General features: G+C 35.8%; 105 protein-coding genes, 1 tRNA gene and 1 pseudogene (1 of these 107 cut by a window edge). 56 read left to right on the forward strand and 51 right to left on the reverse strand.

Translation table 11 applies throughout. The features are described 5' to 3' along the window. The 8 genes from H0S70_RS10710 to H0S70_RS10745 form a co-directional block, all read left to right on the forward strand. Positions 1–324: the 3' portion of a very short patch repair endonuclease gene (locus H0S70_RS10710; protein WP_188320792.1), read on the forward strand. 66 nt of this gene lie to the left of the window's left edge; only the last 324 of its 390 coding nucleotides appear in the window; the start codon falls outside the window, past its left edge; the stop codon is at positions 322–324. An 88-nt stretch (positions 325–412) separates the two neighbouring features. Next, the gene (locus H0S70_RS10715) at positions 413–772 is read left to right on the forward strand and encodes a hypothetical protein (RefSeq protein WP_123249381.1); all 360 of its coding nucleotides are present in this window, start codon (positions 413–415) and stop codon (positions 770–772) included. Next, positions 759–1,526, forward strand: coding sequence for an HNH endonuclease (locus H0S70_RS10720; RefSeq protein WP_123249380.1), 768 nt, complete (start codon positions 759–761; stop codon positions 1,524–1,526). The genes H0S70_RS10715 and H0S70_RS10720 overlap by 14 nt, the downstream gene beginning before the upstream one ends. Positions 1,527–1,659: 133 nt before the next feature. After that, positions 1,660–1,845 carry a hypothetical protein gene (locus tag H0S70_RS10725; protein WP_188320793.1) on the forward strand — a complete coding sequence of 62 codons (186 nt, stop codon included), beginning with the start codon at positions 1,660–1,662 and terminating at the stop codon, positions 1,843–1,845. A gap of 297 nt (positions 1,846–2,142) precedes the next feature. Then, positions 2,143–3,186: a GMP reductase gene (locus tag H0S70_RS10730; RefSeq protein WP_188320794.1), complete on the forward strand. Its 1,044-nt coding sequence runs from the start codon at positions 2,143–2,145 to the stop codon at positions 3,184–3,186. 9 nt (positions 3,187–3,195) lie between these two features. Next, positions 3,196–3,561 carry a hypothetical protein gene (locus H0S70_RS10735; protein WP_188320795.1) on the forward strand — a complete coding sequence of 122 codons (366 nt, stop codon included), beginning with the start codon at positions 3,196–3,198 and terminating at the stop codon, positions 3,559–3,561. Positions 3,562–3,573: 12 nt separating this feature from the next. Beyond that, positions 3,574–3,852 (forward strand): hypothetical protein, encoded by a 279-nt coding sequence (locus H0S70_RS10740; RefSeq protein WP_188320796.1) that lies wholly within the window; start codon positions 3,574–3,576, stop codon positions 3,850–3,852. A 30-nt stretch (positions 3,853–3,882) separates the two neighbouring features. Further along, a complete protein-coding gene (locus H0S70_RS10745; RefSeq protein ID WP_188320797.1) occupies positions 3,883–4,326 on the forward strand; it encodes a GNAT family N-acetyltransferase in 444 nt (147 codons plus the stop codon). Positions 4,327–4,376: 50 nt separating this feature from the next. Here H0S70_RS10745 and fabG read toward each other — a convergent pair whose 3' ends face one another. Both fabG and H0S70_RS10755 read right to left on the reverse strand, forming a co-directional pair. Beyond that, positions 4,377–5,120, reverse strand: a complete 744-nt coding sequence (fabG, locus tag H0S70_RS10750; protein ID WP_188320798.1) for a 3-oxoacyl-[acyl-carrier-protein] reductase — start codon at positions 5,118–5,120, stop codon at positions 4,377–4,379. A gap of 130 nt (positions 5,121–5,250) precedes the next feature. Further along, positions 5,251–5,889, reverse strand: a complete 639-nt coding sequence (locus H0S70_RS10755; RefSeq protein ID WP_188320799.1) for an HdeD family acid-resistance protein — start codon at positions 5,887–5,889, stop codon at positions 5,251–5,253. A 63-nt stretch (positions 5,890–5,952) separates the two neighbouring features. Between H0S70_RS10755 and H0S70_RS10760 the strand changes: the two are divergent. Further along, a pseudogene (locus tag H0S70_RS10760) lies at positions 5,953–6,856 on the forward strand (IS982 family transposase). A 19-nt stretch (positions 6,857–6,875) separates the two neighbouring features. Here the strand turns inward: H0S70_RS10760 and rsmI are convergent. Genes rsmI through H0S70_RS10780 form a run of 4 tightly spaced genes read right to left on the reverse strand, consistent with a single transcriptional unit; the run spans position 6,876 to position 10,529 of the window. Beyond that, on the reverse strand, positions 6,876–7,547 hold the full coding sequence (rsmI, locus tag H0S70_RS10765) for a 16S rRNA (cytidine(1402)-2'-O)-methyltransferase (RefSeq protein ID WP_088264923.1): 672 nt from the start codon (positions 7,545–7,547) through the stop codon (positions 6,876–6,878). 3 nt (positions 7,548–7,550) lie between these two features. Next, positions 7,551–8,153: a DapH/DapD/GlmU-related protein gene (locus H0S70_RS10770; RefSeq protein WP_188320800.1), complete on the reverse strand. Its 603-nt coding sequence runs from the start codon at positions 8,151–8,153 to the stop codon at positions 7,551–7,553. 3 nt (positions 8,154–8,156) lie between these two features. Then, positions 8,157–9,533 carry a UDP-N-acetylmuramate--L-alanine ligase gene (locus H0S70_RS10775; protein ID WP_188320801.1) on the reverse strand — a complete coding sequence of 459 codons (1,377 nt, stop codon included), beginning with the start codon at positions 9,531–9,533 and terminating at the stop codon, positions 8,157–8,159. Between the two features lie 18 nt (positions 9,534–9,551). Then, positions 9,552–10,529 (reverse strand): hypothetical protein, encoded by a 978-nt coding sequence (locus H0S70_RS10780; RefSeq protein WP_188320802.1) that lies wholly within the window; start codon positions 10,527–10,529, stop codon positions 9,552–9,554. A 58-nt stretch (positions 10,530–10,587) separates the two neighbouring features. Between H0S70_RS10780 and H0S70_RS10785 the strand changes: the two genes are divergently transcribed. The 6 genes from H0S70_RS10785 (at position 10,588) to H0S70_RS10810 (ending at position 19,107) form a co-directional block, all read left to right on the forward strand. Beyond that, complete coding sequence (locus tag H0S70_RS10785; protein WP_055041932.1) at positions 10,588–11,175, forward strand: thymidine kinase; 588 nt, start codon at positions 10,588–10,590, stop codon at positions 11,173–11,175. Next, complete coding sequence (locus H0S70_RS10790; protein WP_188320803.1) at positions 11,175–13,619, forward strand: bifunctional UDP-N-acetylmuramoyl-tripeptide:D-alanyl-D-alanine ligase/alanine racemase; 2,445 nt, start codon at positions 11,175–11,177, stop codon at positions 13,617–13,619. Before H0S70_RS10785 ends, H0S70_RS10790 begins: the two co-directional genes overlap by 1 nt. After that, on the forward strand, positions 13,620–15,785 hold the full coding sequence (locus tag H0S70_RS10795; RefSeq protein WP_188320804.1) for a patatin-like phospholipase family protein: 2,166 nt from the start codon (positions 13,620–13,622) through the stop codon (positions 15,783–15,785). A 4-nt stretch (positions 15,786–15,789) separates the two neighbouring features. Beyond that, the gene (gene ybeY, locus H0S70_RS10800) at positions 15,790–16,197 is read left to right on the forward strand and encodes an rRNA maturation RNase YbeY (protein WP_031504540.1); all 408 of its coding nucleotides are present in this window, start codon (positions 15,790–15,792) and stop codon (positions 16,195–16,197) included. A gap of 135 nt (positions 16,198–16,332) precedes the next feature. Beyond that, positions 16,333–18,195 carry a tRNA uridine-5-carboxymethylaminomethyl(34) synthesis enzyme MnmG gene (gene mnmG / locus H0S70_RS10805; RefSeq protein ID WP_188320805.1) on the forward strand — a complete coding sequence of 621 codons (1,863 nt, stop codon included), beginning with the start codon at positions 16,333–16,335 and terminating at the stop codon, positions 18,193–18,195. 93 nt (positions 18,196–18,288) lie between these two features. After that, positions 18,289–19,107, forward strand: a complete 819-nt coding sequence (locus H0S70_RS10810) for a class I SAM-dependent methyltransferase (protein WP_188320806.1) — start codon at positions 18,289–18,291, stop codon at positions 19,105–19,107. Positions 19,108–19,257: 150 nt separating this feature from the next. On the opposite strand, the gene H0S70_RS10815 is transcribed toward H0S70_RS10810, so the two are convergent. Beyond that, positions 19,258–20,448, reverse strand: a complete 1,191-nt coding sequence (locus tag H0S70_RS10815; protein WP_088264929.1) for a phosphoglycerate kinase — start codon at positions 20,446–20,448, stop codon at positions 19,258–19,260. Positions 20,449–21,087: 639 nt separating this feature from the next. On the opposite strand from H0S70_RS10815, the gene rpiB reads away from it, so the two are divergent. Genes rpiB through tsaB form a run of 7 tightly spaced genes read left to right on the forward strand, consistent with a single transcriptional unit; the run spans position 21,088 to position 27,244 of the window. Further along, positions 21,088–21,519 carry a ribose 5-phosphate isomerase B gene (gene rpiB / locus H0S70_RS10820; RefSeq protein WP_123249440.1) on the forward strand — a complete coding sequence of 144 codons (432 nt, stop codon included), beginning with the start codon at positions 21,088–21,090 and terminating at the stop codon, positions 21,517–21,519. Positions 21,520–21,544: 25 nt separating this feature from the next. After that, complete coding sequence (gene rnr / locus H0S70_RS10825; protein WP_188320807.1) at positions 21,545–23,701, forward strand: ribonuclease R; 2,157 nt, start codon at positions 21,545–21,547, stop codon at positions 23,699–23,701. A 50-nt stretch (positions 23,702–23,751) separates the two neighbouring features. Beyond that, entirely contained in the window at positions 23,752–24,432 is a 681-nt protein-coding gene (locus tag H0S70_RS10830; protein ID WP_188320808.1) for a LysE family translocator, read from the forward strand. After that, the gene (locus H0S70_RS10835; protein WP_188320809.1) at positions 24,432–25,361 is read left to right on the forward strand and encodes a S66 peptidase family protein; all 930 of its coding nucleotides are present in this window, start codon (positions 24,432–24,434) and stop codon (positions 25,359–25,361) included. The genes H0S70_RS10830 and H0S70_RS10835 overlap by 1 nt, the downstream gene beginning before the upstream one ends. Before the next feature lie 4 nt (positions 25,362–25,365). Beyond that, entirely contained in the window at positions 25,366–25,737 is a 372-nt protein-coding gene (locus H0S70_RS10840; RefSeq protein ID WP_031501215.1) for a YraN family protein, read from the forward strand. Between the two features lie 25 nt (positions 25,738–25,762). After that, positions 25,763–26,515, forward strand: coding sequence for an SDR family NAD(P)-dependent oxidoreductase (locus H0S70_RS10845; RefSeq protein ID WP_188320810.1), 753 nt, complete (start codon positions 25,763–25,765; stop codon positions 26,513–26,515). 51 nt (positions 26,516–26,566) lie between these two features. Beyond that, positions 26,567–27,244 carry a tRNA (adenosine(37)-N6)-threonylcarbamoyltransferase complex dimerization subunit type 1 TsaB gene (tsaB, locus tag H0S70_RS10850; RefSeq protein ID WP_188320811.1) on the forward strand — a complete coding sequence of 226 codons (678 nt, stop codon included), beginning with the start codon at positions 26,567–26,569 and terminating at the stop codon, positions 27,242–27,244. A 58-nt stretch (positions 27,245–27,302) separates the two neighbouring features. On the opposite strand, the gene porW is transcribed toward tsaB, so the two are convergent. From porW to H0S70_RS10870, 4 genes are all read right to left on the reverse strand, one after another. Beyond that, entirely contained in the window at positions 27,303–29,786 is a 2,484-nt protein-coding gene (gene porW / locus H0S70_RS10855) for a type IX secretion system periplasmic lipoprotein PorW/SprE (RefSeq protein ID WP_188320812.1), read from the reverse strand. A gap of 89 nt (positions 29,787–29,875) precedes the next feature. Continuing rightward, positions 29,876–30,433 (reverse strand): Maf family protein, encoded by a 558-nt coding sequence (locus H0S70_RS10860; RefSeq protein ID WP_188320813.1) that lies wholly within the window; start codon positions 30,431–30,433, stop codon positions 29,876–29,878. A 9-nt stretch (positions 30,434–30,442) separates the two neighbouring features. Next, the gene (locus H0S70_RS10865) at positions 30,443–30,961 is read right to left on the reverse strand and encodes a KdsC family phosphatase (protein WP_188320814.1); all 519 of its coding nucleotides are present in this window, start codon (positions 30,959–30,961) and stop codon (positions 30,443–30,445) included. Further along, positions 30,951–31,703, reverse strand: a complete 753-nt coding sequence (locus tag H0S70_RS10870; protein ID WP_188320815.1) for a Rossmann-like and DUF2520 domain-containing protein — start codon at positions 31,701–31,703, stop codon at positions 30,951–30,953. The genes H0S70_RS10865 and H0S70_RS10870 overlap by 11 nt, the downstream gene beginning before the upstream one ends. Before the next feature lie 105 nt (positions 31,704–31,808). On the opposite strand from H0S70_RS10870, the gene H0S70_RS10875 reads away from it, so the two are divergent. From H0S70_RS10875 to H0S70_RS10895, 5 genes are all read left to right on the forward strand, one after another. Beyond that, positions 31,809–32,360 (forward strand): RNA polymerase sigma factor, encoded by a 552-nt coding sequence (locus H0S70_RS10875; RefSeq protein WP_123903912.1) that lies wholly within the window; start codon positions 31,809–31,811, stop codon positions 32,358–32,360. Positions 32,361–32,395: 35 nt separating this feature from the next. Next, a complete protein-coding gene (locus tag H0S70_RS10880; protein ID WP_188320816.1) occupies positions 32,396–32,950 on the forward strand; it encodes a hypothetical protein in 555 nt (184 codons plus the stop codon). Between the two features lie 12 nt (positions 32,951–32,962). Next, on the forward strand, positions 32,963–33,478 hold the full coding sequence (locus H0S70_RS10885; RefSeq protein WP_123903914.1) for a hypothetical protein: 516 nt from the start codon (positions 32,963–32,965) through the stop codon (positions 33,476–33,478). 189 nt (positions 33,479–33,667) lie between these two features. Then, positions 33,668–35,464 (forward strand): translation elongation factor 4, encoded by a 1,797-nt coding sequence (gene lepA, locus H0S70_RS10890; RefSeq protein WP_123249454.1) that lies wholly within the window; start codon positions 33,668–33,670, stop codon positions 35,462–35,464. A gap of 357 nt (positions 35,465–35,821) precedes the next feature. Continuing rightward, a complete protein-coding gene (locus tag H0S70_RS10895; protein ID WP_188320817.1) occupies positions 35,822–37,516 on the forward strand; it encodes a M14 family zinc carboxypeptidase in 1,695 nt (564 codons plus the stop codon). Between the two features lie 367 nt (positions 37,517–37,883). On the opposite strand, the gene H0S70_RS10900 is transcribed toward H0S70_RS10895, so the two are convergent. Continuing rightward, positions 37,884–38,765 carry a cupin-like domain-containing protein gene (locus H0S70_RS10900; RefSeq protein ID WP_188320818.1) on the reverse strand — a complete coding sequence of 294 codons (882 nt, stop codon included), beginning with the start codon at positions 38,763–38,765 and terminating at the stop codon, positions 37,884–37,886. Between the two features lie 168 nt (positions 38,766–38,933). Here H0S70_RS10900 and H0S70_RS10905 point away from each other — a divergent pair, with 168 nt between their 5' ends. After that, positions 38,934–41,660: a carboxypeptidase regulatory-like domain-containing protein gene (locus H0S70_RS10905; protein WP_188320819.1), complete on the forward strand. Its 2,727-nt coding sequence runs from the start codon at positions 38,934–38,936 to the stop codon at positions 41,658–41,660. A gap of 260 nt (positions 41,661–41,920) precedes the next feature. On the opposite strand, the gene H0S70_RS10910 is transcribed toward H0S70_RS10905, so the two are convergent. Further along, positions 41,921–42,418 (reverse strand): DinB family protein, encoded by a 498-nt coding sequence (locus tag H0S70_RS10910; RefSeq protein WP_188320820.1) that lies wholly within the window; start codon positions 42,416–42,418, stop codon positions 41,921–41,923. 127 nt (positions 42,419–42,545) lie between these two features. Here H0S70_RS10910 and H0S70_RS10915 point away from each other — a divergent pair, with 127 nt between their 5' ends. The 3 genes from H0S70_RS10915 (at position 42,546) to feoB (ending at position 45,868) form a co-directional block, all read left to right on the forward strand. Further along, a complete protein-coding gene (locus H0S70_RS10915) occupies positions 42,546–43,442 on the forward strand; it encodes a GLPGLI family protein (RefSeq protein WP_188320821.1) in 897 nt (298 codons plus the stop codon). Positions 43,443–43,580: 138 nt separating this feature from the next. Next, a complete protein-coding gene (locus tag H0S70_RS10920) occupies positions 43,581–43,832 on the forward strand; it encodes a FeoA family protein (RefSeq protein WP_123249460.1) in 252 nt (83 codons plus the stop codon). Next, positions 43,832–45,868, forward strand: a complete 2,037-nt coding sequence (feoB, locus tag H0S70_RS10925) for a ferrous iron transport protein B (RefSeq protein ID WP_188320822.1) — start codon at positions 43,832–43,834, stop codon at positions 45,866–45,868. The genes H0S70_RS10920 and feoB overlap by 1 nt, the downstream gene beginning before the upstream one ends. Positions 45,869–46,020: 152 nt before the next feature. Here feoB and H0S70_RS10930 read toward each other — a convergent pair whose 3' ends face one another. Beyond that, positions 46,021–47,070, reverse strand: a complete 1,050-nt coding sequence (locus H0S70_RS10930; RefSeq protein ID WP_188320823.1) for a DUF389 domain-containing protein — start codon at positions 47,068–47,070, stop codon at positions 46,021–46,023. A gap of 112 nt (positions 47,071–47,182) precedes the next feature. Here H0S70_RS10930 and glmM point away from each other — a divergent pair, with 112 nt between their 5' ends. Next, on the forward strand, positions 47,183–48,565 hold the full coding sequence (gene glmM / locus H0S70_RS10935) for a phosphoglucosamine mutase (protein ID WP_188320824.1): 1,383 nt from the start codon (positions 47,183–47,185) through the stop codon (positions 48,563–48,565). 97 nt (positions 48,566–48,662) lie between these two features. Continuing rightward, positions 48,663–50,033, forward strand: a complete 1,371-nt coding sequence (locus tag H0S70_RS10940) for a tetratricopeptide repeat protein (protein WP_188320825.1) — start codon at positions 48,663–48,665, stop codon at positions 50,031–50,033. 69 nt (positions 50,034–50,102) lie between these two features. Here H0S70_RS10940 and H0S70_RS10945 read toward each other — a convergent pair whose 3' ends face one another. The 3 genes from H0S70_RS10945 to H0S70_RS10955 form a co-directional block, all read right to left on the reverse strand. Further along, a complete protein-coding gene (locus H0S70_RS10945; RefSeq protein WP_123249464.1) occupies positions 50,103–50,861 on the reverse strand; it encodes a type III pantothenate kinase in 759 nt (252 codons plus the stop codon). Positions 50,862–50,878: 17 nt separating this feature from the next. Then, entirely contained in the window at positions 50,879–52,723 is a 1,845-nt protein-coding gene (locus H0S70_RS10950) for a M1 family metallopeptidase (protein WP_188322229.1), read from the reverse strand. A gap of 98 nt (positions 52,724–52,821) precedes the next feature. Further along, on the reverse strand, positions 52,822–54,507 hold the full coding sequence (locus H0S70_RS10955; protein ID WP_188320826.1) for a DUF6909 family protein: 1,686 nt from the start codon (positions 54,505–54,507) through the stop codon (positions 52,822–52,824). 204 nt (positions 54,508–54,711) lie between these two features. Between H0S70_RS10955 and H0S70_RS10960 the strand changes: the two genes are divergently transcribed. Further along, positions 54,712–56,913, forward strand: coding sequence for a glutamine synthetase III family protein (locus tag H0S70_RS10960; protein ID WP_123249466.1), 2,202 nt, complete (start codon positions 54,712–54,714; stop codon positions 56,911–56,913). Between the two features lie 322 nt (positions 56,914–57,235). Beyond that, positions 57,236–57,922, forward strand: coding sequence for a C40 family peptidase (locus H0S70_RS10965; protein WP_031501536.1), 687 nt, complete (start codon positions 57,236–57,238; stop codon positions 57,920–57,922). A gap of 201 nt (positions 57,923–58,123) precedes the next feature. Here H0S70_RS10965 and rodA read toward each other — a convergent pair whose 3' ends face one another. From rodA to H0S70_RS10990, 5 genes are all read right to left on the reverse strand, one after another. Next, entirely contained in the window at positions 58,124–59,353 is a 1,230-nt protein-coding gene (gene rodA, locus H0S70_RS10970; protein WP_188320827.1) for a rod shape-determining protein RodA, read from the reverse strand. After that, positions 59,350–61,365 (reverse strand): penicillin-binding transpeptidase domain-containing protein, encoded by a 2,016-nt coding sequence (locus tag H0S70_RS10975; protein WP_188320828.1) that lies wholly within the window; start codon positions 61,363–61,365, stop codon positions 59,350–59,352. Before H0S70_RS10975 ends, rodA begins: the two co-directional genes overlap by 4 nt. Positions 61,366–61,458: 93 nt before the next feature. Continuing rightward, positions 61,459–61,965: a rod shape-determining protein MreD gene (locus tag H0S70_RS10980; RefSeq protein ID WP_188320829.1), complete on the reverse strand. Its 507-nt coding sequence runs from the start codon at positions 61,963–61,965 to the stop codon at positions 61,459–61,461. Further along, complete coding sequence (gene mreC, locus H0S70_RS10985; protein WP_031501540.1) at positions 61,962–62,813, reverse strand: rod shape-determining protein MreC; 852 nt, start codon at positions 62,811–62,813, stop codon at positions 61,962–61,964. The genes H0S70_RS10980 and mreC overlap by 4 nt, the downstream gene beginning before the upstream one ends. Positions 62,814–62,840: 27 nt before the next feature. Then, entirely contained in the window at positions 62,841–63,866 is a 1,026-nt protein-coding gene (locus H0S70_RS10990) for a rod shape-determining protein (RefSeq protein ID WP_031501539.1), read from the reverse strand. Between the two features lie 252 nt (positions 63,867–64,118). On the opposite strand from H0S70_RS10990, the gene hemA reads away from it, so the two are divergent. From hemA to hemE, 4 genes are read left to right on the forward strand one after another with little or no spacing between them, the layout of a single operon-like run. Further along, positions 64,119–65,393, forward strand: coding sequence for a glutamyl-tRNA reductase (gene hemA, locus H0S70_RS10995; protein ID WP_188320830.1), 1,275 nt, complete (start codon positions 64,119–64,121; stop codon positions 65,391–65,393). Next, complete coding sequence (hemC, locus tag H0S70_RS11000; RefSeq protein WP_188320831.1) at positions 65,380–66,294, forward strand: hydroxymethylbilane synthase; 915 nt, start codon at positions 65,380–65,382, stop codon at positions 66,292–66,294. The genes hemA and hemC overlap by 14 nt, the downstream gene beginning before the upstream one ends. A 43-nt stretch (positions 66,295–66,337) precedes the next feature. After that, positions 66,338–67,045 (forward strand): uroporphyrinogen-III synthase, encoded by a 708-nt coding sequence (locus H0S70_RS11005; RefSeq protein ID WP_188320832.1) that lies wholly within the window; start codon positions 66,338–66,340, stop codon positions 67,043–67,045. Then, the gene (hemE, locus tag H0S70_RS11010) at positions 67,042–68,073 is read left to right on the forward strand and encodes a uroporphyrinogen decarboxylase (protein ID WP_088263463.1); all 1,032 of its coding nucleotides are present in this window, start codon (positions 67,042–67,044) and stop codon (positions 68,071–68,073) included. Before H0S70_RS11005 ends, hemE begins: the two co-directional genes overlap by 4 nt. A 78-nt stretch (positions 68,074–68,151) precedes the next feature. Here the strand turns inward: hemE and H0S70_RS11015 are convergent, their stop codons facing one another. Both H0S70_RS11015 and H0S70_RS11020 read right to left on the reverse strand, forming a co-directional pair. Further along, a complete protein-coding gene (locus tag H0S70_RS11015; protein ID WP_188320833.1) occupies positions 68,152–68,679 on the reverse strand; it encodes a GNAT family N-acetyltransferase in 528 nt (175 codons plus the stop codon). Further along, positions 68,679–69,155 carry a YdeI/OmpD-associated family protein gene (locus tag H0S70_RS11020; RefSeq protein WP_188320834.1) on the reverse strand — a complete coding sequence of 159 codons (477 nt, stop codon included), beginning with the start codon at positions 69,153–69,155 and terminating at the stop codon, positions 68,679–68,681. The genes H0S70_RS11015 and H0S70_RS11020 overlap by 1 nt, the downstream gene beginning before the upstream one ends. 85 nt (positions 69,156–69,240) lie before the next feature. On the opposite strand from H0S70_RS11020, the gene H0S70_RS11025 reads away from it, so the two are divergent. The 5 genes from H0S70_RS11025 to H0S70_RS11045 all read left to right on the forward strand — a co-directional run bounded on the left by H0S70_RS11025 (position 69,241) and on the right by H0S70_RS11045 (position 72,979). Beyond that, the gene (locus H0S70_RS11025) at positions 69,241–69,504 is read left to right on the forward strand and encodes a SemiSWEET family sugar transporter (protein WP_188320835.1); all 264 of its coding nucleotides are present in this window, start codon (positions 69,241–69,243) and stop codon (positions 69,502–69,504) included. 31 nt (positions 69,505–69,535) lie between these two features. Further along, a complete protein-coding gene (gene hflX / locus H0S70_RS11030) occupies positions 69,536–70,753 on the forward strand; it encodes a GTPase HflX (RefSeq protein WP_123249133.1) in 1,218 nt (405 codons plus the stop codon). Between the two features lie 16 nt (positions 70,754–70,769). After that, positions 70,770–71,492 carry a DNA alkylation repair protein gene (locus tag H0S70_RS11035; protein ID WP_394367292.1) on the forward strand — a complete coding sequence of 241 codons (723 nt, stop codon included), beginning with the start codon at positions 70,770–70,772 and terminating at the stop codon, positions 71,490–71,492. Further along, positions 71,492–71,836, forward strand: a complete 345-nt coding sequence (locus H0S70_RS11040) for a DUF6122 family protein (RefSeq protein WP_031501229.1) — start codon at positions 71,492–71,494, stop codon at positions 71,834–71,836. The genes H0S70_RS11035 and H0S70_RS11040 overlap by 1 nt, the downstream gene beginning before the upstream one ends. A 63-nt stretch (positions 71,837–71,899) precedes the next feature. After that, positions 71,900–72,979 (forward strand): calcium:proton antiporter, encoded by a 1,080-nt coding sequence (locus H0S70_RS11045; RefSeq protein WP_188320836.1) that lies wholly within the window; start codon positions 71,900–71,902, stop codon positions 72,977–72,979. A gap of 42 nt (positions 72,980–73,021) precedes the next feature. Here H0S70_RS11045 and H0S70_RS11050 read toward each other — a convergent pair whose 3' ends face one another. Further along, positions 73,022–73,399: a group III truncated hemoglobin gene (locus H0S70_RS11050; protein WP_123249130.1), complete on the reverse strand. Its 378-nt coding sequence runs from the start codon at positions 73,397–73,399 to the stop codon at positions 73,022–73,024. 207 nt (positions 73,400–73,606) lie between these two features. Here H0S70_RS11050 and H0S70_RS11055 point away from each other — a divergent pair, with 207 nt between their 5' ends. Both H0S70_RS11055 and H0S70_RS11060 read left to right on the forward strand, forming a co-directional pair. Further along, positions 73,607–74,089, forward strand: a complete 483-nt coding sequence (locus tag H0S70_RS11055; protein ID WP_188320837.1) for a YkgJ family cysteine cluster protein — start codon at positions 73,607–73,609, stop codon at positions 74,087–74,089. Positions 74,090–74,210: 121 nt separating this feature from the next. After that, positions 74,211–74,483, forward strand: a complete 273-nt coding sequence (locus H0S70_RS11060; RefSeq protein ID WP_123249128.1) for a hypothetical protein — start codon at positions 74,211–74,213, stop codon at positions 74,481–74,483. Between the two features lie 184 nt (positions 74,484–74,667). Here the strand turns inward: H0S70_RS11060 and gdhA are convergent, their stop codons facing one another. From gdhA to H0S70_RS11075, 3 genes are all read right to left on the reverse strand, one after another. Continuing rightward, the gene (gene gdhA / locus H0S70_RS11065) at positions 74,668–76,026 is read right to left on the reverse strand and encodes an NADP-specific glutamate dehydrogenase (protein WP_123249127.1); all 1,359 of its coding nucleotides are present in this window, start codon (positions 76,024–76,026) and stop codon (positions 74,668–74,670) included. Between the two features lie 185 nt (positions 76,027–76,211). Then, entirely contained in the window at positions 76,212–77,321 is a 1,110-nt protein-coding gene (dprA, locus tag H0S70_RS11070) for a DNA-processing protein DprA (RefSeq protein ID WP_031501234.1), read from the reverse strand. A gap of 28 nt (positions 77,322–77,349) precedes the next feature. After that, positions 77,350–78,120, reverse strand: a complete 771-nt coding sequence (locus H0S70_RS11075) for a rhomboid family intramembrane serine protease (RefSeq protein ID WP_188320838.1) — start codon at positions 78,118–78,120, stop codon at positions 77,350–77,352. A 150-nt stretch (positions 78,121–78,270) separates the two neighbouring features. On the opposite strand from H0S70_RS11075, the gene H0S70_RS11080 reads away from it, so the two are divergent. Next, on the forward strand, positions 78,271–79,380 hold the full coding sequence (locus H0S70_RS11080) for a DUF3078 domain-containing protein (RefSeq protein ID WP_123249124.1): 1,110 nt from the start codon (positions 78,271–78,273) through the stop codon (positions 79,378–79,380). 6 nt (positions 79,381–79,386) lie between these two features. Here H0S70_RS11080 and H0S70_RS11085 read toward each other — a convergent pair whose 3' ends face one another. After that, the gene (locus H0S70_RS11085) at positions 79,387–80,922 is read right to left on the reverse strand and encodes a YifB family Mg chelatase-like AAA ATPase (protein ID WP_188320839.1); all 1,536 of its coding nucleotides are present in this window, start codon (positions 80,920–80,922) and stop codon (positions 79,387–79,389) included. Positions 80,923–81,069: 147 nt separating this feature from the next. Beyond that, complete coding sequence (locus H0S70_RS11090; RefSeq protein WP_188320840.1) at positions 81,070–82,371, reverse strand: NAD(P)/FAD-dependent oxidoreductase; 1,302 nt, start codon at positions 82,369–82,371, stop codon at positions 81,070–81,072. Positions 82,372–82,742: 371 nt separating this feature from the next. On the opposite strand from H0S70_RS11090, the gene H0S70_RS11095 reads away from it, so the two are divergent. From H0S70_RS11095 to H0S70_RS11110, 4 genes are all read left to right on the forward strand, one after another. Beyond that, entirely contained in the window at positions 82,743–84,083 is a 1,341-nt protein-coding gene (locus H0S70_RS11095) for an RNA-binding domain-containing protein (protein WP_188320841.1), read from the forward strand. Positions 84,084–84,272: 189 nt separating this feature from the next. Next, positions 84,273–84,869, forward strand: a complete 597-nt coding sequence (locus tag H0S70_RS11100; RefSeq protein ID WP_188320842.1) for a DUF1819 family protein — start codon at positions 84,273–84,275, stop codon at positions 84,867–84,869. A 6-nt stretch (positions 84,870–84,875) separates the two neighbouring features. After that, a complete protein-coding gene (locus tag H0S70_RS11105; protein ID WP_188320843.1) occupies positions 84,876–85,460 on the forward strand; it encodes a DUF1788 domain-containing protein in 585 nt (194 codons plus the stop codon). Continuing rightward, the gene (locus tag H0S70_RS11110; RefSeq protein WP_188320844.1) at positions 85,457–86,083 is read left to right on the forward strand and encodes a DUF6079 family protein; all 627 of its coding nucleotides are present in this window, start codon (positions 85,457–85,459) and stop codon (positions 86,081–86,083) included. The genes H0S70_RS11105 and H0S70_RS11110 overlap by 4 nt, the downstream gene beginning before the upstream one ends. 7 nt (positions 86,084–86,090) lie before the next feature. Here the strand turns inward: H0S70_RS11110 and H0S70_RS11115 are convergent, their stop codons facing one another. From H0S70_RS11115 to H0S70_RS11150, 8 genes are read right to left on the reverse strand one after another with little or no spacing between them, the layout of a single operon-like run. Next, entirely contained in the window at positions 86,091–87,308 is a 1,218-nt protein-coding gene (locus H0S70_RS11115; RefSeq protein ID WP_188320845.1) for an AbiH family protein, read from the reverse strand. A gap of 58 nt (positions 87,309–87,366) precedes the next feature. Further along, positions 87,367–88,872, reverse strand: coding sequence for a class I SAM-dependent DNA methyltransferase (locus H0S70_RS11120; protein WP_188320846.1), 1,506 nt, complete (start codon positions 88,870–88,872; stop codon positions 87,367–87,369). Next, positions 88,872–90,560: a DUF262 domain-containing protein gene (locus H0S70_RS11125; protein ID WP_188320847.1), complete on the reverse strand. Its 1,689-nt coding sequence runs from the start codon at positions 90,558–90,560 to the stop codon at positions 88,872–88,874. Before H0S70_RS11125 ends, H0S70_RS11120 begins: the two co-directional genes overlap by 1 nt. An 18-nt stretch (positions 90,561–90,578) precedes the next feature. Then, positions 90,579–91,748, reverse strand: a complete 1,170-nt coding sequence (locus tag H0S70_RS11130) for a ComEC/Rec2 family competence protein (RefSeq protein WP_188320848.1) — start codon at positions 91,746–91,748, stop codon at positions 90,579–90,581. Between the two features lie 34 nt (positions 91,749–91,782). Next, positions 91,783–93,087, reverse strand: a complete 1,305-nt coding sequence (locus tag H0S70_RS11135; RefSeq protein ID WP_188320849.1) for a restriction endonuclease subunit S — start codon at positions 93,085–93,087, stop codon at positions 91,783–91,785. Positions 93,088–93,139: 52 nt separating this feature from the next. After that, positions 93,140–94,018, reverse strand: a complete 879-nt coding sequence (locus tag H0S70_RS11140; protein ID WP_188320850.1) for a hypothetical protein — start codon at positions 94,016–94,018, stop codon at positions 93,140–93,142. Further along, entirely contained in the window at positions 94,015–94,845 is an 831-nt protein-coding gene (locus tag H0S70_RS11145) for a HipA family kinase (RefSeq protein ID WP_188320851.1), read from the reverse strand. Before H0S70_RS11145 ends, H0S70_RS11140 begins: the two co-directional genes overlap by 4 nt. A 1-nt stretch (position 94,846) precedes the next feature. Further along, complete coding sequence (locus H0S70_RS11150; RefSeq protein ID WP_228453722.1) at positions 94,847–97,627, reverse strand: type I restriction endonuclease subunit R; 2,781 nt, start codon at positions 97,625–97,627, stop codon at positions 94,847–94,849. A gap of 86 nt (positions 97,628–97,713) precedes the next feature. On the opposite strand from H0S70_RS11150, the gene H0S70_RS11155 reads away from it, so the two are divergent. Both H0S70_RS11155 and H0S70_RS11160 read left to right on the forward strand, forming a co-directional pair. Continuing rightward, positions 97,714–98,376, forward strand: coding sequence for a hypothetical protein (locus H0S70_RS11155; protein ID WP_188320852.1), 663 nt, complete (start codon positions 97,714–97,716; stop codon positions 98,374–98,376). Positions 98,377–98,388: 12 nt separating this feature from the next. Continuing rightward, positions 98,389–98,892, forward strand: a complete 504-nt coding sequence (locus H0S70_RS11160) for a surface-adhesin E family protein (RefSeq protein ID WP_188320853.1) — start codon at positions 98,389–98,391, stop codon at positions 98,890–98,892. Positions 98,893–98,926: 34 nt separating this feature from the next. On the opposite strand, the gene H0S70_RS11165 is transcribed toward H0S70_RS11160, so the two are convergent. The 10 genes from H0S70_RS11165 to H0S70_RS11210 form a co-directional block, all read right to left on the reverse strand. Beyond that, the gene (locus tag H0S70_RS11165) at positions 98,927–100,009 is read right to left on the reverse strand and encodes a DUF3871 family protein (protein WP_228453723.1); all 1,083 of its coding nucleotides are present in this window, start codon (positions 100,007–100,009) and stop codon (positions 98,927–98,929) included. Between the two features lie 61 nt (positions 100,010–100,070). Beyond that, complete coding sequence (locus H0S70_RS11170; protein ID WP_188320855.1) at positions 100,071–101,039, reverse strand: ATP-binding protein; 969 nt, start codon at positions 101,037–101,039, stop codon at positions 100,071–100,073. Positions 101,040–101,144: 105 nt separating this feature from the next. After that, positions 101,145–103,634 (reverse strand): DEAD/DEAH box helicase family protein, encoded by a 2,490-nt coding sequence (locus H0S70_RS11175; RefSeq protein WP_188320856.1) that lies wholly within the window; start codon positions 103,632–103,634, stop codon positions 101,145–101,147. 67 nt (positions 103,635–103,701) lie between these two features. Continuing rightward, positions 103,702–104,895 carry a site-specific integrase gene (locus H0S70_RS11180; protein ID WP_228453724.1) on the reverse strand — a complete coding sequence of 398 codons (1,194 nt, stop codon included), beginning with the start codon at positions 104,893–104,895 and terminating at the stop codon, positions 103,702–103,704. A gap of 176 nt (positions 104,896–105,071) precedes the next feature. Then, a tRNA-Val gene (locus H0S70_RS11185) sits at positions 105,072–105,146 on the reverse strand. Between the two features lie 33 nt (positions 105,147–105,179). Then, positions 105,180–106,418 carry a bifunctional folylpolyglutamate synthase/dihydrofolate synthase gene (locus H0S70_RS11190; protein WP_188320857.1) on the reverse strand — a complete coding sequence of 413 codons (1,239 nt, stop codon included), beginning with the start codon at positions 106,416–106,418 and terminating at the stop codon, positions 105,180–105,182. 76 nt (positions 106,419–106,494) lie between these two features. Further along, on the reverse strand, positions 106,495–107,394 hold the full coding sequence (locus tag H0S70_RS11195) for a ferric siderophore ABC transporter substrate-binding protein (RefSeq protein WP_188320858.1): 900 nt from the start codon (positions 107,392–107,394) through the stop codon (positions 106,495–106,497). Positions 107,395–107,404: 10 nt separating this feature from the next. Next, positions 107,405–107,803, reverse strand: coding sequence for an ExbD/TolR family protein (locus tag H0S70_RS11200; protein WP_188320859.1), 399 nt, complete (start codon positions 107,801–107,803; stop codon positions 107,405–107,407). A 3-nt stretch (positions 107,804–107,806) separates the two neighbouring features. Then, positions 107,807–108,490 (reverse strand): MotA/TolQ/ExbB proton channel family protein, encoded by a 684-nt coding sequence (locus H0S70_RS11205; protein WP_088263452.1) that lies wholly within the window; start codon positions 108,488–108,490, stop codon positions 107,807–107,809. A gap of 164 nt (positions 108,491–108,654) precedes the next feature. Beyond that, positions 108,655–109,113 carry a hypothetical protein gene (locus tag H0S70_RS11210; RefSeq protein ID WP_031501256.1) on the reverse strand — a complete coding sequence of 153 codons (459 nt, stop codon included), beginning with the start codon at positions 109,111–109,113 and terminating at the stop codon, positions 108,655–108,657. A 242-nt stretch (positions 109,114–109,355) separates the two neighbouring features. On the opposite strand from H0S70_RS11210, the gene H0S70_RS11215 reads away from it, so the two are divergent. Then, a complete protein-coding gene (locus H0S70_RS11215) occupies positions 109,356–111,149 on the forward strand; it encodes a DUF885 domain-containing protein (RefSeq protein WP_188320860.1) in 1,794 nt (597 codons plus the stop codon). A 244-nt stretch (positions 111,150–111,393) separates the two neighbouring features. Beyond that, positions 111,394–111,747, forward strand: a complete 354-nt coding sequence (locus H0S70_RS11220) for a response regulator (protein ID WP_123249100.1) — start codon at positions 111,394–111,396, stop codon at positions 111,745–111,747. Between the two features lie 9 nt (positions 111,748–111,756). Here the strand turns inward: H0S70_RS11220 and nth are convergent, their stop codons facing one another. Continuing rightward, positions 111,757–112,377, reverse strand: a complete 621-nt coding sequence (nth, locus tag H0S70_RS11225; protein WP_188320861.1) for an endonuclease III — start codon at positions 112,375–112,377, stop codon at positions 111,757–111,759. A 32-nt stretch (positions 112,378–112,409) separates the two neighbouring features. Between nth and bcp the strand changes: the two genes are divergently transcribed. Continuing rightward, the gene (gene bcp / locus H0S70_RS11230; RefSeq protein ID WP_188320862.1) at positions 112,410–112,859 is read left to right on the forward strand and encodes a thioredoxin-dependent thiol peroxidase; all 450 of its coding nucleotides are present in this window, start codon (positions 112,410–112,412) and stop codon (positions 112,857–112,859) included. Between the two features lie 3 nt (positions 112,860–112,862). Here bcp and H0S70_RS11235 read toward each other — a convergent pair whose 3' ends face one another. Beyond that, positions 112,863–114,083, reverse strand: a complete 1,221-nt coding sequence (locus tag H0S70_RS11235) for an aminotransferase class V-fold PLP-dependent enzyme (protein WP_188320863.1) — start codon at positions 114,081–114,083, stop codon at positions 112,863–112,865. Positions 114,084–114,150: 67 nt separating this feature from the next. Then, positions 114,151–115,287, reverse strand: coding sequence for a serine hydrolase domain-containing protein (locus tag H0S70_RS11240; RefSeq protein WP_188320864.1), 1,137 nt, complete (start codon positions 115,285–115,287; stop codon positions 114,151–114,153). Positions 115,288–115,343: the final 56 nt, after the last annotated feature.

Consider the following 115,343-nt stretch of genomic DNA (forward strand, 5'->3'; position numbering starts at 1 on the left):
CCTGAAATTTTGTTGGCGAAGGCTCTTTTTGCCAGAGGTCATAGATATCGCAAAAACAATAAAACAATTTTCGGAAAACCAGATTTATCATTCAAAAAAATCAAACTCGTAATTTTCGTTGATGGAGAATTTTGGCACAGAAAAGACTGGCATATTCGGAAAAATGACCACAAAACAAACCAAGAATTTTGGATAAAAAAAATAGAAAGAAACATTGAACGAGACAAAGAGGTAAACGCAGAACTATCAAAACAGAAGTGGTCTATTTTAAGATTTTGGGCAAAAGACATCGAGAAAAATTTGCTAACTTGCATATTGAAATAGAAAGTAAGATAAAGAAATTAAAAGTGGATTTATGTAGCAAATATCTTATAAATATTTGAAAACAAATAACTTATAATAAAATCACAAAATGAATAACGTCTGTGTTAAATACAAAGAGCATCCCGGGGATTTTTTAAGGAATACTGACACTGTGATACTACCAAATCCTAAAGAAGATTTGGAAAGTTTTTTTGTTCAATTTCTAAAACATTATCAATCGGACGAAAGAGTAGCCTATATTGATGATTTATATAAACTTCTTGATGACGACTTTTTTAATGATGAAGACAAACAAAAATTTATTAGAACAATTGGAAATAAAACGGAAAAGGAAATAAAATATGAAATTCAGAAGACTGAAAATGAGCTAAAAAATGAAGCATATTCAAATTTTTACAAACTTGTTCTAACTAAACAAATAGAAATTATTTACAATGGCGAAAAGTAATAATTGGACAAAAGAAGAAACTATTATTGCTTTTAATGTTTATTGCAAAATTCCTTTCAAAAGCAGTAGCAAAACCAATCCTACTATTATTAAATATGCCAATATAATTGGTAGAAGTCCTTCTGCTTTGAACATGAAAGTTGGAAATTTTGGAAGGCTTGATCCAGAATTGAAAAAACAAGGAATTGTTGGATTAGGAAATGGCAGTAAACTTGATGAAATTGTTTGGAATGAATTTAATGGCAATTGGGGAAAATTAGCTTACGAAAGCGAATTATTAATAGCTGAGTTTCAAAATAAAAAAGTTGAAGAAATAATTGATGATGAAGTCTTTGAGTTTCCATTTGGGACAGAAAGAGAAACAATTATAAAACAAAGGGTAAATCAAAACTTTTTTCGTTCTACTATACTTTCGTCTTATAATTTAAAATGTTGTATTACAGGATTATCAATTTCTGAATTTTTAGTGGCAAGTCATATAATTCCTTGGAAAAAAAATGAAAACAATAGATTAAATCCTCATAATGGTTTATGTTTAAACTCAATTCACGATAAAGCGTTCGATAAAGGATTTATTACAATTACACCAGATTACAAAATAAAAGTTTCAAAGTATTTTGATGATTACAAAAACGATGAAGCTATTCCCGATTTTTTTTTAAAATATGAAAATCAGTCAATAATTTTACCTGATAGATTTCTACCTTCAAAGGATTTTTTAGATTGGCATTATACAAATCTTTTCAAAAAATAATATCTTTTTAATCGTTTTTAGAAAATAAAAAAAGTTTGGTTTCAAAAAGATTCTTATTTACTTTATAAGCTTTGTCAAAGTTTGGAAACAGATTAGGCTTTTTCGTATACAACTTTTGCAATAGGTTAAAATTATGAATTTAGAAGCTCGCAAAATATCACTCATTCAAGAATTCTTGAGAATTGATAATGAAATAATTATAAGTGCTTTGGAAAATTTTCTTCATAAGAATAAATCTGATTTTTTTGAGCAAAATTTAAATCCATTGTCTTTGGATGTTTTAAATCCTGAAATAGATCAAGCATTGGAAGAAGAATAAAATGATTGCATTATTTGTGCAAAAGACTTAAAAAAAACAGATCCAAAAATGGAGTTAGAATTTTCAGATGAAAAACCCAGAAAAGATAGATGAAACAAAATAATCATAGATTTGAACAATAATTGACAATATCTGATTATTTCTGTAAATCTAAAAAGCAACTCTTCTGAAAGTTGCTTTTTTTTTATGGAAATAGTCGAACTCTATCTTTAAAAAACAGTTTTTTCTTCACTGCTCTTTTAATCTCTTCAAAAACACAATTATTTCCCTTAACTTCGTTTTGTAAAAATCAGCACAATGCGTATAGAAAACGAAATAAAACTGGGTTTTAAGGATGTGATGATCCGCCCGAAAAGGTCAACTCTGAAAAGTAGATCACAGGTCAGCTTGGCAAGAAATTTCACCTTCGTAAACTCCAAGAAAAAATGGACCGGCGTACCCATAATCGCTGCGAATATGGATACCGTTGGAACTTTTGAAATGGCAGAAGCTCTTACCAAAGATCAAATTATGACCGCGGTTCACAAGCATTACAGTCCGGAAGAATGGGCAGAATTTCTCAATAATCAGCCCGATTCTATTTATGAATACATCGCTTTGAGCACCGGAACCGGAAAAGCAGACGAGGAGAAAATAAAAAAAATTATTGATCAACATCCGAAAATTCAATTCCTCTGTATTGACGTCGCCAACGGATATTCCGAACATTTCGTAGAGTTTGTGAAAAACGCCAGAAAGAATTTTCCATCCCAAACCATTATTGCCGGAAATGTAGTAACAGGCGAAATGGTCGAAGAATTGATTTTGGCTGGCGCTGATATCATCAAAGTAGGAATTGGTCCCGGATCGGTGTGTACGACTCGTGTAAAAACAGGTGTTGGTTATCCTCAGCTTTCCGCAATTATAGAATGTGCTGATGCGGCGCACGGTTTAGGCGGTCAAATCATAGGCGACGGTGGTTGCAAAGTTCCTGGCGATGTGGCTAAGGCGTTTGGTGGTGGTGCTGATTTCGTGATGCTCGGTGGAATGTTTGCCGGACACGACGAAAGTGGTGGCGAAATCATCGAAGAAAATGGAAAGAAATTCAGACTTTTCTACGGAATGAGTTCTCAAACAGCAATGGATAAACATGCAGGTGGTGTTGCCGAATACCGCGCATCCGAAGGAAAAACAGTGAAAGTTCCTTACAAAGGTCCAGTTTCGGAAACTGTAAAAGATATTTTAGGTGGTGTCCGCTCAACCTGTACTTATGTGGGTGCGAGTGAACTGAGAGAACTCTCGAAACGAACCACTTTTATCCGGGTTCAGGAGCAGCACAACGAAGTTTTTGGAAATTCATAAGTATTTAAGATGAAAAAATACGCATTGCTTCTTCTCTTATGCTGTGGAATTTTGAGTTTTTCACAAGAAAAAACGCAGACAGACCGCATGATTGAAGAAATTCAACAAGTCAAGCAGAACCAAACCGACATGAAGCTCGTTTGGTGGATTCCCACCGAATATTGGGAAGTTGCTTTGCAGGAAAACGGTAGCATTACTCAGCAACAATTGGAATATTTAAAGGAACTTTTGAATGATTACACGATTGTCGCAGCGGGCGATTACAACTTGGATTCCGAAAGTGGAGTGATTAATTTCAGCGTCAATGATTCTAGCAAAAAGGTGGTTTTTTATGGACTTCAAGATCAGAAAGTGACGCCTTTGAAAGAATCATAAATTGATGATAAAGTGCTCATTATCGTGAACCAAACCCTGAAACCGCTATTTGCCCAAATGCTCGGAAAAATGGGATCCGGCGTTAATTTTTTCATTTATAATAATTTAGAAAACGGAAAAAGAATTATCGATCCTAATCTGCCCGGAAGTTTTAAAGTGGATCTCAACGGAGAAATCTTTCAGTGGAAATTGCCTTTGGTTTCTTTAATGAAAGAAAAAACCTGCCCTGTCGATCAACAAAAGATGAGTGGAAACTGGATATTTTGTCCTTTTCATGGAAATAAATTGTAAAAAATTTCTCTTTAAAGTTTAAAAACAATCATGAATATTCTCAAAACCAATTCGGAAAATCAGGATTTTGTACAATTGGTAAAAATGCTTGATGAATATCTCGCTTTTATGGATGGCGAAGATCACGCGTTCTACGATCAGTTCAATAAAATTGATTTGCTGAATCACTGCGTTGTGCTCTACGAAGGCGAAAACCCTGTTGGTTGTGGAGCGATAAAACCTTATGATGAGGAATCTGCAGAGCTGAAAAGAATGTTCGTTGATCCGGAATTTCGGGGAAAAGGTTACGCTTCGAAAATTATGGAAACGCTAGAATCTTGGGCAAAAGATTTAGGTTTTGGAAGTATGATTCTGGAAACCGGCATCAGACAAATTGATGCCATCAACTTGTATCAAAAAACCTATCAACCTATAGAAAACTATGGTCAATACGAAGGTGTAGCCACTTCGGTATGTTTTAAAAAAGCTTTATAATCAATATAAAAAACCTTCAAAGAAATGAATCCTTGAAGGTTTTTATTTTTTTAAGTTAACATTCCACCATCGACGTTCAGAACCTGTCCGGTGATGTACGACGACATTTCGCTACCGAGGAAAACGCAGGCATTAGCCACGTCTTCCGGCTGTCCACCCCGTTTCAACGGGATACCATCTCTCCATCCCTGTACGGTTTTCTCATCAAGGGCGGCCGTCATTTCGGTTTCTATAAAACCTGGTGCCACGGCATTGCAACGGATATTTCTGGATCCTAATTCTAATGCAATCGACTTAGAAAAACCAATAACACCAGCTTTAGAAGCCGCATAATTGGCCTGCCCGGCATTCCCTTTAACGCCTACTACAGAAGTCATATTGATAATTGAGCCCGATTTGGCCTTCATCATTGGCTTGATAACCGCTTTGGTCAGGTTAAAAACAGAATCCAAATTAACTTTGATAATCGTATCCCAATCGTCTTTGGACATTCTTAACATCAGATTATCTCTGGTAATCCCGGCATTGTTTACCAGAATATCAATCGTTCCAAACTCTGCCAATACATCTTCTACCAGCTTTTGGGCAGCATCATAATCCGACGCATCGGACTGATAGCCTTTGATTTCTGTAATATTACTTAATTCTGATTCTAATGCTTTTGCTTTATCTACTGAACCCGCGTAGGTGAATGCTACTTTTGCGCCTTCTTTGGCAAAAACTTCTGCAATACCTTTCCCGATACCTCTTGTTGCGCCTGTAATGATGGCAACTTTACCTTGTAATAATCCCATTTGAAATGTTAGATAAATTAATCTTTAAAAGACAAATATATAAAATCGCCATGATTTGGAAACCAATCACCCATGAAGAGGCGATTGTGCATGACTTCAGAAAAAATATAAATATGCCTATGAAATAGTTTTATTTATTAAGTTCATTAAGATATTCATTTTTAAGTGATTCAATTTTGTCTTTCAACTCTTTGCTGATTTTGTTTGGATAGTTTTTGAGTTTTTTGAGATTGAATGCAAGAATTATTGCAGAGATACCTGAAAAAATAAATGCCACAGCTGTTATAACAACCAGAGAAATTCCGGCTACAACAGGATTAAGAATAAGAATAACAGACCCAATAAGGCCAAGAAAACTGATCAGCGCCAGATTCCCCCACTGCAAAACGCCATAGCTTTTGAGATCAAAGGCAAAACCAATCCCCTGTACAGAACGGAACATCAATGAAAATCCAACAAAATAGGGCAAAGCAACAAATGCCACCTGCGGCTGAAAAAATAATATAATCCCTACAAAAAGATCCAGCAAAGCACCTACCAGATACCAGCCCCAATTGTCCAGATTATCCTTGTTTTGTATTGCAAACACAAGTTCCATAATCCCGAAAACCAAAAATGACGCACTGAAAAACAGCACCAGAGACAGGTAAGTGGCTAGTGGAATGCTAAACATGTACAATCCCATAATCACCAGTAAAATACCTACAATTAAAGGTAAATACCAATGCTTAACTGTGTTTTTGATAGTTTTAAAAAATGTTGTTCCCATAATAATATGTTTTTGAAATTAGATTAACTCGTAGTGCATTATAAAAGGTTATTCATAATACGTATGAATAACCTAGATGCAATTTACGATTTTATTTTAAATGAATTAAGAAAATTAACCTTAAATGAAAATTTTTATTTTAAACCTATTAAACCAAAATTGAGTGATTTAGAACTTATTGCCATAAATATTTCTGCAGAATATTTATCATTAGATTCAGAATATCAGTTATTTAGATATCTTTCAAATTCAAAACTAAAAGGAATGATAGAAAGAAGTGTTTATAATCGCAGGAAAAGAAAACTCTTCTTGCATATGGAAAATATCAGAAAGATTATGGTTGATAGATTTCATGATATTGAAAGCATTTTTATTGTAGATTCAATGCCTTTAGAAATTTGCAAAAACGCAAGAGCAAACCGCTCTAAAATCTGTAAAGAAGATGAATTTTCATTTCCAAGCAAAGGATATTGCGCTTCTCAATCGAGTTATTATTATGGTTACAAATTACACGCTATATGTTCTGTTTCAGGAATATTTCAAAGTTTTGATATTTCTACTGCAAGCATTCATGATATCCATTTTTTGCAAGACATAAAGCATCAAATAAACAATTGCACATTAATCGGAGATAGAGGTTATTTATCAACTAAAGTACAAACAGATTTGTTCAATTATGCAAATATAAAATTAGATACACCTATGAGAAGCAACCAAAAAAATTATCACAAGCAGAAATATATTTTTAGAAAATCAAGAAAGAGAATCGAAACGCTATTTTGACTACGTCGAATCTTCGATTTCTCAACTTTGTGACCAATTTAAAATCAGAAATAATTATGCGAAATCATTTAATGGTTTTAAAACCAGAATCTTAAGTAAAATTACGGCTCTAACTTTTATTCAATTTGTAAATGTTTTTGTATTTAATAGAAAAATGAACAAAATTAAAGTATCTTTAATTTAATAATGCACTACGAGTTAGATTAAGTATTATTCACCACCAGGACAATTTCACCTTTTAAAGTTTTGCTTTTGGAAAAATCAATTAACTCATTGATTGTCCCGCGTTTGGTTTCCTCAAATTTTTTAGAAATCTCCCTGCTTAGGCTAACCTTTGTTTCCTCACCAAAGAATTCTTTGATCTGCTCCAGCGTTGTGTTGATCTTGTGCGGACTCTCGTAAAGAATGATTGTTTTTTTCTCCTCTGCCAGTTGTTTCAATTTGGTTTGTCTTCCCTTTTTTTGAGGTAGAAAACCTGCAAAATAAAAATCGTGGTTGGGTAATCCGGAAACCACCAAAGCCGGAACAAAAGCTGTCGCACCCGGTAAACATTGCATTTCGAGATTTTCATCAGCTATGGCTTTTGCTAAAAGATAGCCGGGATCGGAAATTCCTGGAGTTCCCGCGTCTGTAATAATCGCAATGTTCTGTCCATTTTTTAGATCTTCAATTACTTTTTGTGTAGATTGATGCTCGTTGTGTAAGTGATACGCTTTCAGCGGCTTAGAAATTTCATAATGTTTTAACAGAATACCAGAAGTTCGGGTATCTTCGCACAAAATATAGTCTACTTCCTTCAGCACTTTTATGGCTCTGAAAGTCATATCTTCAAGGTTTCCAATCGGTGTTGGAACAAAATACAGGATTCCCGACATTTATTAATTTTGAATTTGTTCAATTAATTCCAACCTTTTCACTATTGATTTTTTTTCTAAAATTGTTCCCGGAGAAAGAACAGCATTTGCCCCAATTTTCGAATCATCTCCAACCAAAGCTCCAAATTTTATAGATTTTGTATCAATAATTTCGTTGCTAATTTTCACAAGAATATTTTTATTTTTTTTTTCGTTATAATGATTTGCAGTGATAGAACCCGCTTCAAAATTAACATTTTTGCCGATAATGCTATCTCCTATAAAATTATAATGAGCAATAGCAGTATGATCAAAAATAACAGAGGATTTAATCTCGCAACCTAAACCGATCTTCACATTTTCCGAAAGATATACTCCATTTCTTAAACAGGAATTAGCACCAACAAAACAGTTTTTCTCAATTATAATCGGTGCTTTCAGAATTACATTGTTTTCAATAATCGCGGTTTTATGAATAGCAATTCCGTTTTCAATAAGAAAATCTTCGTTCAGATTTTTAATTTTTTGTAAAATAGTAATTTGAATATTCTCTAAAATTTCCCAAGGAAAACTCTTCTTCTCTTCAAATTTATTATTAAAGTTTTCAATAAAAAGTTGAATATTCATCGTTTAAAGTTTCTCGAATAAATCTTTACAAAACTCTTCTAAACTTGGATCTCTCGCTCCCATCAGAAGGAGAACTGTACCCTCTTTCAGTTCAGGTTTCAATGCTTCCAACAAATTGTTTCTATCTTCCACAAAATGGGCATTTCTACCTTTATTTTTAATATCTTCAATTAAATCATTAGCAGAAATATCTTTCACAGCGGTACCTCCGGCGTAGAATATTTCGCTCATCCAAATTTCATCCTGAGGTCTCAATGCGTCCGAAATTTCTTCTACAAAATCTTTTCTCAAAAACCTTGTTGGTCCATAACCATGAGGTTGAAACCACGCAATTACCCTATCTGCCAAAGGTTGACAAGCTTTGATGCTCGCCGCACATTTCGCAGGATTGTGTGCATAGTCGTCAATAACCCAAACTCCTTTTTTCTGTCCAAGAATCTGATGACGGCGATAAATTCCTTCGTAATTTGACAAACTTTCCGCACAAACTTTCAAATCTACTCCGATTTGGTGAGCTACAGCGATGGCTGCAGTTGCATTTTCTGCGGAATGTCTTCCGATAGAATTCATTTCGAATTTTTGATTTAGCACTTCAAAGCTTAAATGAAATCCATTTTGTTGAAAGTTTTCGGCAGAAAATCCGGCATTTTCATCTTCAAAACCGAAATCGTTTTTGGGGTTTGCTGACAAAGTTTTCGCCAATGTATTTGATTGATTTACAATAAATAAGCTCTTTGTGTTATTTTTAAAAATGGTAAATAATTCAATCAATTCATCAATTTCCTGATGATCTTTATCGATGTTTAAGAGAAGTCCGATTTCGGGTTCATATTGTACAATCGATCCATCACTTTCATCCGCTTCGATGATCAACCAATCGCCTTTTCCAACGGCAGCATTTCCTATTTTTCCTTGCTTGATAATTGAAGTTAAACCCGCTCCGGAAATAATACTTGGTTCTAGCTTAGCATCGAGTAAAATTTGAAATAACATCGCAGAAGTTGTTGATTTTCCGGAAGTTCCTGCAACCGCTATTGTTTTTTTACTTTTGGCGATGATGGACAAAAGTTCACTTCTTTTAATAATTGGAATTCCGAGTTCTTTTGCTTTTTGAACTTCGAAAACCGTGTCCTCAATTGCTGTGGAAATGACTACCAAATCTGTATTTTCGGTGATTCCGCTACCGTCTTGAAGGAAACAATTGATTCCTTCGTTTTCTAATTGAGTTTTTGTTTTGTTGTAGGTTTCGGGCAAGAAATAGCGGTCGCTTCCCGAAACATTTTTTCCGATTCCTTTCAGATATTGTGCAATCGCACTCATTCCCACACCGGCAACACCGACAAAGAATACATTCCGGAAATCGTTAATATTTTTAATCATTCTTTGATTTTCAGTACGTTATAGAAATTTATTTTCAACCAATCCCCAGAGTCGTTGCGCAAATTCGTCAACTTTATTCCAGTTTTTGGCGTAATAAACGTCGCTTAAATATTGTTTTGCATCTTCCAGATTATCATAAGAATTCAGCTGATCGATAGTTTTTTTCAGTTCATCAGGATCGCCATTAAAAAGATGTTTGGTGAACGCCACTTTATCATTCAAATCGAGTCGGAATTCAGGTTTTCTTTTTTCTGCTTCCATAAAATCAGTTGGAATATTGCTCTTCGCAATGCTTCCCGAAGTGATAATTTCCGGTTTTCTTTCGATAGGTTTCTCTTCCAAATCTTGCAATGGATCTTGATCAAAAAGATTTTGAACTGCTTTTAAACCTTTGATATGAGCAAGTTTGAATTTCTTTTCGAATGAAGGTTGCTCTGTTCTATTTTCATCCTGAACTTCTTTCGGCGGCATTTTTGCATCTTCTTTATGAAATTCTACAATTTTTCGGCGTCGCTCTTCCATTTCTAGAAATTCATTTTCCTTTTGAGCAGCAATTTCATGATCATTATTCATGACTTCCGGTTGCGCAATTTCTTCCATTTTTTCTTCGTGAACAGGAGCTGGTTCTTTTTCAGTAGGCAGAACTTCCGAATGCTCAACCTCTACAATTTCATTAAGTTCATTGGTGAAAATTACTTCCTCTTCGATGATATCTTCTTCAAATAAAGCTACTTCAGCATCAGTTTCATGTTGAGAAACTGCCTGATTAGAAGGTAATTCCATTTGCTGAAGTGGAATTTCCGGAGCCGGAGAAGGTTGACTGAGCAAATCAGCATTTTTCTCCAAAATCCTCAAAAAGGCGATGCGATCAGTAATTTCAGCAAACAAATCTTGCTTTGCAAGCAGTTCTTCTTTGGAATTTATCTTTGAAAGCGTCTCGAGAATACTTTTGGATTCAAAAAAAATTTTTTCCTGTATATCTTGAAGTTTTTGCATAGTTAAGCTATTAAATTTCCTTAATTTTGGTCTTTAAATATTACGGCTAAATTAACAAATGTTTTTAGAAAATACAATTAATCACGCAAAACAAAGCGGATGGATGGAAGTTATCTGTGGATCGATGTTTTCGGGAAAAACCGAAGAGTTGATTCGCAGGCTTCGACGAGCGGAAATGGCAGGACAAAACGTGGAAATTTTCAAACCCAGACTCGACACTCGATATGCGGAAGAAGAGGTAGTTTCCCACAATCAAAACAAAATAAGAAGTACTCCGGTAGAAAGTCCGAATGAGATTCTCCTTTTGGGATCAACTTGCGATGTAGTAGGAATTGACGAAGCGCAGTTTTTTGATGATAGCATTGTAGAGATAGCTAATCAATTGGCAAACAATGGAATACGAGTGGTAATTGCCGGCTTGGATATGGACTTCATGGGCCGTCCTTTTGGTCCAATGCCCAATTTAATGGCGACCGCTGAGTACGTTACCAAAGTCCATGCGATTTGCAAAAGAACAGGCAATTTGGCAAACCATTCGATGCGTATATCGACCAATAAAGACTTGGTACAATTGGGCGAAACTGAAAGCTACGAAGCGGTAAGCCGAAAAGTTTTCAATGAAGAATATCTGAACAGAAATAAATAATGAACTATACTACCCAACAACTCTCTGAAATTACAGGTTCCGAACTGATTGGCGAAGGACAACTGTTGGTAAAAAATATCGATTTCGATAGCCGAAATATCTATTCACCGGATAATACAGCTTTTGTTGCGATCACAACTTCTAAAAATTCAGGCGAAAAATATATTCATTCTGCAGTTGAAAAAGGAATAAAAATCATTATTGCAGAACATCAAATTCCTGAAATTGAGAATATCACTTGGATTTTGGTAAAAAATTCGGTTGATTTTATTCAAGATTTAGCGAAATATCATCTTTCTCAATATTCCTTAAAAACCATTGGAATTACCGGTAGCAATGGAAAAACCATTGTAAAAGAGTGGCTGTATCAAAGTCTTTTTGATGATTATAAAACCGTGAAAAGCCCGAAAAGTTTTAATTCACAAATCGGTCTTCCACTTTCCTTGTTACAAATCGGAAAGAATGACGAAATCGGCATTTTCGAAGTGGGAATTTCCAAGCCAGCAGAAATGGAGAAGATGGAAGAAATTTTCTCTCCAGAAATTGGAATTTTAACACATATCGGAGCTGCACATGCTTCCAATTTTGAAAGTGAGGAACAACTGATTGATGAGAAATTGAAATTATTCAAAGATTCCAAAACGATTATTTTTAATGGAGATAATGAATTGGTTCACCGAAAAATACATGAATTGTATTCAAGTAAAAAATTAATTTCTTACGGGCTTCAAAATCATAATCATCTCTATATTAAAAATGATTGGACCGATCGTTCATCCTCTTTAGAAATTCAATATTTTGATGAAGAATTCAGACTTTCTGCGCAACAGAGAGATGAGGCGACGCTTGGCAACGCGCTATGCATTATTGCAGTTTTAAAAGAATTTAATTTTCCGACTCCGAAAATTATTGACAAAATCAATGCGCTGAAAGCCATTGAAATGCGACTTGAAAGTGTAAATGGCGTTCGCAACAATTTGATTATCAACGATTCGTATAATCTGGATTTAGATTCATTGAAAATAGCTTATCAATTTATTAAAGAATATAATAAGCCTAAGAAAACACTGATCTTAACTGATTTTGTAGAAGGTAAAAACTCAGAACAACTTTATCATGAAGTTGCGGACTTAACCAACCTGCAGCATTTCAGTAAAATATTCCTCATCGGTGAAGAAATTAACCAATACGAAAAACTTTTCGCAGCAGAAACTTATAGTTTTGATAACACCAACAAACTTACTGAAAGCCAATACCTTAATCAAATAGAAAACGAGCTCATTCTATTAAAAGGTGCCAGAAAATTCGAAATTGAGAAAGTAAAAAACCATTTAGAACTTCAGAAACACGACACGGTTTTGGAGGTGAATTTAAATGCAATTCTTCATAACATCAATATTCATAAAGGTTTGCTAAAGCCCGAAACCAAAATGATGGCGATGGTAAAAGCGTACTCTTACGGATTGGGCGGTTACGAAATTGCAGAATTCTTACAATATCATCACATCGATTATCTTGGTGTAGCGTATGCAGATGAAGGTGTTGATTTAAGGAAAAACGGGATTACGACGCCGATTATGGTGATGAATCCGGAGCAACACAGCTACAACATTATTATCGATTATAACTTAGAGCCGGAAATTTATAGTTTCCGCGTATTGGAATTATTTCATCAGCAGCTCATTCAAAAAGGAGTTAACAAGAAATATCCCATTCATATTAAACTAGAAACTGGAATGCATCGACTTGGTTTTAAGAAAGATGAATTGGATGAACTCATTGAAAAGTTGAAGTTGATGAATGTGAAAGTACAATCCATTTTCAGCCATTTATCTTCGTCGGACGTACCTGAAGGCGAAGAATATACTTTAGAACAAATTGACACTTTCACTAAAAATTCAGAATATTTAATGAAAGGACTTCAATACCACCCGATTCGGCATATCCTCAATACATCCGGAATTGTGAGTTATACTGATTATCAGTTTGATATGGTAAGAATTGGAATTGGTATGGTAGGAATTTCATCTAATCCCGAGATTAAAAAGCAATTAAAAAATGCAGTAACATTTAAAACCGTTATTTCACAAATTTCTCATGTAAAAAAAGGCGAATCGGTGGGTTATAGTCGGAGATATCAACCGGAAAAAGATACAAAAATTGCAACCATACCTGTAGGCTATGCCGATGGAATACCTAGATTAATCGGTAATAAAGTTGGGAAAGTTGGCATTCATAAGAAATTATATCCTATCGTAGGAAGCGTTTGTATGGATATGATGATGATTGATATCGACGATGCTTCTGCAAAAGAAGGCGAAGAAGTGATAATTTTCAATTCTAATCCAAGTTTAGAAGAATTTGCATATTATTGTAATACAATTCCTTACGAAGTTCTCACTTCGATTTCGAGAAGGGTAAAAAGAATTTATATAAAAGACTAAATGAAAAAACTCCTCCTTCTGCTTCTTGCAATTTTTCTCAATATTCCTTTATTTGCACAAGTTAAAGAAGGATTTATGGTGCCTTCGCATCCGAAAATTGGTTTATCACTTGCGGGCGGAGGGGCAAAAGGTTTTGCCCATATCGGGGTTTTAAAAGTTTTGGATTCTTTAGGAGTAAAAGTCGATTATATCTCCGGAACCAGCATGGGAGCGATTGTGGGCGGACTTTATGCATCCGGATATACGGGGAAAGAAATTGAGAAAATCGTACTCGATACCGATTTCTACAATATTATCGCCAACGAAAAGACCAGAAAAGAAACTACCTTCTTTAATAAATCCGTTGATAAATACATATTGAATTTGCCAGTAAAAAACGGAAAAATCAATGTCGTTCCAAAAGCGATATCAACAGGTCAGAAAAACATTTATTTGCTCAAAGAACTCTTTAAAAACGTTTCCACTATTGATGATTTCTCCAAATTGCCTATTCCGTTTATGTGCGTTGGAACCAATTTGGAAAGTGGGAAGATGGAGATTTTCGAAAAAGGAGATTTGGTAAGTTCTATTATGGCAAGTTCGGCATTTCCGTCACTCATGGATCCGGTAAAAATTGGTGATTCCATCTATATTGATGGGGCAATGACGGTGAACTATCCTTCCAAACCTTTAAAAGACAAAGGAATCGACATCGTTATTGGAGTCGATTTAAGTCAAGGACTTAGCACGAGAGAAAAATTACAGTCAGCGATTGATATATTAAATCAGGTGATTGATTTTAGTATTCAGAAGGAAACGAAAAATCAATATCAATACACCAATATCAATATTCATCCCAATTTGGAGGGTATGAGCGCCACAAGTTATGATGTAAAAAAGGCCATTCTCGACTCCGGTTACGCTGAAGCGAAGAAATATATCCAACCGCTGTCTTTGCTTCCTAAAAATGAAGAAAGAGTGCTTCGTGCACCTTTAAACTCTGTTTATTCCAACGTTTATAAGATTGATAGTTTAATACTTGAAAACAATCATATTTTTAAGAAAAACTATGTGCAGGGAAAAATGAACTTGCGCGTTCCATCACTTCAAACCTATGGCGGCATCAATAAAATGATCGATAAATTATATGCTACCAATAATTACACGTTGATTAATTATGATATCATCCAGAAAGGCAATTACAATTTTCTCAAACTTACCGTAACAGAAGATGACACCCGCTTTTTCTTTAAATTTGGTTTGCACTATGATGAAATTTTTAAGACAGGATTACTGCTTAATGCTACTGCAAAGCGCCTATTATTCCGAAACTCGATTATTTCATTAGATGTCGTAGTGGGTGATAAACCTCGTTATTATTTCAATTATTTCATCGATAACGGCTATATTCCGGGAATTGGAGCTTATGCTTCCGGTATGACACTTGACCTTACCGACATCAATTCCACCGAATACGAAAGATGGAATTGGTTTCGAAATGAGTTGTATATTCAGTCCATTTGGAGGGACAAATATGCTATTGGAGGTGGAATTAGTCATGATTATTTTGAGTCTAAATTTGCTGGAATTAAAACCTACTCCAATTCCAAAAATTTTGTGAATGCTTATGTTTTCATTAAAACCGATACGCAAGATGATAAAAGTTTCCCATCAAAAGGGCTATTCCTTCATGCAGAAGGTAAAGCTTTGGATTTGTTGAATGATCAACAAGAAGGTCGTACGGTACAGATGAAAATCACATCCCAACTCAATTTTCCGCTTTCACCACGATTAACTTTCCGTTTAGGATTATTTGGTGGAATTACCGTTGGAGAAGAACTTTCGAACTATTATCGTTACAGAATTGGTGGTATTTTCGAACAAAATTTAGGCAATTTTGTGAAATTAATGGGTTATGAATTCGGACAACTTGATACCCAAAACTTGCTTGTTGCAACAAATAGTTTACAATATAATGTTCACAAAAATTATTTCTTGACGGGACATTTCAGCATCGCTAATTTATTTAACGATGTAAAAGTGGATGACATTTTACACATCAATGAAACATCAGCAGGATTAACGGCAGGATACAAATCTCCTTTCGGACAGATCAAATTTAATTTTAGCAGATCTTTAACTCAAAATAATAATGTTTTCAGTGTAATACTGGGACATTGGTTCTAAAATTATGATACATTTCTTTTTTGAAAACATAGATAAATTTTCTCTTTCCGACAGAACTAAGGATTGGTTGATTAATCTGATCACCAATGAAGGAAAGAAAGCCGGAGAAATCAATTATATTTTCTGTGATGATGAATATCTGCTGAAAGTAAACCAAGACTTTCTTCAACATGATTATTACACTGACGTCATCACATTCGACTACGTAAAGGGGAAAACTATTGCCGGAGATATTTTCGTATCTTTGCCGCGCATTTCTGAAAACGCTGAAACCCATTCCAAAGATTTTAATGTTGAATTACACCGGGTCTTAGCTCACGGAATCCTTCATCTCTGCGGTTATAAAGATAAAACTGACGATGAGGTAAAAGAAATGCGCAATAAAGAAGACTATTATTTAAATATTTTATAGAAATAAGGTTGCTCAATTGGCTTTTAACTTCATTTAAATTGATGAAAATGCTGTAATTAACCATTAATTTTATGAAAAATTAGATAATGTTTCACGTGAAACAATCAATACTAATCAGTTCTTATTAAAGATAAAATGATCAACGAAATATACGACGTAATAGTTGTAGGTGCAGGACACGCCGGTTGTGAGGCAGCAGCTGCAGCAGCTAATATGGGCTCGAAAACACTTCTTATAACCATGAATATGCAAACCATAGGACAGATGTCTTGTAACCCAGCAATGGGTGGTATTGCAAAAGGACAAATCGTAAGAGAAATAGATGCGATGGGCGGTTATTCAGGAATTGTTGCGGATAAATCTGCTATACAGTTTAAAATGCTGAACCTTTCCAAAGGTCCGGCTATGTGGTCACCTCGAACTCAAAACGACAGAATGCAATTCGCTGAAGAGTGGCGTTTAGCTTTAGAAAACACTCCAAATCTCGACTTTTTTCAGGATATGGTGAAAAGCCTAATCATTGAAAATAATCAAGTTGCAGGAGTAGTTACATCGCTTGGAATTTCTATCAAAGGAAAATCCGTTGTTCTTACAAATGGTACTTTCCTGAATGGTTTAATCCATGTTGGAGACAAACAACTCGGAGGCGGAAGAATGGGTGAACCAAGAGCCTTTGGCATTACCGAACAGTTGGTTTCTTTAGGTTTCGAAGCAGGAAGAATGAAAACAGGAACTCCTCCTCGAGTAGATGGAAGAAGCTTAGATTATTCCAAAATGGAAGAACAGAAAGGAGACGAAGTTCCTCAAAAATTCTCTTATACAGATACCCCAAAACTCACCATACAACTTAGTTGTCATATTGTTTATACCAATGAAACGGTACATGATATTTTAAGAGAAGGATTTGATAGAAGCCCGATGTTCAATGGTACAATCCAAAGTATCGGTCCAAGATATTGTCCAAGTATTGAGGATAAAATCAATCGTTTTGCGGAAAGAAACCGTCATCAGTTGTTTGTAGAGCCAGAAGGATGGAAAACTGTAGAAATCTATGTTAATGGTTTCAGTTCGTCATTACCTGAAGATATCCAAATTAAAGCCATGAGACACATTCCAGGATTTGAAAATGTGAAAGTTTTCCGCCCTGGATACGCAATTGAGTACGACTACTTCCCTCCTACTCAACTTTTTCATACGCTCGAAACCAAATTAATCGAAAACCTTTATTTTGCAGGACAAATCAATGGTACCACAGGTTATGAAGAAGCTGCAGGACAAGGTTTAATTGCCGGCCTTAACGCTCATAATAAAGTACACGATAAAGGGGAATTTATCTTAAACAGAGACGAAGCATATATCGGAGTTTTAATAGATGATTTGATTACTAAAGGAACAGAAGAACCTTACAGAATGTTTACTTCCAGAGCAGAATACCGCTTGCTTTTAAGACAAGATAATGCAGATATCCGCTTGACTCAAAAAGCATTTGAACTAGGTTTAGCCAAAGAAGATCGACTGAAAAGAGTTCATGAAAAAATAGAAAAAAGCAATGAATTGGAACACTTTTTAAAAGAAACTTCACTGAAACCGGGAGTTATTAATCCTATTTTAAATTCAATCGAGTCCTCCCCTGTTGATCAAGCATTTCGAGCTGCACAAATTCTTACCAGACCGAATATGAATCTTCATAAACTAGAAGAAATTGATTTCATTAAAGAAGTTACTCAACAATATGAAGAAGAAATCAAGGAACAAGCTGAAATCAATATCAAATACAAAGGATATATAGAAAAAGAGAAAGAAAATGTGGCAAAACTCAATCGATTAGAAACTATAAAAATTCCGGAAGATTTTGATTTTACGAAAATAAGCTCTCTTTCTTCAGAAGCCAAGCAAAAATTGACGAAGGTACAGCCAAAAACTATCGCTCAAGCTGGAAGAATCAGCGGAGTTTCACCCGCGGACATCAATGTTTTATTGGTTTATTTAGGAAGATAATTTTCTATTACAATTAAATGTTTCACGTGAAACCATTGATTTAAAACTTCAATATTCAACTATTGGAGTTTTCATTTTTAAATATGAAATTATATGAAAATAAAAGATCATTTCCTGTCACAGGAAACTTTCGAAATAAGAGAAACTCCGGTAAAAGGGCTTTACAAAACTCATCCGATTCCCGAAAATTTAGATACATATTACGAGAGTGAAAATTATATTTCTCATCATCAGGATTCGGGAAGTCTGAAAGAAAAACTTTATAAATTCCTTCAAAGATTTAATTTGAATTATAAAAGAAATATCATTGCCCAAGAACTCTATCGGAATGCCAGTGTATTAGATTATGGTTGCGGAGCCGGTGAATTTTTAAAATTTATAGAAGATGATTTCACCACTTTTGGATACGAGCCGAGTGATGCAGCAAGAAATTTTGCCCAAAAGAAACTTCAAAAAACCCAACTATTAAATGAAATCGATTCGATAGAAAACGGAAGTTTAGATGCAATTACATTATGGCATGTTTTCGAACATATCGAAGATCAGGAAAATATGTTGAAGAAATTTCATGACAAATTAAAGGATAATGGATTACTAATTATCGCAGTTCCGAATTCCACGTCTTACGATGCAAAAAAATACAAAGAATATTGGGCAGCTTATGATGTTCCAAGACACATTTTTCATTTCACAAAATCGGGTATGGAAAATTTAATGAACAATGAAAATTGGAAAATCAAAAAAATCAAACCTCTCCTACTCGATTCATTTTATATCTCCATGTTGAGCGAAAAATATAAGAAATCGCCTCTATTTTGGATTAAAGGAATGATTTACGGAGCAATTTCTAATTTTAAAGGATTAAAAAACTACGAATTTTCAAGTTTGATATATGTAGTCGAAAAAAAATAGTTTTCCGATTTTTGACCAGTTTCTGAAGGTCAATTTTTTAGTAAAAGGAACATTTTTATCGAAAATTTAGAACCAATGCTTCGAAAAAATTATAAAAAAAAAGTTTCCAAGGAATTTGAAAACTTTTTCTATTCTTAAAAATTAAATTAATTAACTATTGATTGCTTTTACACCCGGAAGTTCACGTCCTTCTAAACTTTCTAGCATTGCACCTCCTCCTGTTGAAACATAACTTACTTTATCAGCGTAATTGAATTGTTTTACAAATGCAACACTATCTCCTCCTCCAACTAAAGAAAAAGCTCCTAACTTAGTAGACTCAGCGATACTGTCTCCTAAAGCAATGGTACCCTCGGAAAAATTAGGCATTTCGAAAACTCCGATCGGTCCGTTCCATAGAATCGTTCTAGAATCCATCAATACATCGTGAAATAAATCTCTGGTTTTGAGTCCAGCATCCAATCCCATCCAACCATCAGGAATATCATAAATATCTACTTCTTTTCTGTCTGCATCATTGTTAAATTCATCTGCAATAATGGTATCTACAGGTAAATATACTTTTACATTCAATGCTTTTGCTTTTTCTAAAATTTCAAGTGCAAGATCTATCTTATCTACTTCAAGCAAAGAATTTCCAATACTTCCACCTAAAGCTTTAATAAAAGTAAATGCCATTCCTCCACCGATAATTAAATTATTTATAGCTGGTAAAATATTTTGTATAATGGTAATTTTAGTTGAAACTTTAGATCCGCCAAGTATTGCAGTTATGGGCTTTTCGCCACTTCTTAATACTTTATCAATGGCTTCCAGCTCTTTAGCCATCAATAAACCGAAGAATTTAGTTGAAGGGAAGAATTGCGCAATCACCGCAGTTGAAGCATGTTCTCTATGAGCTGTTGCAAATGCATCATTTACATAAGCATCGCCGTATTTAGATAATTTTTCAGCAAATTCTTTATCTCCAGCTTCTTCCTGTTCATAAAATCTGAGGTTTTCCAGAAGAAGTATTTCACCAGGTTTTAGATTAGCCTTCATGTTTTCAGCATCCTCACCTATGCAATCTTTACAGAACTTTACTTCTTTTCCAAGAACTGCTTCTATTTCCGGAACAATATTTTTTAGAGAAAACTGCTCAGAAAATTTTCCTTTTGGTCTTCCAAGATGTGTCATTAAAATTACTGATCCTCCATCATTCAGTATTTTATCGATCGTAGGTTTCACCGCTTGAATTCGGGTATTATCCGTTACTTTCAGATCTGCACTTTGGGGAACATTAAAATCAACCCGCACCAAAGCTTTTTTATCTTTGAAGTTGAAATCATTAATTGTTTTCATAAAAATCTCTGTTTTTTAGTTTCACAAATTTAAGATTAATTCGGTCGATTAAAAATTTAATTTGATATAAAATTCCACAATCCCAAAAGACTCATTCTATCTACACTATATTCTTTTTTTTAAAAAAGAATAAATGAATACTGTTGTTGTAGCGGCCGACTTTGGGGAAAAATAAAATCAATTATTTTGTCACAATTATTGGTAGACGAATTCATATATAATTCACATTGCAAGTGCTTGATTTTTAACTTAATTTAACATTTACCAACAATTGTGAATAAATCGTCCATAAAGGTTTTATTAAAAAATGTACTATGGAAAACTGCTTCGGTTTCTCCTCAAAACTTTCATTAACATTTTTTCTGAAAGTTCAATTGAATGTTGCAATATGAATTTAATATAAATAAAAAAAGGAAAATTTTTAAAGACTTATCCACACGAATTGCGAGTTATCCTCACAATCTATGTGCATTACTTTATGATTAATAAGGATAATGTTGAAAAATAATCCTCGTGCTTTTCCTTCGATCTGATCATTATTTTCTGTTAAATGCTCAGATTTTAAGGAGAATTGAAACCCTATTTATATTAATAATCATAAATTTGTATCAATTGAAAGTCTGATCATAAAAGAATAAAATGAAAAAAATAGCTATTGCTTGCGATCACGCAGGATTCGATTACAAAGAAATCATTAAAAAACATCTCGAAAATCAATATGAAATAGAAGATTTTGGCACTTACTCCAAAGATTCTGTGGATTATCCCGATTTTGTACATCCTGCGGCAAGTTCTGTAGAAAATGGAACAAATGATTTGGGAATTCTTATTTGTGGCAGCGGACAAGGTGTTTCCATTACTGCCAATAAGCATCAGCAAATCCGTTGTGCGTTGTGTTGGGATACCGAATTGGCAGCTTTAGCAAAACAACATAATAACGCGAATATGGTGGCAATTCCGGCAAGATTTATTTCCAGTGATTTGGCGATTAATATCGTAGAAACCTTCCTCAATACCGAGTTTGAAGGAGGAAGACATCAAAACAGAGTAGATAAGATTGCATGTTGCTGATCCACCACAATCAAAAAATAAATAAATGGCAAAAAAAAGCAAATTTATATCTCATAAAAACAATCATAAACTCCAAGAAATTGGGCGTTTGATTTTGTCTTTTATGAATAAAAACTCCACGAAAATCTATAATTATAAGCAGATTTCGGATGGAATAGATTATAAAAATCCGCGGCAACGCGAGCAGGTCATTCAGGCGCTGCACAAACTTATTTCCGAAGAGCGAATCAAGGAAGTAGAAAAAGGAAAATACATCATCAACCTTAAGATTGAAGGCACTTTAACAGGAATTATCGATTTCAACCAAGCAGGAAATGCTTACGTAAAAGTAGACGGAATTGATGAAGATATCTTTATCCATTCCAAAAATGTGAAGGATGCGCTACAAGGCGATAAAGTACTTATCGTAACCTATCACTTCAAAGGAAGAAAACTAGAAGGTTCGGTTTTGGAAGTTATCGAAAGAAATCGCAGCGAATTTGTCGGAACTTTCCAGTTGATTAAACATAAAGATTTCGGTTTTGTGGTTTGCGATAAAAAAACCATTAATACCGATATTTTTGTTCCTAAGGGTAAAATTGGTGGCGCAGAAGACGGTGATAAAGTGGTAGTGAAAATGACTGATTGGCGACCAGGAGAGAAAAATCCGGAAGGCGAAATCATCAAAGTTCTCGGAGCGCCAGGCGAACACGAAACCGAAATTCATTCTATTTTAGCGGAATATGGCCTACCCTACACTTTCCCCGAGGAAGTAGAAAAAGAAGCTGATGAAATCGATCGTAGGATTCTCGATAGTGAAGTGGCAAAGCGCCGCGATATGCGAAATATTTGCACCTTTACCATCGATCCAAAAGATGCGAAAGACTTCGATGATGCCCTTTCTATCAAGAGATTAGATAACGGAAACTGGGAAATCGGTGTTCATATTGCCGATGTTTCTCATTATGTAATTCCAGGAACTTTGTTGGATGATGAGGCTTACGACAGAGCAACTTCCGTTTATTTGGTGGATCGCGTGGTTCCGATGTTGCCCGAAGTTTTAAGCAATGATGTATGTTCATTACGACCGAATGAAGATAAATTCACTTTTTCCGCAGTTTTTGAGCTTGATGATCAGGCAAAAGTGGTCAAAGAATGGTTTGGAAGAACCGTAATTCATTCCGATCGAAGATTCAGCTACGAAGAAGCGCAGGAACGAATAGAAACTGGAAATGGTGATTTGGCAGAAGAAATCCTTACTTTGGATCGATTGGCTAAAATTCTTAGAAAAGAAAGAATCGATAATGGTGCGATCACTTTTGACCGAAGCGAAGTACGTTTCAACCTCGATGAGAACAGCGAACCAATTGGTGTTTATTTTAAAATCAGCAAAGATTCCAATCATTTAATTGAAGAATTTATGCTTTTGGCCAACCGAAAAGTTTCGGAATTTGTTTCCTTGAACAAAAGAGGCGAACCTACCGGAAATACCTTTATTTATCGTGTTCACGATGATCCTGATCCCACCAAATTAGAAGCTTTAAGAGAATTTGTGTCCACATTCGGCTACAAAATCGATTTGTCCAATACCAAGAAAGTCGCCCAATCTTTGAACAAGTTATTGCAAGATGTGAAGGGAAAAGCCGAAGAAAACATGATCGAAACATTGGCGATGCGATCGATGAGTAAAGCCATCTACTCTACCAATCCTATTGGGCATTACGGTTTAGGATTCGAGTATTATTCGCATTTCACCTCTCCCATCCGCCGATATCCGGATCTTATTGCGCACCGTTTGTTGCAACATTATCTTGATGGAGGAAAATCTCCTAATAAAGATGAAATCGAAGAAAAATGTAAGCATTGTAGCGCAATGGAAAGACTCGCTGCAGATGCAGAAAGAGATTCCATTAAATTTATGCAGGTTAAATTCATGGAGAAACATTTGGGTGAAGAATTTACCGGAGTTATTTCCGGCGTTGCCGATTTCGGTTTCTGGGTTCAAATCCCGGAAAACGGTGCAGAAGGCCTTATCAAACTTCGTGATTTGATGGATGATTCTTACCAATATGATGCTAAATCTCATGCAGTAATCGGTTCCAGAACCGGTAACAAATATCAATTGGGCGATAAAGTGAAAATTAAGGTAATGAAGGCGAATTTGATACAGAAACAACTGGATTTTAAAATTATTAATGATTAGATTTTAATAATTTTTATTTTCAAAACCAATCCATTACTATCTCATCAATTATGATTGAACTTATTTTATCCGCTGTAGGATTAGGAATAATGCTTAGTCTGGTCTTTCTCGGACCTATTTTTTTCCTGCTTATCGAAACCAGTTTTTCCCGTGGTCCGCGACATGCTTTTGCGTTGGATATGGGCGTTATTACGGCCGATATTATTTGCATCGTTGCGGCATTTTTTGCCAGTGCAGATTTGGTGCAACTGATTGATAAACATCCCGGTTTTTACCGCATTACGGCCTTTATCATCCTGATTTATGCGATTTATATGATTGTTTCCAAAACTAAAATGCATATCGCAGGGGAAGAAAAAATGATCAATCAGAATTATTTTAAAACCTTTCTCAACGGATTTTTCTTTAATATTCTGAATATCGGGGTCGTCCTTTTTTGGTTGGTGACGGTCATATCCGTGCGAAATGCCTATCCTAATCTCGATGAATTTCTTTTGTATATGGCTTTGGTGGTAGGAACTTATGTCATCATCGATATTTTAAAAATTTATCTTGCCAAGCAATTTCATGATAAGCTGACCGAAAAATTAGCCAATCAAATCCGAAAAGGAGTAGGTTTTATTTTAGTAGGTTTCAGCATTTTTATATTTCTACAAAGTTTTAAAAAATTCAACCAATTTGATCGAAAGTTGGAAGAAGCAGAAAAAACAGAACAAAAATTAAGCAAGTAATGGACAGCATCATTTTTCCCAAAAGCTTAAAAAAAGGAGATCAAATCGCCATTATTTCTCCAGCGGGATCGGTGAACGAATCTCAATTGGAAAATGGGTTAAAAATCATTGAATCAAAAGGTTATGAACCTGTTTTAGGCAAACACCTTTACACCAATTATTCGAATGGGTATTCCTATGCAGGAACTGAGAAAGAGCGAATTTCCGATATGAATTGGGCGTTCAATGAAGAAGAGATTTCTGCAATTTGGGCATCGCGAGGTGGTTATGGCTGTCAACATTTGCTAAGGAATTTAAGACTTTCAAAATTCAGAAAAAACCCGAAATGGTATATTGGATATTCGGATAACACCGTGATACAGAGTTATTTGATAAAAAATAATTTTGCTTCCATTCATGGACAAACCGTGAAAACTTCAAGTTTCGGCGTATCCGAAGAAAGTTATGATCTTACTTTCGATATTTTAGAAGGAAAACTACCGAAATATTCTATTGAAAAAAGCACTTTCAATAAAGATGGAAATGTTGAAGGAGAATTGGTTGGTGGAAATTTAGCCCTTATTTATGCGTTGCTTGGAACGCCTTATTCTTTCAATTTTAAAGATAAAATCCTTTTCATCGAAGACATTGGCGAGAATTATTACGCACTCGATCGCATGATGATTTCCCTTGATTTGGCCGGAGTTTTCAGGCAAATTAAAGGATTAATTGTCGGTGGAATGACCAATATGGGCAACGAAAAAGACAATAAAAACTACGAAGAAAGCTTCGATGAATTTGCCTATCAAATTATTTCGGAACGGTTGAAAAAGTATGATTTCCCCACCGTTTTTGGATTTCCAAATGGGCATATTCACGATAACCGTCCGCTGATTATTGGTGCAAAAGTAACTTTGAAATCCGATAAGAAAGTGGAAGTTAATTTCTAACAAAATGGCAGATCACAACGATTTCGGGAATTTAGCAGAAGACCTGGCTACAGAATATTTAGTTAAAAAAGGCTATAAAATTCTTGCGAGAAATTTTCATTTTCAGAAATTGGAAATTGATATCGTAGCTGAATATAATGAAATAATCGTCGTGACCGAAGTGAAAGCTCGCAGTTACACGACGGTTATTGAACCACAAGAAGCCGTAACCAAAGGAAAAATAAAGTCGATTGTTTTATGCGCAGATTTCTTCATGAAAGAGAGAAAACTCGACAAAGAAGTACGTTTCGATATCATCACCATTGTTCCCGATTCGGCCGGAGTTATGCAAATAACCCATATCGAAGATGCTTTTCAGAGTTTCGATGCCAATTAATTATTAAACAATTTCTTTTTAAAATATGAAAACAGCACTAATCACCGGAGCCACCTCGGGTATTGGAAAAGCTACTGCAAAATTGTTTGCTAATCAAGGCTTTAAACTTGTTATTTGCGGAAGACGAACCGATGTTTTAGAGGAATTAAAAGTTGAACTTTCCCGATTTACCGAAGTTTTTGCTTTAAACTTCGATCAAAGAATTTTCAGTGAAGTTGAAAAAGCAATTCTTTCCCTACCTGAAAACTTTAAAAATATTGACATTCTCATTAATAATGCCGGAAATGCACATGGATTAGAACCACTTTCCGAAGGAAGAATTGAGGATTGGGATGCGATGATGGATGGAAATGTGAAGGGACTTTTGTACGTTTCTAAACTCATAATTCCTGGAATGAAAGCCAAAAATTCGGGACATATTGTGAATATTTCTTCCGTTGCGGCCAAACAAACGTATGCCAACGGCGTGGTTTATTGCGCTTCAAAAAGAGCAGTGGATGTAATTTCCGAAGGAATGCGCCTAGAACTTACCGAATTCGGAATTAAAGTGACCAATATCCAGCCCGGATTGGTTGAAACCGATTTTTCAAAAGTTCGTTTCAAAGGGGATGAAGACCGAGCAAATACCGTTTATCAGGGTTTTAAAGCTTTGGAAGCTAAAGATGTCGCCGATGCAATTTCCTATTGTGTGAATACTCCGAAACATGTAGCCATTTCAGATTTAACGATTTATCCGAGTGCGCAAAGTGAACCGAGAACAGTTTATAAAAATTTGTAAAAATCATTTCCCAACATGATTTGATTGTCTTTGAATTCCTAAATTTGCCGCATGAAAATCCTCCATATCGAAACCTCGTCGAAAAACTGTTCCGTTGCCATCTCCGATGGCGAAGAATTGCTGTGCTTATGTGAAGAAGTTTCAGAAAATTATAAGCAGTCCGAAAGTCTTCACACCTTTGTAGAATGGGCTTTGGAAGGCGCTGAAATTTCGCTCCAGGATTTAGATGCTGTTTCTCTGGGAATGGGACCCGGTTCCTACACCGGCTTGCGAATTGGCTCCTCCGCCGCAAAAGGTTTTTGTTATGGGCTAAAAATTCCTTTAATCGCCGTAAATTCTATGGAAACGATGATAGACCCGTTTTTAAGCCGCGATTTTGATCTTGTGATCCCATTGCTCGATGCAAGAAGAATGGAGGTTTATACCGCCGTTTTCAACGGAAAAACCGGGGAGATGCTCTCGGAAACCGAAGCGAAAATTTTAGACGAGACTTCTTTTCAAGAATTTAAAGATCAAAAGGTGATTTTCGTGGGTGATGGAGCCGCGAAGGCGAAAGATATTTTGCAACTTCCTAACGCGGAATTTGATGAAAAGATCTACCCTTCCGCGAAATTTTTAATAAAAAAATCGGTAGAGAAATTCAATCATCAGGATTTTGAAGATGTTGCTTATTTCGAACCCTTTTATCTGAAAGAATTTCAAGGCGTAAAGAAGAAAAGCAAATCATAAAAATTTATTATTCAATACTAAAAATAGGCTGTCTCGAAATTGGGACAGCCTATTTATTTTATTGTATTTGCGCAGGTTTTTCCAATTGCAAACTTTTTCCAGGCCTTCTCAAAGGTGGTGTTGCATCTGTATTCGATCTTCCCTGTGGTGTCGCAAGTTCTGTGGTTTGTTCTTGTGAACGCATTGGCGAAGGAGCTGCATCATCTTCCTGAATTTGTGGTTTTCCAGGTCCGGAAGTTTGGTTTTTATTGCCGTTTTCGTCAGTTATTTCCATCACCAAATCACTTTTTAAGTACTTCAGCATTTCTTTAGCTTTTTCGCCTTCGAGCGTTCTGGAATAGTTGAGCGCAATTTGTTCGAGTTGCAAAATCATGATTTCCTTCCCTGCTATTTTTCCGGAATTAAAGGCATTTAATAAAGCAAATTTCGGAACGAGTGCATCTTTCGGATATTTTTCTAATGAGCTTTCAATCAATGTTTTACTTTCTGTATACTTTTCTTTGCTATATAAATCGAAAGCTTCAGCATAAGCTTTTTCTACTTCTTCCGATGATTTTGCGAAGGCATTATTTTTAGGATTTTTCACAAATTCCGCATACGAAGTGTAAGGAAATTCGGTGAGTATCATTTGTTTTGCTCTTTCGCCGGCTGCAGGATTCTCTTCGTAATTAAAGGCAAAAATACTGTACAAAGCTTGTAATTTGGTTTCCTGATCAGGATTGGAATCAACAAGATCGTAGAGAGTTTTGGTCGCCAATGGCGTATCGGAAAAGAAATTTTCATACATTCTTCCAAGCCCTAAACTTGCCGTATCGCGTGCTTTTTTTAGTGCTAATATTTCCTCGGTTTTGGTAGGGATTTTCTCAATGTAAAAGCTCGGCTCCAGTCTTCGCGGATCCGGCGCTGAGGAAATTCCCATGGCTTCATTTTTAAGGTCTTCGATCGAGTTGCTTCGCGCGGAAGTACGCCAATTGTCGCTCAAGCTTCGGTTTCCCCAGATTTGTTTAAAGCTGGCTTCCCCTTTAGCTACGGTACTCAAATTGGCAAAATAGAAACCTCCTTTTTGAGTTCCAAAATCCTGAAAACCACTTTGGTTATTAGCAAAAATTGAGTTAGAAGAATAATCTCCGGTGTCGAAACCTTGGCTTCTTTCGTTTCTTTTTCTTTCGAGTTCTTCCTTGGCTTCTTTAGCTTTTATGGCTTCGATATGTTTGTTGAAATAAGCGATTCTTTCGGCTTCCGGCATTTTGGTTAATGCCAAAATACTGTCATTTTTTTTGATTAAATAATAATTGGCAGAAACCTGTTTGATGTTCGATGATTTCTCCTCCAAAAGAATTTTCGATGGTTGATAGGTCATTACCGCCAAAGCAGAATCGTAGTAAGCACCGGCCGAAAGGTAATCGCTTTCTTCGAAAAACCCCTTCCCGATTTCGTAATAATCGAGTCCACGAATTTGCGGATCCGATAATTTTTCTTTCAAAGATTGAGCGAAATAAGCTTTGGCTTCCTCTTTTTTTCCGGCTTTGTTGGCCATTAAGCCCAGTGCGTAATAAAACTCATTTTTTCGGGAAGCGTATGTTCCTTTTTTACTTATTTTCTCGATGTATTCTTTTGCGCCTTCGTAATCGTCTTTTCCATTAAAGGTTTTGGCGATTTCAATTTGCGACTTCACTTCAAATTCGAAATTGTTGGCATTTTTGTAAGCGGAAACAAAGCTTTCTCTTGCTTCTTCATTTTTGCCAAGATTCGCCAGGATTTGCCCTCTTAAAAATGCAATTCTGCTTCTTAATTTTCTGTTTTTGTTAAGCGCATACGCATCTACGAGTTCGGAAATCGCATCTTCTTTTTTTCCGGCTTGCAAAAGCATTTCTGAGTAATAAATGCTGAGTAATTTTTTATAATCTTTCTTGAGATCCTCTTTTTTTAATTCCGCAAAAACGTCTTGTGCTCTCGCAAAATCTCCCATTTTCGAGTAAGCCAATCCCTGATAAATTTTTGCCAATGGAAGTCTTTTATCTTTTCTCATGTTCGAAAAAATATAATTTAGACCATCCAATGCTTCTAGTGGTTTGTTGTTGTAAATTCTTGCTTGAGCGAGCAAAATATGGGCATCGAAAATCTTTTTATTTTTTTCCTCTCCCCCTTTCATTACAGAATATTTGGCAATGGTTTTCAGTGCTTTAGCTTCAGAAATTTCAAGAATTGACGCGCCCGATTTCATCGGTACATTGGCAGAATTTCTTCCTGGAACACCCGGTCCGTTTAAATTGGGATCTTCACCAAACATTCCGCTGGATTGTAAATCGGTTCCCAAAGGTTGCTCATCATAAGTTAAAAGCTGAATATAAGGTGCATAAAAATTGTCCTGATGAGCCTTATCACGGTTTTTCAGTTCGGTTTGCAGCGCTTCTTTACTGTTGAAAAGAGTGTTGTAATAGGAGAAAAATCCTTTCATAAAGGAAGAATCGTTGTTCTTTTTCCTAGTAGAACAAGAGTTGAGAACGGTGATTGCTAAAAGGAAGTAGATCGTTTTTTTCATTATTTGATAATAACTTGTAAATCGGCATTTTAGTATAAAATTACCGGCTAATTTTTGTAAAAATAATGATTTTTTACTTTTACCATTTATTATTGAAAATCTTTTAGTAGCGCATAAACCAAATGCGTAGGAAGTCCCATAATCGTGTAAAAACTTCCGTTGATCTTTTTAATCTTCGCCATGCCGAACCATTCCTGCACGCCGTAGCTTCCTGCTTTATCGAAAGGCTTGCAACGGGTGATGTAGTTGCCGATTTCCTCTTCGGTCAGTATTTCAGTTTCTACTTCCGCAATATCCGTCACAGAAACGCATTTTTTTGTGCTTCGAAGCGTGATTCCGGTAAGAACCTGATGGGTATTTCCGGAAAGTTTTCGGAGCATTTCTTTGGCCTCGTTTTCATCTTTTGGTTTTCCGAGAATTTCGTTTCCAATCGCAACAATGGTATCTGCGGTGATTAGAATTTCGTTCTTTGAAAGCTTTTTATAGGCATTGGATTTCAGTTCAGATAGGTATTCCGCTACTTTTTCGATCGCTAAATCTTTCGGATAAATTTCATCACAATCAACTTTTACGGATTCAAATTCAATATTTAAACTCGTTAAAAGCTCTTTTCTTCGCGGAGAGTTGGAGGCTAATAATATTTTCATCCTTAAATTTTAAGTGCTTTTGGTATCATCTTCCATCCATTTTCCCTGAACTTTCATCACCTGTTCGATAACGTCGCGAACGGCACCTTTTCCGCCTTCGATTGGGGAAATATATGCTGAAATGGCTTTCACTTCCGGAACCGAATTTTTCGGGCAGGTTGCAATCCCCGAAGCTTTCATCATTTTGATGTCTGGTAAATCGTCGCCCATCGTTAAAATTTCATCGTCCTGAAGACCATATTTTTGTTTGAATTCTTCATATTTTGCAATTTTATCGGAGATTTTGGCGTGGTATTCCGTAATTCCAAGATAATTGATTCGGTTTCTCACCGCAGGATCGTCGCCACCGGTGATGACGCAGATTTTGTAATCGTTTTTCACTGCTTTTACCACCGCGTATCCGTCCAATACATTCATCACGCGGCACATGCTTTTGTCCGGCATCAAATAGACGCTTCCGTCGGTAAAAACTCCGTCTACATCGAAAACGAAGGCCTTTATATTTTGTAATTTTGATTTATAACTCATACATTTTCTTTATCGATTCGTTGATGGTTTTGTAGATTTTAAGATGTTCTTCATCTTTAATTAAAGCTTCATGAAGTTGCAAAACCCTTTGGTCATTTCTCACGGCGGGACCAGTTTGTGCGGATTTTGGTTCAATTTCATGGATTTTTTGAACAGTTTCGTCGATTAATGGCAAAAAATAATCAAAAGGAATATTTTGGGAATCCGAAATTTCTTTGGCTCTTGCAAAAAGATGATTCACAAAATTGCAGGCAAAAACCGCGGTGAGGTGAATGTATTTTCTTTTTTCATAATCGGAAATTGTTACTTTTTTCGAAATTTGAGAAGCGAGATTTCTCAGCACTTCTAAATCTTCCGCATTTTCCGCTTCTACAAAAAACGGAATTTCTTCGTACTGAAGTTCCTTCGATTTGGAGAAAGTTTGCAGCGGGTAAAAACTTGCTTTTCGGTAATTTCCTTGAAGAATTTCTTTGGGCAAAGAGCCGGAAGTGTGTGCTACCAAAGCGTTTTCATTAAGAATTTTAGCAGAAATAGTTTCTACTGAATCATCATTTACTGAAATCAAATACAAATCTGCGTGTGCAATTTCTGATGTGGAAAAAGGAATTTTAAATTCTTCTGATATTTCTTTCAGCGCCAATTCGTTGCGGCCAAAAATTTGGGTAACGGGAATATTTTTTTGAGAAAACGCTTTCGCTAAATGATAAGCGACGTTGCCGGACCCGATGATTACAATCTTCATTAAAATTTAATTAGTAACAAAGATAATTATTTGGTTTGGACTAAAAATTCAAATACCAATTTAACTTTTAAGTAAATTTACCATCAAAAACCCGAAAGCATCTCAATGAAGATTCAGGAAAGCGAAATTATAGAGTTGATGTCTAGCGAAAAAACCCGTGAAAAGGGCGTTCGCCAGATGATGGATGCATATCAGAGCAGGTTGTATTGGCATATCAGAAGAATAGTGGTGGACCATGATTTGGCGCAGGATACTTTGCAGGATACTTTTATTAAGGCATACCAGAATTTTCATCAGTTTAAGCAGGACAGCCATTTATACACTTGGCTTTATCGGATCGCAACCAACGAATCTTTGCAACAGCTGAAAAAATCGAAAAGAATGCAAAAATCGGATGAAGAAACCGAACATCACTTGCAAAATCTGGTTGCAGATAATGTTTCTGCGGAGGCCGAAGAAATTCAGGTTTTGTTGCAAAAAGCAATTCAATCCTTGCCGGAGAAGCAAAAATTGGTGTTTACCATGAGATATTATGATGATTTACCCTACGAAGAAATTTCTAAAATTCTCGACATGTCGGTGGGAACATTGAAAACAAATTACCATTACGCAAAACAAAAAGTTGAAGTGTACATCAAAGCGAATTACACCGAATAATTGATTGGATTGAATTTGAAAAGCCAAATTTTAAGATGAAAAATTTAGATATAGAACATTTAGAACGTAAAAATATTTACAAAGTTCCCGAGGAAAGTTTTTTTGCGGAAATTCAGGCAAATGTTTTGAAAGAAACCGCACCAAAAAAGGAGACCAAAACCGTGAAACTGAACTGGATGTACGCTGCTGCCGCGGCAATGGCGATGGTTTTTGGAGCTACTTTTGTTATTAACCAAAATGAAAAAGCAGAACCACAAAACTTAACCGCAACAGAAATTTCTAACCAGAATACAAGTATTGTAAATAATTCAGAATCAATCATTAAACCTGATAATGAAGCGAAAATTGCTTATCAAACTTTAAATGATGATTTAACTTCCATAGAAGTAAATGATCCAAAAGAAAGCGAAACTAAAGTGAAAGTTGCTGACAATACAGAAACAAAAACCGTTGCAACCAAGAACGTACAAACTGCAGTTCAAACTCCGGAAGTTCAGGTTGATCAAATACTATCGAGTTTCACCTCCACTGAATTGGCAGATTTAGGGAAAAATGCGGAACAAGATATTTATTTGGATCTGTATAATTAAATTGAAAAAGACATGAAAAAGACTTTATTGATAGTAATGGTTCTGCTATTTGCATCCAACAATAGTTTTGCTCAAGAGCAGAAGTATGATTGGAAGAAAATGAAACCTGAACAGCGAAAAGAACTGATCCAAAATATGAGTCCAGACGATAGAATGAAGTTGTTGAAACAATTTCGGGAAAACATGATGGTAGAAGAACTGGAGGTTGCTGCAGATGAACAAGCTGAGTTTAAAAACCTTTTTGCAGAATATCAGGAAAAACAAAACGAAATCAAAAAGAAGTTCAAGACGAGTGAGGATTATGATAATATGAGCGATGAAGAGGCAAAACAAAGACTCAATGAAAGTTTCGAAATAGGACAGCAACTTTTGGATAACAGAAGGATTTATTCACAAAAATTCATGAAAGTGATTAAGCCACAGCAAGTACTTCAGATGTACCAAACCGAAGGGAAGATGCGAAACAAAATATTAGACAAAAAACAAGACGGATCCGGGAAAACCCTTCCGCAGCGCAGGCGACCATAATAGTTTATTTTTTTAATGTTTGAACGACCTCTGTAATTTTTTTGCGGAGGTCGTTCTTTTTTCTAAATTAAAAATCTATTCTATTAAAATTAGCGGATTTCAGAGGTTTTATTGAAGAAATCAAGGCCATTTTAAACATTCAACAAAATCCGCTAAAAAATACTAAATTTGCAAACTATCTAGAATTGAATGAAAAACATACGAAACTTTTGCATCATTGCACATATCGACCACGGAAAATCTACTTTGGCTGACCGGCTTTTGGAATACACCAATACCGTTACCCAAAGAGAATTGCAATCGCAAACCTTGGACGACATGGACCTCGAAAAAGAGCGTGGAATTACCATAAAATCTCATGCAATACAAATGGATTATGAGCTGGATGGAGAACAATATGTACTCAACCTGATCGACACTCCGGGCCACGTTGATTTCTCCTATGAAGTATCTCGCTCGATCGCCGCTTGTGAAGGTGCGCTTCTGATTGTAGACGCTGCACAAAGTATTCAGGCACAAACGATTAGTAATTTGTATTTGGCGTTGGAAAATGATTTAACCATTATTCCTGTCCTCAACAAAATCGATTTACCGTCAGCAAATCCGGAAGAGGTAACCGATGAGATTATGAATCTTATTGGATGCGATTATGAAGATGTACTCCGCGTTTCCGGGAAAACTGGCGAAGGCGTGCATGAACTTCTGGAGCAAATTGTGAAAAGAATTCCTGCTCCAGTTGGTAATGAAGACGGACCGCTTCAGGCGCTTATTTTTGACTCTGTTTATAATCCGTTCCGAGGAATTGAAGCCTATTTTAAAGTCGTAAACGGAAGCATCAAGAAAGGTCAGCGCATCAAATTTATGGCGACCGATAAGATGTACGAAGCAGATGAGGTAGGAACTTTAAAACTAAAACAAGTTCCAAAAAAAGAAATCAAAACAGGCGATGTAGGTTATATTATTTCCGGGATTAAAGATGCCCGCGAAGTGAAAGTAGGAGATACTATTACCACTTTCGAGAATGGTGCTGCAGCTCCTATTGAAGGATTCGAGGAGGTGAAGCCTATGGTTTTTGCCGGGATTTATCCGATAGAATCAGAAGATTTTGAAGAATTAAGATTTTCATTGGAAAAACTGAGATTGAATGACGCGTCACTTGTTTTCGAGCCAGAAAGTTCAGCCGCGCTTGGATTTGGTTTCCGATGTGGATTTTTAGGAATGCTTCACATGGAAATTGTTCAGGAAAGACTCGACAGGGAATTCAATATGGACGTGATTACCACCGTTCCGAACGTTTCTTACCACGGATATACCAAGAAAGAACCTGAAAAAGCAATCTTGATCAATAACCCATCGGAAATGATGGATCCTACTACGATGGATCGGGTAGAAGAACCTTATATAAAAGCCACCATCATTACTAAATCCGAATTTGTAGGTCCGGTGATGACTTTGTGTATTGAAAAAAGAGGTGAAATCGTCAACCAAAGTTATCTTACTTCAGAGAGAGTAGAGTTGGTGTTCAATATGCCTTTGGCGGAAGTTGTTTTTGATTTTTATGACCGTTTGAAATCCATTTCAAAAGGATATGCGTCCTTTGATTATCATCCAATTGGTTTCCGTCCATCAAAATTGGTGAAAATGGATATCCTGATTAATGGTGATATGGTCGATGCACTTTCCTCATTAATTCACGAAAGCAACGCCTATTACATCGGAAAAAGAATGTGCGAAAAACTTCGCGAATTAATTCCACGACAACAATTTGATATTGCTGTTCAGGCGGCTTTAGGAACCAAAGTTATCGCCAGAGAAACCATCAAAGCATTAAGAAAAGATGTTACCGCAAAATGTTACGGAGGTGATATTTCCAGAAAGCGTAAACTCCTCGAAAAGCAGAAAGAAGGTAAGAAAAAGATGAAGCAAATCGGTAGAGTAGAGGTTCCACAAACGGCATTTATGGCGGTACTGAAACTGAATGATTAAATCAATAGATTCAAGATTTCAGATCCAAGAATCAAGATAAATAAAATCCGCAGAATTTTCTGTGGATTTTTTATTACTTTTATAAAATGAATTGGAAAACAATAACTAGTACAATAATTCTTTTTTATATATTATTTTTGGTTATCTCCACCAAATTATTTCTTAATATTGGAATTACTTTAGGAACACTAATGGAATTTTCAGTTATTCCGCTATTCATAATTACATTTGCACAGCTTATTTTATATTTTTTTCTTTGGAGAAAGGATAAGTTTATACAAAATTCAAATTTTTATGCTTTTCTCTTAAATCTTCTTTCATTTCTCCTTTTGACTTTTTAATTAAAACTTTCTACTAATGAAAAAAATAACGCTACTTTTTCTCGTTCAAACCGTATTTTCTTTTGCTCAAGATTTTCAAACTCCCTACGAAAAAGGCAACGGAAACCAAACCGCCACTTATGAAGAAATGGTGAAATATTATGAGAAACTCGATCAAAATTTCGAAAGTATTTCCATCGAGAATTTCGGGAAAGATGATAACGGAGAACCGATAAAAGTTGTTGTTTTCACGCCTTCTAAAAATAAAGATAACGCTACAATCCTCATTAATAATGGAATTCATCCCGGTGAACCGGATGGAATTGACGCCACAATGATGCTGATGCGCGATTTGGCCACCGGAAAAGTTTCCGCGAGAAACCTTAAAATCGCCGCGATTCAGTCTTATAATATTTCGGGAATGCTGAGAAGAGGGAAATTCAGCCGTGCCAACCAAAACGGACCGGAAGAATACGGCTTCCGCGGTAATGCAAGAAATTACGACCTAAACCGCGATTTCATTAAAAATGATACGGAAAATGCCAAAAGTTTCCAGCAGATTTTTCAATATTTCAAACCGATTTATTTTATTGATAATCATGTAAGTAACGGCGCAGATTACCAATACTTGTTCACCTATATTTCGACGAATAAAGAACGATTGGGAACCGTTTTAGGGAAGTATTTTAATGAAAAAATGCAACCGGAAATTCTCAGTCAGTTGGAGAAAAAAGGAATGCTCACCACGCCTTATGTCAATATTCACGGTGATTCTCCGGATGAAGGTTTTCCTGCGTTTATGGATTCTCCGCGTTATGCGACCGGTTACACCACGCTTTTCAACACCATGGGAACTGTTGCCGAAACGCACATGTTGAAGCTCTACAAAGACCGCGTTGCTGCGACATACGAGTATATGTTGAGTTCCATTCGTTATGTAGAGAAAAATGCTACCGAAATCCGCAAGAAAATGGATGAAAACATCGCTAATTTACAACCGGGAAATCAATATTCATTGCAATGGAAACTGAATGAAAAACAATTTCAATTGATTGATTTTAAAGGATATGAAGCCGGCATGAAAGCCAGCGAAGTTTCCGGAAAACCCAGATTATTTTACGACAGAACCAAACCTTTTACCCGAAAAGTGAAGTTTTTTGACGAATATATTTCCACGAAAAAGATCGCTATTCCGCGCTATTACGTCATTCCAAAATCGGAGTATAAAGTAATTGAACACTTGAAAAGAAACAACATCAGCATGAAGGAAATTTCCCGGGATTCGGTGATTTCCGTGGAACAATACCGAATTTCCGATTTCAAAACATTGAAAAATCCTTACGAAGGTCATTATCTTCATTACGAAACTCAGGTAAAATCTGAAATTAAAAACAGAGGTTTCAGAAAAGGAGATTTTATCGTTTCTGCCAAACAATTTGGCGTGAAATATTTGCTAGAAACTTTGGAGCCGGAAGCAACCGATTCTTTCTTCAACTGGAATTTTTTTGATGGAATTTTAGGGCAAAAAGAATACTTTTCCGATTATGTTTTCGAAGATACCGCCGCAGAATTGCTTAAGAACAGTCAGGTTTTAAGAACTGCATTTGAGTTTGAAAAAATCGCAAATCCCGAGTTTGCAAATGATGGAAAAGCTCAATTGGATTGGATTTACAAAAATTCAGAATATTTCGAAGGTTCGGTGAATCTCTATCCTATTTTTAGAATTCCTTAGTTGAAGCGTTTATTTTTAACCGCAAAAGAGACAAAAGATTTTTTTGGTTTAAAGATTTTAAAAAGTGAGCAAAATTACATTTTAGGGTTTTGCAGTCTTTTGAAATGCTGTTTTCCATTCTTTCTTTTGCGGTTAAAAAAAACATCAAACAGTGTATTTTGCGGTTATTATCTTACTATTTTGGCGAACTTTTTTTAAACCACAAAAGGGACAAAAGTTTTTTTTGGTTTAAAGATTTTAAAAAGTGAGCAAAATTACATTTTAGGGTTTTGCAGTCTTTTGAAATGCTGTTTTCCAATCATTTCTTTTGCCTCTTTTGCAGAAAAAAAAACAGCAAACTGTTAGATTTGCTATTTTTTTTATCTGACTATTTTGGTAGCCCTTTTTTTAGAGCATAATCGGCTCTTTCTATGGCTTTTCTTTCTTTCCAATCCATGTATTTTTTCTTGAATTTGGCTTTCATGAAGTTATCAAAATTCCTTTGAATCGTAAGATTCCAAAGAGAATGCGCTTTTACCGCCCATGATTTATCCCAAGCTCGAAGCGAAATAGAAAAACTACCGTCGAGGTATTTCATCCAATGCCACCAACCGGTGGGCATAAATAAAGTGTCGCCGTGTTCCAAAAAGCATTCAACCCCTTCAATTCCATTAAGAGCCGGGAATTTTTCGAAATCTGGATTGGCGATATCAAAATCTTCTAAAGCGTAAGTTGCATATGGGATCTTGTAAAGTCGGTCTTTCCATTTGTAATCGAAAAGGAGAATATGTTTTCGACCGTTGAAGTGCGTGTGGAAAATATGCGCCATATCAATATCAAAATGAAGAAAAGTTACTGAACCTTTTCCACCGAAAAACATATTGGGAAATTTATCGAGAAAACCACCCATGAGTTTCTTTGGTGAAATATAATCTTCGAGAAGTTTCGGTGCAGATTTGATAGGATCGAAAAGGAAAATCCGCAGATCGGTGGGTTCCCTTTGAATCAAGTCGATATAATCTCCGAACTTCATTTTCGCTGCAGAAGCATTGATCGGCGCAGAAGGATCTGCTTTTGAGGAATCATAAAGCGGCACTTCCACATCTCCCACTACTTCCTTCATGTATTCCATGGTCCATTTTTGGTAAGCTGGCCAGTTTTTAGCCATATTTCGTATAACAACTGGTTTTCGGGGAAGCAGATATTTTTCCCGGAATTCTTCTTTGCTAATGTCTTCTACAACATCAATCGGCGTTAAATGAAGTCCCATATTAATTAAATATTAAGTTGCAAAATTAGCAAAAAAGAAATTTCAAATCTTTATCATATGATAGTTTTTATCTAAAAAGGATAGAAGTTTGAACCATACTATTCATTGTTTATCAATCGATCATGTAACAAAAATGAAGGTGCGCGTACTAATTTAAAAAAAATATAAATGAAATCATTCTCCTCCCTATTTACTTTTTTGTTTTTTTCAATGATCACTTACGCCCAAACTACGGTTTCCGGAAAAATTACGGATTCGGATGGGCATCCAATTCCCAGTGCAAGTGTAACAGTCGAAGAACAAGGCAAAGACGCCATTATGGCGTATTCCATTACCAATTCTAAAGGGGAATTTAAAGTAACTTTCACTTCTGCTGAACAAAATGTAGAGTTGAAAGCCAAAGCATTTAACCAGAAATCATTTTTAAAAATCATTAAAAATGAGAATCAGAACCTCAATTTCACGATGGATTCCGATGCCACAGAAATCAAAGAAGTGAAACTGAAAACCAAACTCATTACTAAAAAAGGAGATACCATTTCTTATGATTTGAAAGCTTTTGAAAGCAAAGCTGATCGTACCTTGGCAGATGTTTTAAAGAAAATTCCCGGAATTGAAGTGAATGGCGATGGTTCAGTGCTTTATCAAGGTGAACCGATCAATAAATTCTATGTGAACGGGAAAGATTTAATGGAAGGCGGTTACGGAACGGTGAATAATTCGCTCCCGAAAGATGCGGTACAAAAAGTAGAAGTGATGGAAAATCACCAACCCGTGAAGATCCTTCAGGATAAAGTTCCTTCTGAAAACGCTGCATTGAACGTTGTTTTAAAGAAAACAGTAACAATGACCGGAAGGGGAGAAGTTGGTGTAGGAATGGATCCATTGCTTTGGAATGTGAAACTCACACCGATGTTTTTCGGGCAAAAAAACCAGTGGGTGGTGAATTATAAAGCCAATAATAATGGCGAAAGTGTAGAAAAAGAAGGCAATCTTTTAGGTTTCGGAAACCGGTGGGAAGGAAGACGAAGCCAGGCCTCGCAAAAAAGCTGGACCAACCTCGAAACCGCCGATGTACCGAGTGTTCCGGAGAAAAGATATCTACAAAATAATGTTCATTTTTTCTCGGCAAATTTATTAACCAACCCTTTCAAAAATAAAGAATGGGAACTGAAAGCCAACGCAAGTTATACCAACAATAGCATCGAAAGAAGCGATAACAAACTTGAAATCTTCCAAGTAGGGTCGCCGAGATTAACCAGCGGAGGAGAATTAACCTCTTTTACCGCCAATAATTTCTACACAAATGCTGCAAAAGGAGAATTGATTTTCACGAAAAATGCGAAAAAAGGTTTCTTTAAAAACACAACAACTTGGAACGGTTTCTGGAACGAAAGTGACGCAATGACCCAAAGAAACGCCATCAAGGAAGATGCGTTGGGAAATACGTATGCGGAAAATCATTCTTCAACGCAAGGTTTACATTCGCCTTCAGGAATGATTCAGAACTCATTAAGCGCTATTTTGCCTTGGAAAGAGAAGCTTTTCAACGTGATGAGTTATTTCAGTTATCAAACCGATAAACAAACATTGACCATCAATCCATCTTCTTATCTGAATATGGGAGGGAATTTCGCAGAAGCCGATCAGTTCAATATTTCCCAACAGTTTGCAAAATCAAATACATTGCTTGCGAATCACTCTGCTTCGGTGGGTTTTAGTTACAAAAAATTCACTTTCACCCCGGAAATCGGACTCAATATGAGTTTCAATAAATTGGAATCTGTTTTATTGGGCGAAAATATTAATTTTAATAGCTACGGATCTGAATATGAGAATGATATGGAATGGAATGAAATACAGCCATATACTCAAGTTGGAGTGAATTATAAAGCGAGTAATTTCAATTTAAGCCTCAACTTGCCATTGAATTTTTATGGAATTACTTATAAAGATAATTTGAGAAACCAGTATTTAGACAACAATAAAACGGTCTTTGAGCCGAGTATTTTTGCTTCTTACGATTTTGCATCGTTTTTCAAATGGTGGGTTTTTGCCAATCAATCGTATGATTTCGGAAATTTCGGATTTTTATATGGCGGAAAAATGCTCACCTCGCCTTTAGGACTTACGATGAGGTATGATGCTCAAAATCCTTTGATGCCGGAATATCTTTCCAGAAATTTAGGAACCCGATTGGAATACAGAAATCCGCTGAACAACCTCTTTTTCAACGTAAGATTTGGTTATAACACGAATGATAGAAACATTATCGAAAAATTCACCGGACAGGGATTCAGTTCGCAATTGTCGTTGGCAGCGATTGATAATAAGGTGATTTCCAGAACACAAAGTGCGGAAATCGGGAAATATTTCCCGAAATTCAAGACCAATGCTTCATTAAGTTTTTCGAATAGCAATTCCAACGGATTTACTTTTTATAATGATTTGCAAAGAACAAAAGCAAACCGCCAAAATCTAGGACTTAAATTTAACAATACTTATTTTTCTTGGTTAAGTGTAGATTACAACATCTCGCTGAACTGGACAGAAAACATCAACGAATCTTTCAATATTTCACAGAAAAATTCCGGGTGGAGCCACAATCTTGCCGCTTATGTTTATCCGATGGAAAATCACACGATTGGTTTCTTCTGGGATGATTTGAACACAAAATCCGGAAGTGAAAGTTACCGAAACTCTTTCTACGACCTTTCTTATCAATACACTTGGTCTAAAAAGAAAATCGATTTTGAAATCAAATGGTTGAATATTGGAAACAAAAAAGCTTTTGAAGATATTTCCTACAGTCCGGAATTCTTGTTGACAACCAAACGAACCATGTACATTCGTCCGAGTCAAGTGATGTTTACCGTGAAATTTAATTTTAAATAATGGTTAGAAAACCGCTAGGATGAGTAGAAATTAGTTCTATATACTTTAGATTTTTTGATAAAAGGTAAACACATTCTTTTAGTTTTAAAGGTTACCAAAAATAGCAATAGGTGTAATAGGTTGCTTGATAGGAATTAGAAAAAGAACAGAGAATGTGAAACTGAAAATTAAAAACGAAACGTCGAAATGATTTCATAAAAAAATCCCGCTTTACCAAAGTAAAGCGGGATTCATCATTTAATTAACTTATCTAAAAACAACTAAAACCCTTGTTCATCGGCACTTGGTCCGTAGCTTCCCGGAAGGGGAATGTCATTCAATCTATAATAAACGCCCAGTTGCGCTCTGTGATGAGTAATTTGGTCTAAAGCGTGGCGAATTGCGCCATATTTACTCCATTCAGCTAAAACTTGCTCTCCCATACTCATGCTCCATCTACCATCCAAATCTTCCTCTGAAACGGAGTCCAATGCAGCTTTCCCTTTGGCGTAATCTTCTTCTAATTTCTGTTGAAGCTCTTTTTTTGTCGATAATATGGTAGGTTGGTAATCACCTGCAGCAAAATCCAATGTATCGGTATTCAGCATTGTTTCCGGCCAGGCAAAAATCTCCACAATATGTGTTGCCAATGGCATCAATTTCATGCTTTTTTCGTGTGGAGCGTAATCATTTTTACCTTCCGGGAAGTTTTCGATGAATTTTGCAGTAGTTTCGTATTCTTGTTTGAGCTCGTCTTTGAGGTTTGGTAAGGTGTTCATAGCCAAAATTTTATGGAATAAAGTTACAATGTTTGCATAAATGTTTCATCATAAAAAATTATAAAATTTTCTTAAAAAAATGTAACAAAAACATTATCTTAGTAACTAATATATAAAATTAAGAAAAATGAAAAAATTATTGTCTTTAGTGCTTCTTACCGCATTTTTTGTGGGTAATGCACAGGAAACTGCAAACCGGTTTTTCTACGAACTTACCTTTAAACCAAAGAAAGAAGCAGAAACTACCGAAAAAGTGATGACTGTTTTGGACATCACCAAAGATAAATCCATCTACAGAGATTACACGATTTTGGCTCAAGATTCCATTTTGAAAGTTCAGGTCGAAGCGATGCAGAAATCGGGTGTTTTCAAAGATTTATCAAAATCCATCACCCAACCGAAATTTGCTTTCAAAGTGAGAAAATCTTATCCTTCAATGAAGTACACGTACAGCGAAACCATTTCCAGCGGATTTACGCCGATCGAAATCGGATATTCTGACGATGCAAAAATCGTTTGGAAAATTGATGCTTCTGCAAAACAAAACATCGGTGCTTACAAAACTCAAAAAGCAACAGCAGACTTCGGTGGACGCCAATGGACAGCGTGGTTTACCAATGATATTCCGCTTCAGGATGGGCCGTACAAATTCAGTGGATTGCCTGGACTTATTGTAAAAATTGAAGATTCCGGAAAAAATTATTCCTGGGAACTGAAAGGAAATAAGAAAATCGAAAATTACAACGAAGTTCCTTACATTGAAACCATATCATTTGGCGGTGCACCAAAATTGACCGAAGTTTCCAAAGAAAAATTCGAGAAAACTTACAACGATTACAAAAAAGACCCTTTTGCGACCGCAAGACCGATGTTGAAGCCGGAAATGCTTTCCCAAAAAATGCCTGGAAGCGATGTAACCATCGGAGAAATGGTAAAACAAAAGGAAAAAATGTTGAAAGAATTTTACGAATCCAACAACAATCCTATTGAAATTGAAACTGCTCCGGCGAAATCCGGCAAATAGAATTCATATACACTAAATTATATTTTTACCCGGAAACGCTTTGTTTTCGGGTTTTTTTATGAAGTATATCAGTTTAAGCAATCTGCTTATTTAGATTTAATTTAAATAACGTATATTTGCTAGCAAAATAATTGAGTCTTGAAAAGAGATAATTCTAATAAATTATGCTGTTTCCCGAAAGGTAAAAATGGAAAAATTCTTGGTTACGAAAACGAAGACCTGAAGATGCCCAACAAAATTATTGAGATGGGACTTCTCCCGGAAACCGCTTTCAGAATCCTGTATCAAGCGCCTTTTAAAGGTCCGCTTTATATTGAATTCGGCGATGAAAAAAGCAGAATTGCGCTTCGAGAAGAAGAAGCCACATTTATTATTGTAGAAGCTGTGTAATGCAAAAATCTTCCCAAAACAAACAAATACTTTTGGTCGGAAACCCCAATGTAGGAAAATCCACCGTTTTTAATCTGCTTTGTAACAAAAAGCAAAAGACCGGAAATTACGCCGGTGTCACCGTAGCCAGCCATTCCGGAAATTACCAGTACAAAGGCGAAAACGTAGAAGTTATCGATTTGCCTGGTTCGTACAGCGTATATCCGACTTCCGAAGATGAAGCTATTTTTTCTAAATTTTTAATAGAAGAACAGCAAAATTATTCCGGTGTTGTTTATATTTTGGAAGCATTGAGCATCAAACGAGGTTTGCTTCTTTTTCAGCAGATTCAGGATTTGGGAATTCCGGTTTTATTGGTGGTGAACCAGATTGATCAGGCAGAAAGACGAGGCATTAACATCAATCTCGATGAACTTTCGAAAGAATTAGGCGTGAAAGTTTTGCAAACCAATGCGAAACAAAATTTAGGAATCGATGAACTTCGTGAAGCTATTTTTAAGGATCATTTCACCAAATCTGAAACGGTTTCTTTCGAAATTCCTATGGAGCAGAAAGGTTTGGTTTTTAAGATTTTAACTGAAACCAAAGAAAAAAATCAATATAAAATCTGGACGCTTCTTTCCTCCGATACTTACCTTGGAAAACTAGAAACGGTAAAAGATCAAATGAATGATGATGAGGTTAAATGCTTGGTTCCGAAAAGATTACAGACGCAGGAAACCATCAGGCGTTATCAGAATATTGATAAAATTATTGCAAAAGTTTTATCTAAAAAACCTCAGTTTAAAGAACTTTTAACCGAGAAATTAGATAAAATTTTGGTTCACAAATTCTGGGGATATGTGATTTTTGCAGCAATTTTGCTTTTCATTTTCCAAATGGTCTTCCTTATCGCTGCGTATCCGATGGACTGGATTGATAGTGCGACGAGCTGGCTTGCCAATTTCGCAGCGGAACATTTACCAGAAGGACCAATTAATTCATTAATTTCCAACGGAATCATTCCAGGAATTGGAGGGATTGTGATTTTTGCGCCACAAATCGGAATTTTGTTGTATTTCCTTTATCTGCTCGAAGATTCGGGTTATATGGCGAGGGTTATCTTTTTAATGGATCGTTTTTTAAGACCATTCGGACTCAACGGGAAAAGTATTGTACCATTGGTTTCCGGAACGGCTTGTGCGATTCCGGCCATCATGTCGACCAGAAATATCGAAAATGTAAAAGAACGATTAATTACTATTTTGGTAACACCTTTTATGACGTGTTCTGCGCGACTTCCGGTGTACAGCATTATCATCGGATTGATTATTCCGGATAAATATTTCGGCGGAATCAGTTATAAAGCTTTGGCGTTGATGGCGATGTATATTTTGGGGTTTATCACTTCGTTGATGGCGTCTTTAATTCTGAAAAAATTTATTAAAAATAAAGGAAAATCTTTCCTTGTGATGGATTTACCAACTTATAAAATGCCGCTTTTCGGGTATGATTTTAAACTGACTCTCGGAAAAGTTTGGGAATTTATCACCGGAGCCGGAAAAATCATTTTTATCGTAAGTATTTTGATTTGGTTTTTCAGTTATTTCGGGCCGAAACAAAAACCAGATGAATTAGTAGCAACCGATGTGCATTTGGATCATTCTTATCTCGCGAAATTGGGAAAATCTATTGAACCGGCGATTGCTCCACTCGGTTATGACTGGAAAATGGGCGTTGGAATTTTGACCAGTTTCGTGGCAAGAGAGGTTTTTGTGGGAACCATGTCTACGTTGTATTCTTTGGATGATGATGCTCCGGAAGGAAAAGTAATCGATAAAATGCGCAACGATGTGAAACCGAATGGTGAGAAAGTTTTCAGTTTTGCCACGGGAATTTCCATCTTGTTTTTCTATGCGTTTGCGATGCAATGTGTTTCGACTTTAGCGGTAGTTTATCGTGAAACAAAATCGTTGAAATGGACGCTTGTACAGCTTTTCGGAATGTCTGGATTGGCTTATTTTGCTTCTTTAATCGTTTATCAGCTCTTTAAATAATGGATAATTCTTTGATTTTACAATATTTAATAATTGCAGCAATCGTTTTGTTTGCCGGGTTTTCTTTATTCAAAACCATCAGAAAAAATTTCACTTCTAAAAAGTTTAAAAAGGGCAAACCGGGTTGCGATGCTGATTGTGGTTGCTCTTAATTAATTTCTGGTTTTTTGCGCTTCCATTTGTTTTTTCAGTTCATTAATCTGTAGCTGAAGTTTGATGATCTCCGAAGTATCCGTTTTGTCCGGAGCGTAATGCCACCGAAGATGGATATCATGATTGAGTAAATTAGCTTTTTCTAGATTCTTCTCCGTAACAAAGTTTTTGCTATTGAGAACAGTGATATCGAGAATTTTTTTGCCATTTTCTATGGTTTCTTTATGGCTAACTATCGTAAGTTGTGGAAATTCTTTCTGTACTTGTTCAATATAATTCGCTGATTCATTTTTAAATTTTTCGGCATTCCATTTTCTTACTGTTAATAAAATACTTGGAATTAAAATAAGAATGGAAAGCAATGAAATTACCATTAGAATTCTTTTGTTATTCCGAAGTCCTCTTTCAAGATAAAACTTTTGATAGCCGAGAACCACACTCAAAACCCATGTTCCCACACCGATGAAAAAACAATTGATGAGGTAAAAATACATACCGCCAAAGAAATATTCCCAATTCCATGTCGCCAAACCGTAACCGGCAGTACAAAGCGGCGGAATACAAGCCGTAGAAACCGCAACTCCAGCAATAACTTTAATCGCCTCTTTTCTGATAATGCCCAAAAACCAAGCAAATCCGCCGAAAAGCGCAAGGAGACAATCGAAAATAGTTGCTTCTTTGAAACTAGAAAGCTGGGAAGTTTCCGAATGAAAAGGAGAAACCAGAAAATAAACAGTAGAAGCCAGCAAACTGGTTCCGATCATAATTGCCCAATTGTAAAGACTCAGATTCACGAGTTTTTTGTTGCCGATTGAAAGACCGAAAGAAAGCCCAACCACCGGTCCCATCAATGGAGAAATCAGCATCGCTCCAATAACTGCTGCAGGTGAATTGATGTTCAAACCGATACACGCAATGCCCATTGAAATTACCAAAAGCCATAAATTATGACCCCGAAAATAAACGCCCTCTTCAATTTCTGCAAAAGTGAATTCCTCATCTTCTTCTTTTGGTAACCTTATTATTTTACGGATGTTTGAAAAAGCCATTGTAATTGTTTAGGACAAATTTAATTTTTTTAACAATATGAAAATCGCTCCTCCAATCATTTATTCGTATTTTTGCAGCAATTTAAATCTCTAATTTAAAATCAATTAGGCAATGTCTTTAATAAAAAGTATCTCAGGAATCCGCGGGACAATCGGTGGAAAAGTCAATGAAAATCTCACTCCTCTGGATGTGGTGAAATTTACTTCCGCTTTCGGAACCTGGCTTCAAAACAATAAAAATAAAAAAGATTTAACCCTTGTCGTTGGCCGCGATGCAAGAATTTCCGGTGCAATGGTAAATTCTTTGGTTACTGCAACTTTACAAGGATTGGGAATTAATGTTGTTGATTTAGGCCTTTCTACCACGCCGACTGTGGAGGTGATGGTTCCTGAATTAAACGCTGATGGCGGAATTATCCTGACCGCGTCTCACAACCCAAAACAGTGGAACGCCCTGAAATTATTAAACGAAAAAGGCGAATTCATCAACGGAGAAAACGGTGCAGAAGTTTTGGCTTTGGCTGAAAGTGAAGATTTCAACTACGCTGAAGTGGATGATTTGGGCAAATATGAAACAAGAGACGATGCTTTTGATATTCATATTCAGAAAATTTTGGATTTACCGACTGTGGATGCAGAAGCGATTAAATCGAAGAAATTCAAAGTTGTTGTGGATGCCGTAAATTCGACAGGAGGAATCGCGATACCACGACTTCTGGAAGAACTTGGTTGTGAGGTGGTAAAACTGTATTGCGAACCAAACGGACAGTTTCCGCACAATCCTGAACCGTTGAAAGAACATTTGGGAGATATTTGCGAATTGGTAAAGAAAGAAAACGCAGATTTGGGAATCGTAGTAGATCCGGATGTTGACCGATTGGCTTTAGTGGATGAAAACGGGGAACTTTTCGGTGAAGAATACACATTGGTTGCCGTTGCTGATTATCTTTTGAAAAATAAAAAAGGCGCTGCGATTTCTAATTTAAGTTCAAGCCGGGCGTTGAGAGATGTGGCGAGAAATTTAGATTCGGAATACTTCGCGAGTGCCGTTGGAGAAGTGAATGTAGTGACTTTAATGAAAGAAAAAAACGCGGTGATCGGCGGCGAAGGAAATGGAGGAATCATTTATCCTGACCTTCATTACGGACGGGATTCTTTGGTGGGTGTGGCTTTATTTTTAACACATTTGGCAAAAGAAAAAAAATCGGTTTCCGAGTTGAGAGCGACTTACCCAAGTTATTTCATGGGTAAAAAGAAAATCGAACTAACTCCGGATATTGATGTGGATGCACTTTTAACTAAAATGGAAAATGAGTATCTAAACGAAGAGATTTCCACCGTTGATGGCGTAAAAATAGATTTCGAAAAGAATTGGGTTCATTTAAGAAAATCCAATACAGAACCGATTATCCGGATTTATACCGAAGCGTTTTCTCAGGAAGAAGCAGATCAACTGGGAGATCAAATGATAGAAAAAATAAAAAGTTTGGTTTAAAATCAAATTTTTATTACTTTTAAATATAATTAAATAAAAAGTTTCTCCGAAGTTTAGAAGAAATTTTTGAACATCGGAAAGACAACGAGAGACTACATTGGAAGATTTTTTTGATAACGAACTGGTACGAAAGTTCGAAGAAATGGTAGAAAATAATGATGAATTGTACTTTGAAACTGAAGAATACGAAGACATCATCATTCATTACCTAGAAATGGGCGATATTTCTTACGCAGAAGTGGCCACCAATTATGCGCTGAAACTTCACCCGAATTCTCTGGAAATCAAGATCAAACAGTTTGAAGTTTGCCTGGAGCTCGAGAATTATACCCAAGCCAAAGAATTGATGCAAGAATTGAATGAATCTTCAATGGAAAGTATCGATTTTATGGTTTGTTGTGCGAAATATTACTCCAACCTTGGAAATCCGCGCAGAGCGATAGAATATTGTTTAAAAGGTTTGGAATTAGAGGAAGAGCAGAATTTCCTCCACAATTTTATCGCTGATGAATTTGTGAATCTTGAAGATCCTTTTAATGCTTTGAAGCATTATAAATTGGCTTTAAGTTTCGATCAACAAGACGATTATGCGTTGGAAAACGTGATGTTCTGCTACAACCAACTGAAAAGGGGCGACGAAGCGATTGAATTCCTCAATGGTTACCTCGATCAGTTTGCTTTCTCGGAAACAGCTTGGTACGAATACGGGCAGTTTTATTTCAACAAAAAAAACTACGAAGAAGCCATCAAGGGATTTGATTATCTTTTGGCAGTTAATTCACAATCGGTAGGTGTTTATGCCAACAAAGCGGCTTGTTTCGAAGCTATGGGCGAGTGGTTGAAGGCGGTTGCTGTTTATCAGGAAATGCTGGAATTGGAGTATACAAAATCCTACACTTACTATAAAATCGGTTTGTGCTACAAGGAAAATAAACAACCTGTTTTAGCCCTGAATGCTTTCCAAAAATCGTTGAGAGACGATCCACAGTTTTATCTTTCGATGATGGAACAGTCTTATATTTATGAGGAGATGGGAGGAATGAAGGAAGCGCTGCATTTTGCCAAAGAAGCGGTTTCTTTAAATGATAATAATTTGGATTATCAAAAGCGTCTTGCATTTCTTTTTATCGATTCCGGGAAGTTTGAAGAGAGTTTAGAATGCCTGAAAAAACTTGTTGATTACGAACCAACAAGATTTTATAACTGGTACGCTTATTCGGAAGTCCTAATGTTGATCGGCGATTATGAAGATGCAATAAAAGTTTTGAAAAGCGCAACTCAAATGCATAATAGAGCAGAACTGTACTATCAATTGAGCAATTGCTATTTCCATCTTAATAATCAAAAAGAGGGAAGATTGGCATTGTCAAAGGCTTTAGAACTTGATCCTCAGCTTCTGGAAGATATGAAACAAAAATATCCTTTCATAGAAGATGAAGCCGATAAAGTGAAAACCAAGAAGAAATAATTTCACCCCAATAACAAAAGTAACGCACCCGAAAAAGGTGCGTTTTTTTATATTTTGAAATCTTATATTTTACAAATCTTTGCCCAAGAAGTATAATCCTTTCAGGGTGTGAAGTCGGTCTGCAATATGGATTTTTTCTGTTAATGGTTTATAGACATGAGAAACTCCACCGGTTGCAATTACAAAACAATCTTCATTAACTTCATCATTGATCCGGGTTATAAATCCTTCTACCATTCCGAGAAATCCGTAAACCATCCCGCTTTGCATACAGGAAACGGTATCCAAACCTAAAACTTTATCAGGTTTTATCAGTTCAATTTCTGGTAATTGAGCGGTATGTTGAATCAGTGAATTCAAAGAGGTGATAATTCCGGGAGCGATAATCACACCGATGGTTTCGCCGTTTTCATCGATACAACTTGCGGTTAACGCAGTTCCAAAATCAAAAATAATTTTTTTTCTTTTAGGATAAAGATGATGTGCTGCAACCAGATTTGCATAGATATCCGTTCCCATTTGTTTCGATTTCGGTTGCACTCCGGAAGGAGTACTTCGGTCAACAATAATGGGTTTTTTGCCATGAATTTTCTCAATAGCTCTCGTAATATCGTAAGTTAATTGCGGAACTACCGAACCAATAATCACTTTGTCGATTTTCTCGGCATCGATTTTATGGGTTTGATACATCATCATAAACTGCATCTGCAGCTCATCGCTTGTTCGGTATGGTTTGGTGTTGAGAATCCACGAAATATCGCAGTTGTCATCATCAAAAAGCCCGAATCTGATGTTGGTATTGCCGATGTTGATTACAATTGAATTCATTTAATTAACGATTGAAATTACTTTACTTCTATTAGGTTGTCGTCCATATTTACATCCGCCAATCTTCCGGAAAAATCAATTCCCAGAGCGGAAATTTGTGATTTGTTGAAAGGAATCGTGAAAGTGTATTCTTTCTGTGTCCAAGGCCAATAATTTAAAGTTTCAAAATTCCCATAAATATCTTTCTTTTTCCAAGTATGCGTCATGTTGAGTGGAATTTGATAATTCACCACTTTTTTATCTTTCGTTAAAACAGAAAAATCAATTGGCATCGGAACCGAACCTTTGTTTTCCAAGGTAATTGTGGTCGAATTTGATTCGTATTTCACATTTTTTACGCTATAATCGATCGTTTTGGTGGTATTAATCCAATAATGATGGAACCATTTCAAATCCATTTCGGAAATTTTCTGCGCAATATGCATGAAATCCCTATCGGTAGGATGTTTCAATTTCCATTGATTATAGAATTCTTTCATTACCAACGATAAATTTTGCTCTCCCATGATGTAACCCAATTGCACCAAGAAAAGTTCGCCTTTCACATAAGATGCAAAGGAATATGCAGTGCCATTGTCATGGTGATCTCCCAACCAAACTGCCGGTTCTTCAATCCCTCTTTTCACGAAGTTTCTGTAAGAATTTAAACTTCCTACAAATGGGTTTGCGACTGGTTTTGCCGGCGGGAAAAGTTGGTGCATTACATAGCTATCGTAATAACTGGTAAAACCTTCGTCCATCCAAGGTCGCACGCTTTCGTTATAAGCCAAAATTTGCTGATTCCAAGAGTGACCACCTTCGTGAACCATCAATCCAACCAAGCCTTCCAGTGAAGTTGCATTGCCCAACATCATCGTGCACATTCCGTATTCCATTCCGCCGTCTCCGCCTTGTATGAAAGCGTAAGTCGGGTAAGTATATCTTCCGAAAGCTGCATTCATCAGTTGGAAAAATTTGGTGATATAAGGTTTAGATTCTTCCCATAGTTTTGTTTTTTCAGATTTTTGGTAAACATAAAAAACTTTCGGTCCATCGAGAACAGTAAAGTTTTCCACAGTGTAATCTCTGTCTGCAGCCCAAGCGAAATCGAGGATGTTTTTAGCAGTCCATTTCCATGTTGCTTTGTTTTTATCATCTGTTTTAACGGTTGAATTCGCATCATAACCTTTAACTTCCATTGGGTTTTCCAGGTTTCCTCCGGCTCCGATTACGTATTCTTTATCAATTTTAATATTCACTTCGTAATCCGAAAATGGAGCATGAAATTCCCGACCAACATAATCAAAAGTTGCCCAACCATCATAGTCGTATTCTGCAATTTTCGGGTACCACTGCGTCATTGTCATATCGATTCCTTCTCGATTGTTTCTTCCGGAACGGCGGATTTGCTGAGGGATATTGGCGTCCCATTCCATGGTGAAAGTGGTAGAAGAATTGGGTTTTAAAGGCGTGTTCAGTTCCACCTTCATGATGGTTTCCTGAACTTCAAATTTCAAGTCTTTTCCGTTTTGTTTAATGAAATGAATATTTTGTGCGCCTTCTTCCTCTTTCGGTATAGAAGCCAATCTTGAAATTCCGTTGATCTGCAATCTGGAATCTCCGTTTTTTCCTTGATTTTGAACTCTTTGATCCATCATAGAGCCAGCTTTGAACGCATTCCAATACAAATGAAAGTACACAACTTTCAATTCGTCAGGCGAATTATTGGTGTAAGTTAAAGTTTGTTTTCCTTGGTAAGTGAAATTTTGCGCATTGACATCAATATCCATTTTATATTTTGCATATTGGTGATAATAAGGGTTTTGCTGAGCTGAAAAAAGTGCAAAGAAAAAAGTAAAAACGAAAAAGTACCGCATTTTCATATTGAAATAATTTTTTGAATGGGAAAGATAAGAAATTTTAATAAAAAACCCTTTCATCGCGAGGTTGGATGAAAGGGTTGTATGATTTTAGCAAGGTCTTATTTCTTGGTTTCGGTTTTGCCGCTTGATAAAATTTTCTCTAAAATTCTTAAAGTAATTAAATAAGTTGGTTTCACTCCTGTTAATCCCAAGCCTCCGGAAGATAGGGTAGAACCTGTTTCCAAAGGATTATCGGAAGCGTAATAAGCATACATTACAAATAAATCTTCCGAAATGTGGTGGCGGATTTTGGAAGCAACTTGTATTGCTTTTTGGTAATGCGCTCCTTCCATTTCCAAACCAATGGCTTTCCAGGAAGTATCCATGAAATAGCGTAGAATGTCTTTGTTCTGAAGTGAAGTTCCGAGTACCGTTATCATTCCTCCTTCGAATGCTTGGAGTTCATCATCTTCGAAATCTGAAAGTTTCAACGCATTTTCAAACGGGTAATTATCAGCAGTTCCTTCGAAAACGTGAGAGGTTGGGATCATGATATCTCCCTTTCCTCCTTTTAAAATTCCGGCCTTACCCATGATCGAGATGGATTTTACCTTCATGGTGTAGATTTCGCCATTGTAGTCGTACGGGCGAAGAAGCTCGTCCATCACTTCGAAAGCTTGTTCCCCGAAAGCATAATCGAAAACCATTATCACATCGTCTCCGCCGAATTTGATTCCTGCGAAAGGCGTGTTTTTAAGGTCGGTTTTGGATAAATCGATGATCTGTACATCGATGTTGCTTCCACTTTGGTCATCAATGTAAATTAAACCCGCTTTCTGTGAATGCTCAAGAACTTTTTCCTGAAGCGATTTTTTGTTGGAAATTTCTTCATAAAGTTTAAAATCGACATCTTTCGTCAACTTTTTCCCTAATGCATCGTTGGCGTAAAGCATGTTTTTCACCGAATGCATATTCGCAGAAATGATGTGAAGTGGACGCATTTGCAGATTGTTGTCTGCAAGAACTTCTTTCACTTTATTCGCCCATTTTTCCCCGAAAAAGTGATGCCCAACTCTCTCGCGAAGAATTGCGGAGAAATGCACTTCGCGTTCTCTTATTTTCTTATTATCATTAAAGCTTTCGTCACCTAAATGATAAATGATTTTAAAAAGACGATCCGGATTGTTATCGTCCCCGAAATTATTATAAGCATTCAAGGTTTCGTCAAACGTTCTTCCCAAAAGTGAAGAGAGATGAATTAATGCAACTTCTTTTTCTTTTCTGCTGAATTTTTTCTCGCCTGTGGCTACTTCTTCGATGATTTTCCAGGCGCGCGTAGGTTTGTCGTTTTCATCGGAAATGAAAGCGAGGTTCTTAATTTTATCTGCTTCTATATATAAGAAGGTAAGGTGGGTAAGAATATCGTAGATTTCAGATCGTCCTAAAAGTACTTCGATATTCATTTGATGCTTATCGATACGGTAGCAGTTTCTGCGTCTTTTCTTAGGAACAATAACCTCGAAGCTGCCTTTTTCGAATCCTTCGTCGGACGTAAGGTGAATGAATGAACATTCTTCGATTCCCTCCGGAAGACGATCGAGTACATACAATAGCCCGTCCAGTTCAATTTTATTGGGAACGCCCATTGTTCCGTAAATTTCAGGGTTGATGGTCATTAATAGAGACCGAAGACTTTCGCCGGAGATTCCGGAAGGTTTGAAAAAACCGCGATAGAATAAGTGTCGCATCGAAACGTATAGTCGCTCAATTGCTTCTGTAGTTTCTCTTGCTCGTGAATTTACCATAGGTGTATCTTTTGGCAAATATAATACATATCTCTCAAATTTCTATATTCTCTAATTATTGATGCTATTAATTAAAAATGAATTTTTGTTCATGTAATTCCTGTGTAAATTGATATAATTATACTCGACCCCAAAAATTTAAAGGGTTTGCGTGTTTGTTTTTTATTTTTTTGTAATTTAGCCCCATCAAAAATACACTAAAATATGTCATCATTAAGATTTAAAGCTTTAGAAATGTTGTCTTTCAAAGACTATAGAAAAGACAATGCGGTTACAGTACCGGCAAAACTTTCGGAATTGTTCTGCCAAAATGTTTTCTCGGAAGAAACAATGAGAGAATACTTAACCAAAGAAGCGTTTACATCCATCCAAAATGCGATAAAAAGAGGAACCAAAATCCAAAGAGATGTTGCAGATCAAATTGCTGTAGCAATGAAAGATTGGGCGTTGAGCAAAGGTGTAACTCACTATACGCACTGGTTTCAACCGTTGACAGGTTCTACTGCGGAGAAACACGATTCATTCTTCACACCTTTCGAAAGCGATCGCGCAATTGAAAGATTTTCCGGCGGAATGCTTATTCAGCAAGAGCCAGATGCGTCTTCATTTCCGAATGGTGGAATTCGAAATACCTTCGAAGCGAGAGGTTATACCGCGTGGGATCCTACATCGCCGGCTTTTATCGTTGGAACTACTTTGTGTATTCCCTCTATTTTTATTTCTTATACAGGGGAAACTCTAGATTATAAAGCACCTCTTTTAAGAGCTTTGCATGCGGTAGACGAAGCTGCAACCGATGTATGCAAATCTTATTTTGATAAAAATGTTACCAAAGTAATTCCTACTTTAGGTTGGGAACAAGAATACTTTTTGGTAGATTCTGCATTGTATCAATCTCGTCCGGATTTGGTGATCACCGGGAAAACTCTTCTTGGACATTCTCCTGCGAAAGGGCAGCAACTTGATGATCATTACTTTGGATCAATTCCAACAAGAGTAATGAACTTTATGAAAGAATTGGAAATTGAATGTATGAAATTGGGAATTCCGGTGACCACTCGACATAATGAGGTGGCACCCAACCAATTCGAGTTGGCTCCGATGTTTGAAGAAGCCAACGTTGCCGTAGATCATAATTCATTATTAATGGATATTATGGCGAGAGTTGCGCACAAACACCACTTCCATATTTTGTTCCACGAAAAACCTTTTGCAGGCGTGAACGGAAGCGGAAAACACAACAACTGGAGTTTAGCAACCGATACCGGCGAAAATTTGCTAAGCCCTGGTAAAAACCCTAAAAAGAACCTTCAGTTTCTTACCTTTTTTGTAAATACTTTGAAAGCTGTTCACGATTATGCTGATCTTTTGAGAGTAAGTATTGCTTCGGCAAGCAACGATCACCGTTTGGGAGCCAATGAAGCGCCACCGGCAATTATCTCTGCATTTATTGGAACCCAGCTTTTCAATGTATTGGAAGAATTGGAAAAAGTAACCGATGGAAAATTATCTCCTGAAGAGAAAACTGAGCTTAAATTAAACGTTGTAGGTAAAATTCCTGAAATTTTATTGGATAATACCGATCGAAACAGAACTTCACCTTTCGCTTTCACCGGAAACAAATTCGAGATCAGAGCAGTTGGATCATCCGCCAATTGCGCGGAAGTAATGACGGTGATGAACGCCATTGTTGCTAAACAATTGCAAAATTTCAAAAAAGAAGTTGATGCACTTATTGAAGCCAAAGGACTGAAAAAAGATGAAGCGATCTTTAATATTTTAAGAGAATACATCAAAGAATCTAAAAACATCATGTTTGAAGGAGATGGGTATTCCGACGATTGGGCAAAAGAAGCCAAGAAAAGAGGTTTAAACAACTTGAAGACCACTCCGGAAGCTTTGAAAAAGGAACTAGACAAAAAATTTGTTGCACTTTACGAAGAACTCGGAATTTATACTCACCGCGAACTTGAAGCGAGAAATGAAATTAAATTAGAAAAATATTCTACCGTGATCTCTATCGAAGCTACTGTTTTAGCTGATATTGCAAGAAACCACATTATTCCTTGTGCATTAAATTACCAAAACAGGTTGATCGAAAATGTGAAAGGTTTAAAAGAAATTTTCGGAGACAAAGAATTTAAAACGCTTGCGAAAGAGCAAATGAACATGATCTCTGAAATTTCAGGTTATGTTTCCGTGATGAAAGTGGAAGCTGATAAATTGTTAGAAGCCATCGCAACAGCGAAAAAAGCCCCAAATTCACAGAAAGTTGCAGAAGCATTTTGCAATGATGTGAAACCGCGATTCGATAAAATCCGTGAAGCTTCCGATGCTTTGGAAATGGTCGTTGATGACGAACTTTGGCCAATGACCAAATACCGCGAACTATTATTTACACGATAATATTTGTTCAAAAATCATTATTAAGAGCCCTGAAATATTTTTCAGGGTTTTTGTTTTAGGTTTCTCAATTATAGAGTGCAGTAATAATTTGAATAGATGACGTATATAAATGTTAACAAATCTTAATAAAAAACAAAACCACAATCTCTTAAATAAAGGGATTGTGGCGATTTTTGCTTTAACATAAGCAAAAGAATTGTTAAAAAATGTTAAAGTAAGTTTTGAGAAAGGGTGATTTCACCCTCCTTCGAACTTGAATACTTAATTTTGCTTTGCTTTTAAAACGAAATATTTCATCTTTAACACAGATAATCAAATATATATGAAGAAAAGAGTTCTGATTTATCTTGTTGCTATTACTGCTACATTTTCAATGCAGTCTTGTGTTAGCAACTACGTTGTTTCATCACCAGCAACACACCTCAATACATACAAATCAGATGCCAAACTTGCATCAATCGATAATAAAAAATTAGAAACTGCTAAAGCACAATTACTTAGTAATTTTAAAGATGAGAATCTTGTCGCTACAAAGGCGTTAGAAGCTACTTTAAGAAACGAAGAAATTGCTAAAACTGTAAAATTCACCAAAAAAATTGATGATCTTTTAGCCGAAGCTCAAACCTATTTGGGAACTCCGTACCGTTACGGTGGAATGACCAGAAATGGAATTGATTGCTCCGCATTCGTTCTTTCGGTTTTCGGATCAGTAACTGGAATGAATTTGCCAAGAGTAGCAGCATCTCAAGCTCAAGAAGGTGAAAAAATCGAGAAAGATCAACTTCAAAAAGGAGATTTGGTTTTCTTTTCTCACCAAGGCAGAGGGAGAATCTCACATGTCGGAATTGTAGAAGAAGTTTCACCAGAAGGTGATGTGAAATTTATCCACGCTGCTACTTCCAGAGGTGTGATGATTTCATCACTGAATGATTCTTATTGGGGACCCAGATACAGATTTGCGAAGAGAGTAATCTCTATAGATTCTTTCAACAACTTAGCAAACAACTAAGAATAAATACAAAAAGTAAATAATTGATTCAATAAAAAGCTGCTCGATAAGGCAGCTTTTTTTGTTTTCAGGTAACTGAAACTTTTTAATTAGATTTAATTAATGAAATTTACTTGTTATTGATGTTTAAAAATGTTAACTAAACTTTAGAAATATCTTCTTTAATAATGAATGGTAACTTTAAAATAATTATTGGTTTAATTACACCAAACTATTGCGATCGGCGTAGTTTAATTTGAAGAAAATAAAAGTCATAATGGAGAATGCTAACAGAGAACTTCCTCCGTAACTAAAGTAAGGTAAAGGAATCCCAACCGTTGGAAATAGCCCCATTACCATGCCCAGATTAATCGCAAAGTGCATCAAAAGAATTGACGCAAAGGAATAGCCGAAAACGCGGTTAAATGCCGATTTCTGTTGCTCGGAAAGGTAATAGATGCGGCCAATGAAAATTGCGTAACATATTACAAGCAATGAAGCACCGAAAAATCCCCATTCTTCGCCAACGGTACAGAAAATATAGTCGGTTTCTTGTTCCGGAACAAATTTTCCTTGGGTTACTGAGCCTTCTTTGTATCCTTTTCCGAAGAAACCGCCGGAACCAATGGCTGTTTTAGAATATAAAAGATTGTAGCCAGAAGTGTCGCGAAATGCCTTTTCACCTTTGTATAAAACTTCAATTCGTTCACGTTGGTGTTTTGGCATTTTTTCTAAAATTTTTGGTGTTGCAAAAGCTATTCCGGAGAGTAGCAGAAATGATCCAATAAAACCGGAAATAGAAACAACGTTCCAATGAATTCTGTGGTAATTAAAAAAGATAATAATTAGGAAAATTAAACTAATCCCGATAATTACATAAAGAGGATCGACCGCCAATGCTACTAAGAAAACCGCTGCTAAAATAGCTCCCACACCGAAAACCCAGCCGCTAAGCCCTTCCCGGAAAAGCGCAATGAAAAAAGCCGTAAAGACCAATAGTGAACCCACATCAGGAATCGCAAGCACAACAATCGCGGGAATACCGATTATAGCAAGAGTTGTAAGCAGTGATTTCTGGTTTTTCAAATTATAATCGGGGCCGGAAACATAATTTGCTAGCATTAATGCAACCCCTATTTTAGCAAATTCTACTGGTTGCATGGTAACTCCGCCGAATTTGTACCAGTTTTTTTGTCCTAAAATTTCTGTTCCAAAAGGGAATAAGCCAATCAAAAGCAAAACGCCGATTACATAGATTATGCTTGCAAAATTCTCGAAAAATTTGGTTCTCATCATGAAAATAATCAAGCCCACGACGATAGAAATGCAGAGGAAAATAAGTTGTTTTTTACCTAAACCCTCATCCACACTATAGATATTCGCTACTGCAAAAAAAGAAATAGCGAGATAAAGAAAGATACTGGTTTTGTCTATGCCTTCTGTCCACTTCATTTTTTAGGATTTTGTGTTTTAAGTTTCAGCCGTAGCGAGTCTCTCTTAAAGACAAGTTTAGAACGGAGATTTTCGTTTTTTATAAATTTTAAACTGTCTTCAATGCTTTGGATTTTTAAAGAATCTTTGTTAGGTTCTTTGTAAAGTCCTTTTCGTTTCAGTTCGGCATTCCATTGTCGTCGGTATTCCGGCATGAAACTCGCGTTAGTAAGCTTTTTATAAAGATGTTCTCTTTTTAAATCACCCGTTAAATATTTTTCGGCAATCACAGCAGCTGCGGGTCCAGCCCAAGTTGCACCGAATCCAGCGTGTTCCATTACGGCAGCGATGACGATTTTAGGATTATCTGCAGGTGCAGCCAATACAAAAATTGAGTTGTCTTTTCCTTGTGGAACTTGTGCAGTACCGGTTTTTGCCAGCATTGTAAAGTCGTTGGATTTAAGTCCTCTTGCTGTTCCATTCAGTACTACTGCTTCCATTCCTTTAATGATGGGATCGAAATGTTTAGGATTTACGAGGGTTTTATGTTTTACTGTAAATCTTGGATCAGGATTTGGTTTTCCATCAATCGATTTCACGATGTGAGGCGTGTAATACCAACCTCTGTTTACGATTGCGGCAGTTGCATTCGCCATTTGAAGTGGGGTAAGCAAAACATCACCTTGCCCCATTCCGTTGAAAATAGATCCATTCATCGTGTAGGCAGAGCTCCAATCTTTTTTGCCACTTCTTTTTTCATAAAAAGCTCCAGAAGGAATTCTACCTTTCGAACCTACGGCCAAATCGTTGTTCAAAAATTCTCCCACTCCGAAACTGCTCATGATTTTTTTCCATTCGTCCACACCTTTTGATGGATTTCCGGGATATTTATTCATGATTGCAATGAAAGCATAGGAAAAATAGCAGTTACTCGACACCTGAATTGCGGGAATCAGCGGATCTGCGCCACCATGTCCTTTTACTCTTAATCCTTTATAATTAAATCCACCACCACATGGGAAAATGGTATTCTCATCCATTACACCCATTTGCATAGCGGCAGCTGCTGTAAGGAGTTTAAAGGTAGAACCCGGCGGATAAGCTGCTTGTAGTGAACGATCAAAAGTTGGACGATTATTATAAATCGTGTCCATTTGCAAACGATACAGGTTTTTGGTCTTTTCCGGACCTACGAATAAATTTGGATCTATATCCGGGCCCGTTGCTAGAACCAGAATTTCACCATTTTTAGGATCAATTGCTACGATTGCACCTTGTTTATTGACCAACATTTCTTCGGCCATTTTTTGCAAATCGTAATCAATGGTGAGGGTAATGTCTTTTCCTGTGATTACATCTTTATCTAAAGTTCCATTTTTGTAAGGACCTACATTTCTAAGGCGAATATCTTTTTGGATGTATTGTATGCCTTTTTCGCCGCGAAGTTCCTTTTCATAAGATTTTTCAACACCGGTTTTCCCAATGAAATCTCCCGGAAGATAATACAGCGAATCTTTTTTGATCTCCCGATCGTTTACCTCATTGGTGTAGCCCAACAAATTACCGGAAGTTGAAACTTCGTACTGTCGTTGTGGTCTGGAAACGATGTTGAACGCCGGATATTTGAAGATAATTTCTTGTATTCTTGCGATTTCTTCTCTGCTCAAATTCTTCATGAAAGTCATGGGAGTGAGCTTAGAATAGTATTTTTCTTTTTTGATGAGGTTAATTCTTTTAATGAAATCTTGTTTGCTGATTTTCATTAAATTACAAAATCCCAAAGTGTCGAAATCACTTTTTATCAAAGCTTCGGTGAAAGAAATTTCGTAGGAAGGCTGGTTTCCGACCATGATTTTTCCATTTCTATCGAAGATTACACCCCGTTGTGGAATAATATATTCTGTTTTAATGGAAGTATTTGCCGCGTTCAGCGCATATCGATCGGTGAAAAGTTGCAAATAAGCTAATCTTGCGATAAAAATTAAAGCAAGTATGAATAGTATAGAGGTAATTTTAAGGTACTGTGATTTCATGCGTTTTGATTAACATTTTCTTCCAAAGCTCGCGTGGAATTCGAAATTAGGAAAAGCGTTATCTTTTAATTCGGATTAAAAATGGGGCAATTTCTAAATCTTCTGTTTTACTTTAAATGCTAATGCATAGATCAGTATAAATATAAAAGAAATCGCGCTTGTTGCCAAAACATTCATAAAGATTTCGAAGAATCTACTGAATTTGAAAAACTCAATATACTGAACCAGAAGCTGGTGCAAGAAAATACTCGAGAAAATGAAAAACAAATATTGCGACCATTGCAACGACTGAAATGAGAAAAAGTCTGTCGAAGTATCGGTTGAGGTTCGGAAAATTAAAGTTCGGAAATACGCAATCATGGTTGTTGCGAACGCGTTGATTCCCCAAGTGTAGAGAAACGCATCAATTCCTAATCCGAGTATAAAACTAAGTGCTAAAAACTGAAAACGGTTTCTGAAAAACGGATAAAACATCACGAAAACCGGATACATCACCGGAGTGTATTTTCCGAAAAGCGTAATGCGATTCAGCACAAAAATCTGTAATGCAACCAGCAAAACAATAATCAGGATATCGGTAAAAAGGGTTCTGCTTATCATTTCTCTTTATTTATAGTCGCTTGTAGCGTATCCTGTATCTTTTGAACTTCGGCTTTTTTCAGGTTTTTCACCACATAAATTTTGCTCAGGTTGCCCATTTTCTCACTCAGTTCCACGGAAATATCCCAGAAACCGGTTTTGCTGTCGACTTCATATCCGGAAACTTTTCCAATCATAATTCCTTGTGGAAAAATCGCAGATTTACCATCGGTTACTACGGTATCTCCAATTTGAAGTGGAACATATTTCGGCACATCAGCGAGGTGCATAATTCGGGAATCTTCGCCTTTCCATGTTAAAGTTCCGAAATAACCTGATTTTTTTAAGGAAGCGTTGATTTTGATTTTGTTCAAGCTTAAAACAGATTGAACCAACGCATAAGAATTTGTAGAATTAATCACGATTCCGGCGATTCCTTTTGGAGCCATAACGCCCATTTGTGGCAAAACTCCATCTCGTCTTCCTCGGTTGATGGTGAAGTAATTATCTTTCCGGTTGATGCTGTTGAAAACGATTTCACCGTCTACAAAAGTATAAATTTGTCCACCCCCGATGGTGTCATGAACTTTTCTGAAATTGGGAATCCCGGAAGGGTTTTTTCCATAGACCTGCTCCATCAAAACTTTGTTTTGGGCAACAAGTTGCTCATTGATTTGCTTTAATTTAAGGTAAGAAGTTCCTTCGTCGATATATCCGGAAACCCAGGAATTGAAAGCCGCCGTTTGTCCCGAAATCCACGATTGTTGCATCGAATTTCTGCTGAAAATCAGTACCAAAGCGGTAAGCTGCAGAAAGAGGAAGAAAACGAACAAACCGTTCTTCGAAAATAATCGCAGCAAAAATCCCATCAGTTAATGTCGTAAAAAAGTTAAAAATTATTTAATCAGGAAGTTGAATTTATCCATATTTTTCAAAGCGATACCTGTTCCGCGAACCACCGCTCTCAAAGGATCTTCAGCTACAAAAACCGGAAGGCCTGTTTTCTTGTGAAGTCTATCTGCAAGTCCTCTGAGCAAAGCACCACCGCCGGCAAGATAAATTCCTGTTTTGTAGATATCTGCGGCCAATTCAGGTGGAGTAAGCGAAAGGGTTTCCATTACCGCATCTTCAATTCTGATGATGGATTTGTCCAATGCGCGAGCGATTTCCTTGTAGTTTACCATAATTTCTTTTGGCTTACCGGTAATCAAATCACGCCCTTGAACCGGAATATCCTCAATATCAACATCCAGTTCTTCTACGGCAGATCCTACTTCGATTTTTACTCGTTCGGCAGTTCTTTCACCGATATACAAATTGTGATGCGTTCTTAGGTAATATGCTATATCATTGGTAAAAACATCACCTGCAATTTTCACGGACTTGTCGCAAACAATTCCTCCTAGAGCTACTACTGCGATTTCGGTAGTACCACCACCGATGTCGATAATCATGTTACCTTCGGGTTTTTGAACATCAATTCCTACCCCAATTGCAGCAGCCATTGGTTCGTAGATCAAACGAACTTCTTTGGCATTTACTTTTTGTGCAGAATCTCGTACCGCTCTTTTTTCTACTTCGGTAATTCCGGAAGGAATACAAATTACGATTTTTAAAGTAGGTTGAAAAAGCTTTCCTTTAATGCCGGGGATTTGTTTGATAAACTCTTTGATCATGTGTTCAGATGCATGAAAATCAGCAATTACACCATCTTTCAAGGGTCTAATTGTTTTGATATCTTCGTGAGTTTTTCCTTGCATGTGTTTCGCCTTTTCGCCTACTGCGATTGGTTTGCCACTAGAACGCTCAATTGCTACTATAGAAGGTTGATCGATAACGATCTTGTTGTTATGTATAATAAGTGTGTTTGCTGTGCCTAAGTCAATCGCAATATCTTGCGTGAACATATCAAATAGCCCCATTTTTTCTTGATTTTTTTTAAGTGTACAAAGATATAAATTTAGAACCGTTCTAAAAATTAGATTCTCAGTTAATTTGGTTAAAATTTTATTAAAATTCAAAACTCTTTCGAAATAAAATGTACATAACTAATGGTTTCATTTTTAATTAAAAATCCTAAAATAAAATTCAGAAACTCATAGATTTTAATGATAATGTTCATTTTTTGGAACCTTCACCAATTCAATTTAAAATCTTAAATTTGCGGTTGCTTTATGAATCAGGATACCAACATTCACAAAACCGCCAATTTCGCTGTCCTCAGCGTCAGTTTCGAGAAAGCTGATGCCGAAACTCGGGGAAAATTTGCTTTTTTTGACGAAAACGTTAAAAATTTCGTCAATGAAATCCATGACCAAAACATGGGCGATGCCTTTGTGGTTTCCACCTGCAACCGGACCGAAATTTATACCACTACGCAGAATTATCTGCTGATTGCCGAGCTTTATTGCAAAACCATCGGAGTGAGTCTTACAGAATTCATGCAGTATGTGAATATCCTGAAACACGAAGAAGCTTTGAATCATCTTTTTCGGGTTGCGGCCGGTTTGGAAAGCCAGATTATTGGTGATTTTGAGATCATTGGGCAGATTAAGAACGCCTATCACCGTTTCAAAAAAGAAAAGAAATATTCCAATCCTTTTCTAGAGAGAGCAATAAATTCTGCAATTCAAATTTCAAAAAGAATTAAAAATGAAACTGGAATTTCCAATGGAGCAGCTTCAGTTTCGTATGCAGCGGTTCATTATATTTTAAAAAATCAAACGCAGATTTCCGATAAGAATATTTTGCTTTTGGGAGTCGGGGAAATTGGTCAAAATACTGTTGAAAACCTCGTAAAACATGTATACAAGCCTAAGGTAAAAGTTGCCAACAGAACTTCCGAGAAAGCAGAAAAAATTGCGGAAAAATATAATATTCCACAAATTCCTTTCGATAATTTGCACGAAGAACTCGCGGAAACCGATATTCTTATTGTTGCAACAGGTGCGCAACATCCGATCATTAATAAAACTCATTTCCCGAACGGAAAAGAAACCTTGGTTATCGATCTTTCGATCCCGAATAACGTAGAGAAAAATGTCACCGAAAACACCAATGTGAGTTTGGTCGATGTCGATCAGCTCTCGCTTCACATCAGCGAAACCATGATCCAAAGACAAAAAGAAATTCCAAAAGCAGAGGGAATTATCAAAGAAATGACGAAGGATTTTGTAGAATGGGAAAAGAAAAGGAAATTAGCTCCTAATATTCATCATTTCAAAGCGGCACTGAAAAAAATGGAGAATTATGAAATGCACAATATTCACAAAAAACACAAGTATGTTGATGTGAATGATATGCAACTTTCGGATAAACTGATCCAGAAAATCACCAATAGGTTTGCTAAATATATTATCGATAACCCTTTGAAAGCGGAAGAAATTAGCAAATTGATGCACGAAATTTTAGTTGAACAGCCCAAAAACGAATTCAATGAAAAGCATTAAAATTGGAACCAGAAACTCACCGCTCGCTTTGTGGCAAGCGCGTGAAGTGGCAAGAAATCTCCAAAACAGAAATTTTGTCACCGACATCACACCAATTGTTTCCACAGGTGATAAAAATCTCACACAACCGCTTTATTCATTGGGGATTACAGGCGTTTTTACCCGAGATCTCGATATTGCACTATTGAATAAAGAAGTGGATATTGCCGTACATTCTCTCAAAGACATTCCTACCGAATTGCCTACAAACATTGAGATTATCGCGGTTTTGGAAAGAGACTATCCAGAAGATGTTTTGGTAAGAAAAAAAGAATCCCAAACCCTGGATTTGAAAGATTTGAAAATTGCGACAAGCAGTTTGAGAAGACGTGCTTTTTGGTATAAAGAATTTCCGGGAACTGCAATTTCAGACATTCGAGGCAACGTACAAACTCGGCTAAAAAAACTTGAAGAAAACGATTTTGACGCAACACTTTTTTCGCTTGCGGCGATCAAAAGAATGGATTTAAATATTGATTATGAGCAACTTCCGATGATGATTCCTGCGCCGGCACAAGGTGTAGTAGCGATTTGCGGACGTGCTGATGATGAGGAAATTAAAGAGATATTTAAAGACATTAACCATAAAAAGACAAAAATTTGCATTGATATAGAAAGAAATTTCCTCAATACTTTGGAAGGTGGTTGTACCGCTCCCATCGGGGCTTTCGCTGAAGTAAATGATCAAAATGAAATTCGTTTTCAGGCCAGATTATGCTCCTTGGACGGAAAAAATAGCATCGAAACCGACGAAATTTTCCAGTGGAATGAACATAAAAACTTCGGAAAGATTTTGGCCGAAAAGGTATTGAATAATGGCGGAAGAGCACTAATGGCGGAAATTAAAAATCAATTACAATAAACTGAAATCTAAAGGTTTTGCGACTATTGATAATATTTGTTTCATGAAAATTCTCTTTACAAAAAAGATCAACCCATTGATGATTTCCAAGAAATTAGGAGGTCATTTTTCTTATGATTTTGTAGATGTAATAAAGATAAATCAGTTGGAAGTCGAATCCTTTGATTTGAAAGATAAATCCTTGATTTTCACCAGTGTAAATGCGGTTAATTCTTTTTTTAGTAATCATTTTCTACCCAATGAGAATTTTGCCGAACGCAATTTCAATAAGATTTACGCGGTAGGACAGATGACGAAGAGGGAACTTAGGAAATTTGGTTTTGGAACTTTCAAAGTGACCAAGAACGCGAAGGAGCTCGCTGAATTTATTATTGAAAACAGCCCGAAAGAAAAATTTCTTCACTTCTGCGGAAATCTCGCCCTTAACGTCTTGAATAAAGCTTTACCACTGCAAAATATTTCCTACAAAAAAATTCCCGTTTACGAAACTGAACTGCTTTATCCAACGATTTCTGCAAAATATGATGCGGTTTGTTTCTTCAGTCCCAGCGGTGTGCGTAGTTTTGCAAAGTTTAATTCTATAGAAGATTTTCAGCTATTTTCTATCGGCGAAACTACGACAAAAGAGATAAAAAAAATTACCAAAAATACAGTCATAACAAGCTCTGAGAGCAATGTTGATGATTTGTTGAATTTAATTTCTTCCCACTATAGCCCAGAAGTGGAGGCAGAACAAAATAATAAGTTATGATTAAAAACGACCTTTACCTAAAGGCATTACGAGGCGAAATCGTAGAAAGACCGCCGGTTTGGATGATGAGACAAGCCGGAAGATTTTTGCCGGAATTCCGTGCACTTCGTGATCAGTACGATTTTTTCACAAGATGCCAAACTCCGGAACTTGCAGCGGAAATTACCATGATGCCGATCCGCAGATATCCACTAGATGCAGCCATTCTTTTTTCAGATATTTTGGTAGTTCCGCAAGCGATGGGATTGGATTTTAAGATGAAAGAAAATGTAGGGCCATGGCTCGATGAACCTATCCGAACTTTGGAACAAGTGCAAAATATTCCAGTTCCTGATGTAAATGATACTCTGGGATATGTTTTCGATGCGATTGAACTTACCCTTCAGAAATTGGATCGTGAGATTCCATTAATTGGTTTTGCCGGTTCTCCATGGACAATTTTGTGCTATTGTGTAGAAGGTAAAGGTTCTAAAGCATTTGAAATCGCCAAAACTTTTTGTTTTCAAAATCCGGAAGCGGCCCATCTTTTACTTCAAAAAATTACCGATACCACGATTGCTTACCTAAAAAGAAAAGTTGAAAAAGGTGTTTCTGCTGTTCAGATTTTCGATTCTTGGGGCGGAATGCTCTCTCCGGATGATTACGAAGTATTTTCGTGGAGATACATCAACCAAATTGTTGAGGCCTTGAGTCCGCTTACCCATGTTGTTGTTTTCGGGAAAGGTTGTTGGTTCGCGTTAGAAGAAATGACGATGTCTAAAGCTTCTGCATTGGGTGTCGATTGGACCATCAAACCTGAATTTGCTAGAGTTCTTACGAATCATTCGATGACTTTACAAGGAAATTTCGATCCTACAAGATTACATTCTACGCCCGAAACCATCAAGAAAATGGTGAATGAAATGATCAATCGATTCGGAAAAGACCGATATATCGTGAATCTTGGTCACGGAATTTTACCGAATATTCCTTTAGAAAACGCCGAAGCTTTCATCAAAGCAGTAGTGGATTGGAAACCGAATTACTAAAAAAGCGCGAGCGAAGCGAGCGCAAAAAAGTGGAATCTTGAAAGAATAAAGCGCACCTAAAAGTGCGTTTTTTAATGTTTAAATAGCCTCAATTGAGATTTCATAATAAAGCAATTCAACATCATCATCTGGAAGTGTTACCATTTTTTGGAATTTCAAACCTAACTTTTCAATGAGTTTTTGAGAAGAAAAATTTGTTTTTGTCGTAATTGCGGAAATTTTCTTTAAGGTAAATTCTTGAATTACAGTTTTTAAAAGCTTTGAAGCAGATTCAAAACCATAACAATTTCCTTCAAATTCCGGAAGAAATGAAAACCCTATATCGTGTACATCCAATCCTTCTCTTTCGAAAATTCCCACGGCACCGATCTTTTTTCCGTCGCTTTTTCGGGTAATCAAATAATTTCCGAATCCAAGCTTTTCGTATTGTGGAAGAAATTTTTGGATGATGTAATTGGCTGCATCTTCCATGTTTTTAATGTTTCTGTCGCCGATAAACTCAATGAATTTCGGAGAATTATAAAGTTCCAGAATAAATTCTGCATCTTCCGTAGAAATCGCGCGTATCGTTAATCTTTCAGTTTCTAAATTGTTGATTTTCTTCATTATATCCCTTTTTTGCCGGCGAGAATCATTTCGATCATTTTCAATTTTCTGTTTTCTCGTGTTTCGGTTTTTTTCGCTTCTACAATCCATCGGATATACTCTTTTCGGTGGGTATAGCTCATTTTGTCAAAAAGTTCCTTGGCTTGTAGATTGTCATTAAAAACGATTTTTACATCATCCGGAATTTCTACAATGCGTTCTTCATTATCTTCCCATAGTTTTGCGGAAACTTCATCTCCAAAGGATTTCCTAAGTTTATTCCTGATTTGTTGGGTAAGTCCGAGTCTATGACAATCGCTTTTCATTTTGGCTAAACTACCGCGATATTCTACGTGACCGTCGAAAATTGCTTTAATTTTCACCTGTCCTTTTTTCCCGAAAAGTTCTTCCGTGGAAAATGGAAATTCAACAAAAGCTGCATTTATTTCGCCGTGTTGAATGATTTTTCCTTTAAATGAAATGTAATCCTGTGTCATTTTTAGCTAAACTGAATTCAAATTTAAAGAAAACCACGGCATAAAAATGGAATATGCTTTAATAGCTTTAAAAAAAAGAAAAATTATGGATATTGAAATTATTGGTTTTATCGCCGGTGGTTTATCTTCGGCGCTTTTTGTTCCTCAAATTATTAAAATTGTGAAAGAAAAATCTGCAGAAGAAATTTCCTTAATTACTTGTATCATAGGAGTTTTGAGCAGTGGTTTGTGGTTGTGGTTTGGAATAGGTAAAGATCATATTTCGATGATTGTTACCAACAGTATTTCGGTGGTAGCTACGATGATTTTGATCATACTAAAACTCATTTATAATAAAGAAAAAAACTAATTTTGTGAACATTAGATTATAGACAAAATATATGCTAGATAATAAAGAACATTTGTACGAGAAAGCCGTCCTTGTCGGGGTAATTACCCAAAACCAAGACGAAGATAAAGTTGTAGAATATATGGATGAATTGGAGTTTCTTGCTTTAACTGCAGGAGCTACCGTGGTGAAAAGATTTACCCAAAAGCTTACGCAGCCGGATTCCAAAACATTCATCGGAAGCGGAAAAGCGCAGGAAATTAGAGATTATGTAAAGGAAAATGACATTAACACCATTATTTTTGATGACGAACTCTCGCCTTCGCAACTTAAAAATCTTGAAAAAGAAATCGAAGTTAAAATCCTTGATAGAACCAACCTTATTCTCGATATTTTTGCCCAGAGAGCACAAACTTCTTACGCGAGAACACAGGTGGAACTGGCTCAGTATCAGTATCTATTGCCAAGGTTGACCAGAATGTGGACTCACCTCGAAAGACAAAAAGGGGGAATCGGGATGAGAGGTCCGGGTGAAACCGAAATTGAAACTGACCGACGTATCATCCGCGACAGAATTTCATTATTAAAAGAAAAACTGAAAACCATCGACAAGCAAATGTCTACGCAAAGACAAAACCGCGGAAAGGTGGTGAGAGCAGCACTTGTGGGCTATACCAACGTTGGAAAATCGACTTTAATGAACGCTATTTCCAAATCCGAGGTTTTTGCGGAGAACAAACTTTTTGCAACACTCGATACTACGGTGAGAAAGGTGGTGATTGGGAATTTGCCTTTCCTTTTGACCGATACCGTTGGTTTTATCCGAAAACTTCCGACCCAACTTGTTGAAAGTTTCAAATCTACTTTGGATGAGGTTCGTGAAGCCGATTTGCTGATTCATGTCGTTGATATTTCCCATGAAAGTTTTGAAGATCACATTAATTCTGTCAATCAGATTTTAATGGAAATCAATGCGCATCAAAAACCGATGGTGATGGTTTTCAATAAAATTGATGATTTTAGTTATGAAAAAAAGGCTGAAGATGATTTAACCCCAGAAACCCGAAAAAATATTTCCCTGGAAGAATGGAAAAAAACCTGGATGTCGAAATCGAAATATCCAACGGTATTTATCTCGGCTTTGACCAAAGAAAATTTCTCGGAGATGAAAAAAATTATTTACGATGAGGTTTTGAAAATTCATATTTCAAGATTTCCTTACAACGATTTCCTTTTTGAATATCATGATGATGAGGAAACAGGCGAATAATTTTTAATTTTAAAAAATGATGGGCAACCAATCAGATGCGGTAAAAGAAGCTTTGGAAATGTTAGCGCTGCCCGAAAAAGCAGCGTTTTTTCCAAGATTTTTCAAAGCGGGGAAAGGCGAATATGCGGAAGGCGACCAGTTTATCGGAGTTACAGTTCCGGAGCAACGAAAAGTAGCGAAGGAATATTTTGCCAGCATTTCCTTAGAAGAATTGAGTGAACTTCTAGTTTCTGAAATCCATGAACATAGGCATTGTGCGCTTTTGATGTTGGTTTCCAAATTCGAAAAAACGAAATCTGCAGCAGAAAAATCTCAGATCGTTGAATTTTATTTAAGCCATAAAAAATACGTAAACAATTGGGATTTGGTAGATAATTCCTGCTACAAAATTTTAGGGCGCTATTGTTTTGAAAATAATGACAACAGCTTACTAAAAGCACTTTCGGAGGAAGATTGCTTGTGGAGCAAAAGGATGGCTGTAGTCGCAACGATGCACCACGTGAAGCAAGGTAAATTTGATTTAATGAAAGAATTGGTGCTGAAAAACCTGCAACATTCCCACGATTTGATGCACAAAGCGAATGGCTGGTTGTTGCGGGTAATGGGCGATAAAAATGAGGCGGAATTATTGAATTTTCTTAATGAAAATTACCGGAATATGCCTCGAACATCCCTTCGTTATGCGATTGAGAAATTAGATGAGGATCTTAGGCAAAACTATTTAAAAGGAAAAATTTGATGGAAAACCATTTCTACATTCGAGAAATTGTTCATTATTTTCTCCATTTTGTATTTCCGCTGTTGGTTGCGAAAATTTTCTTTAAAAATAATTGGAAAAAAGCTTATTTGCTGATGCTCGCGACGATGTTGGTCGATTTGGATCATCTTTTTGCTGATCCAATTTTCGATCCGAATAGGAGCAGTGTAGGTTTTCACCTTTTGCACTCTTATCCAATGGTTGTGCTTTATTTTCTTGGATTTGTTTTACTGAAAGGAAATTATAAGATTATCGCATTGGGATTGGTTTTCCACATGATCACCGATTTTCAGGATTTTTATCTATGGAGAGTGATTTTTCGATAAGAACTATCCAAATAATTTTGATTTTCAATAGATTTTTTGTATAATTGTGAAAATCGAAAATTGATGAAAGTAAAAAATATTTTAAGTTGGACGGTCGTCTTCCCCATTTTAGCATCAGTATTTTATCTTGCGGGATTTCTTACTGATACTATATTTGCAAATGTGGCGGGCGCTATTTTATTATTCATCACTGTTTTGGCGGCTGTACATCACGCTGAAGTAGTCGCTCACAAAGTTGGTGAACCTTACGGAACCATCATCCTCGCAATCTGTATTACTATTTTGGAGGTGGGTTTAATTATCTCTTTCATGCTTTCCGGTGGCGAAGGTGCGATGACCTACGCTCGAGATACCGTTTTTGCTGCGGTAATGCTTATTCTAAACGGAATTTTGGGGATTTGTATCTGGATCGGAAGCTGGAAATACAAAGAGCAGTTTTTCATGCGAAGTTCAGCAACTACCTATTTGGTGAGTTTGGTTGCGATTCTCGTTCTTACCCTTATTTTACCCAATTTTACCTCCAGTGCACGGGGGCCAATTTACAATAATACTCAATTAATTTTTGTCTCCTTGGCTTGTTTGGTTATTTATGGATCTTTCTTAATGTTACAAACGGTACGTCACCGAAACTACTTTATCGTAGCAGCACCAGATGATCATACAGCGCATGAAGCAGCACCACCGAGTAATGCAAAAACAATTGCCAGTTTGGTTTTGCTGATTGTCTGTCTTGCGGTGGTCATTTTTATGGCAAAAGGACTCTCTCCGGTTATCGAAGATTTTGTAGAAAATATAGGTGCGCCGAGAGCTTTGGTGGGCGTAATTATTGCTTCCGTGGTATTATTGCCTGAAGGTTTAGCGGCAATTCGAACTGCGCGAAACAACCAAATTCAATCGTCTATCAATTTGGGCTTAGGATCTGCATTGGCCAGTGTAGGGTTAACAATTCCTGCCGTTTCCGTGGTTTGTATAATGTTTGATATACCGTTCGTTTTGGGGTTGGATATGAAATCAATTATTTTGCTCGCATTATCCGTATTTACAGTGATGCTTTCCCTCAGTCGCGGGAAAACCAATCACCTATACGGAACAGTACTTCTCGTCAATTTAGCAGCATATATTTTTATGGTAATCGTACCTTAGAATAAATCGGGCGGTTTTCTGAATGGAAAGGAAATTGCCCAACTATCTTCTCGCTATTTGCATTTTATGGCTCATCAAATTGGCGATATTCGTGGCTTTGTAAATTGCGGTTTCCGCCATTTCGCCGGTGAAATTTTCCTCCACAGTTTCCGTCCACAGTTTGATCCAGTGCTCAAAATGATGCTTTTCAATCGCCACTTTTTCATTAATTGGAAAATGCATCGCCATTGGATTTCCTTTATAAGAAATTTGCCCAAAAAGCAGCGTTTCCCAAAATGAATACATCTTCGGCAAATGCTTTTGCCAACTCACTTTTGCTACATCATTGAAAAAGAAGCCAATCTTCTCATCATCAGCAACTTTCTCATAAAAACGATTCACAAGCAGCTCAATATCTGCTCTTGTTTCCAGCTTTTTCATCCATCAAATTTAAGGAATTTAAGGAAGAGATTCCTATGATTTTGGTCATTAAATATTTGGGCGGACAATTCGCGCTATCCGCTACTACTCCTCAGTCGGCGGCTCCACTTCGTTCCGCCGCCTCCTTGTGGGGTAATCGCTGCTATCGCGGCCGCAGGTCAGAATTAATCGAATAGTCGTTTTCCAAATTAAACCTATTTTTGCATCATGAATCTTGAATTTTATAAAAACCAGGCCGTTTTAAAACAAAAGGAACACAAAAAATTTCTTGAAACTCTGAAAAAACGCCCGCCAAAAAATCTTGATTATATTGTTCAAGATACTCATGATCAGGTTTTCAGCAAGATTGATTGTTTGCAATGCGCCAATTGTTGCAAAACAACCGGACCGCTCTTTACAGAAAAAGATATTGAGCGAATAGCCAAACACCTTCGTATGAAATCAGCAGACTTTGAGCAGAAATTTTTAAGAACAGATGAAGACAACGACAAAGTTTTGCAAAATTTACCTTGTTGGTTTCTTAATTCCGATAACACTTGTTCCATTTACGAAGTTCGCCCGAAGGCATGTCGAGAATTTCCACATACCGATCGCAAAAAGATTTATCAAATTAATCACCTTACCATCAAGAACACGGTCATTTGCCCTGCAGTATTTGAATTTGTTGAAAAAATCCAGAAAAATCTGTAGAAGAAGTGAATCTAAATAAATCATAAACTCTTTTAAATTCAGTTAAACTTCGGAGATTCATATAATTCCCTCGCGAAAACGGCGTTTTAAAATCATTACTAACCACAAAAATGAAAGTATTATGAAAAAGTCGTTGTTCGCAGTTGTTTTTTTAGCAGCAGGAGTAAGTTTAGCAAATGCACAAAGTACGGAAGTTGCTAAAAAAGCAAAAACAGACAAAGCGGTAAAAACAGAAGTGAAAGCAGAAGAAAATGCAGAAGTTGCTGCGCAAGCACCAACTTTTAAGAAAGAGTCTGTAGAAGCGAAAAAAGAAGAAACCGCAGCTCTAAAAACTGAAACTTCTGCCGAACTTAAACAGGAACTTCCGGTTACAAAGACCGAGGAGAAAAAGTAAAAAAACCTAAAGAGTAAAAATGAAAAAGAATCCTGCAATTTTGCAGGATTTTTTTTGCAGTATACAAAAATAAAAAGCATTGAAAACCAATGCTTTTTATCCTTTCATTTTACTTTTTACCCATTATCCCGGGACAGGAATATCAATAAAAAAGTCTGGGAAATTTCCTCAGACTTTTTTTGTTTTATACTACTCCTTGAGCCAACATTGCTTCGGCAACTTTTACGAAACCTGCGATGTTTGCACCTTTCACATAGTTTACGTAGCCGTCTTCTTCTTTACCGTAATCTCTACAAGCTTTGTGAATTCCGATCATGATTTCTTTCAATCTAGCATCCACTTCTTCAGAAGACCAGTTTAAACGTATTGAGTTTTGCGTCATTTCTAAACCTGAAGTTGCTACACCACCCGCGTTGGAAGCTTTTCCTGGAGAGAAAAGTACTTTATTATCTAAGAAATAATTGATAGCATCCAAAGTTGAAGGCATATTCGCAGCTTCTGTTACGCAGATTACACCGTTTGCTACAAGATTTTTAGCATCATCCAAATGAAGTTCGTTTTGTGTTGCAGCAGGAATTGCAACATCACATTTTACTTCCCATGGACGTTTCCCAGCGTGGAATTCGGCAGTTGGGAATTTCTTCGCATAATCTTCTGCACGGTTATTTCCGGAAGCTCTTAGCTCTAATAAATAATCAATTTTTTCACCGGTGATTCCGTCTTTATCATAAATATAGCCATCAGGACCAGAAATGGTAACCGCTTTACCGCCTAATTCTTCAACTTTTTTAATAACGCCCCATGCAACATTTCCAAAACCAGAAACAGTAACTGTTTTCCCTTTGAAATCTTGTCCAATTGTTTTTAGCATTTGCTCAGCAAAATATACTACACCGTAGCCGGTTGCTTCCGGACGGATCAATGAACCACCATAAGCCAATCCTTTTCCGGTAAGAACTCCGGTAAATTCGTTTCTAATTTTTTTGTACTGACCGAATAAATACCCAATTTCTCTTGCTCCCACTCCGATGTCACCTGCAGGAACATCCGTTTCAGGACCGATATGTTTGCACATTTCCGTCATGAAAGCCTGGCAAAAACGCATCACTTCCATATCGGATTTTCCTTGAGGGTCGAAATCCGAACCTCCTTTTCCACCGCCCATTGGCAAAGTAGTAAGAGAGTTTTTGAAAGTTTGCTCGAACGCTAGGAATTTAAGAACAGAAAGGTTTACCGTTGGATGAAATCGTATTCCACCTTTATAAGGTCCAATTGCTGAATTCATCTGAATTCTGAAACCTCGGTTTACTTGGATTTCTCCTTTATCATCTACCCAAGGAACTCTAAAAATAATGGTTCTTTCGGGTTCGGCCATTCTTTCCAAAAGCTTCATTCCCGTGTACTCTTTGCGGTTGGCAATAAAAGGAATTACCGTAACTGCAACTTCTTTCACTGCTTGAAGGAATTCTGGTTCATTAGGGTTTTTTGCCTCTATTTTAGCGACAAACTCCTGAATTTTTTGCTCTACATTATAGTGTTCCATAAAGGTTGAATATTATTGTCAACAAATTTAATTTTTTTTTCAAAACTTGCAAGAAAAATTTTATATGTTGTTGAAATATTAATGAATTTGCAGTTTATTTTTATTAAATTGATAATTTTGGTATTTACAATATTGATAATTGAATGTTATGCAAATATTAATAAATTTTTAAAAATCATGAAAAATTAAAGTGCCAGATATTGTCTTCCCGAAAGTGCTTTGATGTATCCTGCAATTTCCATTTGAAGCAAATCGGGCAAAATTTTATAGCTCGGAATTTCGAGTTTCTCCGATATTTCATCTAGTGAAAAAGGAGTGTTTTTATCTAAAATTTTCCAAATTGCCAACTGGTTTTCAGTTAAGAGCGTTCTGATTTCTGAAGTCGGGAATAACTCACCTATTTTTAAATGATCGCTCTGAAATCCAAGTTGTTCGGATAGTGAAGAAATGGTTGAAATTGTTGCTGCTTTGTTTTGAAGAATTAATTGATTGCAGCCCTGGCTAAATTTATCGGAAATTCTTCCGGGAAGGGCATAAACTTCACGGTTGTAATTATTGGCAAATGTTGCGGTGCTGATGGATCCGCCGCCGAATGCTGTTTCTACAACAATCGTTGCGGGAGATAATCCAGCAATGATGCGATTTCTCTGGATGAAGTTCTCGCGATCGGGTTTTTGCGAACTGTTGAATTCTGTGAAAAGAACGCCGTTTTCTTCAAGGATTTTTTCCGAAAGTTTTCTGTTTTTTGAAGGATAAAGTGTGTGGAAACCATGAGCTAATACCGCAATGGTCGGAATGTTGTTTTTCAAAGAAGATTCGTGAACTTCCGTGTCAACACCTAGAGCGAGTCCGCTAATTGTCAGTATATTTTTGTTCCTGTTATTTTCTAAAAAATCATGAACGAAATTTCTGCCGTATGTTGTAATATTTCTGGTTCCTACCAAACTGATGGGTCTTAGGGAAGGATCGAAATTTCCTTTTTGGTAAAGAATTGCCGGAGCGTCGTCGCATTCATCCAGTAGTTTAGGGAGATCTCCGAGGTGGCGCAGGTTGATTTCTATTTGATTGTTCTCGCAAAATTTCAACTCTTTTTCAGCGAATTTTAAATGTTCGGGATTGCCTATTTCCTTTGAAATTTTTTGTCCGATTCCATAGATGTTTTCTAGTCCGGTTTTGGTGAGTTGCCAAACATCCTTTGCGGAACCTGCCTCATTTACAAGTTTTCGAAAGATTAAATCTCCGATAAGTGGGCAGTGCCGAAGCGCGATGGAGTAGAGTGTTTCTTCGGAAAACATTTCGTATTTTTTTCAAATTTATTGAAAATTATCCGTTTTTTCTGATTTCATCTAAGTGATCCCAAGGATCCTCCTTTTTCAGGTAGGGAAGTTCCATAAAATCCTCCGGATGATTTTCTTTGTACGCTTGCCAAAGTTTATCGTCTTTTTCGCTATAATAATTGGGAAATTGCCAAATGAATTTCTTGGTTTTTTCACCGGTTTTCCTCAAAACAAAAGCTAGTATCACTCCTACTACAGCACCTGAAAGATGCGATTGCCAGGAAATTCTGCTCGGTTCCGGAAGGGTTGAGAAAAGTTCTTCCGGCATTACGCCCCAAACTAAACTTCCGTAATATAATGCTACAATCAGCGAAACGGTCAAAAGTTTCATATTCCACCGGAAAACACCGCTGAAAAACAAGAAAAATGCTAAAACATATACAATTCCGCTGGCTCCGATGATACAAACGTGGGAGTATTCGCCGGTTAAGATATCAATCGGTGGAAGCATCCAAACCAAAAGTGCGGACACGAACCATCCGGTAAAGAAAATCTTTTTTGCAATAGATGGATAAAATTGAAATAACAAAAATATAAGAACGAAAATCGGCACAGAATTTCCGAAAATATGATCAATTCCGCCATGAAGAAAAGGCGAGAAAAAAATCCCTTTCAACCCGGAAGGAGTGAGTGGAATAATAGCGCCATTGCAACCTTCGATAAGGTCAAAATTTTGCAGCAAAAATCCAAACCACATCGCTGAAACCATGATGATGGCGTATATTACCGCTTTGTAATTTAGAGATTCTTTTAACATCGATTTCTTTTTGTCAAAATTGTAGCCAATTTAATAATTAAGTAAATATGGCTAAAGTTTTCATTAAAATCAATAAAAATCAGTCAAAAAGTAACAAAAGATTGCTTCTGAATTTTATATAATTATTAGTTTGGCTTAAATTTGTAGGCTATGAGAAAGTTTATTGCCTTTATTCTATTGTTTTTTACGGCTGTAGTTTTCGCGCAGCGAGACAGAGAAATTCTTAAAGAAATCGATTCTATTTCTCAAAGAAGATGGGATTCGGTTGCATTGGATTTGGATAGTTTGTCGAATCCGGAACTCATCAATTTCGACAGACATTTTAAGGATACCATCGTGATTCGCGATAAAGTGGTGATGTCGAATCTCACTCAGGAATTGCCGATTACTCCTTATAATATGCTAAAATTGCAAGGCCCAATTAAATGGTTTTATTACGGAACCAATAATTTGGTTTTCAATCAATCTTCGTTTTCCAACTGGAATTCCGGAGGGAATAATAATATCGGAATCATCGGAAAGATTAATTATAATTTAAGTTATAAAAATAACAAGCATTTCTTGGATAATACCTTGCAACTCGGTTATGGTTTTGTTGCTTCGCAAGGTGAAACGTCGCGAAAAACAGAAGATTACATTAATCTTATGACTAACTACGGATACGATATCGGAAAAGACTTTTATCTTTCAACTGGTTTTCAGTTTCTTTCGCAGTTTTCGCCGGGTTTTAATTATACCGACACTCCTGATCCCGAATTTAAAGACCGTATTTCAAGGTTCATGTCGCCGGGATATTTGAATGCCGGTTTGGGTATTTCGTACAATCCTAATGAAAATTTCCAGGTAATTTTCCGTCCGGTGAATGGTAAATTTACCTTTGTTACAGATCCTTTGCTACAAAAGGCAGGGAAATATGGTTTGGAAAAAGACGGGCAAAATGTGAGATCTGAGCTTGGTGCTTTGGTGAATGTTTTGTACCGTTTGAAAATCTATAAAGACATTAACCTTGTCAATCAAATTAACTTCTTTAGTAATTACATTTTCCATCCCGAGAGAGTGGATATTGCTTATAATGGTACGCTGAATATCCGGTTCAATAAATTTATTTCAACAGTAGTGAGTTTGGATTTGCTATACGACCACGATCAGTTGCAGAAATTGCAGATGAAACAAACCTTGGGCGTAGGTTTTTCTTATAATTTTGGTTTTGAAAATAAAGAGAAAAACAAAAAGTTGATTAAGCCGTTCGTGACGAATTAATTTTCTTTATACATTCCAAAATTCCCTATCCAGACTACGATATTGGATGGCTTCGGAAATATGGGCAGCGTTGAGGCGTTCCTGAAGTTCCAGATCGGCGATGGTTCGGGCAACCTTCAGTATTCTGTCATAAGCTCTTGCTGAAAGATTGAGTTTTTCCATGGCTGTTTTTATTAAACTTTGGGAAGCATCATCCAATTCGCAGTATTTTTCTATTTCTTTAGGACCCATTTGCGCATTGTAATGAATCTCGGAATCTTGATATCTGTTGGATTGAATTTCCCTTGCTTTCAGAACTCTCGCCCTTATTTCTTCGCTTTTTTCACCCTTCCGTTTGTCGGTAAGTTGATCAAATTCTACCTTTTGCACTTCAATGTGAATGTCGATTCGGTCCAAAAGCGGCCCTGAAAGTTTATTCATATACCGTTGCATTTCAAATTGCGAAGAAGTATTGTTGGGATCATCCGGGAAATAACCGCTCGGACTCGGATTCATGCTTGCAACCAACATAAAACTTGCGGGATAATTCACAGTAAATTTTGCCCTCGAAATCGTGACTTCCCGATCTTCCAGCGGCTGTCGCATTACTTCCAGAACGGTTCTTTTAAATTCCGGCATTTCATCCAAAAATAAAACGCCATTATGAGCTAGAGAAATCTCTCCGGGTTGTGGGTAACTACCTCCGCCAACGAGTGCAACATCCGAAATGGTGTGGTGCGGACTGCGAAACGGGCGAACGGTCATCAACGAAGTTTCTGTTCCTATTTTTCCGGCGACTGAATGAATTTTGGTGGTTTCTAAAGCTTCTTTTAAAGTTAATGGTGGAAGAATGCTTGGAACTCTTTTCGCAAGCATGGTTTTTCCGCTTCCGGGTGGGCCAATCAAAATAATGTTGTGTCCACCGGCGGCAGCTACTTCCATCGTTCTTTTTGCGGTTTCTTGGCCTTTTACTTCTGAAAAATCTGTGGAAAAGAAATTAATCTTTTCCTGAAACTCTTTGCGAGTGTCAATGGTTGTTCTTTCTAATGGAATTCCTTCGTTGAAAAAATCGATGACTTCTTTGATGTTTTCGATGCCGTACACTTCGAGTTGATCGACAATTGCGGCTTCACGAATATTTTGTTTAGGAAGAATAATTCCTTTAAAACCTTCTTCGCGAGCTTTAATAGCAATCGGTAATACTCCTTTTATGGGAAGCAATCCACCGTCGAGCGAGAGTTCTCCCATGATGATGTATTCACCAATATTTTCTGCGGTTATTTGTCCTGAAGCGGCGAGAATTCCTAGCGCTATACTGAGGTCATAAGCAGAACCTTCTTTTCGCAAATCGGCAGGAGCCATGTTGATGGTGATTTTTTTACCTGGAATTTTATACCCAACATTTTTTAATGCTGCGGAAATTCGGTAACTGCTTTCTTTGATTGCATTATCGGGAAGCCCTACCAAATGGTAACCAACTCCGGAAGTATCAACATTGACCTCAATGGTAATGGTTTGTGCCGAAACCCCATGAATGGCACTCCCATAAATTTTCACTAACATGATTTTGTGTTTTAAAATAAAATTAGTAAAAATATTTGAAAAGATCTCCACATAGAGAATCTTTTTACTTAAGGAAACAATAAACCCAGTAAAAAAAATATCCGTAGAAAACTAAAATTGCGGGGTGGGATACAGATTTAAGTAATACTAATCCGAAATTTCTCTTGTTAATACTTCCTTTCTTAAAGTAGTTCGAACAATGAACCGGAGTGCCTGATCTTTTGTGAAATAAGCAGTAGTCCAATTGTAGAGGGTACTTAATCTGTTTCGATAGTTTATTAGGGATAATAAATGAATGAATAACCACATAATCCAAGCGATAAAACCGCTGAAGAATAATTTCGGTTTGGGAAACTCTGCTACCGCTTTATTTCTACCAATAATTGCCATAGAACCTTTATCATGATATTTAAAAGGTACACTAGATTTGGATTTCAAAGTTTTAATCCAATTATGCGCTAAATTTTGCCCTTGCTGTATCGCCACTTGCGCTACTTGTGGATGTCCTTGTGGAAATGCTGTATCAGTGGTTTGTATGCAAGTATCACCAATAGCGAATATATCCTCTTGTCCAATAACTTTGTTGAAAGCATCTACAATTAATCTTTTTCCCTTTCCATACGCTTCTGGTGGTATACCTTTAAAAATGATAGCGGTTACGCCAGCGGTCCAAATTAAATTTTTGGTTTCTATTTTATCCCCGTTAGCAAAGTGAACTACATCGTTTTTAAAATCGGTTACCATACTATTAAGCCTTATTTTCACACCCATTTCTACTAACTTATCGTACGCATATTGTTGTGAGTTTTCACTCATAGGCGATAGTACAGAATTGAGACCGTCTACAAGATAGATTTCGCCACTTGACCCTTTCAATTCTGGGTAATCTTTTGCAATAATCTTTTGCTTCATTTCCGCAAACATGCCAGAAATTTCTACGCCAGATGGTCCTCCACCCGCAACAACAACAGTCAGTAGTTTTCCTCGGATTTCCATATTTGTTTCGCGCGAAGCTTCTTCCAATCTTTCTAATAAAGTATTTCGCATTGAAAGTGCATCAGATACCGTTTTCATTGGTATCGCGTGATGTTTGATACTTTCTATCCCAAAATAGTTAGTTACACATCCAGTACTGAATACAAGCCAATCATAATGAATGGATCCTGTAGAAAGAATTAGTTTTTTCTCTTTAATAATAACCTCTTTCAACTCACCTAATATAAACCTAAAGTTTTTTTTGTCACGAAAAAGCATTCGAAAGGGATAACATATACTTGAAGTTTCAAGATATCCCGTTGCAACCTGATAGATTAAAGGGGGAAAAAAATTGTAATTATTTTTATCCACCAATATAATCTCAAAGTGGTCACTTTTCGTTAGTTTTTTTGCTAGATTAACCCCAGCAAAGCCGCCGCCAATGATGACTATTTTCTTTTTTTGAGTTTTCATCGTTACCTATTTAAAAATTTATATTTCCTAGCAGTACCCCAGGAAGAAATAACTAGCATGTTTTTTATGGTTCTCATAAAAATATATAAAGTTACTACATACTTTATGCCATTATTTAGATGAGAGTGAATTAAATATCCCATTGATTACTTAACGTCGCGATGAATATGAACGTTGCAGACATTAGTTCTAAGGCGTGGTGAGAAATGAATCTTAAATGTTTATTTACACCCATGTTTTTTCCCGCTATTCCTAGTTATATTTTATTTGATATTCATTTAGTTAATATCCGTCTATTTTCGTATTTTTGAAAGATTAGTCAGAACTAATGGTTAAACCTTTATCAACCTTATTGAAGCTAGAAATCGCTTATGATTGAAAATAAACATATAGAATACAAACAGCAAATAACGCCCGAAATCGAAAAGGAGGTTGTTGCATTTCTTAATTCAAACGAAGGTGGCATTGTATATGTAGGGATTGATAATGCCGGAAATATTGTGGGTATTGAAGATATTGATCAGGTTGAATTGCAATTCAAAGATCGCCTTAAAAATAATATACTTCCTTCCTGTATGGGGCTTTTCGATTTGGTGACTGAAAAGCAGCAAGATAAAAATGTATTAAAAATCATTGTAGCGGGAGGATATGAAAAGCCCTATTACATCAGAAAATATGGAATGTCTGAAAAAGGTGCTTTTATTCGCATTGGTAGTTCTTCCGAACCGATGCCCACTAAAGAAATTGAGCGATTATTTGCCAGGCGTACTCGCCATTCTATTAACAATATAAAATCTGCGAAACAAGATTTACAATTTCAGCAGTTGCATATTTATTACCAGGGAGTTGGTAAAACTTTATCTCCGCAATTTGCTAAAAACTTAGAACTACTTACTGAAGATAATACCTACAATTATGTGGGATATTTGATGAATGATACCAATACCATTTCCATTAAAGTAGCCAAATACGATGGAGTTGATAGGGTAAATTTGGTAGAAAGTAATGAGTACGGTTTTGAATCGTTGGTAAAAGCAACCCAACAAGTTTTAGATAAATTAAATTTAGAAAATAAAACGCTTACAAAAATCACTTCCAAAGAACGGAAAGAAACACGAATATGGAATGAGATTTCTCTTCGTGAAGCCGTTGTGAATGCTTTTGTTCACAATGATTATTCTAGAGAGTTGGCTCCTAAATTTGAACTTTTTGATGATCGTTTAGAAATAACTTCTAATGGAGGTTTACCCGAAGGACTTGCAAAAGAAGAGTTTTTTGAAGGTTTTTCTGTACCTCGAAATAAAGAAATCATGCGGGTTTTTAAAGATCTGGATTTGGTAGAGCAACTGGGTTCTGGTATTCCTCGTATTTTACAATTTTATAAGAAAGAATCTTTTCAGTTTTCAGAGAATTTTTTAAGAATTGTTCTGCCTAAAAATGTTGATGAAAAAGGTGGTCAAGATGGTGGTCAAGAAGGTGGTCAAGAAGGTGGTCAAGAAGGTGGTCAAGATGGTCGTTCCAAAATAGAACTGACTCCTGCACAAGATCAGGTTTTTCGTTTGATAGTTGAAAATCCCAAAATAAGTCGAAGAGAATTAGCGGAAAATCTAAAGATTAATGAATCAGCGATTCAAAAACATATCAATAATTTAAAAGAAAAGAAAGTTATTGAGAGAGTAGGGAAGACTAATGGTTACTGGGAAATTAAGTAAATCCGAAAGATTGAAGTTTTCTAAAATTAATCGATATTTAATTAGATTGTAAAAAAGAAAATACTGCAATTTTTAACAATACTTTTGACTCCAAACATAAAAATTTGAGTAATTAACACTATTTTGGAAACATTGAAATAATAGAAGAGAAGGTTAAAAATATATCTTTAGACATTCAGACAAAAATAAATGACCGACCCACATAAATACAGTTTTTCGTTCACTACCGCTTCATTGATGATCAATGGGATGGTGCAAATTGCCGAATCGAAAAGGAATAATTCAGACTTTAACTATATAGAAATTTTTGGAAACGGAAAATCTGCAACGGGAAAAAAATATTACGCTGAACTCAATAAAAGACTAAAAAACTTGACTTCAGATGAAATAGATTTGCTGATAAATGGTGACTTACCCACTCAGAAGCAAATTTGTTTTCTCGCGGTATGTAAAACTTATGGTTTCATCAATGATTTTACGATTGAGGTTCTAAGAAATAAATTATTGGTTTTCGATTACGAGATTACCGATGGTGATTATCTGAGTTTTTTCAGAGGGAAAATGCAGGAACATGACGAGTTAGAAGGCTTAACTCCCCAGACTGAAAATAAAGTTAAATCAGTGATTTTCAAAATTTATGAACAGGCAGGAATTATTGACAGCATTAAAAATAGGATGATTCAACCACAATTCGTAGATTCGAAGGTATTAGAAACGATACGTAAAGACAACCCGAATTGGTTGAAGATTTTTCTTATTTCTGATACGGATATAAAAAGACTATAATTAAAAATGGAAGATATAGCGAAGAAATTTACACATTTATATAACATCATTTCATCACCTAACTTTTTAAAGAAGGAGTCATTGGGTGGTGAAATTCCTTTTTTTATAAGTGCTTACGATCCTGCAATGGAAAATGAAGTAACAGATTCTATAAAGTTTTTGAAAAACAAATTGGAGACTTCGGGAGTTAGCGTTTTAGAACTCAATCTCTATGATATTGTATGTGATGTTTTGGAATCCAAAGGAGGTGTTGATAGAATGTTCGAAATTGAAAAACTGAAGAAGAAGGATAAATTTCTGAATGCCTTACAATCTACCCTCAACATTCATCAGGTTCTTACACCCAAAATTAAAGACATTATTGACCAAAACCCATCCAATGTATATTTTTTAACCGGAATTGGGTTAGTGTTTCCTTACATCAGGTCTCATACAATTTTAAATAATTTACAGAATATTGCGAAGGAATCTCCGACCGTTATTTTCTTCCCCGGAGACTACAACGGAACCTCATTAAACCTTTTCGGTGCAATGAAAGACGACAACTATTATAGAGCATTTAATATCGACTTAATCAACACAAAACCATGATCATTAAAAATTTTTTTGAAAAAGACATCAACCGTAACATTGAGACCGTAATAAAAGCAGACGACAGAGATCATATTTCAACAGAGGTTGCGGAGTATGTAATTACCAAAGAGATAGGAAATAAAATCCGTGAACTGTTCAGCAATTATAAAAGTTATAGTGGTTCTAATGGAGTTTGGATTTCAGGTTTTTTTGGGAGTGGTAAATCTCACCTGTTGAAAATTCTTTCTTATGTATTAGAAAACAAGGAAGTCGATGGTTATAAATGTGGTGAACTCTTCGCAGAGAAAATCGAAGATGATGTTCTGCTAAAGGGTGACATCGTATCTTCAACCCGAATCCCTTCCGAATCAATACTTTTTAATATTGACCAACAGGCGCAGATCACCACCAAAGATGATCCTGCTGCAATCTTAAAAGTTTTTTATAAAGTTTTTTACGATCATGTTGGGTATTATGGTTTTCAACCTCACGTTGCCGAATTTGAGATGTGGTTGGATAAGCAAGGGAAATACGGGGAGTTTAAATCTAAATTTGAAAATATTCTTGGAAGTATCTGGGAGACAGCAAGAATGGATTATTTTGATCCACGCGTTCACAAATTTTTTTTTAAAAATTTTTAAAAAAAATTTAAATTGTTATCCTTTCAACTATATCCCTATTAATTTCTGTTTTCAATTCTTGTGAATCTAAATGACAAAAAATAAGTTTTTTTTGACGCATTTTTTTTAATATGTCTACTTTACCTCTAATCTTTAATAAGTTTTGCAAAAGTCTAGCTTTTGAACTTTTGCTATGATAAACAATCACAATTTTATTCTTCCTACCTTTATAATCTCTTACAATATCAAATACTTCATTAATATATTCTTTATCAGATTGATCCAAAGAGTGCCCCCAAAAGAAAAATACATAATTCGTAAGAGTAGTGCTTGTTTCAATATCCTTTATTTCATTTAAGAAATGAAAATCAGTGTCACAATTTAGTTTTTGAAAATATTTTGTAAAAGGAAAAAACAAATCTCTGTTTTCAACTTTTTCTGGTAGATCATCAATACCTAAAACAATATTATTTACATTTGAATTAATCTTGCCATGTAAATAATTAGTTTTTACATTAGTGCTATAAAACTTCTCAAAAGTTGGAGTGTAATTAAATGTGAAGTGATAATGGATTAAATTAAAAAAATTGCTTTCAATATTTAGTTTTGATTTTCCATACAAAGGCAACACAAATAAACTAAAATAGCTATTGAAAATTAATTTGAAATCATCAAGTTGTGACACCAGGAATTCAATAATCTTATCAGTATTTATGTCAATATAAAAATCATATCTTTCTACCAGAAATTCTTTTTTTAAATGCCACCCATAATTGTCTCTACTCCTTAAAGATATAATTCCAAAAAAATCTAACACATTCAGTGCAACGACATTATTGTTCAAAGTCTTAGAATCATAAATTTTTAAACTTTTGTCGATAGGAGATTGCGAAAAAATGCTTTCTTTAAGTTTAGAAATTGAGGAAATTAATAATTTAAGCAGATATTCAATCCTGTTTTCAAAGTCAATCCATGAATCAATTTTTTTTTCATTTTTGAAAAATTGAAACCAAAGGTTATCAGCTAATTTTTCTTTGAGAATTGTGATTTCTTCAATGCTAAATTCTATACTATCTGAATAACTATTTTCTAAATCTTCAAAATTTCTGCAATTACTATAAATTTCATGAAAATTAAATGTTTGATGGGCTTCAAGATAACTCAGGATACTAATAAAATCATCGTAAGAGGTAGGTAAGTTAAAACCTAAATCAAATCCATTTCCAGTAATTAAGATCTTTGGCATATCTAATTTTTTAAATCAAATTGATAATAATGTACGCGGGAATTTCAGTTATCAAGGGTTATAACTTTGCAAGAATTTTCTTAAACCCCAAAAGTGCAGATTCAATATTCTCAATAATATCCTCAGCTAAAACTTCAGGTTCAGGTATATTTTCTAAATCTGTAAGAGATTTATCTTTTAGCCAAGTGATATCCAACGAAGTCTTATCCCTATTCATAATCTCCTCATAAGAATATTTTCTCCATCTGCCTTCTGGATTTTTTTCTGCATCAAAAGTTTCTTTTCTTTTGAATCTGTTTTCTGGATTATAGCAATCAATAAACTCCTGTAAATCTTCAATCTTTAACGGATTTTTCTTTAAGGTATGATGAACATTTGTTCTGTAATCATAAAACCAAATTTCCTGTGTGTGATGCTCTTTGCTTGCAGGTTTAGCATCCCAAAAAATAACATTGGCTTTTACTCCATTGGCATAAAAAATTCCTGTAGGAAGTCTAAGAATGGTATGGACATCAGCAGTTTCCATTAATTTTTTCCTCACAGTTTCTCCTGCACCACCTTCAAACAAAACATTATCAGGAACTACTACAGCAGCTTTTCCTGTGGTTTTTAACATGGATTTAATATGTTGAACAAAGTTCAGTTGTTTATTGCTTGTTGTAACCCAAAAATCTTGTCTATTATAGGTTAAATCATCCTTTTCTTGTTCTCCATCTTCATTGGTGAAGGTCATACTGCTTTTCTTTCCAAATGGTGGATTTGCCAATACATAATCATAGGCTTCTCCTGATGGTGCAACTAAACTATCATTAGAAGAAATTGGGGAATCAGAATTAATATCTCCCACATTATGCAGAAAGAGATTCATCAAAGCCAATCTCCTGGTATTTGCAACTATCTCATTTCCAAAAAATGTTTTGTATTTCAAGAATTCAGCTTGTTCTCTGTCAAGTTTATTACTTGAGATATGATCATAAGCTGCAAGGAAAAACCCACCTGTTCCACAGGCAGGATCTGCTATGGTTTTCATAGGTTCAGGTTGCATACAATCTACCATTACCTTAATTAAAGGTCTAGGTGTAAAATATTGTCCTGCACCACTTTTGGTATCTTCTGCATTTTTTTCCAAAAGTCCTTCATAGATGTCTCCTTTATCTTTTACACCCATTAAAACCCAATTTTCACCATCAATCATTTTGATGAGTCTGTAAAGTTTGGAAGGATCCTGAATTTTATTTTGACTTTTGGTAAAAATCTGTCCCAACATTCCTTTTTCTGTGGAAAGAGTTCTGAGCAATTGAACATAAAATATCTCCAGTTCTGAACCACTCTTTGAAACCAAACTTTGCCAATTGCAAACTTCTGCACCGTATTGTTCAATTCCCATTGCATCTTTAACATTTGGGAAATCTATCTTTTTGTTATAAGGTGGCTTTGTGTATTCATCTGCCATCTTTAGGAATAGCAAATAGGTAATCTGCTCTAGATAATCCCCATAACTTACACCATCATCTCTAAGCGTGTTACAAAAAGACCATATTTTGGATATTACTTCGCTACTCATTATTCAATTGTATCTAATTCTTCAATGTTAATTTCATCTTCTAATAAATCTTCATAGATTTCTGCTCCAGTGTCTTGAGGAATAATTCTCTTAGACAATTCTTTATTTACAACTTTTGCCCTTTCATCAAAAAAAGTATCATAGTCATTATTCCAAATCCCGAATTTTTCTAAATTACTTATTAGATGTGTTTTCATTGTTTCGTCAATATCATCATTTCCCTCAGCAAATTTTTTCATATAAACTTCAGGGGCTTTCGCTCTTATTTGATTTTTATTTAAAAAGGCATCAACAATTGTAATATTCAATATATGATTATATTCATTATAACTTTTTTCTGGATAATTCTTCCTCATCCAATATTTCGGAAAGAAGTGGTGGTAATTTTTGCTGGTTGAGACTTTTAGCCAACTATTATCAATATTTACATCCAAATTATTATCAAAAGACTTAGGTTTCTTCATAGCATATAAACAAAGTATAGCTTTAATAAAACTTCTTCCAGTGCCAAAATAACCTACTGAACTTTGTTTAAGATATTGCTTTGAATAATCAATGCTCCATTCATATTTTGGCAACTCATCGTTTATTATTTTTTTTATTTTATTTATATCTTGCGCTAATTTCCCTTCAACAGCAGAAGAATACCTATTGCCTAATGATACTCTCCAAAAAAAATCATCAAGTCTTTTCTTCATCTGACCTGTTGGTTTGCTATTGAATTTATAAAAGAAATAGCTAAATGGAACTAATAATGCATTATAGGGAAGCAATCGAGAAACAGGAATCCCCATACCTCTAAAATAATCCACACTATGTTTTATAGAATCTACAGCAATATCCCAAGTGTTGATAAAATCCCTCTTTGAAATCTTAAGTATAGTTTTTCTTGTGCAATCCTCTTCCAAAATCATCGCAACAATTTGTAGTATTGTTGCAGATGAGATTTCATTATATTTGACCTTGACAAGTTCCTTCATAAAATCCGAGTACTTTTCTGCAAGATCAAATTTTTTATTAGCATCATAAGTCTTAGCAACCATGATTTCAAACAATGAAAGAGCTTTTCCACCAACATTTAATCTTGTAAATACTTCTGTAGCAACATCAATTGTAGCGTTTTTAAGGTGAATAATATTAAAATTATACCCTTTTATAATATTTTGATATTCCTTAATTTTTGATTGATATTGAGGAGGGAAACTAGCTAAAAAAGTGAAATCTCCCGTTAACAATTCAGTTAATTTAATTGTTGAAAATTCTTCTTTACCTGCAATGTCAGTTAATACAATCTCTTCTTCACTTTCCAAATCTACAGCTAAATCAATATAAATATGAGAGAAATCTTCTTCTTTTCCATCAACTCTTTTAATAATTTCTCCACTTACAGCAGCAAAAAATGAGGTAATTCTCTGTTGTCCATCTAGTACATAATTCACAAACTCTCCCTTGTTCTGGGTTGGGAGCTCTATGTTGCCAATATTCCTTACAGATCTCAATTCTTCATCAGTTCTCCAAAATATAAATGTGCCAATTGGATAACCTTTGATAATACTATCAAGTAATTTCGCTGATGCTTTAATATCCCAAACAAAATTTCTTTGAAATTGAGGAATTTTTATTTGTCCAGATTTTACTTCACTCAGTAGAGTTGCATAGTTTTTTGCAGTATTTTCTAAAATTGCCATGATTATTCTGTTTCTTGTTTACAGTTCTTTTATATAGTCTTCTTTTGCTAATAAAGTTTGAATAACATTAAATCCTAAACTTTTTAGAAATTCAATATTACTTTTGAAAGGATGCTCATAGGAGTTCTTACCAACTGAAATTATTGCATCTTTCAGTTTATTTTTTCTAGAATAATTATAAACACATTTTCCAGCTTTACCACCATGATGAGGTACTATTAAATATTGTTCGCAATTATATCTAACTTTGTCTAAAATACTATTCGATATCTGTTGATAGTCAAAATCTGCACTAAAAATAAAGCATTTGTTAGGTTTTAAAAGAACTAACCCAATTCCACTTTTATTTCGATTCCTATTTTTGGTTCCATTGTAAAGATGAATAAAGTTTCCTACGACTAAACTGGACATGTGTAATTCAATCCCACTTCTTTTGCTAGGTTGGGGAGGAACAACCTTTAATGGTTGAATTGCATTTCCATTAAGAGTTTTCAATCTTCCTAATGCTTTTCTTGCTGTAAGTGTTGGAAGTTCATTTCTACAGATAATATATGAGAAACTTTTGATTGTTTCGTCTGAGTAGGATAATAGGAAATGATAATGGTCAACATCCCAATGAGATATGATACAGATTGGTCTAGAGGAGTGATAATTTTGTTGGAAATTATCAGTCATTTCGTAGACCTCATGAGAAGGAGTAGAGTATGATGTACCACAATCAAAAATAATCATACATTCTTTCTTGTGCCATAATTCATTGCAGCTACCTTGTCCAACATTTTTCACAACAACTTTATCAATTCCCTTTATACCATAATCAGTTTTATAGTTCAAAATACAAGTTCTTCCATACAAGAAATAATTTAATTGAATTTTTTCATTATCTGTGAATGATTTGCTTTTTCCAAAAACAGTCTCATCGTCTTCTCGCAGCATAACTTTGAAACCTACAATTAAAGAACCCTCGTTAGTTGAAATTCTTTTCAAAATAGACTGCAATACATCTACTTCTACATGGTAATAAGTTCCTTCATTAACTCTTTTTTGAGAATAGTTCAAAAACTCAATCATAGTAGGTCTTTTTTGCCACGGGTAATCTAAACCCGTTGCAGAAGAATATTTTTCAAACTCATTTGAATCAAAGAAATCTGCCAATACAATTTTCTGTGCAGGCAGATATTTTTCCACATAGAGTATGATATAATCCCTACCTTTCATCAGCTTAAATTAATTTCCCCTCAAAAGCCTTTTTCAAAATACTTTGTCTTAAAGTTTCTGCCTGTAAAAGTGATTGGTTTATACTTTCTTCTAGTTTATCTGCAACTGAAAATCTGGATTCAATTTCTGCAACAATTTCTTCTTGAATTAAAAGATGGCAATAAATAATTGGGAAGCCTCTTAATTCTTTAAGTCCAACAAATTCTTGTGCTCCACCTTTTGATAAGGATTTCACATAATTTAGTGCATAATGAGATTTTAAGAAATATAATAAATACTTTGGATTTAATACTGTGGGAGAATATTTGAGCAATCCAACATTCTTAATGCTGAAAATTTCAGAAGTATCTACAATACAAACCATTCCACGATTAGCGCCAATCATTGAAAAAATTAGATCATTCTTTGCAACATTTGATCTTTTGTAAAATTTGTCATGGTCAAGTTGTGAAATATATTTTACATCTTCAAAATTTAACCCAGTTGTTTTTATATTTTTTTGCGTTATAAATGGAATACCCTTTTCAACATATTTAGGTGTGTTATGAGTTCCATCTTTGACTTCTATTAAATTTTGCAATGTTTCCCATTTCCAACCTTCGGGAAGTTTTTTCTCTCCATATTCCAAATTAGGTTCTGCAACCATCATTAGGTTTTCATCTTCTTTTTTTGCGGTAAGTTTTCCTTCAAAAGCAGATTTTAAAACACTTTGTCTGTAGGTTTTTATTTGTTGTTGTGCTGTTTTCAGGTTTTCGATGCTTTTATCCAATTCTGAAAATAGTTCTTCAATTTTTTGGACTATGGCTTGTTGTTCTGAAAATGGTGGAATTGGAATTTTAAGCTGTTGATAATCAGGGAATTTTAAATTTCTCAAATTATTACTACCACCTTGATAATTAATGATTTCTCCAGATTTATAGAAAAAAGTGAGGTAGTTATTTAGATATGCAGAATTGATGTTTTTATTAGGTCTAATCAATCTTAAGAAATTTGTACAGATTTTTGGGATTTGAGGTTGAAAAGACAAGGTAGCTTTATCAATTAAAACAGTTCTTCCTACAGGTTGTTCTGGACCTCCACCAGATATTTCCACCAAAATATCACCTTCAATTAAATTCCTTTTTGCAATATTTTGTTTTTTGATCTTTCTTAAACTGGCTGTCTTTCCTTTTTCTTCATTCCAATTTTTTATTTCTGAACCTCTAATACAATAAGCTAAATCATAATTTTCATCTTCATAGTTTTCATCTTTCCCCCAATCTCCACCTATAACAAATTCTAATAATTCTTCTAGTTTTTTTCTTCCCAATTTTTGGGTAACACTCTGGATTTTTTCATGATATTAAAAAAATTGGAACTTTTTAGGGTTCCAATGTTTCTGCAAATTCCGAGAATTTTTGGTAATTGTCTTTCAGAATTTTTTCTTCTAAAGTTTCTATATAATCTCCCTCTTCAATCTTAAAATTGAGGTCTTTGTTTTTTACCAATTTCTTAATATTATTTAGAAGCTTTTCCTGTTGTGTGTTTTTTTCAGGTTTGTTGAAAAGTACATAATAATTTCCCTCATGTTTTGGTGAGATATGATCTGCTCCAAATTCCTGCAAGGAATTTACAATAGACCTAAATTCATAGATATGTTGCTTTACATTATCAATTTGACTCGTAAAATCAACCAGTTGTGCTGCTAAAATATTTCCATTTTTACTAATTAGGGAAACATTTTCTTTGGCAATTAGTGAAGGGATTTCTTTGGGGTCAAGATTATAATCAATATCTACTTTTTCATTTATCACAGAGTTTTTCACATAAGTCTTTACTTTATTGTAAAAATTAGACCTTCTAAACTCTGTTTCAGGCATATTGATAAACTTGTTGAATAGTTGTTCAAAAACAGCTTTATTAAGGTCACCAGAATATTTTTTTGGAGCATCAAATTGCAGAAGTCCTTGCGAATAATTGCTAAGGTATTTTATGTATTCTGTCTTGAATTGATGATTATTGTCAAAAAGTTTATTTTCTGTAAAATCTTTGTTGGCAATTGCTATTTGCTGTTTTATTGTAGAAAGGGAAAGCTTTACTAATTTTTCCAAAGAAGAGCCTTTGAGTTTTTCAGCAATTTTTATTTTATTATCAGCTTGTTTAAAGTAAATATGGTTCTCAGCAACACCCAACAAACCCACACTAATCTTCTCTGAAGTAGTAGAATTGGTTTCTAAATAAATGATAGATAAGAAGCTCATTTTTTTGGTTTTAAAGGTAGTTTGGAGTTTATAATATTAGACATGGAATGCTTACGCAAATCTGAAAGAAGGAATTTTTCAATTCTATCTTTTAAGGTCTCATTAATCTTCCAACTCGCTGGAATGTTTTGAAAAACATCATTTAAAACTTCTTTAATCTGTATTTGGGATAACAAATTTAAGAATTCTTTTGAGACTTGCAACTGTTTTTCTAAAGGAATTCTACTTACAATATCTCTAAATAAATCACTGGAAATCAGCTTATTATTTGCGCTACAGATATTAGTTTCATTAAAAACAGATATTCTATTAAACCCACCAAATATTGCACCATGATCAATAGGTACAAACTTTATTCTGCTATTATTTTGCTTAATTATAAGGTTGTAATTGGTTTGTTTTCTGTCATTATTATCAACCCATAAATCAAAAAGAGCGATGCGAATAATATCATGTGCATTTTGAATCTGGTTAAATATATTTTTATTTCTGAAACTATTAAGTTCTGAAACTAAAACTGCATTTTCTATCTCTTTAGATCCCCAAGCAATAGCATCACTTTTCCATTTTCTACTATAACTTACCTCTTTTGGAATCAAGGATGGGGGAATGTGAATTAGAGCTTGCTCTGCACAAGGTAAATTCAATTCTTTAAGAAGTTTTACAGCAATCATTTCGTAAACCAACATAGCAAATTCTTCTATTTTTATGGAATTGAGATACTTCACATAATAATTTTCCTGATCATCTGCTGTAATAAGCAAAGGACTGTGCCCATCTGTAGGAATTTGTCTGATGAAATATGTAGCTGTTAAAGTTGGAATCATATTAAGCAACTAATACTTCATTAAGTTCACTAATAATCTCCTCTGTTTCTTCACCAAACAACTGCCACATTTTACCTAAACCACCATATTCATTAAATGGAGTTAGGTCAAAATCTTCTCTGTCAATATGAAAACTGTTTGCAATATAATCCTTCATCATTTTCAGCCACGAAATCTGTTCTTCAGTAAATCTATTGTGTTGTCCTTCATTCTTTTTGAAAATCCATTTCTTAAATTTCTGGTCAACAGTTTTATCAAATAGAGTAAGACTTTCATCTAACCCTACAATATTTCTTACCAATGAAACCATTGCAGTAAGTTCATTTTTAGGAGAACCTTCTGATTTCTGAAGTTTCTGATAGGCCTCCCAAACCTTTATTGGTGCTAATGTTGGCTGTTCAAGGATTAATTTATCATACAGTTCCTTAATCATTTTGTAAGTAAGTTCCCTTCTCCTGTAAGGTTGAGCATAAAAAAGTTGAAGTGCTGTAATTTCATCCTTATGGGTTTCAATCCAGTCTTTAAAGGCAGAAATTTTAAGTTCTGCATCTTCTTTCTGGTCTTTTATCCAACCAATATTTATGGTTTCATCAAGATTAATATTATCAATAATTTGGTCATATTTCTTTCTGACATCTAGAATGTAATTTCTGAGTTCTGGAAAATCAAAAATATAGGTGGCTCCTTCTATAAGTTCTTGTTGTTTTTTTTGTATTTCTGCATGGATGATGTCTGGAGATTCACCAACTAATTCATCTTTAACCTGTTTTTCAATTGAATCTTTGGTGTCAGGATCATGTGCATTTAATAGCTCTTTAACAATATTGTTGATGCTTTTTCCATCTGCTAATTCAGAAAGCTTATTTCTTTCACTTTCATTAATCTGCTTATCTAACCTGATTAATCTGTTGGCTAATGTAGAAAGGAGTTCTTCTGAAGTGTTATTACCTATGGCAATATTATTCATCACATCTTTCAGACTCATACCAGGATTTTTTTCCAGAGGTCTTGAATCTGTTTTATGGGAATTTTCAACACCAATTGCATCAATAATCACAAAGTGGTCTTTGGTGGTTTTGGCAGAGGGAGTTACCTTTCTTAAATCATCCAAGGCAATAGTTCTGGTACCCCTGCCTTTCATCTGTTCATAATAACTGCTGCTTCTTACATCCCTCATAAACAGAAGGATTTCTAAAGGTTTAATATCCGTTCCTGTAGCAATCATATCTACTGTAACAGCAATTCTGGGGTAATAGTTATTTCGGAACTGGCTTAAAACAGATTTTGGGTCTTCTTCACTTTTGTAGGTGACTTTCTTGCAGAACCTGTTTTCTTCCCCAAATTCTTCCCTTACAATATCAATAATATCTTCTGCATGACTGTCAGTTTTTGCAAAGATTAAGGTTTTGGGAATTTCAAAAATGCCCTGTTCATCAATCCTGTCAGGAAACATGGCAGGAACATTTTCTTTAAAAGCTCTTATTATGGTTCTTATCTGACTTGGATTTACAATATCTTTATCCAGTTGATTTCCTTTATATTCTACCTCTTCATCAATGGTTTCCCAAAATTTTCTTCTGGTAAGTCTTTCCCTCATATCAACATTTTCACCCAAGCCAATTTTACTTCCTTCTTTGGTAATTTTGGTTTCAATGGTAAAAACATTATAAGGCACTAAAACACCATCTATTACAGCCTTTTCATAACCATAATCTGATACTATATTTTGGTTGAAATATCCAAATGTTCTCTTTTCTGGAGTAGCAGTTAAGCCCACCTGGAAAGCATCAAAGTAATCCAGAACCTGCTTCCATAAGTTATAAATACTTCTGTGACATTCATCAATTACAATGAAATCAAAAAATTCTGGTGGAACTCTTTCGCTGTAAACCACAGGAAGAGGATCTTTCCCAAACATCAACTCATTAGGGTTTTCCTCTTCTGCACTTTCATCCAGTTCAGTGCCTTTCAAAATGGAATACATTCTCTGAATGGTGCTGATGTAAACCTGGCTGTCATTAGGAATAAAACTGTTCTTCAACAATGTAACCCCATAAAGTTCAGTAAACTTTCTGTTGTCATCATTGGGTTCGTAGGTCATAAATTCCTGTTCTGCCTGAATTCCCAGGTTTCTGGTATCAACCAAAAAAAGAATTCTCTTGGCTTTGGAATATTTAAGTAATCTGTAAATAAAAGTTATGGCAGTAAAGGTTTTCCCAGAACCAGTTGCCATTTGGATTAATGCTTTAGGTCTGGCTTCTTTGAAAGATTTCTCCAGATTGGTGATTGCATTAACTTGACAGTTTCTTAAACCTAAAGTGGGAAGCTCAGGTAACTCCAGAAGTCTTCCTCTTAAACTGTTAGTTTTCTGAATCCATTCCTGCAAAGTTTCAGGTTTGTAGAAAGAAAAAATTTCCCTTCCCCTTGGTTTAGGATCTAAATGGTTGGTAAATCTGGTAATAGTTCCTGTGCTTTCAAAAACAAAAGGAAGCATTTCATTATCACAATATTTTAGTTTTGCAGAAGCATATCCTGTTGATTGGTCTTCAACTATAGATAATTTGTGACCTTCTTCCTCTCTTTTTGCTTCAATGATGCCAACAGGTTTTTTGTTGATAAACAAGACATAGTCTGCTGGACCAACATCAGTTTGGTATTCTCTTACAGCAACACCTAAAGATACATTAAGGTTGATGTTTTTCTTATCCTGTATAACCCAACCAGAAGCCTTTAATAAAGCATCAATTTTATCTCTTGCTATTTGCTCTGGGTTTTGGTTCACAGATTTCAGAAATTTATCAAAAATACAAAATTAAAAGAAAACAAAAAAAACTCATAAAAAATATTATTTTTGTTAAAACCTTGAATGTGAAAAAATTCTTTATTCTCTTAATTTTAATTTCCGTTTTTTCATCGTGCAAAAAAGAAATTGACTACTCTGATTTGCAGGAAGAAGATATAAAAAGTGAGGAATTTGACCCTTCCTTGATGGATATTAACGATAATGATGATGTTGCAATCTATCTTGAAGCGACTGGTGATTATCCTGATGGAGCTTATTGTGCAGATGTAGAATACTACAATCCAATTACCGGAACTAGAAGCACCTACGAACTGGATGTGGAAGTTGAAGGTGGTGATTTAGTGAAAATTGACTGGCCAAATGGAGGTTGGCTTGATGAAACGCATTTTACTCCTGAAAGCATTTCAAGCGGAGAAGTTTCTTTTACTAGTGACAGAGGCTATCAATATACTGTTACACTTGGTGATTTTGGTGGTGGATGCTATTCAGGCGGAAGCAGTTTACAAAATGCTGTGAATAACGATATTGAAAAAGAGGAACAGGAAAAAGCAGATGAAACTTGTCCTGAATGTGGATTTTCAAAATTTGCCTATGATGATTATTGCTCATCATGTGAGAGAAAACTAACTTGTCCAGAATGTGGCGACAAGAAAAGCAAGTATGATGAACTTTGCTATTCTTGTGAGAGAAAACAAAGAGAAGAAGAGGAATCAGAAGATGAATATTAAACAAAAAAAAATATGAAACAGAACCACATTTTAGGAGGAGTCTTAGGATTTCTGATTTTACTTCTAATTTTAGGTTTTAGCAAAAATGAAAGTAAAGCTAATTTTATTGAAATTTATAAGACAAAAGAGTATACAATTTCTGCAAGTCGTGAATCCGCTTCAAGTGCCTGGATAAAATGGCAGTATCCCACAAAAAGAGTAAAAGCAAAAAACGGAAAATATATAATTACAGGTGGCAAATCTACCTTAACCTTGTGGAAATGCAGTTGCTATAGCAGAACTTATGATTTTTCAAATATGATTGAATATGACCGCAATGGAAAGGTAATACAGACATCTGATTATGGTTCTTATAATCAGCCAGTAGTTCCTGGATCTGTTGGCGAAGTAGTTTTTGACCACATTTGTGCAAATAATGATGAATCTTATTACTACAATAATTGGGATGTAATTGATTCTGCTGCCGTTGTTGCTGATTCAGCAGCATCTGTAATTGATTCAGCAGCAAGCTGGTAAAATAAAACCACCCCACAAAAGTGAGGTGGTCTGGCTAACTCAAAAACCAATGATAATCTAAATTACCATTGAGCGTTTTCTGAAGGCCTCTGGTAAAGTCAAAGGCATTCAGATTCCTGTCCAGGAAAGTATCAATATAGGATGATTTATTAGCCTGTGTGAAAAGATTAAACACATTCCAGAGGTTAATCCTTCCATCTTCCGTTCTGGAGAAGTTCTGATCTTCATAATAATCCTTAGCCATTGTATTAATATGACTGTCATTAAAATTAAGTTCAGGGATTCTAAGTTTTTCTCCTTTTGGTAAATGCTGGTATAGCCTGGACTTACCAATAAGCTGTGCAAACTGATGTTCTGTAAGATGATCATGAGTTAACTCCTTCATCTCTCTTAAATGTAATTCAGCATTGTAGTTCTGCATTACCTGCAGCACTTTATTCTGGATTTCAAAGGTGTTGGAGGCTCTTAAATCTTCCACATATCCATCACTCCATACGCAGAGGTTCATACAGACCTTGTTTTGAAAACCTATGAAGAACTTAAATTTCTCAAGAGATTTCGTACTGTAGAGATTCTGTTGGTTGTAACTTCTTACCCCTCCTAAACACAAAGAGAGTTCATTCCCATTGATGTTACTGGTTATTCCCGGAATCTTGATCAGAAATGCCATTCTCTCATAATAGATGGTTTTCTGGTGTTCAAGTAAATCCTTCACATTTAAATGGATTGCATCTGGTGTCCTGCCTTTGATCTGATGGGAAACTCTAATTTCAGGCATTGAAATACTCTGATAAGGAAATTCCTTACTAATAGCATTCATCACTGTTTCAATAAATTCCTGATGTGCTATGGTCTTTTCATTGTCCTTACTGAATACTGGAATTATGCATTCATTCTGCAGATGAGGTAAAGTCACATCTACTGTATTAGCGATGATAAAAGGGCTGTCTGTTGATGATGATACTTTATTAGAGTTGATGGGTTCAATTTCCTTCTCTCTAGTAAACGAAAAAGGTATCATATCTTTAGTAATTACCGCTTTTTCCGGATCATTATCATCTCTAATAGAAGCGATGATAGAGTCATCATCTTTATCCTCCAGAAAAATGTCCCGCACTGATCTTAACCTTGGGAAAGATTGGATTTCAGAGATTTCTGACTCTGATAAAGTATTAATATTACTGAATTTTTGATCTTCCATTCTGTAAATGTGTATTAGGGTTATTATTTATTAAGAGAGACTTTTTAGCCTCATAATCCAGTCTCAGGCTTTCCTGATACTCTGGAAACTGCTTATAAATGGAAAGTAATTCCTGAATGGTTCTGCAGGCTTGAATTGATTCATACACTACCTTCTCTGATACATTGAGATTTGTAGTAAACTGTCTTTCCAATTTTTCATCTGGAGTGTCTCTAAAAGCTTCCTCCGCACTGATCCTTGGAATACCATCCTTAGTTCTAAGAGAGTCAATAGGTTTCCCCTCCATACACCAGTCTAAAATCTCCCTACCAGTTTTCTCACTGATTACGAATTCAGGCTTACCCATAAAGAGACCAGTTCTGTCCTTTGATGCAGTAGCAAAATGCTTGATATCCACATCAAAAACTAATGTGAACTCATAGTCCATACCATCTCTCTGAACAGACTTAAGACCAACCTTCTCAGGGATCATCTTACCATCTTTCTGATTCAGGACATAATCCTGTTTGGTTCTCATGGTGGCAATGACATGGCTCTTACAATGTAGAATTCTATCAACAAAAGCCTTTTGCCTTGGGGTAACTTTAGCCCAATTGGTAAAGCTGTTACCTGCTAACTTGGAGTGGAAATCTAACAGCTCATCCCATTCATGTGAAATAGAGTCAATAATGATCACTTCCATACCTGCATTTTCGCAGATATCTAAAGCCTTAATGTAGTTTTCTGGTGTAAAAGGTGGTGTAAGAGAGATTACATTGTACTCTCCTAAATGGGCATACAAATCTGCACTGCCATTTTCTGTGTCAATGATGGCTACTTTAGATAAATCTCCACCTGATAGCCCTTTAGCCATTAGCAGAGAACTCATTGTCTTTCCAGATCCTGAAGGACCTTGCAGCGCCATTTTTATTCTGGCCTGTTTTCTTTCTGATTTTCTTAGATTCATAAAATTTGTTTTTGGGGTTATACGAGAAAACCACCCCGAAGGGGTGGCTCTAAATCATTTTATGTAATTATTTTCCGGAATGTTATTATTTAATCCGGAAAAATATTACAGGGGATAGTTTTGTGATATTACTTTGTGCATACGCTTTCCAGCGAAATTTTGATGTCTAGCGCCTACTAAATCACCAAAAACTTTTTTAAATGTATTAAAGATGTCTTTCTGAGCCCTTTTTCTTTTCTTTTCAATATTTTGTTGTGAGTCTTCTGGCTTTACTACTGAATCTTTCCATATATCAGCGTGTTTTAATACAGGAAAATTCTCCACCAATAGATTATGAAGTGCATAAGCATTATCTAATGGCCAATCCTCCCTTTGACTTGGCAAATACAAAGCATCTCTGTGATTCTCGGTGATACTTTGGATTGCTCTCAATTGATTTGTTACCTGTGCTTTAAGGTCAGCCATATCGGGGTAATCATATTTCATTATAAGATGAATAATATGCTGTGCGGAAAAGTTTTCATTAGCACTTACACCAGAAAGTGGGTAATATTTTGAGAGAATATTTGACGCAAGTTTTTTCATGAACATATCATCACCAATACCAACTTCACTTCCATTGTAAGTTAGAAGTTGTGAAGAGATTTCGTCTCTTATATGATTATAAAATTTACTAAAAGATGGATTTTGCTCCTGGAAAAATTCATCAAACATCTCGTGAATTTGGTCTGGGAAAGTATCATCTGCAAAGTCAGTTTTTACAAAATTAAAAGTTTCCAATTTACAGTTGATAAACTGATTCATAAAGGCATTTACTGTTAAGTTTGCTGCAATATCACTGTACAGAAACTTGTTTCTTAACAACTGTAATTTTCCAGTGGTCAACCTGTAGTTGTCCTTAAAATCCTGTACTAAGACATTTTTATCCATCACAGGATTTAACAAATATTTGATTACTTCCTTAAGCTGATCAGTAATAAGTTCTTTTTGATAGTTAACTGGGCAATATCTTGCGATAGAGTCATGACCAAGGGCGGGAATTCCATACTGATCTATCTGCTCAGAGGTTTGTGGAGAAATTTTTTGAATTTGACGATAGGAGGTTTCAAACTGTTCAAACTGTTCATCGGTCATTTGGGGCATTTGGTCACCAAATGTAAAAAAATCTGGATGCATTGTGACAATATGTATTTCACCTACTTTCCTTTGTCTAGCAACAGCCTGTACTAAGTCAATATAACCCCCTGAAAATATTCCATACTTGTTTTCAAATACCATTTTAGTAGACCTAGGCGGCATAATAATAATGAAGAAATGGTTTTCCTTTTCAATGTTTATACCTGTCTTAAAATTTGTACCAATATTAATCTTGTTTTCGTCATATCTGTTTTTTGGTTCTTCCGTAGTAGTTCTTTGGTTTTGAATTAGTTCCGAAACACAAAGTTTAACTTTATCGGGATCTCCTTCTTTTAGCAGAGCTCCTACTTCCCCTTTATACAGTTCTTCGGCAAAGCTTTTAGAAAAACAGAGGATGTCAATCTCTTTGCCCTGATGCAAAGCCATTTCAACAAGTGTTTTAATCTTTCTTTTACCAAATTTGGATGCATTATCATAGTGAATATAAAGCTTACTAAGTTTCGCGGGGATCTGGACTCTTTCAGCTTCAATAATATTGATCTTGCCCTCTGTTAGCTCACTAAGCTTATTTATTACGACTAATGAAGCATCATTATAGGTGGCACTTAGCAGATATATCTTCTGTAAAACATTTTTCCAAAAGTATAGGTACAAGATATTTTCGGGTGAAAAATTATGTATAGCATCATGGATTTCATCGAAGATAAAAACTACATTTTTACTACTCTCCGTGACCGCTGTTACCTTACTGACATCAAATGCCATTTTCGCTTTAGGAGCACCTAGCCTTCCAATTTTAATTAAATCTAATCTTTTCTTGATGTCCTCTTCATTTATCGGTTTGCCATCATATAAATACTTCGTCTTAATTAGTGCTTCCGGAAAACCTTTTAAATACTCTCTTTTAATCTTAGAGTTTATGGCAGCATTATCACCTGCATTACCTAGCAGACAGTTGACAGTTACAATATGCACTCTTCTCTTCAGTTGATATTCCAAGGTGCATTTGGGAAATTCTTTGGGATTTAACCATTCGTATCTGTAAATTTCATCTTCTGGAATGCCATTAGTTATAAGTTCTTTAAAGTATTGGTTTACAAGGCTAACATAAGGAACCGCAATAATGATGTATGTATCAGGGTTTTCTAAATATTTCTCTACTGTTTTAAGAATGGTATAGGTTTTTCCCTGCCCAACACCAATATTAATTACGGTAGTATCTTTCTTGTCTAAATCTATTTTCCTGCTCAGTTCATCATAAACTTTACCTTCCCTGTCAGGTTGTATGATTGAAGCTGTGATCCGGTTTTCATAAGCTTCATTTCTGGCGTTGGCATCAGCACCATCTTTTCCCCCAAAAGCTTTTTCATTAAGGTCTTCTGGCTTAATTTTAAAGTAGTCTATCGGAAAACCAATAAATAAATCACTAATATTCCCTTGTGTTGTATCGTCAGGCATAACAAGCAGTATTAAATTCTGTAAAAGATACTTCAATACTGCTTTCTGCTATATGTCATATATGGAATTATTCTAATAATTTCTCCACTTTGCTCATACTTTCAGATAGCTTTGCTTTGACCACCTTGGCATAATGATTCTGCGTAATGCTCATTTCATAATGTCCTAGAAGTTCAGATACAATTTCCATGGGAACATCATTATACAGCAGTATGGTTGATGCAAAAGTCTTTCTGGCTATGTGGTGAGTAATGTTTTTCTGAATCCCTACAATCTCAGCAATCTCCTTTAAGTAGGAGTTAAAACGTTGATTGGAAATTCTTGGTAAGAGTTTTTCTCCGCCTTCATATTTCTGCAAAATATACTCCGCTTTCTTTAGGAGAGGGATTTCATATTTCTTATTGGTCTTTTGCCTCGTAATACTGATCCATTTCTTTTTATCAGAGCCAATGATTATGTGTTTCCTTTCCAGAGTAGACATTTCCAAAAATGCCAGACCAGTATAACAACAGAAAATAAACATATCTGCTACCTGTTGAAGTCTCTGGGATGCAAACTCATGCTGGTCAATCTTTGAAAGTTCTTCCTCACTTAAGAAAACCACCTGTTTCTTAGGTCTTTTGTTCTTATGGAGTAGGAAAGGGTCTTTTGCAAGAAAATCTAATCCTACAGCTAATTTAACCATCTGTTTTAGCCTTTGAAGGGTTTTATGGATGGTGTTCTGCTCAAACTGTTTTTCTGCTTTTAGATAGTATTCAAATTCTGTGATAAATGACATTTTCATTTTATTTAACAGGTAATCATGTTTCTTAAATTTCCAGAATATATAATTTTTCACATGAGTTTTGGTCTGATAGAATTTAGCTACAGATCCTTTGGTAGTAGAGATGCCAATCAACTTTTCCTGCTTTGCAATATGCAGATTGAATATTTCCATTATTGATTTATCATCTTTAATGTTTTCACCTTTATAATGCACGTAAATATCTTCTGCATTAAATTCCCTGCCTTGTACCTGCAGGAATAAAAAAGCCTGATTAATCTCTTGTTTAATCAGGCTTAGTTGGGTATTGATTTGGGAATTAGGTGTATTGGATGGAAATGCTTTTTGTTTAGCTGCATTCCAATTATCAGGATTTATAAATAATCCTGTAGCAAAAGGTTTTCTTTGTTTGTCCAAAGTAATTCTACATTCAATAGGGCAAACCCCTTGCGCATTGATCTTGTTCCTTCTTAAAAGGAATAGTATTGAGATTTTCATAGAAATGTTGATTTAATAGGGGTTTTAATGGGTAACCTGAGAAATTTTTGGGTAACCTGGAGGGTAACCTAAAAAGGCATGCTTTTTTAAGATTAACAGGAGAGTATAAACCCTATTGAAATGGGAATAATTACACACAAAAAAAGCCTCACATTTCTGTGAAGCTTTTACAAGTGTGGGTCCTGAGGGATTCGAACCCCCGACCCTCTGGGTGTAAACCAGATGCTCTGAACCAACTGAGCTAAGAACCCTTGTTTTTGGTGTTGCAAATATACAACGTTTTTTTATTTCTGCAAATTTTTTTCCAAAAATTCTCCCACAACGAAGTTGCTTCCGCCGATAAAAATCATTTCTCCATTTTTAATATTCTGTTTTGCAGAGAGATATGCTTGCTGAACTTCGTCAAAAATTTTATAAGAAATTTTAGAATTTTTCAGCAAATCCTCATAATCTTTCGGAAGACGACCTCGATTGACGTATGGTTTTGCAAAATAATAAGTGGAATTTTGAGGCAAGATCTTTAGTACTTCATCAATTTTTTTGTCCTTTACAAATCCGAGAACGATATGTTTGTGTTCGGGTAAAGTATTGAGTTGCGCAAAAACCTCTTCCAAACCTGCTTGATTGTGGCCGGTATCGCAAATCGTCAATGGATTTTTTGAAAATTCGTACCATCTACCTAAAAAATTGGTGTTTTTTTGAACATTTAAAAGTCCGGCTTGGATATTTTTCTCAAAGATTTGAACTCCGAGGTTTTTTAATTCATGAATTAATGCCAAAACTACTTTGATGTTTTTCTTTTGATAATTTCCCTTTAAATCAGATTTAAAATCTGAATTAATGGTTGTAGCATCGATGAACTCGGTGTTTTTTTCTTTTGCTTTATTGGCAATAATTGTTTTTACCGCCTCTTTATCATCACCTGAAATCACTGGTGTATTTTCTTTAATGATTCCTGCTTTTTCAGTAGCGATTTCTTCAACAGTATTTCCTAAAATATTTTGATGATCCAAAGCAACATTGGTAATGGCTGATACCAAAGGATTGATGATATTGGTGGAATCTAATCTACCGCCTAAACCGACTTCGATGATTGCGAAATCTACTTCTTGCTGGGCAAAATATTCGAAAGCCATAATCGTCGTAAATTCGAAAAAAGAAGGCCGGATATCTGAAGGAAGATTTTTGAGTTTTTGGATGAAATGATAGACAAATTCTTTATCGCAGTTTTTACCATTCACCTTGATTCTTTCCGTAAAATCAATTAAATGTGGCGAATTGTATAAACCGATTTTATAGCCGGATTCCTGCAAAACGGAAGCGAGCATATTGCTAGTAGAACCTTTTCCGTTGGTTCCGCCGATATGGATTGTCTTGATTTTTTCTTGTGGATTTCCAAAAAAATTGCAAAGTTTGGAGATGTTTTGAAGCCCGGGTTTATAAGCTTTTTTACCATCAATTTGGTAGTTCGGAGCTTGCACAAAAAGCCACTCTACAGCTTCTTGATATTCATGATTTGTCATTCCACAAAATTCACAAAAGTTTTTGGTTTTGGGAAATTATTTTCATAAAGTTTTTTATGAAATTCAGGTAAAATTTTTAGAAAGTAATTTTATAAGTTCCGGTAGATGAGGTCGAAGCTTTTTCGGCTTTTACATATTTTTTAACCCAAGAAACCGATGTTGATGCAACGCAAGGATCGGAAATTCCTCCCGATCTTCTCGCGGAAATTACGTTTCCTGCCTTATCAACGGTGTAAGAAACCGTGATGCTTCCGCTGGCTGAGCAATTATGCGATGGTTGTGCGCCGCCACGTCCCATCGTTCCGGGAATGTAGCCAACTAATTTTCTGTCGATCCCAATTTTGCTATCGCCATCACCATCACCGCCCAAAGGATCTCCTTGGTTTCCTATGCCGGTTCCGGTGCCTTGTGATCCGGCTTTTGTACCACGTCCTTTAATTAAATTTCCAATTGCAGCGGTTCCTTTTCCGTCGCCTGAGCCGGTTTTCGAATTGGAAGTTGTGGATTTAGAACTTGATGCTTTTGTCGAAGATTTTGTCGAAGATTTTGATGAAGAAGCAACGGTTGATTTCGTATTTTTCTCTGATTTCTCAAATTTTTTTACCGTGTTTATAGCACTTGTTCCTGTTATTACTTTTTCTTTCGCAGACTCTTTTTTAGTGATTTCAACAGCGTTCGAAGGTTCTGTAATTTTAGTTTCAGATTGCGCTTCCGCAGATGTTTCTAAGGTTGTTGGATCGCTTGTTGCGGCCAAACTTCCTTTTTGTTCGGCGGGTTCTTCTATTCCATTTCCGTTTCTGTTGTCACCGAAATTGATGAGCATGCTGGTTACGACCTCGTTTTTTTCGGGAATCGTGGTGGTAAATTTATAAAGAGAAACAAACAGCAGGAGAGCGGACCAGATAATCGCGGTGATAATTCCGCTTTTGATCTTGTCTTTATTTTCTTCCTGTTTATTAATGCTGTATTGGTTCATTTTGTAGGGCTTAATCTTCTTTCGTAGTGGCAATCGCGATGCTGTATTTATGCTTTTCTGCAATTTCCATCGCAAAAACTACGTCTTTATGAAACGAATTTTTGTCGGCTCTAATGGTAAATGAAGGCTTTTGAGTATTTTTTAATTTTTCGACGATTACAGATTCCAAAGCTTCTTTTTTTACAGCAACATCATCTACAAAATAAGAGCCATCTTCTTTAATGCTAACGGTTACTTGGTTTGGAATGCTTGGATTTTCAAGTTCACCTTTCGGGAGTTCTACGTCAATCGCACTTTGGTTAGCCGCTGCGGAAGTTACCATGAAAAAGATGAGGAGCAACAAAATCACATCCACCATTGCAGCAAGGCTGAACTCGGGATTTGCTTTATTTCTGCGTTTAAGTTTCATGATTTATGATGGTTTGTTGATGATATCTAAAAAGTCGGTAGAAAGATGTTGAACTTTCAGAACAAATTTATCAATTCTCGTTAAAAGTAAATTATAGAAAAAATTGGAAGGAATTGCCACTGCGAGACCCATTGCGGTTTGCCCGAGAGCGGTGTAAATTCCTTCGGAAAGCGTTTTCGGAGAGAAAGAACCTTCTGCATTCGACATGCTGAAAAACGCCATAATCAATCCGATTACTGTTCCTAAAAGTCCCAACATTGGCGCTAAGCTTGGTACAGAGGCTAAAAGATTCAGGTTTTTTTCTAATTTGGAAATTTCTATTTGTGCTTGACTTTCCATTGCGCTTACGATGTCAGAAATCGGTCTTCCGATGCGTGTGATTCCTTTTTCCAGGATTCTGGCTTCGGGAGTATTTTGTCTTTCGCAATAATCAATCGCTGCATCTACACGGCCCTGATTCAGCAAATCCGCAATGTTATTCATTAAATTCGTGTCGTTTATTTTCAACATTCGGTTGATGTAAAATAACCTTTCGAGAAAAATATAAAGCGAGAAAACACCTAATGCAATTACGGTGCACATTACGATATTGGCGAAAAGGTTTCCGTGGAAAATGATTTTCCAGAAAGAGAAAACTTGCTCCTGCGTTTCCGGCGTTACGGCTTGTGCTGCTGCTTGTAAAAACATTTAATATAAATTTATAATTAAAAACTGAACGATAAAATTAGGTTAATATTGTTGAAAAACCTTTCTGTTAATCATTTTTAAATGATTAATGTGTTCAAATAACCTGCTTTTTCTACTTGAGAAAAAAACGGTTTTAACAAAAAAAGCTAAGAAAAAAACGGGAATTACTCGTCTACTTCAATCTCGTCTTGCCTGAAATTGCATTTCAATTTAAAAGGAATTGTTTCGTCGGAACCGGTATAAAAATCGGTGATTTCCCCTTTCCATAATAGCTCCAAATCTCTATTTTCGTTTTGGGTAAAAGACAATTCATTTTGGTAAAGAAATGCGTCTTCATCGTCGAAAAGGTTTACTTCCGTGAAGGTTTCATCGTCGGAATCGTCAATCTCAAAAGTTTTTCCTTCTACTTGATCATCTTCGAGGGGAAATTCGTAAACATTCATCGAAAGTTGCGGAAAACGATATTGTAGAGAGTCGTCATCCACGTGATCCAAAGAATCGTCGGTGATGATTTCAACTTCCAGAAAATGCTTTTGATTGCTGTAAACCGCCTTAGAGTAAGTACTTTTGATGTGGTATTTAAGGGTTTCTTCAGGGTGATAGATTTTTAAAATCCCTTTCATTTCGGTAAGAAAAAAAATGTTAATTAATTGATTGTGAATCTGCTTCAACAAAGATAAAAAATTGATTCGTTGTGCAAAATTTTTTGGTCTTTTTTTAGAAATAAAGCGGGTTTTAGCTTTTCATTCTTTAGTTTTTATTTGCTTTTAAAGAAGATAGAAAAATTTTCAATCGATTTTTCAATAAAACTGAAGCGATAATATTAAAACTATTAATTTAGCGTTTCCAAAAATAAATCATCAGAATGAAGAATATCTTTTATAAAGCACTTTGTGGCTTAGGAATTATTGTTTCTTTAGTTTCTTGCAAAAAAAAAGATTCGCCTCTTACCAAAGTTACACCGGCGGATTTGGATTCTATTGCTGCGAACTATTATGAGCAATATTTGAAACTTCATCCTTTGGAAGCCACTGCACAAGGTGATTACCGTTACAATGACCAATTACCGATTACCATTGATAGAGATTTCATTTCTGGCGAAATTTCCTTTTTCAATTCCGTGCAGGAGCAGCTGAAAAAAGTGGATTATAAAAATTTGAATGACGAGGATAAAACTGTTTATGATGTCCTCGATTATACCTTAAAAGATAAAATAGAAAACTACGCTTATCACCCGGAATATATTCCTTTTACCCAATTCGACGGGCTTCCTTTGCAATTTCCGCTTTTGGGAAGTGGTAGTGGATTTCAACCCTTCAAAACCGAAAAAGATTATCAGGATTGGTTGAGCAGAGCTGAAAAATTCCCGAAATGGATGGATGCCGCGATTGAAAATTTCCGTGAAGGAATTAAAAATAATTATGTTTTGCCTCAAAAATTGGTCGTTAAGATGATTCCTCAGATGACCGCGGAAGAAATCGTAAGTCCGGATTTGGAGAAAAATATTTTCTATGGTCCCGTAAAAAACTTCCCAAAAAGCTTTTCTGAAGCACAAAAAGAAAAATTAATTGCGGATTATAAAAACCTCATTCTTCAAAAAATTATTCCTGCATATATAAAAATGGGCAATTTCTTAGCGAAAGAATATCTGCCGAAAGCTAGAACCACAGACGGAATTAATGGGTTGCCGAAAGGCAATGAGATTTATGCTTTTTATGTGAAAAGCCAGACCACTACCGACAAAACTCCGGAAGAAATCAATAAAATTGGATTGGAACAGGTGGCAATGCTTCGTGCGGAAATGGAAAAAGTGAAGCAACAAGTTGGTTTCTCTGGAACATTGGAAGAGTTTATCACTTTCGTAAAAGCCGATCCTAAAGCAATGCCGTATAAAACCGAAAAAGAAGTAATCAATGCTTTCAATGGGATTTTGACAAAAATTACCCCGAAATTGAAAACCATGTTCGGCGTTACTCCAAAAACCAAATTTGAGATTCGCCAAACCGAAAAATTCCGAGAAGCAACGGCAAGTGCTGAATATTTTCCAGGAACATCTGATGGTAAAAAACCGGGAATTTTCTATATTCCTTTGCCGGATCCTTCGAAGTTTAATGTGACTTCCGGAATGGAATCGCTTTTCCTTCACGAGGCAATTCCTGGTCATCATTATCAGGTTTCTCTTCAACAGGAAAACACTTCATTGCCGAAATTTATGAGGTTTGGTTGGTTTGGTGCGTATGGTGAAGGATGGGCGCATTATTGTGAAACTTTGGGTCCCGAATTTGGTTTGTACACCGATCCTTATCAAAAAATGGGTTATCTGAGTGACCAAATGTTGAGAGCGGTTCGTTTGGTTGTTGATACCGGTTTGCACACCGGAACGATGAATCGCGAAGAGGCAATTAAGTATTTCTTGAGTAATATTTCGTATGATGAAGCCGCTGCAACAGCGGAAATTGAACGATATATGGCTTTGCCGGGACAAGCATTGGGTTATAAAATCGGAGCGCTACGCATTCGGGAACTTCGGGATAAATATCAGAAAGAATTGGGTGCCAAGTTTAGTTTGGCCAAATTTCATGATGAAGTTTTAAATCAAGGTTGTCTTCCGCTCGATGTCTTGGATCGGAAAATGGAAAATTGGGCAAAAAGACAATAATATATTACCTAAATATTTGAACAAAATCCACTGAAATCATCAATGGATTTTTTAATTAATTGTTATTAATAATCAAAGCTTACTTAATTTTGAATTTTCTTTAATAATAATAATTTATGAATGTTAAATTTGATGAAAAATTTTCATTATTTAATAAATAACATTAATAAAAATAATTAATTTTGCTTTTTCAATATCAGAAAATTTATTTTGATAGCCAACTTTAAAAAACACGAAGAAGTATATGGAAATTTTGGTGGTGGATGATAATAAAGATATCTGCACGTTGATTGAAAGCATTTTAATTGCTGAAGGTTTTGATGCAGCGTCTTGTACGAATCCTTCGGATTTTAATAAAATGATTAAAAAATGTTCTCCGAAACTCATCATCACCGATTTGCTGATGTCGGGTTTTGATGGGAAAATTTTAACTAAAAAAATTAAAAAAAATCCACAAACTCATCACATCAAAATCATGATGATGTCTGCGCATCCCGATGCTGAAAAGATTAGCAAAACAATCGATGTGAACGATTTTCTCACCAAACCTTTCGAAATGGATGAGCTGGTGAGCAAAGTTGAAGCGCTTTTAAAATAAATGCAGTATTTACTTGTCAAAAAGCATTCTCGTTAAGAAATCTTTATCCTGATTTCCTCTGGCCGGCGAATATTCGCGGCCGTAGAAAATAATTTGTAGATGAAGTTTGTTCCAACTTTCTTTCGGGAAGATTCTTTTCGAGTCTTTTTCTGTTTCTACAACGTTTTTTCCTGAAGTTAGTTGCCATTGAACCATCAATCGATGAATATGCGTGTCGACCGGAAAAGCTGGTACACCGAAAGCTTGGCTCATCACCACCGACGCAGTTTTGTGACCAACTCCCGGAAGTGCTTCCAATTCTTCAAAAGTTTGTGGAACCTCGCCGTTATGCCTTTCTACCAGGAGTTCTGCCATTTTTTTTAAGTTTTTGGCCTTGGTATTTGCGAGCCCGATTTCTTTGATTAAATATTTAATTTCATCAACTTCTAAATCCTTCATTCTAAAGGGATCACCTGCAACTTCGAATAATTTTGGGGTAATTTGGTTTACCTTTTTATCAGTCGTTTGGGCCGAAAGAGCTACCGCGACCAAAAGCGTGTAAGGATCGCTATGATCCAGAGGAATCGGAACTTCTGGATATAATTTTTCGAGTTCCATCATCACGGTTTCGGCTCTTTGCTTTTTTGTCATTTTAGCTTTAAATTTGAACAAAATTAAACATTATGTTGAAAGTTGGCGATCAATTGCCTGAATTTGTAAGTGTAAATCAAGACGGGGAATCGGTGAATTCTCAAGATTTATTAGGAAAAAAACTGGTCATTTTCTTTTATCCAAAAGCCAATACACCTGGTTGTACTGCTGAAGCCTGCGATTTAAATGATCATTTCTCAAAACTTAAAAAAGAAGGCTTTCAATTATTAGGAGTTTCTGCAGATCCTGTGAAAAATCAGAAAAAGTTTCATGAAAAATTTGGCTTCCAATATCCGCTACTTGCCGATGAGAACCGGGATGTCATCGAAAAATTTGGCGTTTGGCAACTCAAAAAATTCATGGGTAAAGAATTCATGGGAATCGTTCGCACGACTTTTATCTTCGACGAAAACGGAATTTGCGTTCGCGTTATTGAAAAAGTAAAAACAAAAGAAGCGGCAAAACAAATCTTGGAAAGCTAAGATTTAACCCAGCATTTTTTGCGCTTTTTTCACCCCTTCGAAAAGAATATCAATCTCTTCAAATGTGTTGTAGACTGCAAAACTTGCTCGAACGGTTCCTGCGATATTGAAGAAATTCATAATCGGTTGCGTACAATGATGGCCGGTTCTCACCGCAATTCCCAACTTGTCGAGAATCATTCCGACATCTGAAGAAATTCCAATTCCTTCGAGATTGAAAGATACAACGCCGGTTCTGTGGGCCTTTTCACCATAGATTTTTAAACCTTCTATTTGCAGCAATTGCTTTTGAGCGTAATCCAGCAAAGCATTTTCGTGGTTTTGTAAATGTTCCTGACCAATATTTTCTATGAAATCAATAGCGGCTCCCAAGGCAATATTTCCGCCTACGTTTGGTGTGCCGGCTTCAAATTTGAAAGGCAAATCTGCGTAGGTGGTTTTCTCGAAAGAGCAAGTCGCGATCATCTCGCCACCACCGTGGAAAGGTTGAATTTTCCTCAGAATTTCTTCTTTTCCGTACAGAATTCCGGTTCCCATCGGTGCATACATTTTGTGTCCTGAAAAAACGAAAAAATCACAATCCATTTTCTGAACATCTATATTGAAATGTGGTGCAGACTGTGCTCCATCGATTACGATGATAGCATCAGAATTTGCGCGGGTTTTTGCAATAATTTCTTCAATGGGATTTACAATTCCCAATGCGTTGGAAACCTGATTAACAGAAACTATTTTGGTTTTTTCAGTCAAATTTTCATCCAAAAAGTCGAGCTGCAAAATGCCGTTTTCATCAATCGGAATTACTTTTAGTTTTGCGCCGGTTCTTTCGCAAAGCATTTGCCACGGAACAATATTCGAGTGATGTTCGAGATAAGAAATGATGATTTCGTCGTTTTCTTTAATAAAATTCGTCAAAGAATAAGCGATAAGGTTGATTCCTTCGGTAGTTCCTTTGGTAAAAATGACTTCAAAATCGTTTTTTGCATTGATGAATTTTTGGACTTTTCTCCTAGAAAGCTCCATTTCCTCGGTCGCCAGTTGGCTTAAAGTGTGAATTCCGCGATGAACATTCGCGTTGATTTCTGTGTAATATTTTTGCCAGGAATCTAAAACACTGATTGGTTTCTGCGAAGTTGCGGCATTATCGAGGTAAACCAAAGGTTTCCCGTTAACCTGCTGATTCAGAATCGGGAACTGGCTGCGGATATTTTGTAAATCGAACATAACTTATTTAGAATGCTTCAAATTTACGGAATTTATATTTGAATACTATGTATTCTGATTTATTGTATTAATAATGATTTGCAACCTCATTTGCCAAAAACGCTGCTTGTACCGGTCTTCCTTTTTCGTCCGTTGGCTGGTCTTTATAAGTGCCGGTTCTCACAATTATCATATTCTTCTCAGGAATGATGATGATGTACTGTCCGTATAATCCCCAGAAATAATAATGTTTGATGGCTGCGTCGTTATTGATCCAAAGTCCCATTCCATAAGCTTCTTTCGAAAGTTTCGTGGGCGTTTTCATCTCGTTTAAAAATTCTGAACTGATGATTTGCTGACCGCCGAATTTTCCGTCATTCAAGAACAACTGTCCGAGTTTCGCAAAATCCCGTGAGGTAGAATGAATACAGCAAAATGTCTTTTCCATCCCCAATTCATCAGTACTCCATTCAGCATTATGCTCCATTCCGAGAGGTTTCCAAAGTTTTTCGGAGGCGTATTCGGCGATGGTTTTGTTCATGGATTTTCTTAAAGCAAAGCCAAGAAGTTGAGTTGCGCCACTTTGGTATTCGAATTTTGTTCCCGGATTTTCTTTAAAACCTCGGAGCAAAACGGCTTCTTCCAGCGATTTTCCATAATAAGCTTTTGCATTTTGCAGAAATGGATTTTTGTAGTTTTCGTTCCAATTTAATCCGGCTTCCATTTTGGCTAAATCTCCTACGGTGAGTCTATTTCCGAATTCTACATTTTTGTAATTTTCAAAAAAATCTGAATAACGCTGATGTAAACTGCTGATTTTTTTTTCTTCAATTGCTTTGCCCAACAGCAGTACAGTGACGGCTTTCGCCATAGAAAAGGAATTGGTTTTTGAGGTTGCGCTGTAGCTGTCCCAATATTGTTCGTGAAGAAGTTTTCCATTTTTAATGATTAAAAATGATGCAGTATTTGAATTTTTAAGATCCTGAACCAAAGTTTTAGGCAACGCTTTTTTATTGTAAAGAGAGTCTTTTTCCCACAAAACAGTATTTCCTTTCGCGATGGTATGCGACGGAAAATATTTGCCGTCATCAATCGTAGAACCCGATTCTCCACGGAGATAGGTCTGGCGGATTCCATTGAAGAGATAATCGTAGCCGAAAGAATACGTAAGTGCGATGACCAGAGCAAAAAATACGAGGATTCCTTTTAGAATTTTCAAAAACATTTATAAATCTTTAATCACAAATTTAAGATTAAAAAACAAAAAAAGTTCCGGAGTAA

Source organism: Chryseobacterium manosquense (genome assembly GCF_014623485.1).
GTDB classification, from domain to species: domain Bacteria; phylum Bacteroidota; class Bacteroidia; order Flavobacteriales; family Weeksellaceae; genus Kaistella; species Kaistella haifensis.

Coding starts and splice junctions, on each gene's coding strand:
- H0S70_RS10715 (WP_123249381.1), top strand. CDS start 413: ATGAATAACGTCTGTGTTAAATACAAAGAGCATCCCGGGGATTTTTTA.
- H0S70_RS10720 (WP_123249380.1), top strand. CDS start 759: ATGGCGAAAAGTAATAATTGGACAAAAGAAGAAACTATTATTGCTTTT.
- H0S70_RS10725 (WP_188320793.1), top strand. CDS start 1,660: ATGAATTTAGAAGCTCGCAAAATATCACTCATTCAAGAATTCTTGAGA.
- H0S70_RS10730 (WP_188320794.1), top strand. CDS start 2,143: ATGCGTATAGAAAACGAAATAAAACTGGGTTTTAAGGATGTGATGATC.
- H0S70_RS10735 (WP_188320795.1), top strand. CDS start 3,196: ATGAAAAAATACGCATTGCTTCTTCTCTTATGCTGTGGAATTTTGAGT.
- H0S70_RS10745 (WP_188320797.1), top strand. CDS start 3,883: ATGAATATTCTCAAAACCAATTCGGAAAATCAGGATTTTGTACAATTG.
- fabG (WP_188320798.1), bottom strand. CDS start 5,120: ATGGGATTATTACAAGGTAAAGTTGCCATCATTACAGGCGCAACAAGA.
- H0S70_RS10755 (WP_188320799.1), bottom strand. CDS start 5,889: ATGGGAACAACATTTTTTAAAACTATCAAAAACACAGTTAAGCATTGG.
- rsmI (WP_088264923.1), bottom strand. CDS start 7,547: ATGTCGGGAATCCTGTATTTTGTTCCAACACCGATTGGAAACCTTGAA.
- H0S70_RS10770 (WP_188320800.1), bottom strand. CDS start 8,153: ATGAATATTCAACTTTTTATTGAAAACTTTAATAATAAATTTGAAGAG.
- H0S70_RS10775 (WP_188320801.1), bottom strand. CDS start 9,533: ATGATTAAAAATATTAACGATTTCCGGAATGTATTCTTTGTCGGTGTT.
- H0S70_RS10780 (WP_188320802.1), bottom strand. CDS start 10,529: ATGCAAAAACTTCAAGATATACAGGAAAAAATTTTTTTTGAATCCAAA.
- H0S70_RS10785 (WP_055041932.1), top strand. CDS start 10,588: ATGTTTTTAGAAAATACAATTAATCACGCAAAACAAAGCGGATGGATG.
- H0S70_RS10790 (WP_188320803.1), top strand. CDS start 11,175: ATGAACTATACTACCCAACAACTCTCTGAAATTACAGGTTCCGAACTG.
- H0S70_RS10795 (WP_188320804.1), top strand. CDS start 13,620: ATGAAAAAACTCCTCCTTCTGCTTCTTGCAATTTTTCTCAATATTCCT.
- ybeY (WP_031504540.1), top strand. CDS start 15,790: ATGATACATTTCTTTTTTGAAAACATAGATAAATTTTCTCTTTCCGAC.
- mnmG (WP_188320805.1), top strand. CDS start 16,333: ATGATCAACGAAATATACGACGTAATAGTTGTAGGTGCAGGACACGCC.
- H0S70_RS10810 (WP_188320806.1), top strand. CDS start 18,289: ATGAAAATAAAAGATCATTTCCTGTCACAGGAAACTTTCGAAATAAGA.
- H0S70_RS10815 (WP_088264929.1), bottom strand. CDS start 20,448: ATGAAAACAATTAATGATTTCAACTTCAAAGATAAAAAAGCTTTGGTG.
- rpiB (WP_123249440.1), top strand. CDS start 21,088: ATGAAAAAAATAGCTATTGCTTGCGATCACGCAGGATTCGATTACAAA.
- rnr (WP_188320807.1), top strand. CDS start 21,545: ATGGCAAAAAAAAGCAAATTTATATCTCATAAAAACAATCATAAACTC.
- H0S70_RS10830 (WP_188320808.1), top strand. CDS start 23,752: ATGATTGAACTTATTTTATCCGCTGTAGGATTAGGAATAATGCTTAGT.
- H0S70_RS10835 (WP_188320809.1), top strand. CDS start 24,432: ATGGACAGCATCATTTTTCCCAAAAGCTTAAAAAAAGGAGATCAAATC.
- H0S70_RS10840 (WP_031501215.1), top strand. CDS start 25,366: ATGGCAGATCACAACGATTTCGGGAATTTAGCAGAAGACCTGGCTACA.
- H0S70_RS10845 (WP_188320810.1), top strand. CDS start 25,763: ATGAAAACAGCACTAATCACCGGAGCCACCTCGGGTATTGGAAAAGCT.
- tsaB (WP_188320811.1), top strand. CDS start 26,567: ATGAAAATCCTCCATATCGAAACCTCGTCGAAAAACTGTTCCGTTGCC.
- porW (WP_188320812.1), bottom strand. CDS start 29,786: ATGAAAAAAACGATCTACTTCCTTTTAGCAATCACCGTTCTCAACTCT.
- H0S70_RS10860 (WP_188320813.1), bottom strand. CDS start 30,433: ATGAAAATATTATTAGCCTCCAACTCTCCGCGAAGAAAAGAGCTTTTA.
- H0S70_RS10865 (WP_188320814.1), bottom strand. CDS start 30,961: ATGAGTTATAAATCAAAATTACAAAATATAAAGGCCTTCGTTTTCGAT.
- H0S70_RS10870 (WP_188320815.1), bottom strand. CDS start 31,703: ATGAAGATTGTAATCATCGGGTCCGGCAACGTCGCTTATCATTTAGCG.
- H0S70_RS10875 (WP_123903912.1), top strand. CDS start 31,809: ATGAAGATTCAGGAAAGCGAAATTATAGAGTTGATGTCTAGCGAAAAA.
- H0S70_RS10880 (WP_188320816.1), top strand. CDS start 32,396: ATGAAAAATTTAGATATAGAACATTTAGAACGTAAAAATATTTACAAA.
- H0S70_RS10885 (WP_123903914.1), top strand. CDS start 32,963: ATGAAAAAGACTTTATTGATAGTAATGGTTCTGCTATTTGCATCCAAC.
- lepA (WP_123249454.1), top strand. CDS start 33,668: ATGAAAAACATACGAAACTTTTGCATCATTGCACATATCGACCACGGA.
- H0S70_RS10895 (WP_188320817.1), top strand. CDS start 35,822: ATGAAAAAAATAACGCTACTTTTTCTCGTTCAAACCGTATTTTCTTTT.
- H0S70_RS10900 (WP_188320818.1), bottom strand. CDS start 38,765: ATGGGACTTCATTTAACGCCGATTGATGTTGTAGAAGACATTAGCAAA.
- H0S70_RS10905 (WP_188320819.1), top strand. CDS start 38,934: ATGAAATCATTCTCCTCCCTATTTACTTTTTTGTTTTTTTCAATGATC.
- H0S70_RS10910 (WP_188320820.1), bottom strand. CDS start 42,418: ATGAACACCTTACCAAACCTCAAAGACGAGCTCAAACAAGAATACGAA.
- H0S70_RS10915 (WP_188320821.1), top strand. CDS start 42,546: ATGAAAAAATTATTGTCTTTAGTGCTTCTTACCGCATTTTTTGTGGGT.
- feoB (WP_188320822.1), top strand. CDS start 43,832: ATGCAAAAATCTTCCCAAAACAAACAAATACTTTTGGTCGGAAACCCC.
- H0S70_RS10930 (WP_188320823.1), bottom strand. CDS start 47,070: ATGGCTTTTTCAAACATCCGTAAAATAATAAGGTTACCAAAAGAAGAA.
- glmM (WP_188320824.1), top strand. CDS start 47,183: ATGTCTTTAATAAAAAGTATCTCAGGAATCCGCGGGACAATCGGTGGA.
- H0S70_RS10945 (WP_123249464.1), bottom strand. CDS start 50,861: ATGAATTCAATTGTAATCAACATCGGCAATACCAACATCAGATTCGGG.
- H0S70_RS10950 (WP_188322229.1), bottom strand. CDS start 52,723: ATGAAAATGCGGTACTTTTTCGTTTTTACTTTTTTCTTTGCACTTTTT.
- H0S70_RS10955 (WP_188320826.1), bottom strand. CDS start 54,507: ATGGTAAATTCACGAGCAAGAGAAACTACAGAAGCAATTGAGCGACTA.
- H0S70_RS10960 (WP_123249466.1), top strand. CDS start 54,712: ATGTCATCATTAAGATTTAAAGCTTTAGAAATGTTGTCTTTCAAAGAC.
- H0S70_RS10965 (WP_031501536.1), top strand. CDS start 57,236: ATGAAGAAAAGAGTTCTGATTTATCTTGTTGCTATTACTGCTACATTT.
- rodA (WP_188320827.1), bottom strand. CDS start 59,353: ATGAAGTGGACAGAAGGCATAGACAAAACCAGTATCTTTCTTTATCTC.
- H0S70_RS10975 (WP_188320828.1), bottom strand. CDS start 61,365: ATGAAATCACAGTACCTTAAAATTACCTCTATACTATTCATACTTGCT.
- H0S70_RS10980 (WP_188320829.1), bottom strand. CDS start 61,965: ATGATAAGCAGAACCCTTTTTACCGATATCCTGATTATTGTTTTGCTG.
- mreC (WP_031501540.1), bottom strand. CDS start 62,813: ATGGGATTTTTGCTGCGATTATTTTCGAAGAACGGTTTGTTCGTTTTC.
- H0S70_RS10990 (WP_031501539.1), bottom strand. CDS start 63,866: ATGGGGCTATTTGATATGTTCACGCAAGATATTGCGATTGACTTAGGC.
- hemA (WP_188320830.1), top strand. CDS start 64,119: ATGAATCAGGATACCAACATTCACAAAACCGCCAATTTCGCTGTCCTC.
- hemC (WP_188320831.1), top strand. CDS start 65,380: ATGAAAAGCATTAAAATTGGAACCAGAAACTCACCGCTCGCTTTGTGG.
- H0S70_RS11005 (WP_188320832.1), top strand. CDS start 66,338: ATGAAAATTCTCTTTACAAAAAAGATCAACCCATTGATGATTTCCAAG.
- hemE (WP_088263463.1), top strand. CDS start 67,042: ATGATTAAAAACGACCTTTACCTAAAGGCATTACGAGGCGAAATCGTA.
- H0S70_RS11015 (WP_188320833.1), bottom strand. CDS start 68,679: ATGAAGAAAATCAACAATTTAGAAACTGAAAGATTAACGATACGCGCG.
- H0S70_RS11020 (WP_188320834.1), bottom strand. CDS start 69,155: ATGACACAGGATTACATTTCATTTAAAGGAAAAATCATTCAACACGGC.
- H0S70_RS11025 (WP_188320835.1), top strand. CDS start 69,241: ATGGATATTGAAATTATTGGTTTTATCGCCGGTGGTTTATCTTCGGCG.
- hflX (WP_123249133.1), top strand. CDS start 69,536: ATGCTAGATAATAAAGAACATTTGTACGAGAAAGCCGTCCTTGTCGGG.
- H0S70_RS11035 (WP_394367292.1), top strand. CDS start 70,770: ATGATGGGCAACCAATCAGATGCGGTAAAAGAAGCTTTGGAAATGTTA.
- H0S70_RS11040 (WP_031501229.1), top strand. CDS start 71,492: ATGGAAAACCATTTCTACATTCGAGAAATTGTTCATTATTTTCTCCAT.
- H0S70_RS11045 (WP_188320836.1), top strand. CDS start 71,900: ATGAAAGTAAAAAATATTTTAAGTTGGACGGTCGTCTTCCCCATTTTA.
- H0S70_RS11050 (WP_123249130.1), bottom strand. CDS start 73,399: ATGAAAAAGCTGGAAACAAGAGCAGATATTGAGCTGCTTGTGAATCGT.
- H0S70_RS11055 (WP_188320837.1), top strand. CDS start 73,607: ATGAATCTTGAATTTTATAAAAACCAGGCCGTTTTAAAACAAAAGGAA.
- H0S70_RS11060 (WP_123249128.1), top strand. CDS start 74,211: ATGAAAAAGTCGTTGTTCGCAGTTGTTTTTTTAGCAGCAGGAGTAAGT.
- gdhA (WP_123249127.1), bottom strand. CDS start 76,026: ATGGAACACTATAATGTAGAGCAAAAAATTCAGGAGTTTGTCGCTAAA.
- dprA (WP_031501234.1), bottom strand. CDS start 77,321: ATGTTTTCCGAAGAAACACTCTACTCCATCGCGCTTCGGCACTGCCCA.
- H0S70_RS11075 (WP_188320838.1), bottom strand. CDS start 78,120: ATGTTAAAAGAATCTCTAAATTACAAAGCGGTAATATACGCCATCATC.
- H0S70_RS11080 (WP_123249124.1), top strand. CDS start 78,271: ATGAGAAAGTTTATTGCCTTTATTCTATTGTTTTTTACGGCTGTAGTT.
- H0S70_RS11085 (WP_188320839.1), bottom strand. CDS start 80,922: ATGTTAGTGAAAATTTATGGGAGTGCCATTCATGGGGTTTCGGCACAA.
- H0S70_RS11090 (WP_188320840.1), bottom strand. CDS start 82,371: ATGAAAACTCAAAAAAAGAAAATAGTCATCATTGGCGGCGGCTTTGCT.
- H0S70_RS11095 (WP_188320841.1), top strand. CDS start 82,743: ATGATTGAAAATAAACATATAGAATACAAACAGCAAATAACGCCCGAA.
- H0S70_RS11100 (WP_188320842.1), top strand. CDS start 84,273: ATGACCGACCCACATAAATACAGTTTTTCGTTCACTACCGCTTCATTG.
- H0S70_RS11105 (WP_188320843.1), top strand. CDS start 84,876: ATGGAAGATATAGCGAAGAAATTTACACATTTATATAACATCATTTCA.
- H0S70_RS11110 (WP_188320844.1), top strand. CDS start 85,457: ATGATCATTAAAAATTTTTTTGAAAAAGACATCAACCGTAACATTGAG.
- H0S70_RS11115 (WP_188320845.1), bottom strand. CDS start 87,308: ATGCCAAAGATCTTAATTACTGGAAATGGATTTGATTTAGGTTTTAAC.
- H0S70_RS11120 (WP_188320846.1), bottom strand. CDS start 88,872: ATGAGTAGCGAAGTAATATCCAAAATATGGTCTTTTTGTAACACGCTT.
- H0S70_RS11125 (WP_188320847.1), bottom strand. CDS start 90,560: ATGGCAATTTTAGAAAATACTGCAAAAAACTATGCAACTCTACTGAGT.
- H0S70_RS11140 (WP_188320850.1), bottom strand. CDS start 94,018: ATGAGCTTCTTATCTATCATTTATTTAGAAACCAATTCTACTACTTCA.
- H0S70_RS11145 (WP_188320851.1), bottom strand. CDS start 94,845: ATGATTCCAACTTTAACAGCTACATATTTCATCAGACAAATTCCTACA.
- H0S70_RS11160 (WP_188320853.1), top strand. CDS start 98,389: ATGAAACAGAACCACATTTTAGGAGGAGTCTTAGGATTTCTGATTTTA.
- H0S70_RS11170 (WP_188320855.1), bottom strand. CDS start 101,039: ATGAATCTAAGAAAATCAGAAAGAAAACAGGCCAGAATAAAAATGGCG.
- H0S70_RS11175 (WP_188320856.1), bottom strand. CDS start 103,634: ATGCCTGACGATACAACACAAGGGAATATTAGTGATTTATTTATTGGT.
- H0S70_RS11180 (WP_228453724.1), bottom strand. CDS start 104,895: ATGAAAATCTCAATACTATTCCTTTTAAGAAGGAACAAGATCAATGCG.
- H0S70_RS11190 (WP_188320857.1), bottom strand. CDS start 106,418: ATGACAAATCATGAATATCAAGAAGCTGTAGAGTGGCTTTTTGTGCAA.
- H0S70_RS11195 (WP_188320858.1), bottom strand. CDS start 107,394: ATGAACCAATACAGCATTAATAAACAGGAAGAAAATAAAGACAAGATC.
- H0S70_RS11200 (WP_188320859.1), bottom strand. CDS start 107,803: ATGAAACTTAAACGCAGAAATAAAGCAAATCCCGAGTTCAGCCTTGCT.
- H0S70_RS11205 (WP_088263452.1), bottom strand. CDS start 108,490: ATGTTTTTACAAGCAGCAGCACAAGCCGTAACGCCGGAAACGCAGGAG.
- H0S70_RS11210 (WP_031501256.1), bottom strand. CDS start 109,113: ATGAAAGGGATTTTAAAAATCTATCACCCTGAAGAAACCCTTAAATAC.
- H0S70_RS11215 (WP_188320860.1), top strand. CDS start 109,356: ATGAAGAATATCTTTTATAAAGCACTTTGTGGCTTAGGAATTATTGTT.
- H0S70_RS11220 (WP_123249100.1), top strand. CDS start 111,394: ATGGAAATTTTGGTGGTGGATGATAATAAAGATATCTGCACGTTGATT.
- nth (WP_188320861.1), bottom strand. CDS start 112,377: ATGACAAAAAAGCAAAGAGCCGAAACCGTGATGATGGAACTCGAAAAA.
- bcp (WP_188320862.1), top strand. CDS start 112,410: ATGTTGAAAGTTGGCGATCAATTGCCTGAATTTGTAAGTGTAAATCAA.
- H0S70_RS11235 (WP_188320863.1), bottom strand. CDS start 114,083: ATGTTCGATTTACAAAATATCCGCAGCCAGTTCCCGATTCTGAATCAG.
- H0S70_RS11240 (WP_188320864.1), bottom strand. CDS start 115,287: ATGTTTTTGAAAATTCTAAAAGGAATCCTCGTATTTTTTGCTCTGGTC.